General features: G+C 55.7%; 104 protein-coding genes, 1 tRNA gene, 1 other RNA gene and 2 pseudogenes (1 of these 108 running past the window's edge). 79 read left to right on the forward strand and 29 right to left on the reverse strand.

What is annotated here, in order from left to right; translation table 11 throughout:
• The 25 genes and pseudogenes from ABEH87_RS16735 to tssE form a co-directional block, all read left to right on the forward strand.
• On the forward strand, window positions 1-1,031 hold a 1,031-nt coding region (locus tag ABEH87_RS16735), incomplete at its 5' end, for an AAA family ATPase (RefSeq protein WP_346577914.1).
• Window positions 1,028-3,388 carry a type VI secretion system tip protein VgrG gene (gene vgrG, locus ABEH87_RS16740; protein ID WP_346577916.1) on the forward strand — a complete coding sequence of 787 codons (2,361 nt, stop codon included), beginning with the start codon at window positions 1,028-1,030 and terminating at the stop codon, window positions 3,386-3,388. The genes ABEH87_RS16735 and vgrG (ABEH87_RS16740), both read left to right, overlap by 4 nt.
• 14 nt (window positions 3,389-3,402) lie before the next feature.
• The gene (locus tag ABEH87_RS16745; RefSeq protein WP_346577918.1) at window positions 3,403-6,090 is read left to right on the forward strand and encodes a hypothetical protein; all 2,688 of its coding nucleotides are present in this window, start codon (window positions 3,403-3,405) and stop codon (window positions 6,088-6,090) included.
• Complete coding sequence (locus ABEH87_RS16750) at window positions 6,087-6,545, forward strand: hypothetical protein (protein ID WP_346577919.1); 459 nt, start codon at window positions 6,087-6,089, stop codon at window positions 6,543-6,545. Before ABEH87_RS16745 ends, ABEH87_RS16750 begins: the two co-directional genes overlap by 4 nt.
• An 8-nt stretch (window positions 6,546-6,553) precedes the next feature.
• Window positions 6,554-7,688: pseudogene (locus ABEH87_RS16755) on the forward strand (DUF2345 domain-containing protein); the annotation flags it as partial.
• A gap of 180 nt (window positions 7,689-7,868) precedes the next feature.
• On the forward strand, window positions 7,869-8,342 hold the full coding sequence (locus ABEH87_RS16760) for a DUF3828 domain-containing protein (RefSeq protein WP_346577921.1): 474 nt from the start codon (window positions 7,869-7,871) through the stop codon (window positions 8,340-8,342).
• An 11-nt stretch (window positions 8,343-8,353) separates the two neighbouring features.
• On the forward strand, window positions 8,354-11,284 hold the full coding sequence (locus ABEH87_RS16765; protein WP_346577922.1) for an N-acetylglucosaminidase: 2,931 nt from the start codon (window positions 8,354-8,356) through the stop codon (window positions 11,282-11,284).
• Window positions 11,285-11,291: 7 nt separating this feature from the next.
• Window positions 11,292-12,134 (forward strand): hypothetical protein, encoded by an 843-nt coding sequence (locus tag ABEH87_RS16770; protein WP_346577924.1) that lies wholly within the window; start codon window positions 11,292-11,294, stop codon window positions 12,132-12,134.
• A gap of 121 nt (window positions 12,135-12,255) precedes the next feature.
• A complete protein-coding gene (locus ABEH87_RS16775; protein WP_346577926.1) occupies window positions 12,256-12,402 on the forward strand; it encodes a hypothetical protein in 147 nt (48 codons plus the stop codon).
• A 102-nt stretch (window positions 12,403-12,504) separates the two neighbouring features.
• Window positions 12,505-13,725, forward strand: a complete 1,221-nt coding sequence (locus ABEH87_RS16780) for a hypothetical protein (protein WP_346577928.1) — start codon at window positions 12,505-12,507, stop codon at window positions 13,723-13,725.
• Window positions 13,722-13,943 carry a hypothetical protein gene (locus ABEH87_RS16785; protein WP_346577930.1) on the forward strand — a complete coding sequence of 74 codons (222 nt, stop codon included), beginning with the start codon at window positions 13,722-13,724 and terminating at the stop codon, window positions 13,941-13,943. The genes ABEH87_RS16780 and ABEH87_RS16785 overlap by 4 nt, the downstream gene beginning before the upstream one ends.
• Window positions 13,940-14,191, forward strand: coding sequence for a hypothetical protein (locus ABEH87_RS16790; protein WP_346577932.1), 252 nt, complete (start codon window positions 13,940-13,942; stop codon window positions 14,189-14,191). The genes ABEH87_RS16785 and ABEH87_RS16790 overlap by 4 nt, the downstream gene beginning before the upstream one ends.
• Before the next feature lie 173 nt (window positions 14,192-14,364).
• The gene (locus ABEH87_RS16795; RefSeq protein WP_346577934.1) at window positions 14,365-14,577 is read left to right on the forward strand and encodes a hypothetical protein; all 213 of its coding nucleotides are present in this window, start codon (window positions 14,365-14,367) and stop codon (window positions 14,575-14,577) included.
• 426 nt (window positions 14,578-15,003) lie between these two features.
• The gene (locus ABEH87_RS16800; RefSeq protein ID WP_346577936.1) at window positions 15,004-15,267 is read left to right on the forward strand and encodes a PAAR domain-containing protein; all 264 of its coding nucleotides are present in this window, start codon (window positions 15,004-15,006) and stop codon (window positions 15,265-15,267) included.
• 2 nt (window positions 15,268-15,269) lie between these two features.
• A complete protein-coding gene (locus ABEH87_RS16805; RefSeq protein ID WP_346577938.1) occupies window positions 15,270-16,475 on the forward strand; it encodes a hypothetical protein in 1,206 nt (401 codons plus the stop codon).
• Window positions 16,472-19,831 carry an ImcF-related family protein gene (locus ABEH87_RS16810; protein WP_346577940.1) on the forward strand — a complete coding sequence of 1,120 codons (3,360 nt, stop codon included), beginning with the start codon at window positions 16,472-16,474 and terminating at the stop codon, window positions 19,829-19,831. Before ABEH87_RS16805 ends, ABEH87_RS16810 begins: the two co-directional genes overlap by 4 nt.
• Before the next feature lie 298 nt (window positions 19,832-20,129).
• The gene (gene tssF, locus ABEH87_RS16815) at window positions 20,130-21,899 is read left to right on the forward strand and encodes a type VI secretion system baseplate subunit TssF (RefSeq protein WP_346577942.1); all 1,770 of its coding nucleotides are present in this window, start codon (window positions 20,130-20,132) and stop codon (window positions 21,897-21,899) included.
• The gene (tssG, locus tag ABEH87_RS16820) at window positions 21,863-22,945 is read left to right on the forward strand and encodes a type VI secretion system baseplate subunit TssG (protein WP_346577944.1); all 1,083 of its coding nucleotides are present in this window, start codon (window positions 21,863-21,865) and stop codon (window positions 22,943-22,945) included. Before tssF ends, tssG begins: the two co-directional genes overlap by 37 nt.
• 152 nt (window positions 22,946-23,097) lie before the next feature.
• On the forward strand, window positions 23,098-23,616 hold the full coding sequence (gene tssJ, locus ABEH87_RS16825; RefSeq protein ID WP_346577946.1) for a type VI secretion system lipoprotein TssJ: 519 nt from the start codon (window positions 23,098-23,100) through the stop codon (window positions 23,614-23,616).
• 3 nt (window positions 23,617-23,619) lie between these two features.
• Window positions 23,620-25,962 carry a type VI secretion system tip protein VgrG gene (vgrG, locus tag ABEH87_RS16830; RefSeq protein ID WP_346577948.1) on the forward strand — a complete coding sequence of 781 codons (2,343 nt, stop codon included), beginning with the start codon at window positions 23,620-23,622 and terminating at the stop codon, window positions 25,960-25,962.
• Entirely contained in the window at window positions 25,962-26,777 is an 816-nt protein-coding gene (locus ABEH87_RS16835; protein WP_346577950.1) for a DUF4123 domain-containing protein, read from the forward strand. Before vgrG (ABEH87_RS16830) ends, ABEH87_RS16835 begins: the two co-directional genes overlap by 1 nt.
• Before the next feature lie 569 nt (window positions 26,778-27,346).
• Complete coding sequence (locus tag ABEH87_RS16840) at window positions 27,347-27,841, forward strand: DUF2569 family protein (protein WP_346577951.1); 495 nt, start codon at window positions 27,347-27,349, stop codon at window positions 27,839-27,841.
• A gap of 58 nt (window positions 27,842-27,899) precedes the next feature.
• Window positions 27,900-28,442 (forward strand): hypothetical protein, encoded by a 543-nt coding sequence (locus tag ABEH87_RS16845; protein ID WP_346577953.1) that lies wholly within the window; start codon window positions 27,900-27,902, stop codon window positions 28,440-28,442.
• 5 nt (window positions 28,443-28,447) lie between these two features.
• Window positions 28,448-30,232 (forward strand): hypothetical protein, encoded by a 1,785-nt coding sequence (locus ABEH87_RS16850; protein WP_346577955.1) that lies wholly within the window; start codon window positions 28,448-28,450, stop codon window positions 30,230-30,232.
• A 52-nt stretch (window positions 30,233-30,284) separates the two neighbouring features.
• Window positions 30,285-30,740, forward strand: coding sequence for a type VI secretion system baseplate subunit TssE (tssE, locus tag ABEH87_RS16855; RefSeq protein WP_346577957.1), 456 nt, complete (start codon window positions 30,285-30,287; stop codon window positions 30,738-30,740).
• A 73-nt stretch (window positions 30,741-30,813) separates the two neighbouring features.
• Here the strand turns inward: tssE and ABEH87_RS16860 are convergent, their stop codons facing one another.
• A complete protein-coding gene (locus ABEH87_RS16860; protein WP_346577959.1) occupies window positions 30,814-31,992 on the reverse strand; it encodes an aminotransferase class I/II-fold pyridoxal phosphate-dependent enzyme in 1,179 nt (392 codons plus the stop codon).
• Window positions 31,993-32,209: 217 nt separating this feature from the next.
• Between ABEH87_RS16860 and ABEH87_RS16865 the strand changes: the two genes are divergently transcribed.
• The 5 genes from ABEH87_RS16865 to ABEH87_RS16885 are packed head-to-tail and all read left to right on the forward strand — an operon-like array spanning window position 32,210 to window position 38,150.
• Window positions 32,210-33,016, forward strand: coding sequence for a MetQ/NlpA family ABC transporter substrate-binding protein (locus ABEH87_RS16865; protein ID WP_346577960.1), 807 nt, complete (start codon window positions 32,210-32,212; stop codon window positions 33,014-33,016).
• An 8-nt stretch (window positions 33,017-33,024) separates the two neighbouring features.
• Window positions 33,025-34,038 (forward strand): ATP-binding cassette domain-containing protein, encoded by a 1,014-nt coding sequence (locus tag ABEH87_RS16870; protein ID WP_346577962.1) that lies wholly within the window; start codon window positions 33,025-33,027, stop codon window positions 34,036-34,038.
• Window positions 34,031-34,699: a methionine ABC transporter permease gene (locus ABEH87_RS16875; protein ID WP_346577964.1), complete on the forward strand. Its 669-nt coding sequence runs from the start codon at window positions 34,031-34,033 to the stop codon at window positions 34,697-34,699. Before ABEH87_RS16870 ends, ABEH87_RS16875 begins: the two co-directional genes overlap by 8 nt.
• A gap of 22 nt (window positions 34,700-34,721) precedes the next feature.
• The gene (locus ABEH87_RS16880) at window positions 34,722-37,055 is read left to right on the forward strand and encodes a molybdopterin-dependent oxidoreductase (protein WP_346577966.1); all 2,334 of its coding nucleotides are present in this window, start codon (window positions 34,722-34,724) and stop codon (window positions 37,053-37,055) included.
• 24 nt (window positions 37,056-37,079) lie between these two features.
• Window positions 37,080-38,150, forward strand: coding sequence for an iron-containing alcohol dehydrogenase family protein (locus tag ABEH87_RS16885; protein WP_346577967.1), 1,071 nt, complete (start codon window positions 37,080-37,082; stop codon window positions 38,148-38,150).
• 120 nt (window positions 38,151-38,270) lie between these two features.
• Here ABEH87_RS16885 and ABEH87_RS16890 read toward each other — a convergent pair.
• Window positions 38,271-38,346: transfer RNA gene (locus ABEH87_RS16890), tRNA-Phe, on the reverse strand.
• Window positions 38,347-38,621: 275 nt separating this feature from the next.
• Here ABEH87_RS16890 and ABEH87_RS16895 point away from each other — a divergent pair.
• The 5 genes from ABEH87_RS16895 to ABEH87_RS16915 all read left to right on the forward strand — a co-directional run bounded on the left by ABEH87_RS16895 (window position 38,622) and on the right by ABEH87_RS16915 (window position 44,069).
• Window positions 38,622-39,854 (forward strand): SpoIIE family protein phosphatase, encoded by a 1,233-nt coding sequence (locus ABEH87_RS16895; protein WP_346577969.1) that lies wholly within the window; start codon window positions 38,622-38,624, stop codon window positions 39,852-39,854.
• Between the two features lie 28 nt (window positions 39,855-39,882).
• Entirely contained in the window at window positions 39,883-40,437 is a 555-nt protein-coding gene (locus tag ABEH87_RS16900; protein ID WP_346577971.1) for a SiaB family protein kinase, read from the forward strand.
• Window positions 40,438-40,453: 16 nt separating this feature from the next.
• Window positions 40,454-40,852, forward strand: coding sequence for a DUF1987 domain-containing protein (locus tag ABEH87_RS16905; protein ID WP_346577973.1), 399 nt, complete (start codon window positions 40,454-40,456; stop codon window positions 40,850-40,852).
• Entirely contained in the window at window positions 40,849-41,574 is a 726-nt protein-coding gene (locus ABEH87_RS16910) for a GGDEF domain-containing protein (RefSeq protein ID WP_346577975.1), read from the forward strand. The genes ABEH87_RS16905 and ABEH87_RS16910 overlap by 4 nt, the downstream gene beginning before the upstream one ends.
• A gap of 353 nt (window positions 41,575-41,927) precedes the next feature.
• Complete coding sequence (locus ABEH87_RS16915; RefSeq protein ID WP_346577977.1) at window positions 41,928-44,069, forward strand: ornithine decarboxylase; 2,142 nt, start codon at window positions 41,928-41,930, stop codon at window positions 44,067-44,069.
• Window positions 44,070-44,169: 100 nt separating this feature from the next.
• Here the strand turns inward: ABEH87_RS16915 and ABEH87_RS16920 are convergent, their stop codons facing one another.
• Complete coding sequence (locus tag ABEH87_RS16920) at window positions 44,170-44,784, reverse strand: TetR/AcrR family transcriptional regulator (protein ID WP_346577978.1); 615 nt, start codon at window positions 44,782-44,784, stop codon at window positions 44,170-44,172.
• Window positions 44,785-45,096: 312 nt separating this feature from the next.
• On the opposite strand from ABEH87_RS16920, the gene ABEH87_RS16925 reads away from it, so the two are divergent.
• The 4 genes and pseudogenes from ABEH87_RS16925 to ABEH87_RS16940 all read left to right on the forward strand — a co-directional run bounded on the left by ABEH87_RS16925 (window position 45,097) and on the right by ABEH87_RS16940 (window position 47,931).
• On the forward strand, window positions 45,097-46,317 hold the full coding sequence (locus ABEH87_RS16925) for a Tm-1-like ATP-binding domain-containing protein (protein ID WP_346577980.1): 1,221 nt from the start codon (window positions 45,097-45,099) through the stop codon (window positions 46,315-46,317).
• Window positions 46,318-46,319: 2 nt separating this feature from the next.
• Window positions 46,320-47,150: a phosphoenolpyruvate hydrolase family protein gene (locus tag ABEH87_RS16930; RefSeq protein ID WP_346577982.1), complete on the forward strand. Its 831-nt coding sequence runs from the start codon at window positions 46,320-46,322 to the stop codon at window positions 47,148-47,150.
• A 145-nt stretch (window positions 47,151-47,295) separates the two neighbouring features.
• A pseudogene (locus tag ABEH87_RS16935) lies at window positions 47,296-47,572 on the forward strand (type II toxin-antitoxin system HicA family toxin).
• A complete protein-coding gene (locus ABEH87_RS16940) occupies window positions 47,569-47,931 on the forward strand; it encodes a type II toxin-antitoxin system HicB family antitoxin (RefSeq protein WP_346577984.1) in 363 nt (120 codons plus the stop codon). The pseudogene ABEH87_RS16935 and the gene ABEH87_RS16940 overlap by 4 nt, the downstream one beginning before the upstream one ends.
• Window positions 47,932-47,979: 48 nt before the next feature.
• On the opposite strand, the gene mltC is transcribed toward ABEH87_RS16940, so the two are convergent.
• Genes mltC through mutY form a run of 3 tightly spaced genes read right to left on the reverse strand, consistent with a single transcriptional unit; the run spans window position 47,980 to window position 50,469 of the window.
• Window positions 47,980-49,059, reverse strand: a complete 1,080-nt coding sequence (gene mltC / locus ABEH87_RS16945; protein ID WP_346578233.1) for a membrane-bound lytic murein transglycosylase MltC — start codon at window positions 49,057-49,059, stop codon at window positions 47,980-47,982.
• A 52-nt stretch (window positions 49,060-49,111) separates the two neighbouring features.
• Complete coding sequence (locus ABEH87_RS16950; protein ID WP_346577986.1) at window positions 49,112-49,384, reverse strand: oxidative damage protection protein; 273 nt, start codon at window positions 49,382-49,384, stop codon at window positions 49,112-49,114.
• Entirely contained in the window at window positions 49,384-50,469 is a 1,086-nt protein-coding gene (gene mutY / locus ABEH87_RS16955) for an A/G-specific adenine glycosylase (protein WP_346577987.1), read from the reverse strand. Before mutY ends, ABEH87_RS16950 begins: the two co-directional genes overlap by 1 nt.
• Window positions 50,470-50,716: 247 nt before the next feature.
• On the opposite strand from mutY, the gene trmB reads away from it, so the two are divergent.
• The 3 genes from trmB (at window position 50,717) to ABEH87_RS16970 (ending at window position 52,626) form a co-directional block, all read left to right on the forward strand.
• Window positions 50,717-51,436 (forward strand): tRNA (guanosine(46)-N7)-methyltransferase TrmB, encoded by a 720-nt coding sequence (trmB, locus tag ABEH87_RS16960; protein ID WP_346577989.1) that lies wholly within the window; start codon window positions 50,717-50,719, stop codon window positions 51,434-51,436.
• A complete protein-coding gene (locus ABEH87_RS16965) occupies window positions 51,436-51,762 on the forward strand; it encodes a YggL family protein (protein ID WP_346577991.1) in 327 nt (108 codons plus the stop codon). The genes trmB and ABEH87_RS16965 overlap by 1 nt, the downstream gene beginning before the upstream one ends.
• A gap of 147 nt (window positions 51,763-51,909) precedes the next feature.
• Window positions 51,910-52,626: a DUF2884 domain-containing protein gene (locus ABEH87_RS16970; RefSeq protein WP_346577992.1), complete on the forward strand. Its 717-nt coding sequence runs from the start codon at window positions 51,910-51,912 to the stop codon at window positions 52,624-52,626.
• A 264-nt stretch (window positions 52,627-52,890) separates the two neighbouring features.
• Here the strand turns inward: ABEH87_RS16970 and hemW are convergent, their stop codons facing one another.
• From hemW to ABEH87_RS16990, 4 genes are all read right to left on the reverse strand, one after another.
• A complete protein-coding gene (gene hemW, locus ABEH87_RS16975) occupies window positions 52,891-54,027 on the reverse strand; it encodes a radical SAM family heme chaperone HemW (protein ID WP_346577994.1) in 1,137 nt (378 codons plus the stop codon).
• Window positions 54,020-54,613: an RdgB/HAM1 family non-canonical purine NTP pyrophosphatase gene (gene rdgB / locus ABEH87_RS16980; RefSeq protein WP_346577996.1), complete on the reverse strand. Its 594-nt coding sequence runs from the start codon at window positions 54,611-54,613 to the stop codon at window positions 54,020-54,022. The genes hemW and rdgB overlap by 8 nt, the downstream gene beginning before the upstream one ends.
• A gap of 171 nt (window positions 54,614-54,784) precedes the next feature.
• Window positions 54,785-55,324 (reverse strand): YggT family protein, encoded by a 540-nt coding sequence (locus ABEH87_RS16985; protein WP_346577998.1) that lies wholly within the window; start codon window positions 55,322-55,324, stop codon window positions 54,785-54,787.
• 8 nt (window positions 55,325-55,332) lie between these two features.
• Window positions 55,333-56,046 (reverse strand): YggS family pyridoxal phosphate-dependent enzyme, encoded by a 714-nt coding sequence (locus tag ABEH87_RS16990; protein WP_346578000.1) that lies wholly within the window; start codon window positions 56,044-56,046, stop codon window positions 55,333-55,335.
• A 15-nt stretch (window positions 56,047-56,061) separates the two neighbouring features.
• Here ABEH87_RS16990 and ABEH87_RS16995 point away from each other — a divergent pair, with 15 nt between their 5' ends.
• Complete coding sequence (locus ABEH87_RS16995) at window positions 56,062-57,072, forward strand: type IV pilus twitching motility protein PilT (RefSeq protein WP_346578002.1); 1,011 nt, start codon at window positions 56,062-56,064, stop codon at window positions 57,070-57,072.
• 66 nt (window positions 57,073-57,138) lie between these two features.
• Here the strand turns inward: ABEH87_RS16995 and ruvX are convergent, their stop codons facing one another.
• From ruvX to ABEH87_RS17025, 6 genes are all read right to left on the reverse strand, one after another.
• Entirely contained in the window at window positions 57,139-57,561 is a 423-nt protein-coding gene (gene ruvX, locus ABEH87_RS17000) for a Holliday junction resolvase RuvX (protein ID WP_346578004.1), read from the reverse strand.
• Entirely contained in the window at window positions 57,562-58,125 is a 564-nt protein-coding gene (locus tag ABEH87_RS17005; RefSeq protein WP_346578006.1) for a YqgE/AlgH family protein, read from the reverse strand. It abuts the gene before it with no gap.
• A 91-nt stretch (window positions 58,126-58,216) separates the two neighbouring features.
• The gene (gene gshB / locus ABEH87_RS17010; RefSeq protein WP_346578008.1) at window positions 58,217-59,161 is read right to left on the reverse strand and encodes a glutathione synthase; all 945 of its coding nucleotides are present in this window, start codon (window positions 59,159-59,161) and stop codon (window positions 58,217-58,219) included.
• Between the two features lie 66 nt (window positions 59,162-59,227).
• Window positions 59,228-59,959, reverse strand: a complete 732-nt coding sequence (gene rsmE / locus ABEH87_RS17015; RefSeq protein ID WP_346578010.1) for a 16S rRNA (uracil(1498)-N(3))-methyltransferase — start codon at window positions 59,957-59,959, stop codon at window positions 59,228-59,230.
• 52 nt (window positions 59,960-60,011) lie between these two features.
• The gene (endA, locus tag ABEH87_RS17020; RefSeq protein ID WP_346578012.1) at window positions 60,012-60,725 is read right to left on the reverse strand and encodes a deoxyribonuclease I; all 714 of its coding nucleotides are present in this window, start codon (window positions 60,723-60,725) and stop codon (window positions 60,012-60,014) included.
• A gap of 122 nt (window positions 60,726-60,847) precedes the next feature.
• Entirely contained in the window at window positions 60,848-61,360 is a 513-nt protein-coding gene (locus ABEH87_RS17025; RefSeq protein ID WP_346578014.1) for a SprT family zinc-dependent metalloprotease, read from the reverse strand.
• A 123-nt stretch (window positions 61,361-61,483) separates the two neighbouring features.
• Here ABEH87_RS17025 and ABEH87_RS17030 point away from each other — a divergent pair, with 123 nt between their 5' ends.
• The 3 genes from ABEH87_RS17030 (at window position 61,484) to ABEH87_RS17040 (ending at window position 64,024) form a co-directional block, all read left to right on the forward strand.
• Window positions 61,484-62,827 (forward strand): ATP-binding protein, encoded by a 1,344-nt coding sequence (locus ABEH87_RS17030; protein ID WP_346578016.1) that lies wholly within the window; start codon window positions 61,484-61,486, stop codon window positions 62,825-62,827.
• Window positions 62,824-63,477: a response regulator gene (locus ABEH87_RS17035; protein ID WP_346578018.1), complete on the forward strand. Its 654-nt coding sequence runs from the start codon at window positions 62,824-62,826 to the stop codon at window positions 63,475-63,477. Before ABEH87_RS17030 ends, ABEH87_RS17035 begins: the two co-directional genes overlap by 4 nt.
• A gap of 70 nt (window positions 63,478-63,547) precedes the next feature.
• On the forward strand, window positions 63,548-64,024 hold the full coding sequence (locus ABEH87_RS17040; RefSeq protein ID WP_346578020.1) for a heme-binding protein: 477 nt from the start codon (window positions 63,548-63,550) through the stop codon (window positions 64,022-64,024).
• 62 nt (window positions 64,025-64,086) lie between these two features.
• Here ABEH87_RS17040 and ABEH87_RS17045 read toward each other — a convergent pair whose 3' ends face one another.
• Window positions 64,087-65,484 (reverse strand): sugar porter family MFS transporter, encoded by a 1,398-nt coding sequence (locus tag ABEH87_RS17045; RefSeq protein ID WP_346578022.1) that lies wholly within the window; start codon window positions 65,482-65,484, stop codon window positions 64,087-64,089.
• Window positions 65,485-65,862: 378 nt separating this feature from the next.
• The gene (metK, locus tag ABEH87_RS17050; protein WP_346578023.1) at window positions 65,863-67,017 is read right to left on the reverse strand and encodes a methionine adenosyltransferase; all 1,155 of its coding nucleotides are present in this window, start codon (window positions 67,015-67,017) and stop codon (window positions 65,863-65,865) included.
• Between the two features lie 788 nt (window positions 67,018-67,805).
• Between metK and speA the strand changes: the two genes are divergently transcribed.
• Together speA and speB are read left to right on the forward strand one after the other, a co-directional pair.
• Complete coding sequence (speA, locus tag ABEH87_RS17055; RefSeq protein WP_346578025.1) at window positions 67,806-69,782, forward strand: biosynthetic arginine decarboxylase; 1,977 nt, start codon at window positions 67,806-67,808, stop codon at window positions 69,780-69,782.
• 107 nt (window positions 69,783-69,889) lie between these two features.
• Window positions 69,890-70,810 carry an agmatinase gene (gene speB / locus ABEH87_RS17060; RefSeq protein ID WP_346578027.1) on the forward strand — a complete coding sequence of 307 codons (921 nt, stop codon included), beginning with the start codon at window positions 69,890-69,892 and terminating at the stop codon, window positions 70,808-70,810.
• Between the two features lie 56 nt (window positions 70,811-70,866).
• Here the strand turns inward: speB and ABEH87_RS17065 are convergent, their stop codons facing one another.
• Window positions 70,867-71,619: a M48 family metallopeptidase gene (locus ABEH87_RS17065; RefSeq protein WP_346578029.1), complete on the reverse strand. Its 753-nt coding sequence runs from the start codon at window positions 71,617-71,619 to the stop codon at window positions 70,867-70,869.
• A gap of 288 nt (window positions 71,620-71,907) precedes the next feature.
• Here ABEH87_RS17065 and tkt point away from each other — a divergent pair, with 288 nt between their 5' ends.
• The 7 genes from tkt (at window position 71,908) to ABEH87_RS17100 (ending at window position 80,370) form a co-directional block, all read left to right on the forward strand.
• Window positions 71,908-73,899 carry a transketolase gene (gene tkt, locus ABEH87_RS17070; protein ID WP_346578030.1) on the forward strand — a complete coding sequence of 664 codons (1,992 nt, stop codon included), beginning with the start codon at window positions 71,908-71,910 and terminating at the stop codon, window positions 73,897-73,899.
• Between the two features lie 313 nt (window positions 73,900-74,212).
• The gene (gene epd / locus ABEH87_RS17075; protein ID WP_346578032.1) at window positions 74,213-75,232 is read left to right on the forward strand and encodes an erythrose-4-phosphate dehydrogenase; all 1,020 of its coding nucleotides are present in this window, start codon (window positions 74,213-74,215) and stop codon (window positions 75,230-75,232) included.
• A 49-nt stretch (window positions 75,233-75,281) separates the two neighbouring features.
• Complete coding sequence (gene pgk / locus ABEH87_RS17080; protein ID WP_346578034.1) at window positions 75,282-76,448, forward strand: phosphoglycerate kinase; 1,167 nt, start codon at window positions 75,282-75,284, stop codon at window positions 76,446-76,448.
• A gap of 80 nt (window positions 76,449-76,528) precedes the next feature.
• Window positions 76,529-77,608, forward strand: coding sequence for a class II fructose-bisphosphate aldolase (fbaA, locus tag ABEH87_RS17085; protein WP_346578036.1), 1,080 nt, complete (start codon window positions 76,529-76,531; stop codon window positions 77,606-77,608).
• Between the two features lie 180 nt (window positions 77,609-77,788).
• Window positions 77,789-78,670, forward strand: a complete 882-nt coding sequence (gene mscS, locus ABEH87_RS17090) for a small-conductance mechanosensitive channel MscS (RefSeq protein WP_346578038.1) — start codon at window positions 77,789-77,791, stop codon at window positions 78,668-78,670.
• Window positions 78,671-78,860: 190 nt separating this feature from the next.
• Window positions 78,861-79,475, forward strand: a complete 615-nt coding sequence (gene argO, locus ABEH87_RS17095; protein ID WP_346578039.1) for an arginine exporter ArgO — start codon at window positions 78,861-78,863, stop codon at window positions 79,473-79,475.
• Between the two features lie 154 nt (window positions 79,476-79,629).
• Window positions 79,630-80,370, forward strand: coding sequence for an oxidative stress defense protein (locus ABEH87_RS17100; RefSeq protein ID WP_346578040.1), 741 nt, complete (start codon window positions 79,630-79,632; stop codon window positions 80,368-80,370).
• A gap of 62 nt (window positions 80,371-80,432) precedes the next feature.
• On the opposite strand, the gene ABEH87_RS17105 is transcribed toward ABEH87_RS17100, so the two are convergent.
• The gene (locus tag ABEH87_RS17105) at window positions 80,433-81,332 is read right to left on the reverse strand and encodes a LysR family transcriptional regulator ArgP (protein WP_133846178.1); all 900 of its coding nucleotides are present in this window, start codon (window positions 81,330-81,332) and stop codon (window positions 80,433-80,435) included.
• 205 nt (window positions 81,333-81,537) lie between these two features.
• Here ABEH87_RS17105 and rpiA point away from each other — a divergent pair, with 205 nt between their 5' ends.
• Window positions 81,538-82,197 carry a ribose-5-phosphate isomerase RpiA gene (gene rpiA, locus ABEH87_RS17110; RefSeq protein ID WP_346578042.1) on the forward strand — a complete coding sequence of 220 codons (660 nt, stop codon included), beginning with the start codon at window positions 81,538-81,540 and terminating at the stop codon, window positions 82,195-82,197.
• Between the two features lie 347 nt (window positions 82,198-82,544).
• A complete protein-coding gene (gene serA, locus ABEH87_RS17115; RefSeq protein ID WP_346578043.1) occupies window positions 82,545-83,783 on the forward strand; it encodes a phosphoglycerate dehydrogenase in 1,239 nt (412 codons plus the stop codon).
• Window positions 83,784-83,886: 103 nt separating this feature from the next.
• On the opposite strand, the gene ABEH87_RS17120 is transcribed toward serA, so the two are convergent.
• The 3 genes from ABEH87_RS17120 to zapA all read right to left on the reverse strand — a co-directional run bounded on the left by ABEH87_RS17120 (window position 83,887) and on the right by zapA (window position 85,121).
• A complete protein-coding gene (locus ABEH87_RS17120) occupies window positions 83,887-84,474 on the reverse strand; it encodes a 5-formyltetrahydrofolate cyclo-ligase (protein ID WP_346578045.1) in 588 nt (195 codons plus the stop codon).
• Between the two features lie 91 nt (window positions 84,475-84,565).
• Window positions 84,566-84,750, reverse strand: a non-coding RNA gene (gene ssrS, locus ABEH87_RS17125) — 6S RNA.
• Window positions 84,751-84,791: 41 nt separating this feature from the next.
• Complete coding sequence (gene zapA / locus ABEH87_RS17130) at window positions 84,792-85,121, reverse strand: cell division protein ZapA (protein WP_062744299.1); 330 nt, start codon at window positions 85,119-85,121, stop codon at window positions 84,792-84,794.
• Between the two features lie 169 nt (window positions 85,122-85,290).
• Between zapA and ABEH87_RS17135 the strand changes: the two genes are divergently transcribed.
• The 9 genes from ABEH87_RS17135 (at window position 85,291) to ABEH87_RS17175 (ending at window position 96,522) form a co-directional block, all read left to right on the forward strand.
• On the forward strand, window positions 85,291-85,869 hold the full coding sequence (locus ABEH87_RS17135; protein WP_346578047.1) for a YecA family protein: 579 nt from the start codon (window positions 85,291-85,293) through the stop codon (window positions 85,867-85,869).
• Window positions 85,870-85,926: 57 nt separating this feature from the next.
• Complete coding sequence (gene pepP / locus ABEH87_RS17140) at window positions 85,927-87,243, forward strand: Xaa-Pro aminopeptidase (RefSeq protein WP_346578049.1); 1,317 nt, start codon at window positions 85,927-85,929, stop codon at window positions 87,241-87,243.
• Window positions 87,240-88,418, forward strand: coding sequence for a 2-octaprenyl-6-methoxyphenyl hydroxylase (gene ubiH / locus ABEH87_RS17145; protein ID WP_346578051.1), 1,179 nt, complete (start codon window positions 87,240-87,242; stop codon window positions 88,416-88,418). Before pepP ends, ubiH begins: the two co-directional genes overlap by 4 nt.
• A gap of 13 nt (window positions 88,419-88,431) precedes the next feature.
• Window positions 88,432-89,634 carry an FAD-dependent 2-octaprenylphenol hydroxylase gene (gene ubiI / locus ABEH87_RS17150; protein ID WP_346578053.1) on the forward strand — a complete coding sequence of 401 codons (1,203 nt, stop codon included), beginning with the start codon at window positions 88,432-88,434 and terminating at the stop codon, window positions 89,632-89,634.
• Between the two features lie 446 nt (window positions 89,635-90,080).
• Window positions 90,081-91,193, forward strand: coding sequence for a glycine cleavage system aminomethyltransferase GcvT (gcvT, locus tag ABEH87_RS17155; protein ID WP_346578055.1), 1,113 nt, complete (start codon window positions 90,081-90,083; stop codon window positions 91,191-91,193).
• Between the two features lie 24 nt (window positions 91,194-91,217).
• Window positions 91,218-91,601 (forward strand): glycine cleavage system protein GcvH, encoded by a 384-nt coding sequence (gene gcvH / locus ABEH87_RS17160; protein WP_346578057.1) that lies wholly within the window; start codon window positions 91,218-91,220, stop codon window positions 91,599-91,601.
• A 75-nt stretch (window positions 91,602-91,676) separates the two neighbouring features.
• The gene (gcvP, locus tag ABEH87_RS17165) at window positions 91,677-94,538 is read left to right on the forward strand and encodes an aminomethyl-transferring glycine dehydrogenase (protein ID WP_346578058.1); all 2,862 of its coding nucleotides are present in this window, start codon (window positions 91,677-91,679) and stop codon (window positions 94,536-94,538) included.
• Between the two features lie 409 nt (window positions 94,539-94,947).
• Window positions 94,948-95,691: an SDR family oxidoreductase gene (locus ABEH87_RS17170; protein WP_346578060.1), complete on the forward strand. Its 744-nt coding sequence runs from the start codon at window positions 94,948-94,950 to the stop codon at window positions 95,689-95,691.
• Window positions 95,692-95,868: 177 nt separating this feature from the next.
• The gene (locus ABEH87_RS17175) at window positions 95,869-96,522 is read left to right on the forward strand and encodes a hemolysin III family protein (RefSeq protein ID WP_346578062.1); all 654 of its coding nucleotides are present in this window, start codon (window positions 95,869-95,871) and stop codon (window positions 96,520-96,522) included.
• A gap of 19 nt (window positions 96,523-96,541) precedes the next feature.
• Here the strand turns inward: ABEH87_RS17175 and ygfZ are convergent, their stop codons facing one another.
• A complete protein-coding gene (ygfZ, locus tag ABEH87_RS17180; RefSeq protein ID WP_346578064.1) occupies window positions 96,542-97,528 on the reverse strand; it encodes a tRNA-modifying protein YgfZ in 987 nt (328 codons plus the stop codon).
• Window positions 97,529-97,754: 226 nt separating this feature from the next.
• Here ygfZ and sdhE point away from each other — a divergent pair, with 226 nt between their 5' ends.
• From sdhE to creD, 5 genes are all read left to right on the forward strand, one after another.
• On the forward strand, window positions 97,755-98,021 hold the full coding sequence (sdhE, locus tag ABEH87_RS17185) for an FAD assembly factor SdhE (protein WP_346578065.1): 267 nt from the start codon (window positions 97,755-97,757) through the stop codon (window positions 98,019-98,021).
• Window positions 98,022-98,055: 34 nt separating this feature from the next.
• The gene (locus tag ABEH87_RS17190; protein WP_346578066.1) at window positions 98,056-98,415 is read left to right on the forward strand and encodes a protein YgfX; all 360 of its coding nucleotides are present in this window, start codon (window positions 98,056-98,058) and stop codon (window positions 98,413-98,415) included.
• On the forward strand, window positions 98,408-99,103 hold the full coding sequence (gene creB, locus ABEH87_RS17195) for a two-component system response regulator CreB (protein WP_346578067.1): 696 nt from the start codon (window positions 98,408-98,410) through the stop codon (window positions 99,101-99,103). The genes ABEH87_RS17190 and creB overlap by 8 nt, the downstream gene beginning before the upstream one ends.
• Complete coding sequence (gene creC, locus ABEH87_RS17200; RefSeq protein WP_346578069.1) at window positions 99,103-100,521, forward strand: two-component system sensor histidine kinase CreC; 1,419 nt, start codon at window positions 99,103-99,105, stop codon at window positions 100,519-100,521. Before creB ends, creC begins: the two co-directional genes overlap by 1 nt.
• Window positions 100,522-100,610: 89 nt before the next feature.
• Complete coding sequence (creD, locus tag ABEH87_RS17205; protein ID WP_346578070.1) at window positions 100,611-101,972, forward strand: cell envelope integrity protein CreD; 1,362 nt, start codon at window positions 100,611-100,613, stop codon at window positions 101,970-101,972.
• A gap of 56 nt (window positions 101,973-102,028) precedes the next feature.
• Here the strand turns inward: creD and fldB are convergent, their stop codons facing one another.
• Entirely contained in the window at window positions 102,029-102,547 is a 519-nt protein-coding gene (gene fldB, locus ABEH87_RS17210) for a flavodoxin FldB (RefSeq protein WP_346578235.1), read from the reverse strand.
• 179 nt (window positions 102,548-102,726) lie between these two features.
• Between fldB and xerD the strand changes: the two genes are divergently transcribed.
• From xerD to recJ, 3 genes are read left to right on the forward strand one after another with little or no spacing between them, the layout of a single operon-like run.
• Window positions 102,727-103,620 (forward strand): site-specific tyrosine recombinase XerD, encoded by an 894-nt coding sequence (xerD, locus tag ABEH87_RS17215; RefSeq protein WP_346578071.1) that lies wholly within the window; start codon window positions 102,727-102,729, stop codon window positions 103,618-103,620.
• Window positions 103,621-103,662: 42 nt separating this feature from the next.
• Complete coding sequence (dsbC, locus tag ABEH87_RS17220) at window positions 103,663-104,367, forward strand: bifunctional protein-disulfide isomerase/oxidoreductase DsbC (protein WP_346578072.1); 705 nt, start codon at window positions 103,663-103,665, stop codon at window positions 104,365-104,367.
• Window positions 104,368-104,371: 4 nt separating this feature from the next.
• Window positions 104,372-106,090 carry a single-stranded-DNA-specific exonuclease RecJ gene (gene recJ, locus ABEH87_RS17225; RefSeq protein ID WP_346578074.1) on the forward strand — a complete coding sequence of 573 codons (1,719 nt, stop codon included), beginning with the start codon at window positions 104,372-104,374 and terminating at the stop codon, window positions 106,088-106,090.
• Window positions 106,091-106,198: 108 nt separating this feature from the next.
• Here the strand turns inward: recJ and ABEH87_RS17230 are convergent, their stop codons facing one another.
• On the reverse strand, window positions 106,199-106,822 hold the full coding sequence (locus ABEH87_RS17230; RefSeq protein ID WP_346578076.1) for a LysE family translocator: 624 nt from the start codon (window positions 106,820-106,822) through the stop codon (window positions 106,199-106,201).
• A 171-nt stretch (window positions 106,823-106,993) separates the two neighbouring features.
• Between ABEH87_RS17230 and prfB the strand changes: the two genes are divergently transcribed.
• A protein-coding gene (prfB, locus tag ABEH87_RS17235; protein WP_346578078.1) for a peptide chain release factor 2 occupies window positions 106,994-108,092 on the forward strand; the annotation gives its coding sequence in 2 pieces (ribosomal slippage) (window positions 106,994-107,068 and window positions 107,070-108,092; 1,098 coding nt in all).
• 9 nt (window positions 108,093-108,101) lie between these two features.
• A complete protein-coding gene (gene lysS / locus ABEH87_RS17240) occupies window positions 108,102-109,622 on the forward strand; it encodes a lysine--tRNA ligase (RefSeq protein WP_346578080.1) in 1,521 nt (506 codons plus the stop codon).
• A 57-nt stretch (window positions 109,623-109,679) separates the two neighbouring features.
• On the opposite strand, the gene ABEH87_RS17245 is transcribed toward lysS, so the two are convergent.
• Window positions 109,680-110,303, reverse strand: a complete 624-nt coding sequence (locus ABEH87_RS17245; RefSeq protein WP_346578081.1) for a serine protease — start codon at window positions 110,301-110,303, stop codon at window positions 109,680-109,682.
• Between the two features lie 472 nt (window positions 110,304-110,775).
• On the opposite strand from ABEH87_RS17245, the gene ABEH87_RS17250 reads away from it, so the two are divergent.
• Window positions 110,776-111,939, forward strand: coding sequence for an MFS transporter (locus ABEH87_RS17250; RefSeq protein ID WP_346578082.1), 1,164 nt, complete (start codon window positions 110,776-110,778; stop codon window positions 111,937-111,939).
• Here the strand turns inward: ABEH87_RS17250 and ABEH87_RS17255 are convergent.
• The gene (locus tag ABEH87_RS17255) at window positions 111,936-112,856 is read right to left on the reverse strand and encodes a LysR family transcriptional regulator (protein ID WP_346578083.1); all 921 of its coding nucleotides are present in this window, start codon (window positions 112,854-112,856) and stop codon (window positions 111,936-111,938) included. The two genes, ABEH87_RS17250 and ABEH87_RS17255, sit on opposite strands and share 4 nt — an antisense overlap.
• Before the next feature lie 118 nt (window positions 112,857-112,974).
• Here ABEH87_RS17255 and lysA point away from each other — a divergent pair, with 118 nt between their 5' ends.
• Window positions 112,975-114,228 carry a diaminopimelate decarboxylase gene (lysA, locus tag ABEH87_RS17260; protein WP_346578084.1) on the forward strand — a complete coding sequence of 418 codons (1,254 nt, stop codon included), beginning with the start codon at window positions 112,975-112,977 and terminating at the stop codon, window positions 114,226-114,228.
• Window positions 114,229-114,297: 69 nt separating this feature from the next.
• Here lysA and ABEH87_RS17265 read toward each other — a convergent pair whose 3' ends face one another.
• Window positions 114,298-114,609: a PTS lactose/cellobiose transporter subunit IIA gene (locus tag ABEH87_RS17265; RefSeq protein ID WP_346578086.1), complete on the reverse strand. Its 312-nt coding sequence runs from the start codon at window positions 114,607-114,609 to the stop codon at window positions 114,298-114,300.
• 182 nt (window positions 114,610-114,791) lie between these two features.
• Between ABEH87_RS17265 and ABEH87_RS17270 the strand changes: the two genes are divergently transcribed.
• Window positions 114,792-115,343, forward strand: partial view of a PTS transporter subunit EIIC gene (locus ABEH87_RS17270; protein ID WP_346578087.1) — the beginning only. The gene runs 783 nt beyond the window's last position; 552 of the gene's 1,335 nt are visible here — the first part of the coding sequence; its start codon is at window positions 114,792-114,794; its stop codon lies off the right edge, out of view.

Consider the following 115,343-nt stretch of genomic DNA (forward strand, 5'->3'; position numbering starts at 1 on the left):
ACGTGGACACCCGCACCGTCGCCAACGTGATTGCCGACTGGACCGGGGTGCCGCTGTCTTCCCTGATGAAAGACGAGCAGACCGAACTGCTGACCCTGGAAAGTGAAATCGGCCGGCGCGTGGTCGGCCAGGACGCGGCGCTTAACGCCATCGCGCAGCGCCTGCGCGCCGCCAAAACCGGGCTGACGTCAGAGAACGGCCCGCAGGGCGTGTTCCTGCTGGTCGGGCCGAGCGGGGTGGGCAAAACGGAAACTGCGCTCACGCTGGCGAATGAGCTGTACGGCGGCGAGAAGTCACTCATTACCATCAACCTGTCCGAGTACCAGGAGGCGCACACCGTCTCGCAGCTGAAAGGCTCGCCGCCGGGCTACGTCGGCTACGGGCAGGGCGGCATTCTCACCGAAGCGGTGCGCAAGCGCCCGTACAGCGTGGTGCTGCTCGACGAGGTGGAGAAGGCGCACCGCGACGTGCTGAACCTGTTCTACCAGGTGTTTGACCGCGGCTTTATGCGCGACGGCGAGGGGCGCGAAATTGATTTTCGCAACACCGTGATCCTGATGACCTCCAACCTCGGCAGCGACGCCATCATGCAGCTGCTGGAAGAACAGCCGGAAGCCACGGAAGGGGATTTACAGGAAATGCTGCGCCCGACGCTGCGCGACCACTTCCAGCCCGCGCTGCTGGCGCGCTTCCAGACCGTGATTTACCGCCCGCTGGCGGAGGCGGCCATGCGCACCATCGTCGGCATGAAGCTCAACCAGGTGAGCCAGCGCCTGGCGCGCCACTACGGCCTGAAAACCACGATTGGCGACGGCCTGTCAGCGGCGCTGACCGCTGCCTGCCTGCTGCCGGACACCGGGGCTCGCAATATCGACAGCCTGCTGAATCAGCAGATCCTGCCGGTGCTCAGTCAGCAGCTGCTGCAGCACATGGCGGCAAAGCAGAAGCCGCAGCGGCTGACGCTGGACTGGGATGATGAAGAAGGGATCGTGCTTGCGTTTGATCAACATGCAGAGGGAGTATTGCAATGAGTGATTTAATACAAAAAACAGCTAGCCTGATAAAACTGCTGCCGGGCCAGTCGCGCTACCGGGTTGATGTGCACGACTGCCCGCACTTTCTTGACGTCCTCAAGTTCCGCACGGAGGAAACCCTGAGCCAGCCGTGGTTTTACCACGTCTCCGTGACCTGCGCCTCGCCGGACATCGACTGCGCCACGCTGCTGCTTAAACCGGCTTCATTTACCTATCAGGTACCGGAATTTACCGGCTTACCGGCCACCCCGCTGCGCACGGTGTATGGCGTGGTGCAGTCATTCCGCCGCGTCTCGACGTCAGGCAATGACACCCGCTACGCCCTGCGCCTGGTGCCGCGCATCGCGCTGCTGGCGCACACGAAAAACAGCGACATCTTCCTTAACCAGTCGGTGACCGAAGTGGTGGAGCAGGTACTGCGCAGGCATGGTCTTGAGGGGCCGGACTTTGAGTTTCGCCTGTCGCGTGAGTACCCGGCACGCGAGCTGATCACCCAGTGGCGTGAAACGGACCTGGCGTTTGTCCAGCGCCTGCTGGCGGAAGTGGGCATCTTCTGGCGCTTTGAGATGGACGGGCGCATCGAGCAGGACGTGGTGATTTTCCAGGATACCCAGGAACAGTACGAGTTCGGCGTCACGCTGCCGCTGCGCAATCCGTCAGGCTCGGGGATGAGCGACACCGGGCAGGAGAGCGTCTGGGACATTCATACCGCATCCAGCGTGGTCAGCGCTGGCGTGGCGACCCGCGACTATAACTACCGTGAAGCGCTGACCCCGCAGGACAGCGCTGAGAGCATCAGCAGCGCGGAAGGTATCACCACCGGTGAGGTTTACCACTACGCGGAGCCGTTCCTCTCCGAAGGGGATCCCGACAGCCCGGAGAGCGGGGCCTTCTACGCCCGCCTGCGCCATGAGCGCATCCTTAACGGGCAGCATACCGTCAATGGGCGCTCCACCAGCCCGCAGCTGGCCCCGGGCCACGTACTGGAAACCGACCGCAGCCTGCCCGCAATGGTGCAGGACGGCATCGTTATTACCTCGGTACGCAGCAGAGGCTCGCGCGACAGCAGCTTTGTCGCCGTATTTGAAGGCATCCCCTACAGTGAAACCGTCTGCTACCGCCCGGCGCGGCTTAACCGCCCGCTGATTGCCGGTGCGCTGCCTGCAAGGGTGGAGAGCAGTGAAAAGGGTGATACCTATGCCTGGCTGGACGACCAGGGGCGTTATCGCGTCAGGCTGGACTTTGACCGCAACGGCAGCGAACAGGGCTACGCCTATTTATGGCTGCGCATGGCGAAACCTTACGCCGGAGATACTTACGGCTGGCACGCGCCGCTGCTGGACGGCACCGAAGTGGCCGTGGCATTCGACGCAGGCGACCCGGACCGCCCTTACATTGCCCACGCCCGGCACGACTCGGCGCACCCGGACCACGTCACCAGCGAAAACCACACGCGTAATATCTGGCGCACCCCGGCGAATAACGAGCTGCGCATGGAAGATTTGCGCCAGAAAGAGCATATCCATCTCACCACCGAGTACGGCAAAACCCAGCTCGGCATGGGCCATATGGTCGACGGGCAGAATACGCAGCGCGGGGCCGGGTTTGAGCTGCGCACCGACGAATACGGCGCGGTGAGAGCGGCAAAGGGGCTGTTCCTGACGGCAGAGCAGCAGCCGAAGGCGCAGGGTGAGGTGCTGGAAATGACGCCCGCCGTCAGCCAGATAAAGCAGGCCCACGGCCAGATGCAGGCGCTGAACGACGCGGCGAAGGCGGCAGGGGCGCTGCTTACGGACATCGGCACCCAGACTGGCCTGGTGAATGACCGCATTGAGGCGCTGCGCTCGGCGGTGCTGCTGGCGAGCGCGCCGCAGGGCGTGGCCCTGACCTCGGGCGAACACCTGCAGCTGACCAGCACGCGCAACACCATGATCAACGCCGGGCAGCATCTGGATATCGGCGCGATGAAAAATCTCTCCGTCGTGGTGGAGAAAGCACTGGGGCTGTTCGTCCATAAAGCCGGGGCGAAGCTGGTGGCCAACCAGGGCGATATCGAGATTCAGGCGCAGCACAACACTATGGATCTGTTTGCCAAACAGCAGGTCACGATTACCAGTAATGAAGATGAAATCATCATCAGCACGCCGAAAACCCTGACGCTGAACGGCGGCGGATCGTACCTGAAGCTGAGTGAGAACGGCATTGAGCACGGTTCGGAGGGGGACTACATCGTGAAAACGTCGAACTACCTGGTGCCGGGATCGGGGGCGGATCTACCCTTTGAAAACAGGCATTTCAACAAGGCCGAAGTCGAGGACACCAGCAAAACACCTATCAAGCTGGCCAGCAACTAACAGGGACGTGAATCATGTCGGCAAAACTTATTAAAATCAGCTATCCCGTGCCGTCGAATAAAAACGGCCACGAGTTCACTTCGGCAGAGCAGCTGCTGTCGGTGCTGGGCGGCGAAAGCTCCGGGCAGTACCTGGTCGGCAGCCAGGGAATGTGGCACGGCGGCATTCACATCACCGACGCCACCGTGCCCTGGTGCGCGCTGAGCGGTAACACCGCCGCAGAGCGGGATTACCTGGCAAACCGCACGCCTTATAAAGGCGAGCAGTTTATCCGCTGCATGGCGGACGGGAAGATAGTGGCGTGGCGGGTGTGCAAAGACTATGACAGCACGGCCATCGTATGGCGCAACGACAACGTTTTTATGTCGACGTCGTTCGTGCTGGTGGAGCACGACGTCCAGCCCGGCGAGCACGAGAGCAGCGGTCTGACGTTCCACACCCTGTATATGAACATGGCGCCCTTTGCCGCCTACGCCACTGAGGGCGGGAAAAATGAGCGCAGGGTGGCTAAAAGCCAGCGCTATTACGCCAGCGCGGAGGACGTTCAGGCAACCCCGGCGAGGCCCGCAGGCACGCTGCCGGCCAGTACCGCCGTGACGCTGAGCGACGCCATCATCAGCCGCGACGCCGACCGCCGCCAGTTCACCCGGGTGACCCTGACTGCCGATGCGAAAAACGCGGCGGGGGAAACGCTGGCGGCGGGGACTGAGGTGTGGACGGTGTCCGACCAGGGCTCCCTGCAGGCGGCATCGTCGGCGGTGCCCGTGCCGCCCTGGTGGGCGAAGTGTTCCCCGGCCCCGGGCGCGCAGGGCGACGCCGGCGTGCCGTGTACGGCACGGACCAGCTGGCAGTTCTATCTCAGCGGTGAAGACGTGCAGCAGCGGAAAAAAGCGGGTGAGCTGACGGCGGGCTTTCCGCTGACGTACGAGCCGGATAACGTCGCGCAGCAGGTGACCCGCCCGGGCAAAAGCGAGGGGGAAGCCGCCCGCACCTTCAGCCTGGTGACGCTGGGGCGGGACGCGGGCAAAATGAAAAAAGGCGACCGCGTCTGGGTGGTGTCCGACGGCGACAGCCTGACGAGGACGGCCCCGGCGGCGGGCGGCGAAGCGACGTTTGGCGAGGTGGTTATTCCGGCCGAACCGATAGCTATCGGCGCGGGTGACGGCATCGGCCACATGGGCTTCTACGAGCTGCCCGAAGAGGGCGGCAAGCGGTCCCGCTATCAGGTGCACATTGAGTGCCTGAGCATGGACGACGGGCTGCCGGCGTTCCTGACCAACCCGGATAAGGTCGGTGAGGGTTCGCCGGCGTACCTGAAGTACCCCGAGGGGGCAACGCTGTACGCGAAGGATGCGGAAGGGGCGATGAAGGATACGGGCCGCGTGACGCGCGCGCCGGGGATACTGACGCTGTCGGGGGTGCCGGTCATCAAAGCGGACGGGGCGGTGACGCACTATCAGGTCCACCCGGAAGGGGGCTGGCTGGCGGCGGCATCGGTCACGAAGCTGCCGCAGTGGTCGCTGGGGGAGCTGGGCTTTGTGACGCTGGACAGGAGGCCGGAGAGCTTCGACCTGACGGGCGGGAACAGGCCGCCGGACAACGTGGTGAAGGGGATACTGGGGGAGATGTACAGGGCGGCAAAGGCCGACCCCCGCACCGGCTCGGCGCTGAACAAGTATAACTACGAAAGGCTGCTGAAGCAGATGGATAAAAACGGTGACGGGCAGTTCTCCGAAGATGAGTACCTGCAGGCCATCCAGCTGCCGGCTTACCGCGACCACCTGTACCGGATTATCGCTAAACACCCGAGCGAGTGGTGGTACGGCAAGGATGACCCGCTGTGGAAAACGTATCTGGACACGCTGACGGAGGATGCGGCGACGTGGAAAACGTATCTTGAAACCTTTATCGACCGTCTGACGTGGATGAAGCAGGTGGCGGGGATGGGGCCCGACCCGTGGCATATGCACCCGGTGGTGTTTTTGGATACAATCACTGTGTCCGTTGATCTTATTACTCTTGATATGTTGAAAGTGGCAAGTCCTGTTGCCAACGAAACATACTTAGCAAACATTCTTCCTTTGATGAATAAATTCGCTAAAAAATATAATATTAACTCTAAGTTTAGAATCTTTCATTTTCTGGCTCAATGCGCTCATGAAAGTGAGTTTAAAATTAAAGAAGAAAACCTAAACTACCGAGCAAAAAGAATGAGGGAAGTTTACGGATGTGTCAAAGGCATGAGGAACTATATCTCTGCAACAGATGAATGCAGGCTCGGAAGGCTGCGAGATAAACTCTGGACCGAAGAAAACAAATACGCAATGAATGCTTATAACTTAGGTAGCTATGTCTACGCAGATCGGATGGGTAATGATAATGAGAATAGCGGAGAAGGCTATAAATACAGAGGGAGAGGAATTATACAATTAACAGGGAAGAGTCAGTATATAAAAATAAATAATTTATATAAGAATAAAAACCCTGATACAGCTGTAAATATTGTTAGCAATCCAGACTTGATAACAAGTGAGCTTAATGTCGGGATAGAAGTTGCCTTTTTATTTTGGGATTTAAATAGCATCAATAGCATAGCAGACAAAGATAACATCCGGGATGTTACTGAGGCTGTCAACGGTGGAAGTAATGGGTTGGACGATAGAGCTAAAAGATTACATAATTTGAAAGAGAGGTTTTTATGATTTTTCGTGTGATGATAATTTTGTTGGGGGCATTCTCTTCAATTGTTTGGGCAGAGGGTTGCAATAGCAATGATGCAACTATTTTTAGTTGCCGGATGAATAATAGTTCATTTTATGTTTGTTCTGGTGGAGACAAAGCTTACTATAAACATTTCAAAAAAGGAGTGAATGATTTTATTTATCCAAACAACCATTCGCCGGGTGTTTTTTCTCTTTCATCAACTGGATATAGTGGTGGGGGAGAAACAAGGATAGAGTTTCATCAAAATGAATATTTATATTCAATTTATGACAAAATAGTCAAAACTGAAGATAATGGAGAAACTTATCCAGACTTTGAGTCTGGAATAGAAGTTATAAAAAATAACGTTGTGATAAGTAAAAAAGAATGTCTCTCGAGCTCAGGTGTAAATCAAGCCTTAGCAGAAAAATCATTCAACCCTATCTCTCGTTGAAGCGAAGCCTTGAGGGGCCGGACTTTGAGTTTCGCCTGTCGCGTGAGTACCCGGCACGCGAGCTGATCACCCAGTGGCGCGAAACGGATCTGGCGTTTGTGCAGCGCCTGCTGGCGGAAGTGGGCATCTTCTGGCGCTTTGAGATGGACGGGCGCATCGAGCAGGACGTGGTGATTTTCCAGGACACCCAGGAACAGTACCAGTTCGGCGTCACGCTGCCGCTGCGCAATCCGTCGGGCTCGGGGATGAGCGACACTGGGCAGGAGAGCGTCTGGGACATTCATACCGCATCCAGCGTGGTCAGCGCTTATCCATCTCACTACCGAGTACGGCAAAACCCAGCTCGGCATGGGTCATATGGTCGACGACCAGAATACGCAGCGGGGGGCCGGATTTGAGCTACGCACCGACGAATACGGCGCGGTGAGAGCGGCAAAGGGGCTGTTCCTGACGGCAGAGCAGCAGCCGAAGGCGCAGGGTGAGGTGCTGGAAATGACGCCCGCCGTCAGCCAGATAAAGCAGGCCAACGGCCAGATGCAGGCGCTGAACGACGCGGCGAAGGCGGCAGGGGCGCTGCTTACGGACATCGGCACCCAGACTGGCCTGGTGAATGACCGCATTGAGGCGCTGCGCTCGGCGGTGCTGCTGGCGAGCGCGCCGCAGGGCGTGGCCCTGACCTCGGGCGAACACCTGCAGCTGACCAGCACGCGCAACACCATGATCAACGCCGGGCAGCATCTGGATATCGGCGCGATGAAAAATCTCTCCGTCGTGGTGGAGAAAGCACTGGGGCTGTTCGTCCATAAAGCCGGGGCGAAGCTGGTGGCCAACCAGGGCGATATCGAGATTCAGGCGCAGCACAACACTATGGATCTGTTTGCCAAACAGCAGGTCACGATTACCAGTAATGAAGATGAAATCATCATCAGCACGCCGAAAACCCTGACGCTGAACGGCGGCGGATCGTACCTGAAGCTGAGTGAGAACGGCATTGAGCACGGTTCGGAGGGGGACTACATCGTGAAAACGTCGAACTACCTGGTGCCGGGATCGGGGGCGGATCTACCCTTTGAAACTTCTGATTTTGACCTGACAGATGTCAGTGAAGTCAACTTGGTTACAAGTAGATCATTCAATGACTGAGAAAATGGGGAAAGGACATCAAAGCTGTAGTCATCTCACAAAGCGACAGTGAATTCGTAATTGAAGTGACTTTAGGTAGTGGTACCGATCCTGTGATGAATCTTGAAGTGAAGCTGAAACTGGAGAAGGGTTTATGGAAAATAATCAGCGTAACGGAATGATAACTTAAAGGAAGATTTTATGAATATTAAAACAGTAGTGAGAAGCGCAATTTTTTTTACTGCACTGATGTTTTTTTCGGTGTCTGGCCAGTCATCTGAACGTCAAGTAATTAATGCACCACAAAATGTGGTCGTTGCATTTTACACGGAGTATTTATCTGCGTTGAACAACCCGGATACTGAGTCAGCTTTAACAAAATCACAAAATGCCATTGATAAATACACAAATAAAAACCTGAGAAAACTACAGGATGAGAATGATTCAGGAGCGGACTACTTTTTCTCAGCTCAGGAAGCCTGCCCGGACTGGTTAAACCATATTACAGTTCATCAAGAAAAGATAAAAAATAATATTGCAGAGCTAGAGTTAAACCTTGGGGTTGGAAATAGCCTGTCCGTTTATGATGTTCATATGGTGATGGAAAATAGTCACTGGTTAATGGACTCAGTTGAATTTAAATCAAGAAAAACAGAAAGCTGTTATCAGGATTGATGGTGGGTATTATGTTAGATATAGATAAAGCCATTTTAAAGTTAAATTCAAATGCTGCCATTATTGCCAGTGATAATGCACTGAGATTTAAAAGAAAAGAGACGACAACGCTTAAGTATGGACGGTCTCAATGTGCGCATTACGTTAAACTCGCACTTATCAATGGAGGTTTGTCCTCAAAAAACTCCGGGATAGAGTCAGCGAAAAATTATGGTCCATGGTTGACTGAAAACGGATTCAAAGCAGTAAGTGATAGCACTACTGTCCGAAGTGGTGGCGCGTACAATATTTCAGGCCAGCAGAAGGGTGATGTGGTCATCATTCAGGCCGCACCGGGCCACCAACATGGACATATAGCCATGTTTAATGGTTCTGTATGGGTATCGGATTTTTCACAGGTGAATGGCTTCTATCCTGCGAAAATATACAGAGATAACAATATACCCTACATCCTTTATCGCTACTCTGATGGTTCGGCGGCAGCGGATGAACCGACGAGTGCTAAAGGTAATAATAAAATATGTTACCCAGTAGCTAAAATGAGAGGCCAGGAGTTTACCCGGCAGGAAGAGATCCTTGCGCATCTGGAAGGGGAATCAACCGGAACCTATATGATTGGCCGCAACGGCATGTGGCACGGTGGTATTCATATCACCAATGCGACAACGCCATGGTGTGCGTTAAGCGGCAATGCCGCGTCAGAGAAAATTGATTTCCCGGTTACGTATGAAGGTGAGCAGGCCGTCCGCTGCATGGTGGATGGGGAGGTCGTTGCCTACCGTATCTGTAAAGATTATATGCAGATCCCCTGGGAAACCGGTCCGCTGCACTGTTCCGGTTCGTTCGTGCTGGTAAAGCATTACATCCAGCCGGGCAAAAAGGAAAAAAGCGGGCTGCATTTCTACACGCTGTACATGCACTTAGCGCCGTATTCCGCCTATGAAATGCAGCAGGAGGATAATCTGTGGACGGCGCAGGATAAGCTGGCGGCCTATGACCCGGAATGGGTGATGGTGGCAGGTTCGGATAATGCAGCCGCCAGGAACAGATATCGCCAGGGCACGATGCCAGAGGGAGCGATAGTTGAATGGGACCCGGCCGACAATAACCTGCACGCGACGGCGTATAACCGGCGTGGTTACGGGCTTGTTACCTTCAGGAGCCTCAGTGAGGATGCGCAGAAGAAAGGTGAAAAAACCACGCTGATACCCGGCCAGCGGTACTGGATGCTGGTGGATAAAAAGAATATCGCCCCGGCAACGGCGGGCGCTGCACGGCCATCGTGGTGGAAGAAGCTGCTACCGCCCGCTAAAGAGGTGATGCAGCTTGACCGGGTTGTCTGCCCGGCGCCGTATGCCATCAGCGCCGGAGATTCAGTCGGGCATCTGGGGTATTTCCAGGTGGCGAAAGATGGCGGCTATGAGCCGCGCTACCAGGTGCACATTGAGTGCGTTAGCATGGACGATAACCTGCCGGAGTTCCTCAATAACCCTGAAAAAGTGGGCGGGAAAAGTCCCCTGTGGCTGAAGTATTCTCCCGGGCTTGAGCTGTATAAGAAGGATGCAAAAACCGGGAGCTTCAGTAAGGACGGCAGAACCACGGTCCGGTCGGGCATTCTGGCGCTGAGCGGAGTGTCTTCAGAGGCAGACGGGTCATCAAAGCAGGAGTACTGGCAGCTTGCCCCGGAAAATGGCTATGTGCCGAAAGGTCCGGGCGGGGCAGATTTACTGTCGCAGTATGACCTGGCAAAACTGGGGTTCAAAACTGAGGTCTCAGAGCCTGCGAGCTTCGATTATCTGAATGGTAAAACGCAGCCGGCAGGGCTGCTCCGCAGCGTGTTTCAGTCACTGTATGATGCCGCAAAGGATGATACCCGCGTCAGCCATGCGCTGGCGCCGTCTAATTATCAGCGGCTGCTGAACAGGATAGACAGCGGTGCCGGAGAATATTCACCGATGGATTATCTGCGCGCCCTGCATAATCCTGCATACCGGGAGGTGGTACAGAAAACCATCGTGAAGCACCCGAGCGACTGGTATCACAGCAAAAGCGATTCTATCTGGCAGAGGTTCCTGGACCCGCTAAAGAAAGAGGCGCCGGAGTGGAAGAAGTACAGTGAAGCATTCCTGGATAAGATGACCTGGATGCAGGACGTGACGAAGGAGAAGCTGGGGCCGTCGCTGTGGCATATGCATCCGGTGATGTTTTTGGGAATGTTTAAAATTAATGGGCGTTTTTCATACAATTATTCCTTATACAATATTACTATTGAAGATGCTTTAGATATACAAATCAAACTTGGAAATAATGGTGGTCCTACTATGCAAAAAGGTGGAGGATTCCCGAGGATAACCAAGGATGAAACGAGGCCTTATTTTGACCCAACAAAAAATATGACTGAACCAGATATATTCCAGTATCTAGATATTTCTATGCAAGTCAATGTATCTGAAGAGCAAATGAAGAAATATTTGGCAAGTAAAGGAATATTGGCTGATCAGGAGAAAGTATTTCTTAAAGCAGCTCAAATGTACGGTGTCAATTCTATCTACCTTGCTGTGCATGCTTCCCTTGAAACTGGTAATGGAACTAGCCCTTTAGGAACTGGAATTATAGTTGACGGTGTTAAAGTATATAATATGTATGGAATAGGCGCGTTAGATGGTAAAGCTGTGACGACAGGATCAAAAATGGCAAAAAAAATGGGGTGGACAACTCCTGAAAAAGCTATTGATGGAGGGGCCTCGTGGATCGCAAGTCATTATATTCGGGCTAAGCAGAACACACTCTATAAGATGAGATGGAATCCTGAAAAGCCAGGTGCGCACCAGTATGCGACAGCAGCAAACTGGGCGCTTGCACAGTCTAAAACACTCAAGCGTGAATGTGATCACTTTCCAGATGTGACGTTACCATTGGATATACCAGTATATAAAAAGTGAGAGAAAAATGAAATCAAGAAATATCGCATTAATGATTTTATTAAGTTTTTTTGCGTTGATGTCCAATATTGTTTTGGCTGAAAATAATGAGTGTTTGTTAATTGGTTCGGCCGCAAAAAATTCGACTATAAATGGGCAGAGTAACATTCCATTAAATTCGTATGTGGTAGCTAATATGAATAAGGTTCTTTTTTATTCAGCCCCTAATGAACTTTGCAAAAAAGATGGAGTGTTCGTTATTTTAGGTGATTATTTGTATGCTTATAAAATATACAAAGATTTTACCTATGTAAACTATATTACGGTGAAGGGGGATAGTATATCAGGTTGGGTTAAAAGTGCCGAAATTAAAAATTACTCACCTTTAGGAAATAAATCAAAAAAAGAAAATTTGAATATTTCCGATTTTATTGCTATTGGTAAGGATGGCTGGGTTGGATTAGGTGGTTCGTTCTCAAATAATATCACCCTCTCAAAGGAGAAAGAAATTTCCTCTGAGTATATTGGCGATTTTCCAAACAATTCCGAAGGGCTTAATAAGTTCTACTCTCACTCTTATACTGGGATCGCTGTAATTTCGTCTAATGTAGGTTACTTGAAAAGATTATGGAACATGGATGATGATTATGTTATTTCCACAATTTCACTTTCATCATTAAAATATATGACAAGTCGAGGTGTTAAAGTTGGGGATTCTGTTAAGGATGTTTTAAAAGAATATGGTGGAATAAAAAACACCACCACTAATGGTAATATTAGATACAATCTTGGCGAGATGTCTTTAAGTTTTGATATAGACCAGGGAAAGGTGAGTACTATAGAAATGTCATTAACTACCACGCAGGAATGATTTAGTTAAAGGCGTCTTAGGTAGGGCGGTGCAGAGCTATGAGTGGAGTTGCGTCCTATATTCACGTGAAGGTATAAGTGAAAAATATTAGCCCAGGGGCTCGCGCGACAGCAGCTTTGCCATGCTGTTTGAGGGCATTCCCTACAGTGAGGCCGTCTGTTACCGTCCGGCACGGATTAACCGCCCGCTGATTGCCGGCGCGCTGCCTGCAAGGGTGGAGAGCATTGAAAAGGGCGATACCTATGCCTGGCTGGACGACCAGGCATAGGTATCGCGTCAGGCTGGACTTTGACCGCAGCGGCACCGAACAGGGGTACGCCTCGGGTCATCAAAGCAGGAGTACTGGCAGCTTGCCCCGGAAAATGGCTATGTGCCGAAAGGTCCGGGCGGGGCAGATTTACTGTCGCAGTATGACCTGGCAAAACTGGGGTTCAAAACTGAGGTCTCAGAGCCTGCGAGCTTCGATTATCTGAATGGTAAAACGCAGCCGGCAGGGCTGCTCCGCAGCGTGTTTCAGTCACTGTATGATGCCGCAAAGGATGATACCCGCGTCAGCCATGCGCTGGCGCCGTCTAATTATCAGCGGCTGCTGAACAGGATAGACAGCGGTGCCGGAGAATATTCACCGATGGATTATCTGCGCGCCCTGCATAATCCTGCATACCGGGAGGTGGTACAGAAAACCATCGTGAAGCACCCGAGCGACTGGTATCACAGCAAAAGCGATTCTATCTGGCAGAGGTTCCTGGACCCGCTAAAGAAAGAGGCGCCGGAGTGGAAGAAGTACAGTGAAGCATTCCTGGATAAGATGACCTGGATGCAGGACGTGACGAAGGAGAAGCTGGGGCGGTCGCTGTGGCATATGCATCCGGTGATGTTTTTGGGTGCGCTTAAGCCTATTGGATATGGAGTAACCTATGATCAACTGAAAAGGATTTTCCCACAAGCTTCTGATGAAGACTTAAATACAGTGGTCAATGATTTACGAGGTAAGCTTGAGACGTACAAACTGAATACTCCCACCAGACTAAGGCATTTCTTCTCCCAAATTAAAGGAGAAGTTGGACCGCAAATGAAAGGTAAAACAGAAGGTTTTCAGTTCTCTCCAGATGCATTGAGGTCTTTCAGTCGATATTACAGGCAGCATTCTTCAGAGGCAGATCAGGATGGATATGCCAAAAATGCCAGAGGCGTAATAATTCGCAGAGCTGATGAACAGGCAATTGGCCGTAAACATTATCTAAGGTTGAATGGGAATCGGCAAACTAACCCTGACGATGGCTATAACTTTAGAGGTCGAGGGTTGATTCAAATTACAGGCTATGAAAAATATAATGGATTCCCGACTGATTATCATAAATATTGGAGCGATAATGCTCCTGACTCAGTAAGTAATCCAGATATCATTAACGAAATGCCATATGCGATACGCAGTGCTATATGGTATTGGTTGAAATATAAGCCTTACTCTGAGGATAAAGGAAGAGGGTATGAGGATGTAGGAGATGTTACTCGAATAGTAAATGGAGGAGATATGGGGCTTGCGGAAAGAAAAATTGCTTACAGATTATGCGAACAGGTGTTCTTATGAAAAAGATAGTATTAATTTGTGCTGTTATGTTAGTTCCTCATTCTTTTGCTGATGAATGTAATGCTGATGAAATAATGGTGGCATCATGTAATCTTCCAGGGAAAGTACAACGGCTTGCAGTGTTTTGTGCAAAAAAAATAATGATACTGTTAGGTATTCCTTTAAGAAAAATAACGTTACTGAGCTTTCTATTGATTTTTCTTCAAAGAATAAAATGAAAAGATGGGTAGATCTTGGAACCTATAGCACTTATTTGGGTTTTAATAAGGGGGCATATTCATATGTTCTTATTGTACCAGAAGAAAGGCTTGATGCAGTTGCCCTCCTTCAGATTAGCAAAAATGGGGAAAAAATAAGCACAAGAAGGTGTGAATCAAATTCGTTTGGTGAGAAGCACATTAAAAGAAGAAGTATCGAAGATGTCCCAGATGAAAATGTAAGGGATCATGGATTTAAGTTTCCTTGATATAAAAATATGTATAGAGTTTTTAATAAATTTATCGGTCTGAATTTAGGTTGATTTACTCCGATTTTAGGGGCAAAGACGGCGATTAATAATCCCGACTTCCAAAAAACCGAAGTCAGGGACACCAGCAAGACCCCGGTCAAGCTGGCCAGCAACTGACCGGGAGGTGAACCATGCCGGCAAAACTGATTAAAACCCGCTATCCCGTGCCGTCGAACAAAAACGGCCACGAGTTCACTTCGGCAGAGCAGCTGCTGTCCGTGCTGGGCAAAAGCGAGGGGGAAGCCGCCCGCACCTTCAGCCTGGTGACGCTGGGGCGGGACGTGGGCAAAATAAAAAAAGGGGACCGCGTCTTAGGTTCAATACAATTTCTAACGTGCCCGTAAGCCAGAACTTGTCGTGAAATTCAATCCGAAAAACAAACTAAAAAGGTGGATTGATCTTGGGGCTACAGCATTTACTTAGGTTTCAGTAAAAGTGCATGTTCATGTGTGATTATTATTCCAGAGGCGCGGCCAAATGCCTTCTCTCTCCTTAAAGTTAGCAGGGGTAGTCGAAAAGTAAGCAGTTTTCGATGTGATGATAATTATTTTTTCGAGATAAGTGTTAAAGGGCTTAGTATCGATGATGCACTTGGTTAAATATTAAAAATAATGGTTTTCAATTCCCATAATTCAATTCGACCATGACTTGTTACTTTCAAAATTTACAACCTTTTGAAAGGGGTGTGTGCTATTCGTCATTTATTTAAAATGGGCTGTTAAATAATCGATTGTTATATTTTTTCTGACATCAAATCCATGGAGGTATACATGTTGCAGATTATTCGTAAAGGCGACAAAACCACGCACGGCGGAACGGTTTTGACAGCATCTGAAGAAATGAAATTCGGCGGTATTGGTGTGGCTCGCAAGGGGGATACTGTCTCCTGCCCGATGCCATTTCATGGGGTAACCACTATTATCGAAGGTAATCCGAATTATCTCGATAACGGTATTCCCGTAGCATTCCACGGCCATAAGTGTGGCTGCGGCTGCACGCTGATCAGCTCATTTTCAGCGGCGAAGGTTGCGTAATTATGCCTGTTTTTCTGGATGCAATTCCTGATGTTGCCCCGAGGATCCCGCGACCTGTTACCCGGCGCTGGTTATATCTTCTCGCGGCGATCATGGTGTTGGGAAACGTCCTGACCTTCTGGCTATGGACAAGTGAACGCTCGGGGCTTGCATTCTGGTTTATGGCATCAGGATTGCCATTTTGCCTCTGGGGGCTGCTTTTCACCCTGCGCCGGTTCAGCTACAAGTGCGATCAGGTCTGGGCCGCATCGTGGAACCGGGAACGGCAACAGCTGCTGGCGCAGGAAACTACACGGGGGCAAAGGGCCGCCAGAGTCCTGCTGACCGGAGTGAAAATACAGTCAGGCAGTGGCGCGGAAAAATTGCTCAGTGCTGTGAAATCCTCCTCGTCTCAGCTTGATATGCAGATCCCAAGGACAGGCAATTCACCCGTGCGTCACTCCCGCCTGGCGGGATTTTCTGACGAACGGCAGCCTCAGGATCTCAACGTCGTGATAACCAGCATTGTCGGTCAGATCAAGCCGGTACTGGCTAAAATCCCCGCTAATGTGGCGTGCTGGATTATGACCGACTGTGATATTCCCAAGGTTCCACTGGCGGATGAACAAATAAGACAGGCCATCGTCGCGCAGACAGAGAGGCCGTTTCGCCTGCTCAATACTAAAGGTTTTGTCGCTCTGGATTTCTGGCTGGATGAATTATGGCAACAGCCAGCTGTCCTGCTCGCCGTTAGCGCCCAAATTCGTTCTTCTCCACAGGATAACGAAGGTGAAGCCATCACCTGGACGCTGTTAATCAACAGGGATCACAATGACTTCCCGGATGCGGTGAAATTACATCGCCCGGAAAAAGGTAGTGCCGCCACGCTCACCCGTTCGCTGAGCAGGGCGCTGCTTTGGAGCAATCTTGCGGTAGAGGACGTTAAGGGAGCCAGCATCACAGGCAGCGAGGTGGATCGCGCCGGGGACTGGAGCCGTGCCTGCGAATTAAATGGTACGGCGTTCAGCATGACGGAAGACAACCATGATGTAGATCAGACCACAGGCTATACCGGCAGGGCAGCTCCGTGGTTAGCGGTAATTCTTGCTGTCAGCATGGCCAAACAGGGTAGTGCACAGGTTGTGGTGGCAGAAACCCATCCAGGGGAAATCTGGGTGGCTGGCATCACACCGGCCAGAACAACAGGGATTAATCAGGACCTTTCATGAAAATAAAAACGCTTATCGGCGCAATCGTCGCTGTTCTGGTCTTTCTGACAGCAGGTATCAGCTTCTTATTCCTCACGCTGCCGGAAAAAATGGCGCAGTGGACGGGGATCGGCCCGCTGGATCATGGCCGTCTGTTGACCCTCTGCCTGTCGGTTGCGACCGTGCTTATTCTGCTGGGATGGCTCATCGAGAAAGCTTTTGAGCGGGCAGGAAAATCGGGCGTGCAGGTGCTGTACCGCAAAAATCAGCGTGCAGCTGGTGCGGATGAATCACCGCTTTCTCTCCAGCCTGATGCGCTTTCAGATACGTTCAGCGCAGCATCAGTTACTGAACACCTCAGCCTGCGCTATGACCGCAGTTGGAAACGTAAAGTCCGCATCCTGCTGGTGCAGGGCGATGAAGCTGATATCGAAAAAGCCGTTCCCGGGCTGGGTCGCGACCTGTGGCAGGAGAGCGACGGCGTCGTTCTGATCCACGGCGGCGATGCAGAAACTGCACCGGATGAGGCGCTCCTACAGGCGGTGCGCCAGCTGCGCCCGCGTCGTCCGCTGGACGGTATCGTACAGGTGGTCAATAGCCTAAGTCTGCCAGCAGAAGCGCAGCGCGATGCCTGCGTCCGTCACCGCCAGAAGGCCGACAAAATGTTGGGCTGGCAGGCCCCGGTCTGGCTGTGGCTGATTGATAAAGCTAACGGGGAGGAGGATGGCTGTGAACTGGCTCCGGTGGGTTCCCTGTTTGGCCCGGGGGCAACCGCAGAGCAGGCCGTGGCATCGCTGGATGAGATGGTGCCGCGTCTGCGTACGGCCGGTATGGTGCAACTGCTGAATGATGTCCGCCATGACTGGCTGTTGCGCCTGTCAGCACGCTTACACGGCGATCTGAAAGCCCGGCTGGCGCTGCTGTTTACCGGCTTGATGCAGGGCCCGGCACCGTACCGCCTGCGCGGCATCATAATGAGTCCGGAACTTGTCGGGGCAAATACGTCACCCCACGTCCGCCTGAGCAGCCCCGGCTGGCAGGCGCTGGAGCAAGACAGCGGTCAGGTGGCAGCAATAAAGCTGACCTTTGACTGGTGGAAAGCGCTGCGCCTGCTGTTGCTCTCCCTGATTGGACTGTGGTGTGCCGGGGCAATGCTGTCGCTGGCTGTTAACCGTACGCAGATTTATCAGGCACAGGAAACCGCCCGGCTTGCGGCGGATACCACGCTGCCGCTGCCGGAACGCCTGCGCAACCAGCTGACGCTGCAACAGGCTATCGCCCGCCTGCAGTATCGTGAGTCCACCGGGGCACCCTGGTATACCCGCTTTGGACTGAATCAGGACGGAGACACGCTGGCCGCGCTCTGGCCGCTGTACGCCCACAATAATAACCTGCTGATGCGCGATGCGACCGCAGCATACCTCAGTCAACAGCTGGATGCCTTTGTGCAACTGCCGCCAGCCAGCCAGGCCAGAACGCAGGGCACGCAGCGTGCCTACCAGTTGCTGAAGGGCTACCTGATGCTTGCCCGCCCGGATAACGCGGATGCGGACTGGCTGGCGAAAAACATGCTGCTGTCCTGGCCGAAACGTCAGGGCGTGCCGGACGGAACCTGGCAGGCGCTGGCACCCAAACTGCTTGGTTTTTATGCACAAAACCTGCCGGCTCACCCGGAATGGCGGACCAAACCGGATGCGCAACTGGTCAGTAACGTGCGCCAGATCCTGCTTAAACAGATTGGGCAGCGCAATGCCGAGTCCGGGTTGTATCAGGAGATGTTAAAGCGCATTGCCAGCAACTGGCCGGACTTAACCCTGAGGGATATGACTGGCGACACCGATGCATCCACGGTCTTCAGCACGGAAGAGGTGGTGCCGGGTATGTTCACCCGCCAGGCCTGGCAGGAGCAGGTGCAGGAGGCGATTAACGACGTAGTGAAAACCCGCCGCGATGAAATTGACTGGGTACTGTCGGACAAAAAGCACCAGCCGGACAGCGAAATGTCGCCAGAAGCCCTGAAGGCGCGCCTGACCGAGCGCTATTTTACCGACTTCGGCAATGCCTGGCTGAACATGGTGAACAGCATACAGTGGCATGAAGCGACCTCCCTTTCTGAAGCGATTGCCCAGCTCAGCCTGGTGGCCGATGTGCGCCAGTCGCCGCTGGTGGCGCTGATGAATACGCTGGCGTGGCAGGGGAAAACCGGGGAGAAAAGTGAGGCGCTGGCCGACTCGATAGTTGACTCAGCGAAGAAACTGATCGGCAAAAAGAAGAACGAAAAGCAGTTTATCGCCCAGGCGCAGGGGCCACATGGCCCACTGGACGGTGTGTTTGGCCCGCTGATCGGCGTGATGACCGGGAAAGATGGTACCGGCAACAACGGCAACCTGAGCTTCCAGTCCTGGCTGGCCCGCGTGACCCAGGTGCGCCTCAAGCTTCAGCAGGTCACCAGCGCACCCGATCCGCAGGCGATGTCTCAGATGCTGGCGCAGACGGTGTTCCAGGGGAAAGCGATTGACCTGACCGACACCCGCGATTACGGCAGCCTGATGGCCGCCAGCCTCGGGCAGGAGTGGAGCGGATTTGGTCAGTCTTTATTTGTACAACCGCTGGATCTCGCCTGGCGCCAGGTGCTGGCTCCGGCGGCGGGCAGCCTGAACGCCCGCTGGCAGAGCTCAATTGTCGAACAGTGGAACAAAGCTTTTGCCGGGCGCTATCCGTTTAAGGCTACGGGCAGTGATGCCTCACTGCCGCTGCTGGCGCAGTTCCTGCGCGGTGACTCAGGGCGTATCTCCGCTTTCCTCAAAGCTAACCTCAGCGGCATTTTGCATCAGGAAGGCAATCGCTGGGTGGTGGACGCCGCGGCCAGTCAGGGTATGACGGTCAGCCCGCAGTTCCTGAAGATGATTAATCAGCTGGCAGAGATCTCCGACATCGTGTTTGCCCAAGGCGACGCGGGTGTGCACTTCGAACTGATGGCGCGCCCGTCGCGCAATATCGCTCGTCTGCAGATGACCATTGATGAGCAGAATCTGGATTACTTCAACCAGATGGAAAGCTGGCAGAGCTTCAGCTGGCCGGGCAATAGCTACTATCCGGGCGCTCAGCTCAGCTGGCGCAGCGTCAATACCGGGATGCAGCTGTATGCCAATAACCAGGGCAACTGGGGCCTTATCCGCCTGCTGGACAAGGCGCAGGTCACTCCGCTAGACGCCAGCCGCAGCCAGCTGGTGTGGTTAACGCCGGAAGGCGATCCGCTGAAGGTGATCCTGCGTAGCGAACTGGGGGAAGGCCCGCTGGCGCTGCTGAAACTGCGAAATTTCAGGCTGCCCGGGCAGATTTTTCTTGATGAGCCCACTGCAAACGTAGCTGAATAAAAACATGGAGCCGGCAGGCTATTGATGAGTAACGCCCGGCGCGCTGGTGCCGGGCGCAACAGGGAACCAGAGAAAATTTTATGGCTTCACTACAGAAACTGATAACCGCCTGTGCGGCCGACAAGGCCGTGCAGCAGGCGCGACTGGCACTGTTGGGCCAGGCTGCAGCGAGTCCGATACATCCCGCCTTGCGGCGGAAATGGACGCGCTGCTCGCCGGGCTCATCGCCATCGATCCGGCTCGTGCCATGGTGCTCTGTGGCTGATTTCTTCTTTGATAACACACTGGATTTGCAACCATGGATGATTTAACCCTGCGCTATTACGAAGCCGAAATGCGCTACTTGCGCGAGGCCGGTAAAGAGTTCTCCCGCGCACATCCCGACCGGGCCGCGATGCTGAACCTGGACAAACCGGGCGCGCGTGACCCCTACGTTGAGCGCCTGTTTGAAGGTTTTGCCTTCCTGATGGGACGGATGCGCGAGAAGCTTGACGACGATCTGCCTGAGCTGACGGAAGGGCTGGTCAGCCTGCTGTGGCCGCACTACATGCGCACCATTCCGTCGCTGGCCATCGTGGAGTTTTCTCCCGACTGGCGCAATCTGCGCCAGGCCGAGACTCTGGAACAAGGGTTCCCGGTGCTCTCACGTCCGGTAGGGCCACATAAAACCGCCTGCCAGTACCGTACGACCGGTGAGATCCCACTGCAGCCGCTGCATCTGGCGCATGTCTGCCTGCAGACCGAAACGGACGGGCGCTCTGCCATCCGCCTGCGCTTTGAATGCCCGGAAAAAGTGGACTGGGCCAAAGCCGGGCTCGACAAGGTAGCAATTTACCTTAACGCTGATAGCCCGGTTGCTTCAGCACTGCATCTGGCGATGACCCGCCAGGTGCATGCCACCTGGGCACGCCATGCCGGAACGAACACCGAACGCTGCAAATTTGACGGCTGGTGTAAGCCGATGGGTTTTGAGGAGCAGGGCCGCTTGTGGCCGAAGGGCGAATCTGCCTTCAGTGGCTATCAGCTGCTGCTGGAGTACTTCAGCTTCCGGCAGAAGTTTATGTTTCTCGAACTGCGCGGGCTGGAAGCCATCGGCCTGAATGCCGCCAGTAGCTGGTTTGAAATCGATATCGTGCTGAACCAAACGTGGTCATCTGACCTGCCGTTTGAAACCGAAAACTTCCGCCTGCACTGTGCCCCGGTAATTAATCTTTTCACACTTGAGGCCGATCCGCTGACGCTTAACCCGCTGGACAATGAGTACCTGCTGCGGCCGCTGCGCGTACAGGACGGGCACACGGAGATTTACAGCGTTGATAATGTTCACGGTGCAGTAAAGCACGGTAAGCATGCTTACGTACCATTTACCAGCTTCCGCCATCGGGGCGGCATGATGCGCCACGATGCACCGGAACGCTATTACCACACCCGCGTCAGGCGTGGGGCATCCGGGCTGTATGACACCTGGCTGATCCTCGGCGGCGGTGCGTTTGAAGTCGAGAAATTGGCTGAAAAGCCCGAATCTCTCTCGATGCGTATCACCGGAACCAATGGCCAACTGCCGCGCAAGGCGCTGGAAAGTACTCTGCTGGACCGGGTGGTGAAAGCCGGTAAAGTGCCGGTTAGGGTGCTGAACCTCACCGCGCCAACGATGCCGCTTTACCCTCCGGCCAGTGACCGCTTTCACTGGCGGGTGATGAGCCATCTGGGATCGAACTTCCTCAGCATGATGGATAACCCCGAAGTGCTGCGCGGTACGCTGGCGCTGTATGACTGGACCGATGATGAGATGAACCGCCGCCGTCTGGAAGCGATTGTCGCGGTACAGCACCGGCTTATTCGCCGCTTTGAACGCGGCTTTATGCTGCGCGGCGTGGACATTGAAGTGACTCTCAACGCCGACAATTTTGCTGGTGAAGGTGATGTGAATCTGTTTGGAGAAATGCTGCACCGTTTCTTCGCGCTGTATGCGGATATCCATCTTTTCAACCAGCTGACGCTGGTACTGCAACCCACAGGGAAACGACTGCGATGGAACGAGAATCACAGCCAGCACGTACCGGGCTGACGCTGGCACTAAGCCAGAAAATCTGGCGGGTTAACTTTTACCGCTTCTGCCAGTTGCTGGAGCAGGCAGAGCCTGGCTCGCCGCTGCTGGGAGCAACCAGCCATCCGGGCACCGATCCGGTGCGCTTTCGCCCGTGGCCGGGTATGGGCTTCCCGGTCAGTGAGCTGAAGCAGGTGGAGACCGATGACGATAACCCGGATTTGCCACCCACCGTGCGCACCACCTTTCTGGGGATGTACGGCGTGGATTCGCCGCTGCCCGGCATGTATCTGGACGATATCGCCCAGCGCCGCGAAGGCCATGAGGCGACGACCGCATTTCTGGATATCTTCAGCCACCGCATCACCACGCAGTACTACCGCATCTGGCGCAAATACGCTTATCCGGCCACTTTTGAAGCGGGTGGGCGCGATGCCACCTCGCAGTGCCTGCTGGGGCTGGTGGGATTGGGGATCCCCGGCACGGCAGCTCACGTTGCCACGCCCGTTTCGCGCTTTCTCGCGCTGCTGGGAACCATGCGCTTACCAACCCGCAACGCTGAGGGGATCCGTGCTCTGGTCAGCCTTCTGGCTCCTGACACTCAGGCTTTCGTGACGCCGCACGACCCGGTGAAGATCCCGATAGCTCACCGTGCCGGTCTGGCAAAAGGCAGCCGCGTAAAGCTCTCGCAGCGTGCCACGCTGGGTAAAACGGCGAAAGAGGCAAGCAGTCGTGTGTTACTCACTCTGGTGACGCGTAACCCGCAGGAGGCAGAAGGCTGGCTGCCGGGTGGGCATCACCATACCGACCTGCTGGTCCTGCTGCGTGTTTACCTCGGCTATCGCAGCGACGCCCGCTTACGGCTGACCGTGCCGGTCAGCCTGTTGCCTGAACCGCGGCTTGGCAAAAAACGACGCATCCAGCTTGGCCGCACCGGCCTGCTGGGGCTGAAAAATGGCAAGCTCAGCGATAACCGGGAAACCCTGACCGTCAGTCTTGGCTGCTACGAGGGGGTGCAGTGTACCTCCTTACCCCCGGCAAAAGATGGCCACTACCGCTTTGAATAATCACTCATCACTATCCCCAAAATAATTCGGATTGCAGGAAGGCGGCAAATGAACACGTCCCCGGGAGCATAGATAACTATGTAACCGGGGCGCGTGAATGCAGCCAACGCATCTGCAATCTGAAGTATGCCGGGGATTAAAGGAATATCTGAATGGCTACAGTAACCCGGGCGCTGACGCTCATCGCCTGCAGCCTGCTGGCAGGCTGCGGTCTCACCCAGACCGTCACAGACGGCACGGTCAGCCTGACCAAATCCATCTTCTACAAACAGATCCAGATTCTGCATCTGGATTTTGTCCCGCGTGCAGCCGCTAACGCCGACGGCGAGCAAACGCCTCTGGCAACCATGGTGCGCGTCTGGCAGTTAAAAGACCGTAAGGCAGTGGACGCGGCGAATTATCCGACCTTGCTTAATAAAGCAGATGCTGCGCTGAAGGACGACGTGCTGGCCTCGCGTTCGCTGCTGGTGATGCCGGATGGCAGCGTCACGCTGGATATGCCGATGGATGAAAATGCCCAGTTTGTGGCGGTGGTCGGTTTGTTCAACCGTCCGGACATGAAGGATAACCGCTGGCGTCTGGTGCTGTCCCGCAACGATCTCGACCCGGACAAAGCGCGCATTATTGAACTGGGTGACGGCTGGCTCAGCCTCGTCCCCGTAAAGGAGTGAGTTATGGATAACTGGAATGCTCTGTTCGACCTAAGCCCACGTTACGTGCTGGAGATTACCGGCAGCCCGCTGCGGCCGAACGTGCTGAACTTTACGGGGCGGGAGGCGTTAAGCGAGCCGTTCCGCTGGACGATAGAGTTCACCGCGCCGCCGGACGATATAGCCCCGGAGCAGGTGCTGATGAAATATGCCAGCTTGCGTATGCGCGCCGGGCGCGAGGTGCACGGCGTGTTGACCGGGCTGGAGTGGCTCTCTACCAATGCCGATCAGTCTCACTGGCGCGTGACGCTGGAGTCAAGGCTGGCGCTGCTGTCACGCACCCGCCAGTGTGCCGTATTCCAGAATCAGTCGGTGCCGGAGGTGGTGGAGGAGGTGCTGCGCAGGCACGACTTTACCGGGCCGGATTTTGAGTTTCGCCTGGCGCGTGAGTACCCGTCACGCGAGCTGATCACCCAGTGGCGGGAAAGCGACCTCGAATTTATCCAGCGTCTGCTGTCCGAGGTTGGCATCTGGTTCCGCAGCGAAACGCAGGCGACGACCGAAAGCGAAATGCTGATATTTGCCGACAGCCAGTCAGGCTACCAGTTTGATATGCGCCTGCCGTACAGCGAGCCAGCCGGGCTGTATGACGGCGCGGCGGAGTCGGTATGGGACGTGCGCACCCGGCACGAGGTGGTCACGGGTGGCAGCAGCACTCGCGACTACAACTACCGCGCGGCGTCGACCCCACAGGGCTCCACGGTCAACGTACGCAGCGACGCCGTCACAACCGGGGAGCACTACCGCTACGCCGCGCCCTTCCGTGAAGCGGGCGATGACGGCGACCCGGAGCCTGCCACCGAGTCCGGTGCGTTTTACGCCCGTATTCATCACGAACGTGAGCTGAACAAATCGGCGTGGATACACCTGTTCAGCAACGCCTCCGGCCTCGCGCCCGGTCAGGTGCTGGAGCCGCAGGGTAAAGTGATCAACGCGCTGCAAGAGGGCGTCATCATCACGCTGGTGAACTTCAGCGCCGCGCGCGACTCGCGGCTGCACGTGTCGGTGACTGGCATGCCTTACAGCGAGCGCTACTGCTTCCGGCCCGCCTGCCCGGCGCGCCCGGAAATTCACGGCGCGCTGCCCGCCCGGATTGAAAGCCGCGAGAAGGGGGATATCTACGCGCACCTGGACGGGCACGGGCGCTACCGGGTGCGGCTGGACTTCGACCGGGCAGACAGCGGGCAGGGCTACGCGTACCTGTGGCTGCGCATGGCGAAGCCGTATGCCGGAAGTGACTACGGCTGGCACACCCCGCTTATCGACGGCACCGAGGTCGCCATTGCTTACGGCAACGGCGACATCGACCTGCCGTATATTTCCCACGCCCTGCACGACTCTGAGCACCCGGACCCCGTGGCGCGGGACAACCACACGCGCAACGTGCTGCGCACCCCGGCGAACAACAAGCTGCGCATGGAGGACAGGCGCGGTGAGGAACACGTTAAGCTGGCGACGGAGTACGGCAAAACCCAGCTGAACGCCGGGCATATCGTCGACGCACGGGAGAAGCCGCGCGGCAGCGGGGTGGAGCTGCGCACCGACGAGCGCGGTACGCTGCGCGCGGGCGGTGGGCTGTTCATCAGCGCCGACGCGCAGCCGGAGGGCAAGGGTCAGGTGCTGGATATGGAGGCGGCGCTGAAGGAGATTGAGCAGCTTGAGCGCCAGCTGGAACAGCTCCAGGCGGCGGCAGAGGTGGCCGAAGCGCTGAAGGCGGACACCGAATCGCAGATAGCGATGTTTGAGCAGCGGCTGAAGCCGCTGAACGAGGTGCTGCACTTCTCGGCCCCGGAAGGCATGGCGTTTACCAGCGGCGAGGATATGCAGCTGGCCGCCGCGGACAACGTGGTTATCAACGCCGGGGGCGACATCAGCGCCGGGGTGATGGGCAATGTGACGGCGCTGGCGGGGGAGAAAATCGGGCTGTTTGCCAGAACGGGGCAGCTGAGCCTGAAGTCGGGGGAAGGCCCGGTGGAGATGCAGGCGCAGAACGGCGAGCTGCGCTTCTTTGCGCAGAAGAAGTTCACGCTCACCTCAACCGAAGACATCCTGTTCGCCGGGAAGAAGCGCATCACGCTGATGGGCGGCGGCAGCTACCTGAGGATAGACGGGTGCAGGATAGAATATGGCACGACGGGGGTGTACCAGCGCAGGGTGAAAAGAACGTCGAAGCGGCCCGCGCAGAATATGCCGCTGACGATGCCGCTGTTCCCCGGGCAGTTCCCGCCGCTTGAGCGGAAAATCTGTATTCCGTGCCTGCTAAATGCAATTAAAGCCAATGATGCCATCGTACAGGGGGCTGAATAATGGACTCATCGACCTTACTCCAGTCCGTTGCCGCAGCGGGTGAATATCGCCTCTCTCTTTTATTTGAGGGTGGCGCGCAGACGCCTGAAGCGTTCGCTGTTTTTAAGGAGCTGCACTCATCAGAAATGTATTCACTGTATCGCCATCCACAACTGACTGAAGCCCAAAATTATGGTCCGTGGCTGCTGAACGTTAAGCATAAAGATCAGTTGGGCGAATATATTGTAAAAACGCCGGGGACCCTTGGAGTGATCGTTTCAACTCGCTCACCTGATGCACTGGCAATACAGTTGGCGAGCGGTTGTAGCATCATTACTCCTGATGGCACAACTGCACTGGTTCGTTTTTATGCGCATCATGTTATCAGTGTCCTGGCTCAGCAGAATGAGCAGGACTGGCATACGTTATTGTTTCATGGCATTACGCAATGGTGGGTGCCTGAAGAGGATGGCTGGCAGTCTATCGATATTGCGCAATCAACTGCAGAAAACCCCAGAGATCACGCGGTGAGACTCAACGATGAAATCTGGCAGAAAATAGCGGACAAACTCGAAGTAAGAAGCGTGTTAACGCAGTGGCAGAAGATGCCTGTGAGTCAACATTTCTCTCCCTGCGTACAGCGCGACATGGTGATTAAGGCGCTGGGAAAAGCCAAAGCTGCAGGCATTGCCACCCCGTTGGATCAAAAAATTTATGCGTTGTATTACCTTAACGGTGGCAAAAAGGTTCTTGAATCTGAAGAGATGCAGGGAAAATTGCTGGAGGTAAGCCAGGGGAAAACATCGCTAGCAGAGGTATTGTTACGTGAAGAATGACGATGGGCTGATTCATGTCCATGCGGTTAAAAGCTATTGGAGGGATACAATGATCGAGGGAAAGGATATTAATTGCAATGCGATTAAATCTTGCAGTTATTGCAAAAAATTGCAGGGTGACGATTTTTCATGGTTCGGTGGAGGGTTGGTAATAGTTGTCCTTAATTTAATAATGACCGCTATTTATAACTTCATAATTTTACTTGACTTAATTCGCTATGAAAACAACCTGTTTATTTCTAAGGGAGTGAAGTGGACTGTGCTATCAGCTTTGTCTAATTTAATCTCATTCTCAGTGTTTACACTGGCAGTTGTATCATTGGTATGTTTTTTTAGACACAAAGAAAGACTCCTTTTGGTTTATAGAGTGTTTGTTTTCTCTTTGTTTTCTGAGCCACTGGTCCGTTTTTTATTTTATACATGGAGTAATTTTTTTAATTACGGGGAGATGTTTTTTTGGAGTAATTTTGATGTGTCGTGGTATCCCATAGTGGTTCTTTGTGTTTCATTTTTATATTTTAAATTTTCTAAAAGAGCTAATGAGTATTTTTGCGGGAAAGGGGTGTGTAATGGATAGTATGCCAGTTTCGACAGAGTGTATCTGCTTATTAGATGAAGAGGAAAGGCGTAGGCTAACAGGTGTTGGTGGGTGGCTGTTTATAATTTTAATTCATCTCGGTGTTTCTTTTTTATATGGTTTTTTTTGTTTTTTAGAGGTTGCGCTTTCTTCTGAAAGTCCAGAGACATTGAAGGAGGGATGGGCGATAGCTTTCTATTATGGTAATGGCGCTATTAATCTATTCAGTGCAATGATAGCGCTATTAACTCTCATTTTTTTATTAAATAGAAGTTTTTTATTTAAAAATTTCTATCGAGTTTTTATTTTTTCATCTTTCCTTTATCCTGTGCTATTTGTCTCATTACGTTACTGGTTGATTGGTTCGTCGGCTAATCCATGGCCATTGTTTGCCATATACCAGTTCGTTTATCCACTAGCTATGGTATATATCTGCCTTCCTTATCTTGATCGTTCTAAGAGAGTCCGGTTTACGTTTTTTAGATAAATTTTTCTATGTGGGGAATCTTTTTTTGACAAAATTGATAATTATGAGGTGGTAAAGCATGGACTTCTTTAAGCGCATAGATAAATTAGATAAGGCAGTTAACAACGGCTATGCTCGTTGGGGAAAGTGGATATGGGGCAGTATGCTGGCGTTAATATTAGCATATGGGGGTTGGATAGTTTGGGCATCTATCTGGGGGCCTCCGACTGGACCGGTGACACTAATTATCCACAGCGAAATAGATCGACCTATATTAGGTTTTAGTGTTAATGGAGTGGCAGGGGCAAACTCCTCGGCACATGAAAAAAATAATCCATATGCCTCGGGGCCTGGTGGTTCAACTTGTTGTGGAAATATTGGCGGGAAGACGGCTGAAGTAATCTGGACATTAAGTACAACACGTGCTCAGTACAATGCTGGTCTTCGAAAAGAAATACGAAAGGTTGTTCTTACTTTACCCGATCGGAAATGGGATGAAAATTATTTGCATGTTTATTTTCTTCCCGGAGATAGGGTGTGGTTATGGTGGGGGAAAGGGTTTATTAGCCCTAAAGTTAATGACATTCCAGAAGGCATTGAAAATTCCAGCGTAAAGGGATGATGAAAATGGATATTGAAAGTATTGTTTCTTCTGCAAATCGAGCACAACATGCTGATGAGGCAGGAATGCATAACTGCTCGAGAATTTGGCATGTGGGTTTGTTTTTTGATGGTGTGCATAGAAACATTGAGCAGGATGCAAACGAAAGTCGACTTAGTAATATAGCTCGACTGTATCGAGCTTTTCCAGATGTGAAAGAAGATACTTATAATAAAAACCACTCAAAATTTTATATTTCAGGTCTAGGTACACCATTTCAAGAAAGTATCGTTTCTAAAATCCAAACCATAATGGATGGTGCACAGAGTTCAATTCTTGATGATTTAAAAAACCAACCAACTGAAATGGCGAAAGAGGCGGGTATTGAAACTCTAAAAAACAACAATTGGTGGGAGGTTTTAAAAGATTCAGGAAAGAAATTAGTTAACCCCATTGAGTGGAAGAAATTAGTGTGGGATACAACCAAAAATGCAGTTAAAAAAGTAAGCATTGAGGCTACCCCTTGGTTACGTGATAACCCTATCATTGTGGATATGTTAGTTACTGGTGTTGATACCCGTATTAACGCAACGAAGTTGACTTTTGAAGAGGCTTTTAAAGAAGTAACAAGAAAGAGCCCGGTTCCAATAAAACTGATCTCCATATCCTTATTCGGCTACGACCTCGGTGCTACCTTGGGACGAAAGTTTATCGATACTTTTCTCAATGATATGTGTAAGAAACAAGGCGATAAGTACACTTATCAGGGGATCCCGATTGATATTATCTTTACAGGGCTTTTTGACTGCTCTCGGCAAACTCCAGCCAGTAGTAAAAATGGGTTAGACTGGTTTGTTTCTCTTTTAGGACCACTTAAGGGGGTCAGCGTTGTTCTGGGTGATAAATCGATAGATCAGACGTCGGCATTACCTGCTGTGGTTAAAAGTGCTCTGCATCTGGTGGCGGCGCATGAAAATCGTATCTGGCGCAGCCTCTACAGGCTGGGTGGTAAAAGTAAAAGCCATCTGGAAGAGTTGCTACCGGGTTGTTCCGAAGATATCGGCGGCGGCCTGAAACCCAATGAGCAAAAGCCGAGTGCAGAACTTTGTCGGGTTGCATTGCATCGTATGTATCGCGCTGCGACTATGGCGGGCGTGCCTTTTCCAGACTTCCAGACGCTGGATAAAACTGATACCGATATTGCAGCTTATTTCGTCATGCAGGATCGCGTCAATAATAAATCTGTTGCTCAGTGGGCGACTATTTATCAACGTGCCATCCCTTACAAAACCCTGACGGTGGGTGCACAAAATGCCCATCTGGACAGCTATATAGAGTGGTTAGGACGGCAATATTATCAATATCGCAGTGAATGCATAAGATATTCAAAGCAGCGCGGTGATGTGCTGGCTTCAACTGGTGCATCTGCAGGTTTGCTCGGTACGACCCCACAGGCGAAAGAAACGGCAAGTCAGTTTCAAAATGAGCTCGAGATTTTGCATAAACACTGGGGCTGGCTGGAAGATGTTCATGATGTGGCTGTAAAAATGAGAAACAGCATGAGTAATAATGAGAGGGATAAACGTCTTCAACTTATTCCTGATGTATATGGCCCTGCCCTGGCCAGAGCATTAAGATTTCTCGAATATTCACATGCGGCATTCCTCGGGCAACCTCAGCCATTGCCTTATGACAGCGCTCCGCCAGAAATGTATGCGTGGTTTGTTCACGATCTGCAAACGGTCGATAAAGGTGCCAGCATTTCGCAGGACTTTTTAGTTGTTCGTTCAATGGAAAATCCATCAGACTGAATGGATTGCAGAAAATAGTACTTTAAAATCTGCAATCGCTTAAGGATAAGAAATGCCTCATTCACACAACACACCTTCACTATATGAAATGCTGACCGGCAACTTCACCGGCGGCCTCGATCTTCACCAGGTCAGCGAGCAGAACCAGGTGATCCTCTCGGTGCTTGACAATATGAAACGCATCCTCAACTGCCGTGCCGGTTCGCTGGCGCACCTGCCTGATTATGGCCTGCCGGATATGACCAAAATCCTGCAGGGGATGCCCGGCACCGCGCACCAGTTGATGATCACGCTGTCCGGCGTGCTGCTGCGCTATGAGCCGCGCCTTAACAGCATCAGGGTGGAGCTGCTGCCGCAGACCATTCCCGGCGAGTTGTGCTATGCCATTGATGCCGAGCTGAAAGGCATCGGCCTGGTGCGCTATGGCACGGAATTTATGCCGGAAGGCAAAGTGCTGATCCGCCATATGAAACAGCAGCAGTTTCTCGACGCGCACGCCGCTCTGTAGCGCGCGGCACTATACTGACAACACAAAGCTTCTTATAAACACGCCTCTGAACGTTACCTGAAAACCGGCCCCGTCAATCAAACAGCTTCAGCGCCGCAAGGCGTTCCAGCGCGCTCTTCAGCGCGGCGTCATCCGCCGTCAGGCTGATGCGGATATAGCCTTCGCCGTGCGGGCCAAACCCGCTGCCGGGGGCAACGATAATGTGCGCGACCTTGAGCAGATGTTCAGCAAAGGACTGCGCGCGCCAGGCGGCGGGCACCGGCAGCCAGAGGAAGAACGTCCCCTGACGGGGCGGGACCGGCCAGTTCATCGCTGCCAGGGCCTGCTGTACCCACTGGCGGCGCTGGTGATAAACGGCGGCAATCTGCTGTGTGCGCGCTGCGGGCAGCTGCAGCGCCGTTACAGCGGCGTCCTGGATGGCACCCGCCACCGTACTGTAGCTGTGAGTGTGCAGTTTTTTAAACGCACGGATAATTGAGGCGTTACCCACCGCGAAGCCGAAACGCCACCCGGCCATGCAGAAGGTTTTCGACATCGTGTAGGTTTCCACTCCCCACGCTTTCGCTCCCGGCTGTGCCAGCAGGCTGATCGGGATCTCTCCGGCGTGGCTGCCAATCGCCGCATAGGCAAAATCATGTAAAACCGGCGTGCCGTGCTGGCGGGCAAAGGTTAACGCCGCGTCGAACAGTGCGGGAGTAGCCATCGCCCCGGTAGGATTATGCGGATAGTTAAGGATCAGCAGCCCGCTCTGACGCGCCACGTCGTCAGGGACGCGCGAGAAATCGGGCAAAAAACCGTTCTGCGCTTCAAGGGGAATACCGTAAAACTGCGCCCCGGCCTGCACTGCCGCAGAACGATAAATCGGGTAACACGGGTCGGTGGAAACGATGTACTGCCCTGGACGGACCAGGGCGCGGGGGATACCGTTAACGCCAATATGCGAGCCCTGGAATACCGCGATTTCATTTTCCGGGTCCAGCTCCACGCCGTAGTGGCGCAGATAAAAGTCGGCAATCGCCTGGCGCACCTGCGGCTTGCCCCAGAACGACGGATATTCATGGTTGCCGGGCAGGGCGGCGCGGGTTTGCAGCGTGTCGATGATCTCCGGCGGCGTTGGCTGTCGCGGGCTGCCGCTGGAGAGGTCGATAAGCGGCAGTACGGCGGTATCCACCTGCTGCGCCAGTTTCTCCAGCACGCTGAATAAATTTTCTTCCAGCGCATTAACCAGCGGGGAGGCGGCGAAATCGGGCATAGTCTTCTCAGGTTTTTTAGAGTGATGTCCCAATATGGCACTAATATTTGCCCCGGTTGAAAAGATAAAAGTGACTATCGATTGCCATAAAAACGATATCGGTTAACTGATTATTCTTATCACAAAAAAGCAAAATCAAACGCCGCTGTTTTACTTACAACCGGAAGAGGGCTGTGATTTAATCGATTTTATTCGCACTCTTTTCAGGGAAATATCAATGAAGAACGCTTTTATTAACCCGCTTGTCTTGATCCTGTTATCCTCATCGGCCTTTTATGCGGCGGCACAGGATAAATTAATACGCGTCGGCTTTAATCCCGGTCCATATAAAGAGCAGTTTGAAAAAGGCGTTGCGCCCTATTTGATTAACAAGGGGTATAAAGTTGAGTATAAAGATTTCAGCGACGGAATTCAGGTTAATGACGCGGTCGCACGCGGAAATATTGAAGCCAATATTATGCAGCATCCGGTTTATCTGGCATCGGTGAACGAGCGTCTGGGTATTGATAATACCGGTATTGTTCAGGTCCCGACGCCGCCGATGGGCCTTTATTCTGGCAAGATAAAACAGCTGGTAACGCCGACGCCGGGCACGACGATTTCCGTTCCTAATCAGGCCTCTAACGAATACCGTGCCGCGCTGGTGCTGCAACAGCTGGGGTGGATAAAAATCGCCGCTGACAGCGATCCGGCCACCTTCTCTCAGCGTAATATTACGGAAAATCCGTATAAAATCGTGTTTAAAGAGATGGATAACGCCCAGCAGGTACGCGCATTGCCGGACGTAGACTACGGGCTGATTCAGGGTAACTTTGCGGTGTCCAACGGGATGAAGCTTGCCTCTGCGCTGAAGCTGGAAGATGCCACCAGTAAATTTATTAATGTGGTGACTGTTGCCGGTAAAAATAAAGATGCACAGTTCGCTAAGGATATTATTGCCGGTTATCATTCGGCAGAGTTTAAACAGTATATCCTTGGCCATCAGCAGTATAGTGGCTACCTGTTCCCTGATTATCTGCAGTGAGCCGGGCGATGATTGAATTTCGCCAGGTCACAAAAACGTTTTCCCGCAATGGTAACGATATCGTTGCTCTTGATGATGTCAGCCTGAATATTGATAAAGGCGATGTATTCGGGATTATTGGTTACAGCGGTGCCGGGAAAAGTACCCTGCTGCGTTTAATCAATCGTCTTGAAACCCCCGGCAGCGGTGAGGTGGTGATTAACGGCGAGTCGTTACAGCACGTCAGCGGCAGACGGCTGAATGCCGTGAAGAAAGATATCGGCATGATCTTTCAGAATTTCAATCTGCTGAATTCGAAAACGGTATTCCACAATATCGCTATCCCGCTGATTTTGCAGGGACGCGACCGGGCATTTATTCAGGCGCGAGTGGCGGAACTGCTGGCCTTCGTCAGCCTCAGCGACAAAGTTCACAGCTATCCGAACGAGCTGTCCGGCGGGCAAAAACAGCGGGTCGGCATTGCCCGCGCGCTGGCGACCAATCCGTCAATCCTGCTGTGTGATGAGGCTACCTCTGCGCTGGATCCGCACACCACGGTGCAGATCCTGCTGCTGTTACAGGAGATCAACCGCCGCTACGGCATCACCATTGTGCTGATCACCCACGAGATGTCGGTGATCCAGAAAATCTGCAACAAGGTGGCGGTGATGGAGAGCGGGCGGGTGGTCGAGCAGGGGGAGGTGCTCAGCCTGTTTGCCGAACCCCGTCACGCGGTAACCGCCAGTTTTGTGCAGTCGGTGATCCACGACCGGCTGCCGGACAGCGTGGCCGATCTGCTGCGGCACGGCCGCAACGGTCAGACGCTGCGGCTGGAGTTCGTCGGCATCACCGCGCAGCAGCCGATCGTCAACTACATCATTAAAGCGTTTGCCATCGAGGTGAATATTCTGTTTGCCAGTATGTCCGAGCTGCGCAACACCATCCTCGGTTTTATGATCGTGCAGATCTCAGGCGAAGCAGAGCAGACTGACAGCGCAGTGCGTTATCTGCGTGAAGCGGGAGTGAAAATCAGCCATGTTTGAATTTATCGATACTGCCGTCACCGGCGATCAGTTCCTGCTGGCATTACACGACACGCTGGTGATGGTGGCCGTATCGCTGGGCTTCGGGTCGCTGCTCGGTGTACCGCTGGGGATTGTGCTGGTGGTGTGTCGCCCCGGCGGCATTCTGCCTAATCGTTTTGTCCATCAGGTACTCAACCCGGCGATCAACGTCCTGCGTTCACTGCCGTTTATTATCCTGCTGATCACGATTCTGCCTTTTACCCGGCTGCTGGTGGGCACCACCATCGGTACGGCAGGCGCTATCGTGCCGCTGATCGTGTTTATTGCCCCTTATATTTCCAGGCTGGTGGAAAGTTCTCTGCTGGAGGTGGATGACGGCATTCTGGAGGCGGCAGACGCGATGGGCGCGACGGTGGGCCAGACCATCTGGCACTTTATGCTGCCGGAAGCGGCGTCTTCGCTGATCCTCGCGCTGACCACCGCCACCATCGGGCTGCTGGGGGCCACCGCGATGGCCGGCACCGTCGGCGGCGGCGGAATTGGCGACCTGGCGATCACCTACGGCTACCAGCGTTTCGACGCTTTCGCCACCCTGGTCACCGCGCTGGTGCTGATTATTATCGTGCAGCTGATCCAGACTGTCGGCACCCGTCTGTCGCGCCGCATCCGCCGCGAATAGCAGCAGCGCTAAGGAGTTAAAAATGACGACTCAACCGGAGCTACCGGCAAACCACGACCTGACGGTTACGCACTGGGGAACCTATCGCGTCTCCGTGACCGACGGTCAGCTGACCGGCGTCAGCCCGGTAGAGTGGGACCGCAACCCGTCGAAAATCGGTGAGTCGCTGCCGGGGGCGGTACAGGGATCGTCACGCGTGCGCCGCCCGGCGGTGAGGCTGGGGTTCCTGCAAAACGGCAGCGCGTCACGCGACGGGCGCGGGCGTGAACCCTTCGTCGAGGTCAGTTGGGAAGAGGCGCTGGCGCTGGTGGCGCGCGAACTGACGCGGGTAAAGCGTGAAGCGGGCAATGAGGCAATCTATGCCGGTTCTTACGGCTGGTCCAGCGCCGGGCGTTTTCATCATGCGCAGAGCCAGCTGCACCGTTTTCTCAACGGCTTTGGCGGCTACACCGGCAGCACCAATACCTACAGCATTGCCGCCGGAGAGCGGGTGTTACCCCATATCCTCGGCGATCTTGACGATCTTCAGCGTCAGCATACCCACTGGCCGGTGCTGGCCGGACACTGCGAGCTGTTTGTCGCCATCGGCGGCCTGCCGCTGCGCAATGCGCAGGTCAACGGCGGCGGAGCCAACGACCACGCCCTGCAATACTGGCTGGACACGCTGCGCCGCAACGGCACGCGCTTTATTAATATCAGCCCGGTTAAAAACGATCTGGCGGCGGTGGAGAATGCCCGCTGGCTGGCCGTGAAGCCGGGCAGCGACACGGCGCTGCTGCTGGCGCTGAGCCAGGTGCTGACCGAAGAAGCGCTGTATGACCGTGACTTTGTCGCCAGCCATACGGTGGGGTTTACGCAGTACAGAGCCTATCTGCTGGGGGAACAGGATGGTGTGGTTAAAAGCCCTGAGTGGGCGGCCCCGATCGTCGGGCTGCCTGCCGACACTATCCGCGAGTTGGCCAGGGAGATGGCGCGCCATAAAACGATGATCAATATCGCCTGGTCAGTACAGCGTGCCCGCCAGGGCGAACAGGCGTTCTGGGCAGTGGTCGCCACCAGTGCGCTGCTGGGGCAGATCGGCACTCCCGGCGGCGGGCTGGGGTTTGGCTATGCCTCCACCAACCTTGCCGGGGCCGATCGCCATCGCTTTTCCGGGCCGCGCCTGCCCGCCGGGGTTAACCCGGTGGCGGCGCGCATCCCGGTCGCGCGCATTGCCGATATGCTGCTGCACCCCGGCGAACCCTATGAGTTCGATGGTAAAACGCACCGCTATCCTGACATCCGCCTGGTGTACTGGGCGGGGGGCAATGTGTTTCATCATCACCAGGATATCAATAAGCTGACCCGCGCCTGGCGACGCCCGGACACCATCATCGTGCATGAGCAGTACTGGACCGCGCAGGCTAAATTTGCCGATATCGTCTTACCCGCGACCACTTCGCTGGAGCGTGAAGATATCGGCAGCGCCAGCAATGACGGCTTTATGATCGCCATGCGTCAGCATCTGGCTCCGCTGGCTGAAGCGCGTGATGACTACGCGATTTTCAGCGATCTGGCTGCACGTCTCGGCTTTGGTGACGAATTTACCCGCCAGCGCGATGTTCGTGGCTGGCTGGAAGCGCTGTATGAAGATTCCCGGCCACGGGCGCAGGAAGAGGGCATTGAACTGCCGCCGTTTGCCGCTTTCTGGCAGAGCGGCAGGCTGGAATACCCGCGCCCGCAGACGCCGCAGATCCTGTTACAGGATTTTCGCGCCGACCCGCAGCGTGCGCCGCTAACCACTCCTTCCGGAAAAATCGAGCTGTTTTCGGCGACCGTGGCCGGGTTTGGCTATGCGGAGAGTCCGGGATATGCCTGCTGGCTGGCGCCGCAGGCGGAGGACCCGCGCTGGCCGCTGCACCTGCTATCCAGTCAGCCGCGCACCCGGCTGCACAGCCAGTACGACCACGGCAAAATCAGCCAGCAGACCAAAATTTCCGGACGTGAACCGCTGTGGCTGCACCCGCAGGATGCCGCACAGCGCGGCGTGTCTGAGGGCGATATCGTTAAAGTGTTTAACGCACGCGGCGCGCTGCTGGCGGGGGTGCATCTCAGCGAGGGGATCCGGCCGGGGGTGGTGCAGATGTCAACCGGGGCCTGGTACGATCCGCTTGATACCCACCAGGCACAGCCGCTGGATAAACACGGCAATCCAAATGTGCTGACCGAAGATCATGGCAGCTCAAGGCTGGGGCAGGGCTGTACGGCGCAGAGTTGCCGCGTAGAAATCGTACGTTTCGATGAGCCACTGCCGCCGGTAACCGCGTGGGATCCGCCGCCGTTTGTCACCCGACCCGATGCGTGTAACCCGGACTAACCTTTTACCGATCAGGAACTGATTATGTTATCGATCACCGCCCCCCTGGCGTATCTGCAACAGCCCGGCCTGCGTCAGCGCGCAGGTGAGCATATTAAGCCCCACGCCCGCATTATCCGTATTCTCACGTCGCCGCGCGCCTGGCAGGCGGTGAACCCCGATCTGTCTCACAGCCTGGAGAGTGCCGGTATCCGCTGGCAGCTGGAGTATCTGCACGGGGAATGTACGGACGAGGCAATCGATCGCCTGCGCGCTGCTGCCACCGCTCAGGGGGCGGAGGGCATTCTGGCGCTGGGCGGCGGGCGGGTGCTGGACTGCGCCAAGGCAGCGGCAGAGACGCTGGACGGCGTGGCGCTGATTAACTTCGCCACGCTTGCCGCCACCTGTGCGGCCTGGTCACCGTTCGCGATTGTTTACAACGCGCAGGGTGGCCATCATCACGGCCTGCTGCTAAGCAAAAAGCCGGCGCTGGTGCTGGTAGACAGTGAAGTCATCGCCCGCAGCGACGTGCGCTACCTGAAAGCGGGCATCGTAGACGCGCTGGCGAAATGGTTTGAACTGGATCCCTATCAGCGCCACAACCCCGGACGACTGGGGCTGAATCTGAAAGTGGCGGCGGCGCGTCAGGCGCTGGAAGTCTATGAGCAGTGGGGTGCAGAGGCGATAGCGGCCAACCAACAGCAGCGGGTGACACCGGCGCTGGAAAAAGTGATCGACGCCAGTATCGTGCTGGCCGGGCTTTCAAACAGCGTGCAGGACGACCTGCCGACGCCCGGCGTGGCGCATGAAATTCACAATCGTCTGACCCACGAAGCGGAGCTGCATAACCTGCTGCACGGTGAGAAAGTCGGCTACAGCCTGCTGATCCAGTCGCTGCTGGAGCATGAACAGGCGGATGAGACGCTGCTGCGGCTGCTGCGACAGTATGGCAGCCCGCTGACGCTGGCCGCACTGAACGGGGACCCGCAGCGCTTTCGTCAGATTGCCCGTGACCTGCATTTTCCCGCCGCCAGCGCTGCGCACCTGCCGTTTACCCTGACGCCAGAAAAACTGGAACGGGCGTTTCTGGCGACGGTTGGTGACAGAGAGGCGTGATATCTCCGCCAGGCGGGTTCTTCTGAACAGGGGGTCCGGATTCTCCATCGAACGCAGTTCGATGGAGAATCCGGACCTCAGAAAGCAAAAACCCCCGCCGAAGCGAGGGTTATAAATAAGTGGTGCCCGGACTCGGAATCGAACCAAGGACACGGGGATTTTCAATCCCCTGCTCTACCGACTGAGCTATCCGGGCAACGGGGCGCATTAAACCTTATGCCACCGCCAGCGTCAACGGCTTTATCGTGAAAAACCGACTGATTGCACTCTTTTCCACCACTTAACCGCGCAAACCCCATTTTCTGCCGGTTTATCCCACTGAAAACGTCCTGGCTGCCTCCCCGGATTATGCTGAGCGTTGCGCTTAATACGCGACAAAAACGGGTTATTAAGATTTTTCCTGGTCCTGGCATAAAACTGTCACAATTGCCTGTCAGTCTACGGCCAACTGAGGATTACTGGTCGCGTATCATGGACTTAGCCTTATCTACTTTGGCCCCGCAGGGACTGCCATCGCCGCATCTTACCGCGCGCGATCTGTGCATTGAGGTGCCGTTCGTTACACCGGAAACTGATAACCTGGCGGTGATGGCGCTGTTTACCCAACATCCGTCGTTAACCAGCCTGCCGGTGGTGGAACTGCAACATCCGCTGGGCCTGATTAATCGCCATCTGTTTCTGTCGCAGATGTCGCGGCCGTTCTTCCGCGAGCTTTATGACCGTAAAAGCTGCATCGCCTTTATGGATAAAATGCCGCTGGTGATCGCGGCGGAAAGCTCACTGGAAAATGTGGCACAGCAGATGGTGGCATCCGGTGATAAGTCGCTGACAGATGGTTTTATTCTCACCCGTCAGGGGAAGTATATCGGCATCGGGCTGGGCATTGATCTGATTAAGATGGTCTCTGACCAGCAGGCGCGTCAGCATCAGCAAATTATGCAAAGCATTGAATATGCGCGAGTGATTCAGGAGGCGATGCTCGATCAGTCGCAGCGCTCGCTGGCGCAACAGCTGCGCGACTGCTGTCTGTGCTGGCAGCCGCGTGACTGCGTGGGCGGTGACTTTTACGCATTTCACCCGTTTGAGCACGGCTGGCTGCTGTTAATGGCAGATTGTACCGGACACGGGGTGCCGGGAGCGTTTATGACGGTGATCCTCTCTTCGGCGCTGGAAAAGGCGTTGACGCAGTGTGAGCCCGATCGGCCGGAACGGTTACTCCAGCACATCAATCGCTATATCAAACAGACGCTGGGGCAACTGGATCCATCGCAGCAGACGTCGCTGTCTAACGATGGCTGTGATGCGCTGGCGCTGTTTGTTGATACCCGTGAAGACCGCCTGATCTGGGCCGGAGCGCGCATCTCTGGTTTTCTGCTCTCCACGGTGAGCGAACAGGCGATCCTGCTGAGCTGCGATCGCATGGGCGTCGGCTATACCGATACGCCGGTGGACTATCAGTGGGCGCGGCATGAGCTGCCGCTGAAACCCGGAGATCTGTTTTTAACCTTTACCGACGGGCTGACCGATCAGATCGGCGGCGAGCGTCACATCATGTTTGGCCGCAAACGTATTCAGGCGGAGCTGGAACGCTACCGCACGCGACCAATGAGCGAACTGGCTGAAGGGCTACAGCAGGCGTACCTCACCTGGCAGGGCCAGCAGCTGCGGCGCGATGATATGACGTTCTTAGGGTTTCGGTACTGATGATGCGGGACAACGGGTAAAAACCACGATGAATAACGATCCATTACTCAGTAGCCTGCTGGCGGACACGCCGCACGACGTGGTGGCGCTGCGCTACACCGGTTTTTTCTCCCGGCACAATATTACGGCGATGGGGGAAGTTATCCGCCTCTATCTGGAGCAGAACGAAGCGTCTTTTGCCATGCGGCGTAAACTGTTCTCCACCTTTGTGGAGATGGTACAGAATATTCTGCGCTACTCCTCCGACAGTCGGGCGTTATGCAAAGACAATGACGAAATGCGCTTCGGCGCGATCTGTTTTGGCCAGCACGAGGGGAAATATGTGCTGGAGAGCGCCAATCTGGTGCGCCCGGACGAATCTGCGCGCCTGAACGAGTATCTGCTGGCGCTGCGTGATATGAGTGCTGAAGAAATAAAAGTGACCTATAAGCAGTCACTGCGTACGGACAGTCCTGCCTGGAGCAAAGGGGCGAACATCGGCCTGCTGACTCTGGCGCGGGATGCCAGCGAACCGCTGGAATTTACTTTTCACCAGGTCGCATCGACAGATCTGTCGGCGTTCTACCTGAAAGCGACTATCTGAAGGGCACAGCATTACTATGAACACTATCGTCTTGTCTGCCACCAGCAGCACTCCCGCCGTGGAATTTGATTTTACCTGCGGCAGACTGTCGCTTCGCGGGGAGTCCTGGCCGGAAAATGCAGCGGCTTTTTACCGTCCCCTGATTGTCGCCGTGGAAGAGTGGCAGGGCAGTACCTTAATGCGCAGTATCGATCGGGTCAGTATTCATGTGGCTCTGAGCTATTTCAACAGCTCCAGCACCAAGATGCTGTTTGGTCTGTTTGGCAGGCTGAATGAAGCTGCCAGCGGTGGCATTAACACCGAGCTGCACTGGTATTACGACGGTGAAGACGATATCTCCGAAGAGTTTGGTCACGAACTGAGCATCGACTTTCCGGCGATCGCCTTCCATATGCATCCGGGTGAAGTGCAATGATGGGCCTGGAGGAGTTGTTCACCAGTGAAAACGCCATTCTTGAGCAGTCACGCGAAATCGCCGCGCGCGAGGGACTTGATGCCGAAACCTGTCGCGCCGCGCTGCTGACGCTCAGCGCCCACTATCAGCGTCTGATGCGTGAATCTTACCGCCTGATCTCCCGCAGTGACCGTGCAGAGCGGGAGCTGACGCTGCTTAACGAGCAGCTGCGGCAGCTGGCTCTGCGGCTGGAGTATGAAGCCACGCATGACCCGCTAACCGGGGTCTATAACCGCAGCGCGATTATTAATCAGATTGGCAGCGCGCTTCACCGCGATGAGGCTGCCCTGATCCTGCTGGATATCGATCATTTTAAAGCGATTAACGATCAGTACGGCCATCCCACCGGCGATGCGGTGATCAGCGAGCTGATTAAGCGGATTGAAAATTCGGTGCCGCACACCGGCAGCGTCGGGCGCGTCGGCGGTGAAGAGTTTACCATTGTGCTGCCTGGGGCCAGCGTGGGGCAGGCCGCCGTGGTGGCGGGCTATATCCATGCTTCACTCAATGCCTCAGTGCTGAACGCGCTACCGGACCGTCTGGTGACGGTCAGCCTGGGCGTCAGCTGGGGAGCCAGGAGCAGCAGTTTCGATATCCTTTATGCGCAGGCGGATGCTGCACTGTATGAAGCCAAGCGTGCCGGGCGTAACCGGGTACATTATGCCTGCCAGCTCGCCAGCTGACCCATCGTGCCCCGGGGCTTTGTGGGTTGAACCTGTATTTAAAAAATGCCATTATTGCGCAAATTTTGACATCCCCGTCATCCCTGCACATTGAGGTCACCGCCATGAGAGGTTCAGCGCTGCATTGCCGCTTCTGTAACCCGCATCCGCAGATGCCGTGCCGCCGATCTTCATGCTGTAACACCTTGTCGATAAACTCTCTCACCGTGCGGTGAGGTCTTTCCACGCTTAACTGTTGGCCATGCGTAAAAGCAGATGCGATCTGATTTTACTGATGTCTATCGGTCTGAGCCGCGCTTAATCGCTGACAGCCCCTGACACCCACTTATCCTTGACCGCCGGGCATTTGTGCTATGACTCCACTGAAAATTGCAGCCAGTACCACCGTGGCAATCCATCTCCAGACCGGGCGCGAAGTCGTCACGCTGGATAATACTGATTTTACCGATGTGGCAGCGGTGGTGCTGTCCGTTTCTGACTCCAGGAGCGGCGTGCTGGCCCTGCTGCGCCATACCGGCTTTAACCTGCCGGTGTTTATCGCGCTGGATGACGCGTCGCAGGCGCAGGATCTGCCGCAGGTTGACGGGGTGCTGACGGGCGAGGATGGCGATGCTTCACTGCTGGAAGCCGCCGCTGCCGGGTATCAGGCTCATTTACTGCCGCCGTTTTTCCAGACGCTGACCAAATATGTGGCAATGGATAACACCACCTTTGCCTGTCCCGGCCATCAGGGCGGGGCGTTTTTCAAAAAGCATCCGGCCGGGCGCCAGTTCTATGACTTCTTTGGCGAGAACGTGTTTCGTGCCGATATGTGCAACGCCGACGTCAAACTTGGTGATTTGCTGATCCACGAAGGGTCCGCCAAGCATGCGCAGAAGTTCGCTGCGAAGGTGTTTAACGCGGATAAAACGTACTTCGTGCTGAACGGCACCTCCAGCGCCAATAAAGTGGTCACCAATGCGCTGCTGACCCGTGGCGATCTGGTGCTGTTCGATCGCAACAACCATAAATCTAACCACCACGGTGCGCTGATCCAGGCCGGAGCCACGCCGGTATATCTGGAAACGGCCCGCAATCCGTTCGGGTTTATCGGCGGCATTGATGCACACTGTTTTGATGATGCCTACGTGCGTGAGTTGATCAAACAGGTGGCCCCGGAGCGCGCCGGAGATGAACGTCCGTTCCGCCTGGCGGTGATCCAGCTCGGCACCTACGACGGCACGGTGTATAACGCGCGTAAGGTGCTCGACAGTATTGGCCACCTGTGCGACTACATCCTGTTTGACTCGGCATGGGTGGGCTACGAGCAGTTTATCCCGGTGATGGAAGCCTGTTCCCCGCTGTTGCTGGAGCTGAAACCCTCCGATCCGGGGATTTTTGTCACCCAGTCGGTACACAAGCAGCAGGCCGGATTCTCGCAGACCTCGCAGATCCACAAGAAGGATAACCACATTCGCGGTCAGCAGCGTTTTTGCAGCCATAAGCGGCTGAATAATGCCTTCATGCTGCACGCCTCTACCAGCCCGTTCTATCCGCTGTTTGCCGCGCTGGATATCAACGCCAAAATGCACCAGGGCAAAGCAGGCCGCCGTCTGTGGCACGAGTGCGTGGTGCTCGGCATTGATGCGCGTAAGGCGATTCTGGCGCGCTGCGAGATGATTAAACCGTTTATTCCCGATGAGGTGGACGGCAAGCCCTGGCAGGACGCGCCCACGGCAACCATCGCCTCGGATGTGCGCTATTTCAGCTTTGCGCCGGGCGCCGCATGGCACGGTTTCGCGGGCTACGAGAAAGATCAGTATCTGGTTGACCCGTGCAAGCTGCTGCTGACCACGCCGGGCATTGATGCCGCCAGCGGCAAATATGCCTCGTTCGGTATTCCGGCGACCATCCTCGCTAACTACCTGCGTGAAAACGGCGTGGTGCCGGAGAAGTGCGATCTGAACTCGATTCTGTTCCTGCTGACCCCGGCCGAGAGCATGGAAAAAATGGCGAAGCTGGTGGCGAAACTGGCCCAGTTCGAACAGCACATCAAAGAAGATGCCCTGCTGCGCGACGTGCTGCCCACCATCTACCGTAAAAACGCCGCGCGTTACGAAGGGTACACCCTCAGGCGCCTGTGCCAGGAGATGCACGACCTGTATGTCAGCCATGACGTTAAGGACCTGCAGAAGGCGATGTTCCGCCAGCAGAGCCTGCCGAAAATGGTGATGAACCCGCAGGATGCCAACATCGAGTTTATCCGTGGCAACGTGGAGCTGGTGCCGATTGCCGAAGCCGAAGGGCGCATTGCCGCCGAGGGGGCGTTACCGTATCCACCGGGGGTGCTGTGCGTGGTGCCCGGCGAAGTGTGGGGGGGCGCGGTTCAGCAGTACTTCCTGGCGCTGGAGGAGGGCCTTAATCTGCTGCCGGGCTTCTCGCCGGAGTTGCAGGGCGTGTATGCCGAAGCGGGTGCCGACGGGGTGAAACGTCTGCAGGGGTATGTCCTGGTATAAAAATACCGGGGCAGACGTGTGCACCAATCGGGTCGACCGGAAAAAAGGGTCGCCCCCTACAAATATAACGGGGCGGCCGGAAAATGGCCGGCCCGTGATGTCAGGCCGGTGAGTTCAGTGCCTCTTCCCGCGCCTGGCGCACAATCGCTTTTGCGATCCATTTGCCAATATCCTGCAGTTCATCATCATCGCAGCCCCAGATATCTTTCATCACCAGAAAAATCTCTGAACCGTATACCAGCGACAGCGAACGAACCACGCGATCCATCAGCTCCGGCGGCAGCTCTTTGTTCAGCGGTTCCACCACCTGAGTGAGCATCTCTTTACGATTGCCACGCACCAGCTTCTCTTTCAACGGCACGGAATCGGCTGACTGCGACTGCGCCCACTGGGTCAGCGACAGATGCAGCGCTGCCCGCAGCGTACCTTCGTGCTTCAGCATGCGCGGAAAAGCGAAGCTCAGCAGCTCATCAATGCGCTCGCTGGCATCCAGTTTTGTCGGCTGCCAGCTTTTGATTGGGCTGAGTGTCTCAGAGACAATCGCCGAAACCAGCGCACTTTGTGTCGGAAAATAACGATAAGCCGTCGCGCGCGACAGCTGTGCTTCCTGAGCCACCTCGGTGATGGACGGAAATGCACCGTTATCGAATAACTTCATCGCTGTATCAATCAGTAAGCGGCGTGTTCTTGCGCGTGTTGACGTTAATCCTAACATCCCAGCGGAATCCCTTTGCTCCACGGTAACCTCATTTTTTTGGTTAAAAACGGTCTAATCTTAGAGCCGGCATACAGCATAAAATCACTGCCGGCGTTAACGGCCCGGACAGCATAACGCTCGCTTTCCGGCCCAATAAGCGTAGTCAAAAACACCACAAGACTCATATTTCATTCAATTGATTTACCAATCTTGATGGTGCTACTGTGAGCCCCAATAAGCGAGGTTTCTTAGCGCCTTAACGTTATTTACGTTTTTATTTTAGTAATATCAACTCTTTATTGATCTAAATAACAGGTTACTCTAACGCCAATGAAAAATCAGACTGGCTCCATCTATGTTGTTGCAACCGCAGATACTAAAGGAAGAGAACTGTTTTACGTTCGCGATCTGATTGCTGAGACCGGCGTAAAAGTACTGACAGTTGATCTGTCTACTCAACAACTTAGCTCAAATTTTCCCGGTGATATTCCGGCCGAAATGGTGGCCGATTTTCACCCGGAGGGGCGCGATCGTGTGTTCTGCGGTGACCGTGGTAAAGCGATCGATGCCATGTCGCTGGCTTTTGAGATTTTCCTTAGCCGCCGGGAGGACGTCGCCGGGATTATCGGGCTGGGAGGCTCCGGCGGCACCGCACTGATTACGCCAGCGATGCAGGCGTTACCGATCGGCATTCCGAAGCTGATGGTATCGACGATGGCATCGGGCGACGTGTCGGGCTATGTCGGTGCCAGCGATATCGCTATGCTGTACTCGGTGACCGACGTGGCGGGGCTGAACCGCATTTCCCGCCGCGTGCTCGGTAACGCGGCCCACCAGATCGCCGGTGCTGTCCGTTTTGCCCTGCCGCACTCTCATGACGATAAACCCGCCATTGGCCTGACGATGTTTGGCGTCACCACACCCTGCATTGAGGCGGTCAGCGCCGGGCTGGAAGAGGATTTTGACTGTCTGGTGTTCCACGCCACCGGCAGCGGCGGCAGGGCGATGGAGAAGCTGGCAGACAGCCATATGCTGACCGGTATGCTCGACCTGACCACCACCGAAGTGTGCGATTTCCTGTTTGATGGCGTGCTGGCCTGTGGCGAAGACCGCTTTGATGCGCTGTCGCGCAGTCAGATCCCCTGCGTGCTGTCGTGCGGGGCGCTGGATATGGTGAACTTTGGCCATCCTGCCGGTATACCGGAAAAATATGCGGCACGTCAGTTCTGTCACCACAATGCCCAGGTGACGCTGATGCGCACCACGGTAGAGGAAAACGTCAGGATGGCGCAGTGGATAGCGGAAAAGCTGAACCGCTGCGCAGGTGAAGTGCGCTTCCTGATCCCGGAAGGGGGTTTTTCAGCCCTGGATGCGCCGGGCCAGCCGTTCTGGTCTCCAGAGGCCGACCAGGCGTTTATCACCACGCTGGAAAAGCACTGTATCCAGACCGCACGGCGTCAGATCGTTCGCCTGCCGTGGAATATTAATGACAGGAAGTTTGCCGCTGAGGCGGTGACACAATTTCGCCAACTGGCGTTAAGAGGAAGATAATCATGCCCGCTTTTCCCCGTCAGCAGATGCTGACCCGATTCAGACAGATGATTGCCCGCCGTGAGCCGATTATTGGCGGTGGGGCTGGTACCGGGCTGTCGGCAAAATGTGAAGAGGCCGGTGGCATCGACCTGATCGTCATTTATAACTCTGGTCGTTACCGCATGGCCGGGCGCGGTTCGCTTGCCGGGCTGCTGGCCTACGGTAATGCCAATGAAATTGTCGTCGATATGGCCAGAGAAGTGTTGCCGGTAGTGAAACATACCCCGGTACTGGCCGGCGTCAACGGTACCGATCCGTTCTGCAATTTCGATAAATTCCTTGATGACTTGAAAGCGCTTGGCTTTTCCGGGGTGCAGAATTTCCCGACGGTCGGGCTGATTGACGGTAACTTCCGCGCCAACCTTGAAGAGACCGGCATGGGTTACGGGCTGGAAGTGGAGATGATTGCCCTGGCACATCAGAAAGAGATGCTGACCACGCCTTATGTCTTCAGCGCCGAAGATGCGGTGGCGATGACCGCTGCCGGGGCGGATATTATTGTGCCGCATATGGGGCTGACCACCGGCGGGAACATCGGTGCGGCGACGGCATTACAGCTGAAGGACTGTGTACCAAGAGTTAACGAGTGGGCGGCCGCCGCGAAAGCGGTACGCGAGGATGTTATCGTGCTGTGCCACGGCGGGCCGATCTCCAGCCCTGAAGATGCGCAGTACATTCTGGACAACTGCCCGCAGTGCGATGGCTTCTACGGTGCCAGCTCGATGGAGCGTCTGCCGACCGAGGTGGCACTGACCGAAACCACCCGCAGGTTCAAAAGCATCAACCGCTAAACTCTAACCCTCTCTTTCCCGCATCAGCGGCGGAGTGATACTCCGCCGTTTTTTGCGCGGCACTGCGCAGTACTGACACCCCGCTGTGACCTTTACCCATCGCAGGTTTACTTTGACTTCAAAAAATGACTTCAAGGATGGCGCGATGAGGAATAGAATATCCGCATTAAGAAACCGGCACCGGGATACATTACGACAAATTTTCACCCGCCCGGTGCCCACGGATCTGAAGTGGCAGCGGATAGAGGCACTGATAGTGGCCCTCGGGGGAGAAGTGCGGGAAGCACAGGGGGTCCCGCGTCAGGTTTCTGCTTAATGGTTCACTGGCGCGTTTTCATCGCCCACATCCGTCACCGGATGCTGATAAAGGGGTGATAGTCGCCGTGAAAGAGTGGCTGGAAGATACAGGAGTTGAACCATGAATAAAGTCACGGCTATGCCCAACACAATGGTGATTAACGGTCAGCCTGCGGCGGTCAATTTTGTCGCAGAACTGGGGGCATTTCGCGGTAAGTTTATCGGATTATCGGGTTACTGCGATTTTGTCGCGGACAGCATTGAAGGGTTGAAACGCGAAGGTGAAATTTCCCTGCGTGATTATCTGGCGGACTGTTGCGAAAGCGGCATTGATCCTTATGAGCAGGATGAAAAAGTGAAAACCTTCACGCTGCGCTATCCTGAGTCCTTTGGTGAGCAACTGGCGCTGGCAGCCGCTGAACACCAGCTTTCTCTGAACAGCTATATTGTGGCTGCGCTCAGTGAGAAAATGAAAAAAGCCTAGCGGCCATCAAACAAGGCCGGGCGTGCCCGGCCTCTGCGTTTCTGGCGGTCAGTAGCGGTGATAGCTTTTCTGCGCGTTGTTGACCTTATACAGGTAACGGCGCGATTCTGCCGAAGGGTGGCTGGTGGTCAGCTTCTGGTAAACCTCGGCAGGTGACAGCCCGTTGATCGCGCTGAATGCGCGGTCTTTGTCGCTGGAGAACACCCGCAGTACGCTGCCAGCCCCGCCGTTATAGGCGGTGATCACCGCATAGCGACGAGAGGTCGGGTTGCTGATGCCGGACAGGTAGTTCCCCTGCAACAGCGACAGATAGGCCGTACCGGCGTCAATGTTGTTTTCCGGGTCCAGCAGATAGCTGCGGCTTGGCTTGCCCCATTTCCCTTTCATACGGAACACATCCACTCCGGCGGTATGCTGAACCACCTGCATCAGCCCCAGGGCATCAGCATGGCTGACCGCATACGGGTTAAAGCTGGACTCAATCTGCATGATCGCCAGGATCAGAGACTGATCGACGCCATAGCGTTCGGCGGCTTTGCGCACCATCGGCAGATATTTATGCGCGCGTTTGTCCAGGTGGTTTGGCACCATGGGAATGGTCACCGACCAGATGACGTGCAGGCCGGAATTGCGGCGCTGGAGCTTGTTCTGGATCAGATAGTCGGCGAAGCTGGCGGCGCGTCCCTGCCAGCGGATCGGCTGGCCGGTATTATCCAGCACCTGGCCGTACAGCAACGGCTCTTTACTGATCTGAATATCCTTGGCGTCGGAATAGAGATCGACGTTACCCGGATCTTCCCCGATCAACAGGGTGGTGATAATGGCCTGGCGCAGGCTGGCCGTCGGATCGGTGCCGGCAATGGTTTCAATCGTGATGCTACCGGCATCAAAGTTAATGTGGCTGCGGGTGTAGTATTGATCGCTGTACTTCACATAGTCTTTCGGACCGGCGATCAGGACTTCATTGATACCCCAGATATTTTCGATGTTGTGGGCAAACTGTCCCATCAAAATATCAAAACCGTTGGTGTCTTTGATCCACTCCTCGTGAGAAGCGTTTTGTTTCTTGCCAGAGCAGGAAACCAGCAACGGTGCAATAATCAGCAAACTTATCAGCTTTTTCTTCATTTTATCGGACATGCCCACAATTGAGAGGGCCTCATCAGTGAGGCCCAACGACTTATGCTTCCGGCGGGGTGTAACCTTCGATATGAACGTCGTGGCCTTCGAACAGGAACTTAATCATCTCCTGTTCCAGCAGCTTACGATCATCGGGGTTCATCATGCTGAGTTTCTTTTCATTGATCAGCATGGTCTGTTTTGCCATCCATTTTGACCAGGCTTCTTTGGAAATTTCGTTAAAAATACGTTTGCCCACATCGCCAGGGTACAGCTGAAAATCCTGTCCTTCGGCGTCACGTTGCAGGAACGTACAAAAAATGGTTCGGCTCATTACTCTTCCTCTTCTGTCGCGCGAGCGCTCAACGCCATCTGTTGTGGCTGGCGCAACTGCTGTAGCAGGCGCTCGACCGGTGCGGCCAGCCCCACGGCGGGCGGCTGCGCTAAGTTATACCAGAGACCCGCGCCATCATCCATTGCCGCACGGACAGAAGGCAGATCCAGCCACATAGGCACAATATCCAGGTGGAAATGACTAAAGGTGTGGCGAAAGGCGATCATCTGCCGCAGTTTGCCGTCATCCACCCCGCGCAGCCGCAGGGCCTGGCGCAATTCTTCCTCGGAGCTGTACTGCGGGAAGCAGAATAATCCGCCCCACAGACCGACCGGCGGGCGCTGTTCCAGCCAGACATCCTGCCCCTGCTGCATCAGCAGCAAAAAGCCGGTGCGCTCCGGGATCGTCTGTTTTGGCTTTTTACCGGGATACTGTGCCCAGCTGCTGTGGGCGTAAGCGATGCAGCCCGCGTTCAGCGGGCAGATTTCACATTTTGGCTTCGAGCGGGTGCAGACCATCGCACCGAGGTCCATCATCGCCTGATTAAACTGGCTGACGCCCTCGGCAGGGGTGACCTCTTCACTGATGTTCCACAGGCGCTTTTCCACCTCTTTTTTACCGGGCCAGCCGTCTACGGCATAGCAGCGTGCCAGCACGCGCTTTACGTTGCCATCAAGGATGGGGAAGTGTTTCCCAAGTGCCAGAGAGAGAATCGCCCCGGCGGTGGAGCGGCCAACGCCGGGCAACGCTTCGACCTCTTCTATAGTCTGCGGGAAAATGCCATCGTGCTTTTCGACCACGGTTTTCGCTGCTTTATGCAGATTACGCGCGCGCGCGTAATACCCGAGGCCGGTCCACAGATGCAGCACTTCATCCAGCGGGGCGGCAGCCAGGTCGCTGACGGTCGGGAAGCGCGCCATAAAACGTTCGAAATAGGGGATAACGGTGGCGACCTGCGTCTGCTGCAACATCACTTCAGACAACCAGACTTTATAGGGCGTTTTCTCCAGCTGCCACGGCAGGGTTTTCCGCCCGTAGCGCTGATACCACTCGAGTACCTGTTGTGAAAACTGCGCTGCCTGCATGATGTGAATCCCCGTTGTGCCATTCTGAAAAACCAGGCAGGGATTCCAGCACAGACACTCAGGGCTGTAAACCGGATATTCGCTGCATTTTATTAACTTCAGTGAGGCCCGATGCGTCGCCGGATTGTTAGCAGCCGCTATACTGCTAGCCAGTGACTCAGACAACCCTTAACAGGGCGGTCTTTATGTTTTCACTTCCTGAAGGCATAATGCCCGCTTTCTACAGTGCACAGCCGCAGGCAGAATCATGAAAAACGATGTTATCTCACCGGAATTTGACGAAAATGGCCGCGCACTGCGCCGGATCCGCAGCTTTGTACGTCGCCAGGGCCGCCTGACCAAAGGTCAGCAGCAGGCGCTGGATACGCTGTGGCCGGTGATGGGCGTTGAGTATCAGCCGGAACCGGTCGATTTAACCGCTCTGTTTGGCCGTGATGCACCGCTGGTGCTGGAAATCGGCTTTGGTATGGGCGCTTCGCTGGTGGCGATGGCTGCCAGTAATCCACACCAGAACTTCCTGGGGATTGAAGTGCATTCACCGGGCGTGGGTGCCTGCCTGGCGACGGCGGAAGAGGCCGGCGTCAGTAACCTGCGCGTGATGTGCCACGATGCAGTGGAAGTGCTGAACAGGATGATCCCGGATAATTCGCTGCGTATGGTGCAGCTGTTCTTCCCGGATCCGTGGCATAAAGCGCGCCATAATAAACGCCGTATCGTGCAGGTGCCGTTTGCCGAGCTGGTGCAGCGCAAACTGAAGCTGGGCGGTGTATTCCATATGGCGACCGACTGGGAAGCCTACGCGGAGCACATGCTGGAAGTTATGAGCAGTATCGACGGGTATAAAAACCAGTCGGAAGCCGGAAACTGGGTGCCGCGCCCGGAGTCACGGCCGTTAACGAAATTTGAGCAGCGTGGTCAGCGTCTTGGCCACGGTGTATGGGATCTGATGTTTGAGAGGGTTAAATAATGGCTACACAACGCAGTCGTCGTCTTCGTAAGAAAATGCATATCGATGAGTTCCAGGAGTTAGGCTTCTCCGTGGGCTTTACCTTCCCGGAAGGCACTGACGAAGAAACTATCGACAGCACCGTTGATGCGCTGATCAATGAAGTCATTGATCCGAACGGTCTGGCCTTTGATGGCAGCGGCTATCTGCAGTGGGAAGGTCTGATCTGCCTGCAGAAAATCGGTAAATGTACCGATGAGCATCGCGAGCTGGTTAAAAACTGGCTGGAAGCGCGTAAGCTTAACGACGTAAAAGTGACCGAACTTTTTGACGTCTGGTGGGACTGACGGTCTGACCGGAACAGAAGGTCAGACCCTACGAAAGTGACGCGATCGCTGTAGGGGCCGATCTTTTTTCGGTCGGCCCTCCGGCGTGACCATATAAGGGGGCGACCATTTTCTGGTTGCCCCTTTTTCATATCAAGGAGACGATTTATGCGTAAAGCACTTTTCAGCGGGGCCTTACTGCTGCTGGCCGCAGGTCAGGCACAGGCAGATTATCAGTGCAGCGTTAATCCTCAGGACGATATCGTCATCAGCCCGAACCAGGTCGAAGTGGTGGGGGCCAGTGGCCATCTGACCATCTCTCCGGTGGGCGATGTACAGCGTAATGGCAAGGTGGCGAATATTGATGATGCCACCCGCCAGAAAGCCATCGACTATCAGACGGCACTGCGTCGCGATTTGCCGTGGATTGATGACGGTGCTAAACAGCGCCTGGAAAAAGGGCGCGTGGCGCTGGACCGGGTGATCGTTGAGAAACTGGGGCAGAACAGCAACGTGCGTCAGCGTCTAACCTCGCTTGACGGGCAGCTGAAGCAGCAGATGAACCGGATAATCGAAAAGCGTAGCGACGGGTTAACCTTCCATCACAAAGCCGTTGAGCAGGTACGTCAGGACGGGGAACGTCTGGTACAGAATGCGATGGGCGGAGTGGTGCAGGACAGCCTGAACGAGATGGGCAGCAAATCGTCGGGCAGTAGCGATAATCCGCTGCAGGCGATTATGGGCAATCTGGGGGGCTTACAGCAGGCAATTCAGGCCGAGTGGAGCAATCAGGAGCAGGATTTCCAGAACTTCGGGCATGAAGTCTGTAATCGTGTGACCACCCTGGAAGGGCAGCGTAAAGCGTTGATCGCCGGATTGAAATAATGTTTCGGTTGGGATTGCGGGCTGACCGAAAAAGAAGGTCAGCCCCTACGTGAAATCCATTAAAATCCATTCCGTAGGGGGCGACCATTTTTTCCGGTCGCCCCGTGCCGATGATTTCCCGAGGCGTGATGAAGACCATTTTTTCCGGTCGCCCCGTGCCGATGATTTCCCGAGGCGTGATGAAGACCATTTTTTCCGGTCGCCCCGTGCCGATGATTTCCCGAGGCGTGATGCAGACCATTTTTTCCGGTCGCCCGAGCAGCATTATTCTGCCAGGAACAGCTCCAGCAGCGAATTCAGGAACAGCTTCCCCTTCTCCGTAATCTGCCATTCTGCGGCGCTTTCCGTCAGATAACCTTTAGCGATGGCCTCATCCAGCTGTGCGCGGATGGTGCTTTCCGGCAGGCCGGTGTAGCGCGTATATTCCTCACGCGGTGCGGCTTCCAGCAGGCGAAAACGGTTCATAAAGAACTCAAACGGCTTCTCCGCGTCGGCCACTTCATGGCGTTTATCCAGATATTTTCCGGCCATAAATCCACGTGGATGCTTCGTTTTCGCCGTGCGGATAATGCTGCCGTCCGGCTGGGTCAGTTTACCGTGCGCGCCGCAGCCAATGCCCAGATAATCGCCAAAGCGCCAGTAGTTGAGGTTGTGCTCGCAGCGATAGCCGGGTTTGGCATAGGCGGACGTCTCATACTGCTGGTAGCCTGCTGCAGTCAGCAGCGCGTCACCCTGCTCGAAAATATCCCACAGGTCATCTTCATCAGGCAGACGCGGCGGCCGCGAGGCGAACAGCGTGTTCGGCTCGATAGTCAGCTGATACCACGACAGATGCGGCGGATTGAGTGCAATCGCCTGGCGCAGATCGTCAAGTGCCTCTTCCAGCGACTGGTCAGGCAGGCCGTGCATCAGGTCGAGGTTAAAACTGCGCAGCCCGAGGCTTTCCGCCAGCCGTGCCGCCCGCTTTGCCTCTTCCGGGCCGTGAATGCGCCCCAGACGCTCCAGTTTGGCTGCACTGAAACTTTGCACACCAATAGAGATACGGTTAATCCCGGCGCGCTGGTAGCCGCTGAAGCGCTCTGCTTCGACGGCGCCCGGATTGGCTTCCATGGTGATTTCAGCCTCCGCAGACAGCGGCAGGCGGGCGCGAACGCCGTCGAGCAGCATCTGCATCGCTTCACTGCTTAACAGGCTCGGCGTACCGCCACCGATAAAGATGGTGCTGACTTCACGCCCGGAGGTCAGCGGCAGGTCGATCTCCAGGTCGTTCAGCAGGTGCTGCACGTACTCTTGGTGCGGCACCTCGCCTTTCAACGCGTGGGAGTTGAAATCGCAGTACGGACACTTCTGCACGCACCACGGAATATGGATGTACAGGCTGAGCGGAGGAAGATTAACCATGCTTCATGGCACTCAACAGCAGGCTGAGCGCCTGGCCACGGTGCGAAACCGCCTGTTTCTCTGCTTTGCTCAGCTCTGCGGCGGTTTTGCCCAGGGCCGGAACGTAGAAGATCGGATCGTAGCCGAAGCCACCCACCCCTGCGGCCGAGCGGGTGATTTCGCCCGCCCAGCTGCCGTGGAACACCAGCGGCGTCGGATCTTCCGCGTGGCGCAGGTAAACCAGCACGCAGTGGAACTGTGCCTGACGTTCGTCATCGGCTACCGGTTCCAGCGCTGCCAGCAGCTTGTCCAGATTCTGCTGGTCGCTGGCATCCTCGCCCGCATAGCGCGCCGAGTAGATCCCCGGCGCACCGCCGAGGGCATCCACCGCCAGACCGGAGTCATCGGCAATCGCCGGTAAACCGGTAATCGCCGCCGCATGGCGCGCCTTGAGAATGGCATTTTCGATAAACGTCAGGCCGGTTTCGTCGGCAGACTCCACGCCCAGTTCCGTTTGCGCCACAATATCCAGGCCAAACGCGGCCAGCAGGTCGGCCAGTTCGCGAACCTTGCCGGGGTTGCCGGTGGCGAGTACAACTTTTTGCATATTTAATCCAGAGCGAAAATTATTGATATAGAGAGACATGCGCGGATATCACCGGGGATCCTGCGTGGCAGGAAGGCGGTCAGTGAGTGAACCCCAGGCGCTTACTGTAGTCAGTGACCGGGGTTCACGAGTGCAATCAACGCCTCTGCGGTGTAAAAGGCGAGGGTCAGATCAAAACTGTGCCCAGCCTGGAATGTACTCTAATCCTAAGAAATTCAGCATATACAGCACCAGAATCACCGCCATCGCCGAGAAGTCGATGCCACCCATCGCCGGAATAATACGGCGCACCGGGGCCATCAGCGGCTCAGTCAGCTGGATCAGCACGTAATCCACCGGGTTGCGCCCCTGGCTTACCCAGCTCATCAGTGAACGGACGATAATGACCCAGAACACCAGCATGCCCGCTGCTTTTACCAGAATCACCAGCCCCAGATAGAGGAAAATCGGGTCCGGCACAAACAGGCGTAGCGTTACCGGCCCCAGCAGCACGCTGACGATATAGGCCAGCAGCAGGGAGGCGGTGTCCACCGGCCCGATAGACGGGATGATGCGGCGCACGGGTTTAACGATCGGTTGGGTGATTTTCACCACAAACTGTGAAAACGGGTTGTAGAAGTCACATCGTGCCCACTGCATCCAGACGCGCAGTAACAACACTTTGATGTAGATCGCAATCACCGTTGTGACCAGAAAGATCAACGCTAGCATGGAGTTCCTCAGTTGTTGTGATGAGCGGCGGCGTGACCGTAGTCGCGCGCGCCGAAAATAGCGGTGCCGATGCGCACCAGGGTACTGCCTGCCGCAATGGCGGCGTCCATATCATCGCTCATTCCCAGCGAAAGCGTATCCACGCCGGGGTAATCGCCCTGTAACTGCTTAAAGGCTTTCGCCATCTGCTGACACACCGCCAGCTGACGGGCGTAGTCGGCTTCTGGCGCGGGGATCGCCATTAATCCACGCAGCCTGAGACGCGGCAGCGCGGCTATTTGCTGCGCCAGCGCAGGCAGATCGGCGAGGGCAATGCCGGACTTGCTCTGTTCATCGCTGATGTTTATCTGGATCAGAACGTTGAGCGGCGGCAGAGCCTCAGGGCGCTGTTCGTTAAGACGGCTGGCAATGCGCAGACGGTCAACGGTATGACACCAGTCAAAATTCTCCGCCACCAGGCGGCTTTTGTTAGATTGCAGCGGACCGATAAAGTGCCAGGTCAGTGCCGGATTTGCCAGCAGCTGGATTTTATCCACGCCTTCCTGCACGTAGTTTTCACCAAAGCTGCGCTGCCCGGCAGCGACCGCTTCCTCGACCGCGCTCGCAGGTTTGGTTTTGCTCACTGCAAGCAGCTCAATCTCTTGTGGATCGCGCCCGCACTGTGCCGCCGCCGCTGAGATCCGCTGGTGGACTTGCTGTAAGTTGTGCTCAATCGAAGTCATAGTCAGGGAAAAAATATGGATATTGAAGACATTGTGGCCTCTAGTGTAAAGCATAATGCCAGCGATCTGCACCTTTGCAGTGGTCATTCTCCATTCTGGCGCTGTGATGGCCGCCTGGCACCGATTGAAGGACAGCCGGAAATGCAAAACGAGTGGCTGGAAAGCTTTGCCATTCGCTGGCTGACGCCCGCCCAGCATCAGACGCTGGCACTGGAGGGGCAGGTGGATTTTGCCCTGACGATGGCGGACGGGGTGCGCCTGCGCGCCAGTCTTTTTCGTCAGCGACTCGGCCTGTCGCTGGCGCTGCGCCTGATTGCCCGCCACTGCCCGGCGCTGGCGTCGCTGCACCTGCCTGCGGTGGCTGACTCGCTGTTGCAGCGCCGCGAGGGGCTGATGCTGATAACCGGGGCCACCGGCAGCGGGAAATCCACCACGCTGGCGGCGATGATCGACGAGATGAACCAGCGGCAGCAGCGGCATATTCTGACCCTGGAAGACCCGGTGGAGTATCTGCACCACAGCGTTCATTCGCTGATCCAGCAGCGTGAAAAAGGGCAGCATTTTACTCACTTTGGCGACGGGCTGCGCGCGGCGCTGCGGGAAGACCCCGATGTTATCCTGCTGGGAGAACTGCGCGATGCCGCGACGATTCAGCTGGCGCTGACCGCTGCCGAAACGGGGCACCTGGTGCTGGCAACGCTGCATACAAGGGGGGCCGCACAGGCGATAGAGCGGCTGGTGGATGTGTTTCCGGGCAATGAAAAGAATCTGGTACGCAGCCAGCTGGCGGGCAGTTTGCAGGCGGTGATTGCCCAGCGTCTGGTCGCCGCGACGTCCGGCCGGGTGGCGCTGTTTGAGGTGCTGGTCAACTGCCCGGCGGTGGCTAACCTGATCCGCGAGGGGAAAACCCATCAGCTGCCTGCGCTGTTACAGACCGGCAGCTCGCTTGGAATGCAGACCTTTGAGCAGAGCCTGGCGGAACGGCAGAGAGTGGGGCTGCTGGCTGACCGGAAAAGAACTGGCTGACCGGAAAAGAAGGTCAGCCACTACGGTAGGGGCCGATCATTTTTTCGATCGGCCCGTGTCGGTCTTTTACGAATAATGGTTCTCGAACCAGCTTTCCAGAATAATCACCGCAGAGAGTGAGTCGACGCTGCCTTTGCTCAGGGCGCGAAAACCGCCGCGTTCGAATAGCTCAGCCCGCGCTTCGACGGTGCTCAGGCGCTCATCGTGCAGCTCAATCTGCACGCCAAAACGGCCGTGCAGGCGATTGGCGAATTTACGTGCCCGCACCGTCAGCGGCTGTTCGCTGCCGTCCATATTCAGCGGCAGCCCGACAACAACGCGGTCCGGCTGCCACTCTTTCAGCAGCGCTTCTATCTTGTTCCAGTCAGGGACGCCGTCATTCGCCTTCAGCGCCGTCAGCGGACGGGCGGTACCCGTCAGCTGCTGGCCAATCGCCACGCCGATACTTTTCGTCCCGAAGTCGAAGGACAACATGGTCATACTGCTCATCTAAGCGTGTCCTGCTTCACTGGCGATATTGTGGATGTCCACACCGATACTTTTTGCCGCTTCGCGCCAGCGGTCGGCAATCGGGGTACGGAACAGGATATTGCTGTTGGCGCTGGTGGTCAGCCAGGCATTTTCCAGCAGCTCGTTTTCCAGCTGATCTTTTTCCCACGCGCAGTAGCCGAGCGCAACCAGCACCTGCTCCGGCTGTTCCGGGGTACCCAGCGTTTCAAGCACATCACGGGAGGTGGTGATCACCGTGTTGTCAGACACGCGAATACTGGAAGTAAAGGTGCGCTGTGCGGAGTGCAGTATAAAACCGCGATCTTCCGCCAGCGGGCCACCGGAGAATACCGGCTTATCCAGTCTGGCGTCGGGTTCACGCGGAGTCGGTGAAATCTTCAGTTTGGTGAGAATGCCGTCGACCGTCAGGTTATCCATCGGTTTATTGACAATCAGCCCCATCGCACCATCAGCATTATGCTCGCAGATATAGACCACTGAACGTTTGAACAGCGGATCCTGCAATCCAGGCATGGCAATCAAAAAATGATGCTGTAAATTCATACTTAGAGTTCTGTCATCTGATTAACGCCCGCACAGAGAGCCGCGAGCGTTAAGGGGTGAGCGGTGGAGCTTTCCTGCTCCACCACAACAATCAGGCCAGGCGTTTTTCGATCGCATCCATCAACATACCGGTGATAGAAATCGGGAATGCGGCTTCGATCTCACGAACGCAGGTTGGGCTGGTCACATTAATTTCCGTCAGCTTGTCGCCAATAATATCCAGACCGACAAAGATCAGCCCCTTCTCTTTCAGGATTGGGCCTACGCGGCGGGCAATTTCCCAGTCGCTTTCAGTCAGGGCGCGGGCTTCTCCACGCCCACCGGCGGCCAGGTTACCGCGGGTTTCACCCGATTTTGGAATACGCGCCAGGCAGTAAGGCACCGGCTCACCGTCCACCACCAGCACGCGCTTATCACCGTCTTTGATGCCGGGAATAAAGTTCTGCGCCATGCAGTAGAACTCGCCGTGGCTGGTCAGTGTTTCGATGATGACTGACAGATTCGGGTCTTCTTTCTTGACGCGGAAGATCGATGCACCGCCCATGCCGTCGAGCGGTTTCAGAATAATATCGCCGTGCTGCTGCCAGAACTCGCGGATCTGGCTGGCGTTGCGCGTGACCAGCGTGTCCGGGGTCAGTTCCGCAAACCAGGCGGTAAACAGCTTTTCGTTACAGTCGCGCAGGCTCTGCGGTTTGTTGACGATCAGCGTGCCTTTCTCTTCTGCGCGTTCAAGGATGTAGGTCGCGTAGATAAATTCGGTATCGAACGGCGGATCCTTACGCATCAGTACCACGTTCAGATCGGACAGGGCAATATCCTGTTCGCTGCCGAAGTCGAACCACTTGTCTGGGTTCTGCTCAACGCTTAACAGACGGGTGCGGGCACGCCCTTCACCGCCGCGCAGATAGAGATCGTTCATCTCCATGTAGTGAAGTTCGTAGCCGCGGCGCTGTGCTTCCAGCAACATCGCGAAGCTGCTGTCTTTCTTAATATTGATAGAAGTGATGGGATCCATCACGATGCCAAGCTTAATCATTGTGTCTCCAAATTGAGCTGTCTTGTTGTTGATCAAGCTCAAGCTATGCGGAATAGTGTCAAAAAGTTAGCCCAGGTCGCCAAAACGCACCTGCAGGGCAGTCATTGCCGTCAGGGCAGTGGTTTCGGTACGCAGCACGCGCGGACCGAGCAAAATGTCGGTGAACCCATGCTGTGCGGTCATAGCGATCTCATCGGACGTCAGTCCCCCTTCCGGGCCAATCAGCAGCCGGACGCGCTCAACTGGCAGCGGCAGCGTATTAATACTGTGTTCAGCCCGTGGATGGAGGTTTAATCTTAACCCGCTATCCTGCTCAGCACACCAGGCGTCAAGTGCCATTGCTGCCCGCACTTCCGGCACAACGTTACGTCCGCACTGCTCACAGGCGGCAATGGCGATTTTCTGCCACTGCTGGATTTTTTTCGCCAGGCGTTCTGCATCCAGCTTTACGCCGCAGCGCTCAGAAAACAAGGGGGTAATGATATTTACTCCCAGTTCGACGGCTTTCTGGATGGTAAATTCCATCTTTTCCCCTCGCGACATCACCTGGCCCAGGTGAAGGTGAAGCGGGGACTCGCGGCTGTCGGCGCGGCTTGACGTGATTCTGACGCGCACATTTTTTTTATCGGCCTGAATAATCTCGGCGCTAAAAGTCAGATTTGTGCCATCGAACAATTCCAGGGTCTGGCCCGGCACCATTCGCAGTACGCGGCCAACATGGTTAGCCGCTTCATCGCTCAGGGACGTCTCGCTGCCGTTTTCTAACGGTTCCGGGTGGTAAATGCGGGGTATACGCATGGAAATCCTGTTAAATAAATAGACGTTTGCCGTGCAGTGTAGGTCAGTGATTTTACTGCTGGCAAGCCTGCTGTACATACGGGTTGTGATTTCCCTGTGCGCGGGCAATGCGCTGGTCACGTTCACATTCCCATGCGGTCACCGGGTACTGTCTGTTCCACGCCGTCATCAGCTGGGTCTGCTGTTTTGACAGGGTCAGCTGATACTGGTCACGCATATAGAACCAGGTGCGGGCGATAGCACCGCGCGCACGCGCCGGTGGCTCAGCGAGTTTATTTTTGAAATCGACTTTCATCGCACACTGGCCGTACTGCGATTCACCGCCGTTCCACTGGCTGTACATAAAGTTACCGCGATCGCCGTTCACTTCGCCGATGGACGGTTGCAGGTTATGCAGGTCGGTTTCCATGCGGCGGTAGCCTTCATCTTTGGCACAGTTCTTTCGGCCGCCGTTTTGCCAGCACTGGCGCTGATGGCCGAAGCTCCATGCCGGAACCACATGCTCCCACTCAATACGGCTGGCGCGGTTGGCATTTTTACGCACCTGGTAGCCGCAGGACGTGAGGTCGGGTATGCCCTTTTTCCCCTGCCAGTGAATTTTACAGCCGCAGTAAAACGTGCCGGGTGCGCCATCGTTGATGCGCACCGAGTAGGCTTTTGCCTGGCTGAAACTGTTCTGGTGATAATTATCCCGGCTGAGAGCATGGGCGAAAACGGCGGGTAACAACAGAGCAAGGCCGGTAGCGGCCAGAATTTTGCGAGACATATTCCAGAAAATCTGTAATCCATGAAAGAGGCGACGGAGAGTAACAGATATAGGGGATATAACGAATAAGCGACAAAAAACGGGGCTGGAATTGGCTGGTTTTCAGTCACATCCGCCGTTTTTTAGGATTTCTGGAAGTCACCGGCGCGCAGGATATCGCCACAGTGCAGGCAGCGATACTCGCTTTCGCCGCGCACGATGCGGTTGTGGCGTCTGACGGTCAGCTGATGCTGCTGGCAGCGGCAGAAATAGGGAAAGGCCCGGCTGCGCACGGATTCCACTTCAAACTGGTGGGTGCGATGGGCCGGCACGCCGAGCACGCTTTCCATCATCCACTTCCACTCTTTGCCGTGCGGGGCAACGTGGCCAAAGTGTTTCCACACCAGCAGATGTGCCAGCTCGTGCGGGACCACCTCGTCAATAAAGGCCTGCTGATTCTCCATCAGCAGCACCGGATTCAGACGGATTTCCCAGCGTTGCAGCCAGGCGGTGCCCGCCGCAGTGCCGCGCTGCTGATACACCAGCGCGGGTTCCGGATAGTTACGCTCCAGCTTCAGGTTAGCCTGCTGTAATTTCTCCCGCAGCTGGCGCATGACAGCCTGTTGCAGGGCGATGGGGAGTCTTTGGGGTTTCATGCAGGCAAGAATACGGGCCGTCTCCCGGCAATTCAAGTTATCGGCTTAGCGTCGTGCGGTTTTACAACGTTATAGACTAAGGTTTAAACGATGATAGATTACGCACCCTGAACTGACACCACTATGGACACGATTGCCTTGCGTGAGAAATTCCATCTTCTGCTGATCTGGTTATTGCTTTCTGCACTGTCGGCGGGGGTGTTGATCCGCGCTCAGCTAAACGAACAGTTCAGCCTGAAAACCGCAGAGTTCGAGCAAATCGCGGCCAGCCTGATGAAGTCTCTGGCGCAGCATGATGCGCTGATGCCGCTACTGAATAACGGTGACGGATTCGTGCTAATGCAGAAAAAATTCCCGCAGATCGTCCGTCTGGCCCCGCTGCCTGTGACAACTCCTCCGGCAGGGCAGGTGACGCTGGCCGGTCACGGGCAGTACTGGCTGAATAATTCTTTCCGTCATGTGCGTTTATTAATTGATGCCCGCCTGCTGATAAATTCTCTGCCGCAGCTGGCCGGGTTTCAGCAGGTGCAGCTGATGTGGGAAGGGCAGACGCTATACCAGTCAGGCACGCCTGCAGAAAACGCACGCTGGCACTGGTCGCGCGAGCTGAACAGTCCTTCCCAGCCGTTTATCCTGACGGCCAGCAGCACCCGGCCGTGGCATCTGCTCTCCTGGGATCTGGTGGCCGCACTGACGCTGATGTGGGCGGTAGCGATCCTCACTGTGAGGAAGGTGATACAGCAGAATCACCGGCGTAAGGTCGCGGATCTGCGGGTGCATTTTTTTGAGCTGACGCGTATGGATACTATGAATGAAGTCACGGCAGGGATGGCCCATGAGTTGAATCAGCCGCTGAGCGCAGTGATGAGCTACAACCAGAGCGCGCTGCGCCTGCTGGAGATGCAGCAGTACGAGCGTATTCCCGCCGTGCTGGAGGCTTCCGTGTTGCAGGTGCGGCGAATTTCATCGCTGTTGCAGGCCTGGCGTGACAACCTGCAAAATCACCCTGCTGAACGTAAGCCGGTAGATATTCGTCAGATCTGGCGGCGGGTGGAGATGCTGCTGGACCGCGAACTGCGGGAGTCAGAGGTAAAAGTGGTCTGTCATTTCCCCAGCCCGCTGCCTGCGCTGGTGGCCGTGCCGCTCTGGCTGGAGCAGATATTTCATAACCTGCTGAGTAACGCCATCCAGGCGCAGCAGGGGCGGGCAAAGCCCTGGGTCAGCGTGGCAGTCAGCCGCGCTGGCGATGAGCTGAAAATTGAAGTCAGCGACGGTGGGCCAGGGCTGTCTGAACAGGCGCTCAGCCACGTATTTATTCCATTTTTTACCACGCGTGCGGAAGGGGTTGGTCTGGGAATGACGCTGGCAGAAACCCTGACGCTGAAGATGAATGGCCGGATTGAGGCCGCCAATCACCCAGAGGGGGGCGCCTGCTTTACGCTCTGGCTACCGATGGAGGCAGTATGACGACCTTAACGGTCTGGCTGATTGACGACGACAGCGCCATTCGCGAGTCGTTTACCGTACTGTTGCAAACCATGGGCTGGCCGGTGGCTGCCTTTGCCAGCGCCGGCGAGTTTATTGCGTTGCAGCAGAGCAGGGGGGAGCTGCACGGCTGCATTCTGCTGGATATCCGTATGCCGGGGAAAACCGGGCTGACGCTGCTGGATGAGTTACAGCAGCAGTCGGTGCTGTTACCGGTGATCCTGATGACCGGGCACGGCAATATTGAAACCTGCCGCCGGGCGTTCAAGAGCGGCGCGTTTGAGTTTCTCACCAAACCGGTGGATGCCGGCTTGCTGATTGAAACCGTCAGTGCGGCCTTCAGTCAGTTTGAAAAGCGCTATCACCTCAGCCAGCAGCAGCGTGAGCTGGCAGGTAAGTTCAGCCTGCTGTCAGAACGCGAAGCGGAAGTGATGCAGCAGATCGTGGCCGGTCTGGCCAATAAGGAAATTGCTCAGGCGCTGGGGCTGTCGCCGCGCACCGTTGAGGCACATCGGGCCAATATTTTCAGCAAACTGGATATTTCTTCGCTGGCGCAGCTGGTGAAAGAGGTTGAAATGCTTAACTTTCTGCGTCAGAACCAGGTAGTTTTACCTGGTGCACATCGTAATTAACCGAATATCGGCGCAGTCAGCCTCTGGTTAAAGTACTTCCTGTCTTCTACGTACTTTCCGAGGTTTTGCCATGAAAAATATTCTGCTTACCGCGTCCCTGACGCTGGCTTCTTTCTCTGCACTGGCGGCACCGGCTGACGTGCAGAATCTGACACTGACCCAGGCCAATCAGCTGGCCCAGGCGACCATTCAGTCCTGTTCTGCCAGCGGCTATAACGTCAGTGTGACGGTTGTGGATCGCGCTGGAATCACCCTGGCCGTGCAGCGTATGGATAATGCGGGTCCCCACACCGTTGAAGCCAGCCAGATGAAGGCGTATACCGCGCTGTCGACGAAAAATCCGACCAGTAAGGTGATGGAAGCGGCACAGGCGAATAAAGGCGCGGAGAATATGCGTGATATTCCCGGTTTCCTGCTGCTGGCAGGCGGTGTTCCGGTGAAAGCAGGCGAACAGGTGATCGGTGCGATTGGCGTGGGTGGGGCACCCGGCGGTCAGCTGGATCAGCAGTGTGCCGAAGCGGCGTTAAAAGGGATGACGTCGAAGTAACGGCTGGGGATGATTCTGAAGAACGTCGGTACGGGGGCCCCGTACCGACGAGAGGTCATTGCTTAGTTACGCTGACCGATATTACGCAGTTTTTTACCGCCTAACAGATTACGCTCGATGTGTTCCAGAGAAACGTTTTTGGTTTCCGGGATCAGCCACAGCGTCAGTACGATGAAGAACAGGTTCAGCGCGGCGTACACCCAGAAGGTGTTAGCGTTGCCAAGGGTGTTCAGCATGGTCAGGAAGGTCGCCCCGACTATCATGTTGGCAATCCAGTTGGTTGCAGTCGAGACGGTAATCCCGAAATCACGCCCTTTCAGCGGCTGGATCTCTGAGCACAGCACCCAGATCAGCGGACCGGCACTCATCGCAAAACCAATGATAAACATCAGCAGCATGGCGACCGCGAAGTACTGCGCGCTTTGCGAGTGAATTCCCATATGTAGCATGGTACCCAGCACGCCCATCCCGGCAGCCATTACGATAAAGCCGAGGATTAGCGTTGGCTTACGACCCCAGCGATCCACCAGACCGATAGCGATAAAGGTCGCCAGTACGTTAACCAGGCCCACAATCACCGTCCCCCACATCTGCTGGGTGGTATTAGTGAACCCGGCAATCTCAAAGATTTTCGGTGCGTAATACATGATGACGTTCATACCGGTGAACTGCTGCATTACCTGCAACAGTACGCCGAGGTAAACGGCACGACGGAAGTTGCTGTTGTCTTTAAACAGCGACCAGCCGGACTGTTTGATTTTCAGGCTTTCACGAATTTCATCCAGCTCACGTTTCGCCTGTTCACTGGTGTCACGCAGGCGGTCGAGTACCCGCTGCGCGCTGCGGAAGTCGCCCTTCGCCGCCAGCCAGCGTGGGCTGTTCGGCAGGAAGAACACGCCGACCAGCAGCAGCAGGGCAGGGATGGTGATCACACCCAGCATCCAGCGCCATTCGCCGGTGTAGCTGAACGCGGTATCCGACAGATAAGCACCCAGAATACCGATGGTGATCATCAGCTGATACAGCGAGATCATGCTGCCGCGGATTTTCTCCGGGGCAATCTCAGACAGATAAAGTGGGGCCGTGTAAGAGGCCACACCCACCGCCAGGCCGAGCAGGACGCGGGCAACGATCAGCATTTCCGGGTTAGGCGAGAAGGCCGACCACAGGGAACCGATAACGAACAGCACGGCACCGATCATCAGGCTCTTTTTACGTCCGAGGTAAGAGGACATCCAGCCGCTGCCGACGGCACCGATGGCGGCACCAAACATCATTGAGCTGACAATCCACTCCTGCTGGTGCGGGGTAACGCTGAAGTCTTTCGCGATGAAAGGCAGCGCGCCGGCGATCACGCCGATATCCAGGCCGAATAGCAGGCCCGCCAGTGCTGCAAGGAAACAGACGAACAGGGTCATGGCCTTGTTCGATGTCCGGCTCCGTTTTTTATTATCAGGCATGGTTGCCTCCATTAAGTAGTACCGCTTGTTGTTGTTATAGATGTCAGGAAACCCTGTCGCAGCAGACTGTGCTTCAGATCACGCTGGTGTAATCGATTACACATCAGAAATTTGTGATAAACACTTTTTATCCCGCTGTTACGCTTTGTAACCAGTAACTCATAGCAGTTTATAGCTTTAACTATTTTAACCCTGAACCACTATCAGACAACGCTGAAAATAGCGCATTTTAGGATTAGGTGGAAAACAGGTTTAATTTCAATGTGATGAAAAACAACGTTTTATTTTGTGTAATCGCTATCATTTTTATTGTTGCTTCAGGTTTCTGCAGGCATGAAAAAGGGCACCCTGAGGTGCCCTGGTGCGGCAGGCTAAAAATTATTTCAGGCCGGCAGCATCACGCAGCAGTTCGGCTTTGTCGGTTTTTTCCCATGGGAAATGTTCGCGACCAAAGTGACCGTATGCTGCCGTTTCACGGTAGATTGGGTGCAGCAGGTCCAGCATCTGGATCAGACCGTAAGGGCGCAGGTCGAAGAACTCGCGCACCAGCAGCGTCAGCTGTTCAGTAGAGATTTTCTCTGTACCGAAGGTTTCCACCATAATGGACGTTGGCTCTGCCACGCCAATCGCGTATGAAACCTGGATTTCGCAACGGTCGGCGAGGCCAGCCGCCACGATGTTTTTCGCCACGTAACGCGCAGCGTAGGCCGCAGAACGGTCAACTTTTGACGGATCCTTACCGGAGAAGGCACCGCCGCCGTGACGCGCCATGCCGCCGTAGGTATCAACGATGATTTTACGCCCGGTCAGACCACAGTCACCCATTGGACCACCGATAACAAAACGGCCGGTCGGGTTGATGTGGTATTTGGTGTTAGCGTTGATCCACTCCGTCGGCAGTACCGGCTTGAGGATCTCTTCCATTACCGCTTCCTGCAGATCTTTCTGCGAGATGTCCTCAGAGTGCTGAGTTGACAGCACCACCGCATCAATACCGACGATTTTACCGTTGTCGTACTGGAAGGTGATCTGGCTTTTTGCATCCGGGCGCAGCCACGGCAGGCTACCGCTTTTACGTACTTCGGCCTGGCGCTGTACCAGACGGTGTGCGTAAGTGATCGGGGCTGGCATCAGCACGTCAGTTTCGTTGGTCGCATAGCCAAACATCAGGCCCTGGTCGCCCGCGCCCTGTTCCAGCGGGTCAATACGGTCAACGCCCTGGTTGATGTCAGGAGACTGCTTGCCAATGGCACTCAGTACGGCACAGGAATTGGCATCAAAGCCCATATCGGAATGAACATAGCCGATGTCACGCACGGTCTGGCGCGTGATCTCTTCGATATCAACCCATGCGCTGGTGGTGATTTCACCGCCGACCAGCACCATACCGGTCTTCACATAGGTTTCACAGGCCACACGCGCTTTCGGATCCTGCTCGAGGATGGCATCAAGCACCGCATCGGAAATCTGGTCGGCGATTTTATCAGGATGTCCTTCTGATACGGACTCGGATGTAAAAAGGTGTTTAGCCATTTTATTCTTTACCTTGACTCTAACGGGTTAAAAATCGACTGCATAGCGCGAAGACTGGAAACCAGCCCGGAGGCAAAGCCATGAGCAGTAATACAGGACGCTTAGAAGTTAACCAGTATAGACGGATTAACATCTGGACGTCTATTTTAGGTTACTCATTAAGCGGATTGCCAGCGTTTTTTGCTGACTAATGTTTTAAGTATTGTAAAAAGTGGCAAGATATCCTGACAGAGCACACATTTAGCACATTTAGATTTTGCATTTACCCCTTCAGAGCTGTATAAAACGCCGTTGCCCCTATGGCTATCATCAGCCGGTGCGGCAAATGCCCGTCAGCGACGACACTCTCGTGCTGGCCTTCACCCTCAGTTTCTGGTTTTTCCATGCGCCTTATTGGTGTGTGTGGAGGTGATAGCTGTAATGAACCATGATGTTGTTTCATCCGGTCAATTACGCCATTCGGGCGTGTTCAGTACCCCCTCATTCAGTACCACTCCTTGCCATCTGAGCCGAAGTTTTCGGTGCGTCGGTAATAATCCCGACACCCGCGCCGGTTAAACTTTCTATACTCACAGCGGTTCTCTCAGAATTTACTGAGAGTTGTACTCACTGGTTCTCTGACCCGTTATACGGAGTCCGCGACGTGTCTTACAATGTTATACTTCAGAAGCCGATTTTCGCGCCGCTTCAGCCTGCCGGGCTGAGCAAACTCGCGGTCGATGGGTTATTGCTGCAGGAAACGCCTGTGGTGGAATGCTGTTTTGCGTCATTACAATTTGAGGTTCGCGATGTCTGACGACATGAAGACAATTAAGGGTTCGTCAGCAGGCGAACAGGGTGTACTACGCTCCATGCAGGAGGTCGCAATGAGCGATCTGGATGCCAGCAAAATGCTGCGCACCTACAACATTGCCTGGTGGGGTAACAACTACTACGACGTCAACGAGCTGGGCCATATCAGCGTCTGCCCCGATCCGGATGTTCCGGAAGCCCGTGTTGACCTCGCCAAACTGGTTAAAGAGCGCGAGGCCGAAGGCCAGCGTCTGCCAGCCCTGTTCTGCTTCCCACAGATTTTGCAGCACCGTCTGCGTTCGATTAACGCCGCGTTTAAACGTGCGCGAGAATCTTACGGCTATCGCGGTGACTACTTCCTGGTGTACCCGATTAAGGTCAACCAGCATAAGCGCGTGATTGAGTCGCTGATCAACTCCGGTGAACCGCTGGGGCTGGAAGCCGGTTCTAAAGCGGAGCTGATGGCCGTTCTGGCCCATGCGGGGATGACCCGTTCGGTGATCGTCTGTAACGGCTATAAAGACCGTGAATATATCCGCCTCGCGCTAATCGGCGAGAAGATGGGCCATAAGGTCTATCTGGTGCTGGAAAAGATGACTGAAGTGAAGCTGGTGCTGGAAGAGGCTGAGCGCCTTAACGTGGTGCCGCGTCTGGGTATCCGCGCGCGTCTGGCGTCTCAGGGGTCGGGTAAATGGCAGTCGAGCGGCGGCGAAAAGTCTAAATTCGGTCTGTCTGCGACTCAGGTCCTGAAGCTGGTAGAGATCATGCGTGAAGCGGGCCGGATGGAAAGCCTGCAACTGCTGCACTTCCACCTGGGCTCCCAGATGGCGAACATCCGTGATATCGCCACCGGGGTGCGTGAGTCGGCGCGCTTTTACGTCGAACTGGCGAAGCTGGGCGTGAATATCCAGTGCTTCGACGTCGGCGGCGGTCTGGGCGTGGACTATGAAGGGACGCGTTCACAGAGCGACTGCTCCGTAAACTATGGCCTGAACGAATATGCCAACAACGTGATCTGGGCGATCGGGGATGCGTGCGACGAGCACGACCTGCCGCATCCGACGGTGATCACTGAATCGGGCCGTGCCGTGACCGCGCACCATACCGTGCTGGTGTCCAATATCATTGGCGTAGAGCGCAACGAATTCAGTGAGCCTCAGCCGCCGCTGGAAGATTCGCCGCGCCCGATTGTCAGCATGTGGGACACCTGGCAGGAGATGCACGAACCGAGTAATCGCCGTTCGCTGCGTGAATGGCTGCATGACAGCCAGATGGATCTGTTCGATATCCACACCGGCTACTCACAGGGTACCTATGACCTGACGCAGCGCGCCTGGGCCGAGCAGCTTTATCTCAGCATCTGCCACTATATTCAGCAGCATCTTGATCCGAGCAACCGTGCGCACCGTCCGATTATCGACGAACTGCAGGAACGTATGGCGGATAAGATTTACGTCAACTTCTCGCTGTTCCAGTCAATGCCGGATGCCTGGGGTATCGATCAGCTGTTCCCGGTGATGCCGCTGGAAGGTCTGAATCAGGTCCCTGAGCGCCGCGCCGTGCTGCTGGATATTACCTGTGATTCCGACGGCACCATCGATCACTACATTGACGGTGACGGTATTGCCACCACCATGCCGATGCCGGAATACGATATCGATAACCCGCCGATGCTGGGCTTCTTTATGGTGGGTGCATACCAGGAAATTCTTGGCAACATGCACAACCTGTTCGGTGATACCGAAGCAGTTGACGTATTTGCCTTCCCTGACGGCAGCGTGGAAGTACAGCTGTCTGACGAAGGGGATACCGTGGCCGATATGCTGGAGTATGTGCAGCTGAACCCGGCAGAGCTACTGACCCACTTCCGTAACCAGATCAAACAGAGCGATCTGGATGAAGAACTGCGCGCGCAGTTCCTGGAAGAGTTTGAAGCGGGCCTGTATGGCTACACGTATTTAGAAGACGAATAAATCTGGCCGCAGTGACCAGACTTTCTAATCAATCCCTTCCTCGTCGGGCTTAACGACGCGGTGGGGATTTTTTTTCATCTTTTTTTGTCAGTCAGAAAGGAGTTGCTATGAATAACACCCTGGGTAACCAGTACGATAACTCGCTGGTGTCTAACGCCTTTGGTTTTATGCGTTTTCCGGTCAATTTCCAGCCTTACGACAGCGATGCAGAATGGGTGATCACCGGAATCCCTTTTGATGCCGCCACCTCCGGCCGTCCTGGCAGCCGCCTGGGCCCTGGCGCTATCCGTCAGATTTCCACTAACCTGGCGTGGGAAGGCTGCCGCTGGCCGTGGGAGTTCAATCTGCGTGAGCGTCTGAACGTGATTGACTGCGGCGACCTGGTTTACGCGTTTGGTGATTCACAGGATCTGAGCGACAAGTTGCAGGCGCACGCTGAAAAGCTGCTGGCCAGCGGCAAGCGTATGCTGACCTTCGGCGGTGACCACTACATCACACTGCCGCTGCTGCGCGCTCATGCTAAAACCTTTGGCAAGATGGCGCTGGTGCATTTTGATGCGCACACCGATACCTATTCGAACGGACCGACCTTTGACCACGGCACCATGTTCTACACGGCACCGAAAGAGGGGCTGATCTCGCCGGAGCACTCGGTGCAGATTGGTATTCGCACCGAATTTGATAAGTCGCTTGGCTTTAACGTGCTGGACGCGGCGCAGGTCAATGACCGCAGCGTGGATGACATCCTCGCTCAGGTGAAGCAGATTGTCGGTGACCTGCCGGTCTATCTGACCTTTGATATTGACTGTCTGGATCCGGCTCATGCGCCAGGTACCGGCACACCGGTCATCGGCGGCCTGACCAGCGACAAAGCCAGCAAGCTGGTGCGTGGCCTGCAGGGGATGAATATCGTCGGTATGGATCTGGTGGAAGTGGCTCCCGGCTACGATCAGTCCGATATTACCGCGCTGGCTGCTGCCAGCCTGGCGCTGGACATGCTGCACGTTCAGGCGGCCAATAAAGGATAATTGCCTGTTGTAGGGGCCGATCATTTGTTTCGATCGGCCCGTGTCACGCCCGGAAATTATTTACCTGCGGCAATACGCTGTTTGATATGGTCAGCACGCGCCTGAGAGGCCGGGTGTGAATCAAACATGCTGCTTTCGTGAGTGCCTTCCAGCTTCGCTAACTTTTCGAAACTGGTGACCAGTCCCTGTGGGTTGACGTTGCGTTTCTTCAGCAGATCGAAGGAATAGTCATCCGCCTGGGACTCCTGGCTCTGGGAGAACTGGGCGTTGACCAGTTTTTCGCCCAGGTCACCCAGCTGGGACTGTGACAGAGAGGCAGCGACACCACCCGCAGAGGCGGCGGCGGTGCGGGCAGCAGTGGTGGCGTAAGCCAGCTGCATGGCTTTACGCGAGTGCCCCAGCGCTACGTGGCCCATTTCATGGCCCAGCACGCCTTCCACTTCGTTATCGGTCATCATATCCATCAGACCGCTGTAAACGCGGATACAGCCGTTGGCCATCGCCCAGGCGTTGACGTCTTTGGTCAGGTAAACCTTATAGTTTGCCGGGGTGCCGTTAATGTTGTCACCCAGAGCCGCAGAGATCTTGCTCAGACGTTGAGCATAGGTGCTGCTGGCCGGTGCGATCTGCGCTTCGCTGTCCATCTGCTGACAGGATTTTTCACTCAATTCCTTCACCTGAGCATCGCTGAGCGTGGCGGCCTGATAGGCCTGCGCGCCTGACTGCATCAGGGTGTTGGCGTCAAAATTCTGACAGCCGGAAACCACAGTCGCCAGCGCCAGCGCAGCGAAAGAAATACGTTTCTTCATTCCAGTTCATCCATTTAGGTAATAAGATAATTAAATCATAATGTTATAAAAATAGTCTGGGGTGAAAAACACCTTCAGAAGATGAGTTATAGCGCGTGTTGGCGCAGTTGCCTAGTCATCATCCTCCCAAACTGCCACTTCTGTGACTCTTTTTACATCCTGCGCCATGTACATGTTACCCGTATTTCATGTACATTGATGGTCGACTTTCCTTCGGCTTTGCCTGATAACTCATTCATTACAATAGGTTAAGGACGGCGAAGCGTTAAATCCGACCTGGAGTAGAAAATGTCTTCTCGTAAAGAGCTTGCCAACGCCATTCGCGCATTAAGTATGGATGCGGTGCAAAAAGCCAAATCCGGCCATCCGGGTGCCCCGATGGGCATGGCCGATATCGCCGAAGTTCTGTGGCGTGACTTCCTGAATCACAACCCTGAGAACCCACTGTGGGCCGATCGTGACCGCTTCGTGCTGTCTAACGGTCACGGCTCAATGCTGATCTACAGCCTGCTGCACCTCAGCGGTTACGATCTGCCAATCGGTGAACTGGCTAACTTCCGTCAGCTGCATTCCAAAACCCCAGGTCACCCGGAATACGGTTACACCGCTGGCGTGGAAACCACCACCGGGCCACTGGGCCAGGGTATCGCTAACGCCGTGGGCTTTGCGATTGCTGAGCGCACGCTGGCTGCACAGTTCAACCGTCCAGGCCACGACGTGGTTGACCATAACACTTACGTGTTTATGGGCGATGGCTGCATGATGGAAGGCATCTCTCACGAAGTCTGCTCGCTGGCGGGAACGCTGAAGCTGGGCAAACTGGTGGCGTTCTATGATGACAACGGCATCTCTATCGACGGCCACATTGACGGCTGGTTCACCGATGACACCGCGCAACGTTTCGAGTCTTACGGCTGGCACGTAGTGCGTGGCGTGGACGGTCACGATGCTGACGCAATCAAAAAAGCGGTTGAAGAAGCCAGAGCCGTGAGCGACAAGCCTTCCCTGCTGATGTGTAAAACCGTGATCGGTTTCGGTTCACCGAACAAAGCCGGTACCCACGATTCCCACGGCGCGCCGCTGGGCGATGACGAAATCGCACTGACCCGCAAACAGCTGGGCTGGAACCATGCGCCGTTCGAGATTCCTTCAGACATCTATGCTCAGTGGGATGCGAAAGAGGCCGGTCGCGCGAAAGAAGCCGCGTGGAACGAGAAATTTGCCGCTTACGCGAAAGCCTTCCCTGAACTGGCAGAAGAGTTCTCACGCCGCGTGAAGAATGAGCTGCCAGCCAACTGGGAAGCGGAGTCGCAGAAGTTCATCGAACAGCTGCAGGCTAACCCGTCTAAAATCGCCAGTCGTAAAGCGTCACAGAATGCCATCGAAGCCTTTGGGAAACTGCTGCCGGAATACCTGGGCGGTTCTGCTGACCTGGCGCCAAGCAACCTGACGATGTGGTCGGGTTCTAAGCCTATCAACGAAGATGCAGCGGGTAACTACATTCACTACGGCGTGCGCGAATTCGGGATGACCGCCATCGCAAACGGTATCACCCTGCACGGTGGTTTCCTGCCGTACACGGCGACCTTCCTGATGTTCGTTGAATACGCCCGTAATGCGGTGCGTATGGCGGCGCTGATGAAGATCCGCCAGGTGATGGTCTATACCCACGACTCTATCGGTCTGGGTGAGGACGGCCCGACTCACCAGCCGGTTGAGCAGATGGCCAGCCTGCGTGTGACACCAAACATGAGCCTGTGGCGTCCGTGTGACCAGGTGGAGTCAGCCATTGCGTGGAAATACGCGGTGGAACGTCAGGACGGCCCGACTGCCCTGATCCTCTCCCGTCAGAACCTGGCGCAGCAGGAGCGTACTGCAGAACAGCTGGCGAACGTCGCTCGCGGTGCTTACGTACTGAAAGATTGCGCAGGTACGCCTGACGTGATCCTGATCGCTACCGGTTCAGAAGTCGAGCTGGCAGTGGGTGCGTATGACCAGCTTACCGCTGAAGGCCGCAAGGTGCGCGTCGTTTCTATGCCGTCTACCGATGCATTCGACAAACAGGATGCGGCTTACCGCGAGTCTGTGCTGCCGAAAGCTGTCAGCGCACGCGTAGCGATTGAAGCCGGTATCGCAGATTACTGGTTCAAATACGTTGGCCTGAACGGCGCTATCGTCGGCATGACCAGCTTCGGTGAGTCTGCACCTGCTGAGAAACTGTTCGACCTGTTTGGCTTCACCGTGGAAAACGTGGTCGCCAAAGCGAAAGGTCTGCTGTAATGATCTGACGGACGAGGCCTGCCTCGTCCGTGTGCATAACGGGGCGACTTATTTTCAGTCGCCCCTGATTACCTCTCCCCTGTTTTTTTCTAAAATTGTGACGTGGATCCAAACTTAAGCGCCATAATTGATCCCAGTCATTCCTATTATTCCTCACTTCTATTATCCTAGCTGAAGCGTTTCAGTTGTGAGCCTGATGACAATCATCATGCAGACAGAAGCGGGTGACGATGCAAGAATATCCTGTACAAATTGCGGCGACTGGCTCAGGCTAATTGTCCGATTTCATAGTGAATTCTGATGCAGGGGTAATATGACGGTTCGCATTGCCATTAATGGATTTGGTCGTATCGGGCGTAACGTACTGCGCGCACTGTATGAGACCGGCCGCCGTGCCGAGATCACAGTGGTTGCCATCAATGAGCTGGCCGATGCAGCCGGAATGGCCCATCTGTTAAAGTACGACACCAGCCACGGGCGTTTCGCCTGGGATGTACGCCAGGAGCGCGACCTGCTGTCTGTCGGCGATGACACCATCCGTCTTCTGCACCATACTGATATCGCGTCGCTGCCGTGGCGTGAGCTGAATGTGGATATCGTGCTGGACTGCACCGGCGTGTATGGCAGCCGTGCGGATGGCGAAGCCCATCTGCAGGCCGGGGCCAAAAAGGTCCTGTTTTCACACCCCGGCGGAAGCGATCTTGACGCTACCGTGGTGTTTGGCGTTAACGAAAAAGATCTGCAGCCAGAACATTTACTGGTGTCTAACGCCTCCTGTACGACGAACTGCATAATTCCGATTATCAAACTGTTAGATGATGCATGGGGCATTGAGTCAGGGACGGTCACCACCATCCACTCGGCCATGCACGATCAGCAGGTGATTGATGCGTACCACCCTGATTTGCGCCGGACGCGCGCGGCCAGTCAGTCGATTATTCCCGTTGATACACGGCTTGCCGCCGGGATTACCCGCTTCTTTCCAAAATTTAACGATCGTTTTGAAGCGATCGCCGTCCGTGTGCCGACCATCAACGTTACGGCGATTGATCTGAGCGTCAGCGTGCGGGATCCCGTCAGCGCCTGCGAGGTTAACGCCTTGTTGCAAAACGCGTCAGAAGGGGCATTTAGTGGTATAGTTGACTACACGGAATTGCCGTTAGTCTCCATTGATTTTAACCATGATCCGCACAGTGCCATTGTTGATGGCACCCAAACGCGGGTCAGCGGTCAGCACCTGATTAAGACTTTGGTCTGGTGTGATAACGAATGGGGCTTTGCTAACCGTATGATCGATACAACGTTAGCTATGGCCACCAGCGGTTTCAGGTAAGACGCGTACAGCGTCTGTAAAACTTTGAGAATCAACGAGAGGGTTCACCATGTCTGTAATTAAGATGACCGATCTGGATCTGGCTGGTAAACGTGTTCTGATCCGTGCGGATCTGAACGTGCCAGTTAAAGAAGGGAAAGTGACGTCAGATGCACGTATTCGCGCTTCTCTGCCGACGATTGAAGCGGCGTTGAAGCAGGGCGCAAAAGTGATGGTTACCTCGCACCTGGGTCGTCCGACCGAAGGTGAATACAGCGAAGAGTTTTCTCTGCTGCCGGTAGTGAACTACCTGAAAGACAAGTTAGGTGCAGAAAACGTTTCTCTGGCAAAAGATTACCTGGACGGCGTAGAGCTGACCGCGGGTAAGCTGGTGGTGCTGGAAAACGTGCGCTTTAACAAAGGCGAGAAAAAAGACGACGAAACCCTCTCCAAAAAATATGCTGCCCTGTGCGACATCTTTGTGATGGACGCTTTCGGTACGGCTCACCGCGCGCAGGCTTCTACGCACGGCGTGGGTAAATTCGCACCGATTGCCTGTGCCGGTCCGCTGCTGGCCAATGAGCTGGAAGCTCTGGGCAAAGCGCTGAAAACGCCAGCGCGCCCAATGGTGGCTGTGGTGGGGGGTTCTAAGGTTTCCACCAAGTTTGACGTGCTGAACTCGCTGGTGAACATTGCTGACACCGTGATTGTGGGTGGAGGTATCGCTAACACCTTCGTCGCTATCGACAACAATGTCGGTAAGTCACTGTACGAACCAGATTTCGTTGAAGCGGCTAAGAAACTGCGTGATGAATACAAAATTCCGGTCCCGACTGACTCGCGCGTAGGCACGGAATTCTCTGAAACTGCACCGTCTACGGTGAAGAAAGTGTCCGAAGTTCAGGACAACGAAGAGATCATGGACTTCGGTGACGAGACTGCGGAAGCAATGGCTAAGTTGTTGAAAGAAGCCAAAACTATTCTGTGGAACGGCCCGGTAGGCGTGTTCGAATTCCCGAACTTCCGTAAAGGCACTGAAATCATCGCTAAAGCGATTGCAGACAGTGACGCATTCTCCATTGCAGGCGGCGGTGATACGCTGGCGGCGATCGACCTGTTCGGTATCGAAGATAAAATCTCCTATATCTCTACCGGTGGCGGTGCGTTCCTTGAGTTCGTGGAAGGCAAAACCTTACCTGCGGTTGCCATGCTGGAAGAGCGTGCTAAGCAGAAGTAATTAAACCTCACGCGGGGTGCCTGACACTGCGCGTGAGAACTGAATCCTTTAATACGACCGAAGAAACAGGACAAGCTAACATGTCTAAAATTTTTGATTTCGTAAAACCTGGCGTTGTCACCGGTGATGACGTGCAGAAGATCTTCAAAGTGGCGAAAGAGAACAAATTCGCCCTGCCAGCCGTTAACTGCGTCGGCACCGACTCTATCAACGCCGTACTGGAAACCGCAGCGAAAGTAAAAGCGCCGGTTATCATTCAGTTCTCTAACGGTGGCGCGGGCTTCATCGCCGGTAAAGGCCTGAAATCAGACAAACCACAGGCTGCTGCCATCTTCGGCGCCATCTCTGGCGCACACCACGTACATCAGATGGCTGAGCACTACGGCGTGCCGGTTATCCTGCACACTGACCACTGCGCGAAGAAACTGCTGCCGTGGATCGACGGTCTGCTGGACGCGGGCGAAGAGCATTTCGCCAAAACCGGTAAGCCGCTGTTCTCTTCTCACATGATTGACCTGTCTGAAGAGTCTCTGGAAGAGAACATCGAGATCTCCAGCAAATACCTGGCGCGCATGGCGAAAATCGACATGACCCTGGAAATTGAACTGGGTTGCACCGGCGGTGAAGAAGACGGCGTGGACAACAGCCACATGGACGCTTCTGCACTGTACACTCAGCCAGAAGATGTTGACTACGCTTACACCAAGCTGAACGCTATCAGCCCGCGTTTCACTATCGCTGCCTCTTTCGGTAACGTGCACGGCGTGTATAAGCCAGGCAACGTGAAACTGACCCCGACCATCCTGCGTGATTCTCAGAAATACGTCAGCGAAAAACACGGTCTGCCAGAGAACTCTCTGGACTTCGTGTTCCACGGTGGTTCCGGTTCATCTGCGGCTGAAATCGAAGAGTCTATCGGTTACGGCGTGATCAAAATGAACATCGATACCGATACCCAGTGGGCCACGTGGGACGGTATCCTGCAATACTACAAAAAGAACGAAGGTTATCTGCAGGCGCAGCTGGGCAACCCGGAAGGCGCTGATAAGCCGAACAAGAAGTACTACGATCCACGCGTATGGCTGCGTGCTTCACAGTCTTCAATGATTGTTCGCCTGGAGCAGGCATTTAAAGAACTGAACGCAGTCGACGTACTGTAATTCAGCTTCTGCTTAAAAAAGGCCCTGATGGGCCTTTTTTTATGCGTTAAAATTGGAATACTCAGCGAATTTCGTGACTTATTTGGCATAACGCCAGATTGTTGTTTACCCTTAACTGCATCGGCTGCCGTTCAAGGCACTGTTTACCTGCCCGCTCCGGGCCAACAACAGGATGATTTAATGGAAGATTTAAACGTGGTAGATGGCATTAATAATGCCGGGGGCTGGCTGGTGCGTAACCAGGCGCTGTTGCTGAGCTATGCGGTGAATATCGTCGCGGCCCTGGCGATTATCATTATCGGTATGATTGTCGCCCGCATCATTTCCAACGCCCTTAACAGAGTGATGCGCGCGCGCAACATCGATGCGACAGTGGCTGACTTCCTGTCTGCGCTGGTGCGTTACGGTGTGATTGCTTTCACCCTGATTGCCGCACTGGGTCGGGTGGGCGTACAGACCGCCTCGGTCATTGCCGTGCTGGGTGCCGCTGGTCTGGCGATTGGTCTGGCGCTGCAAGGCTCGCTGTCCAACCTTGCCGCAGGTGTGCTGCTGGTCACCTTCCGTCCGTTCCGTACCGGCGAATTTATCGATATTGGCGTGCTGGGTACGGTGCAGAACGTGCAGATCTTCTCCACGACCCTGAAAACGGCCGACGGCAAAATTGTTGTGGTGCCTAACGGTAAAATCATCGCCGGGAATATCGTCAACTTCTCGCGGGAGCCGGAGCGTCGTAACGAGTTTATTATTGGCGTGGCCTACGATGCCGACATCGATGAAGTGCTGGCGCTGCTGCGCCAGGTGGTTGATGCTGAACCTCGGGTGTTGCAGGAGCGTGGCGTACAGATTGGCCTGAACGAACTGGCAGCCTCATCGGTAAACGTTGTGGTGCGCTGCTGGAGTAAAGCGGGGGACCTGCAGGACGTTTACTGGGACCTGATGAAAAACTTCAAGCGTGCGCTGGATGCTAAAGGTATTGGCATCCCTTATCCGCAGATGGATGTTCATCTGCATCAGGTGAAAGCGCCGGAAGCTAACGCTGACGCATCACCATCCGCGCGTTGATAATTATTGTGTGAAATCAGCCCTCTGACCGTCCAGGCAGGGGGCTTTTTTTGGCCCGGATGATGTTGTACATCGTGCCACGGGATCCTGCATCATTAGTAATATTTATATACCATTAATTCTTTCAATTTCTCCTAATGATGCAGGCTCGGTACACTTGCCAGTTATTAATTCTGGTGAGGAATATGCCGTGTTATCTGTTTTCTTTCAGGGTGTTGCCATGGGCGCTGCACTGATCCTGCCGCTCGGTCCGCAAAACGCATTTGTTATGAATCAGGGCGTGCGCCGTCAGTACCATTTGATGACTGCCGCACTCTGTACGCTGAGCGATATTGTTCTGATCTGCGGCGGCATTTTTGGCGGCAGTGCGCTGCTTAACCAGTCCGATCTGCTGCTCAGTCTGGTGACGTGGGGTGGGGTGGCCTTCCTGGTGTGGTACGGTTGGGGAGCGTTGCGCATCGCGTTGAGTGGCGACATCCAGCTTGCCTCCGCGACAGCGCTAAAGCAGGGGCGCTGGCGCATCGTGATGACAATGATGGCGGTCACCTGGCTCAATCCGCACGTCTATCTGGATACGTTTGTGGTGCTGGGGAGTCTGGGAGGGCAGCTGCCGGAAGAGGCGCGCCGCTGGTTTGCGCTGGGATCGGCCAGTGCGTCCGTGCTGTGGTTTTTCGGGCTGGCCCTGCTGGCCGCCTGGCTGGCACCGCTGCTGAATACCCATCGCGCCCAGCGCATTATTAATCTGTTTGTCGGTCTGGTGATGTGGGCGATAGCCGCGAAGCTGGCAGTGCAGGCCCTTGGATAAGGCCAGCCGGAACTCACAATAAGAATTGATGTCCTAGTGTGACGTGCCGTTGCGCACTAAAATAGTCTGTACCGCCACATTTTGACGGAACAATTCGCTGCCGGTGCCGCGTGGTTTTCCGGTAGCCATCTTGAAAGAAATGATGACAGTCCGCATGGAGGATGCTTTGAAGCTCACTAAACTGGCCTTTGCCGCAATGATTGGATTAGGTACTTTGCCACTGGCTGTACAGGCAGACGAATTACCGAATGGCCCACATGTGGTCACTTCCGGACAGTCCAGCGTTGATGCTGCGCCGGATATTGCCACACTCGCAATTGAAGTGAATGTCTCTGCTAAAGATGCAGGCGAAGCGAAGAAGCAGGCCGATACCCGCGTACAGCAGTATTTTGATTTCCTGGATAAAAGCGGTATTGAGAAAAAAGATATCAATGCGGCTAACCTGCGCACTCAGCCAGAATATGACTACCTGAAGGACGGTAAATCGGTGCTGAAAGGCTACCGCGCCGTGCGTCAGGTGCAGGTGACACTGCGTCAGCTGGATAAGCTGAATGAACTGCTCGACGGTGCCCTGAAGTCAGGTCTGAATGAGATCCGTTCAGTCGAACTGGGCGTCGCAAACCCTGAAGAGTACAAAGCGAAGGCGCGTAAAGCCGCCATTGACGATGCGACAAAGCAGGCGGCTGAGCTGGCGCAGGGCTTCAATACCAAGCTGGGGCCGGTGTACAGCATTCGCTATCACGTCGCCAACTATCAGCCGATGCCAATGGCACGCATGTACAAAACGGCGGATGCCGCACCGATGACCTCCGCCGCTCAGACCTACGAGCAGCAGAGCATTCATTTCGATGATCAGGTTGATGTGGTATTCGAATTACAGCGTAATAATCCGTAATTTTCTCACGGATTTTTCTGTAGGGGTCGACCTTATTTTCCGGTCGACCCCCGCTATACCGGTTATTCTGTATCCTGACGCAGCACGCGATGGCCGTGCGCTAACAGCGCATCGGTCACTTTACGCATCAGACGGCTTTCCGGTGCAAAGCGGTGCCAGTACAGCATCCGGCGCTGCAACAGCCCCGGCGTTAAATCAATCAGCTCCCCTTCCGCCAGCTCACGCTCAATCTGCAGATGTGGGATCATACAGCAGGTGGTGCCCTGACGCGCCAGCTGTACAAAGGCTTCCGACGAGTTAACGATATGGCAGGGTACGCTGCCCGGTGACAGGTCAAAGTTCTGCTGTAAAAAGGCCTGATGCATATCATCCAGATGGTCAAAGGCCACCGCAGGCGCTTTCAGCAGGGCAGAGCGTGTGACCCCGTTCGGGAAGTAGCGTGCAGCAAATTCTTTTGACCCGACAAACAGATAGTCGAGCGCCCCTAACTGATCGACCAGACAGCTGGGCAGCGGCTGGGGTTGAATACTGACGGCGCCGACCACTTCGCCGCGGCGCAGACGCTCCTGAGTGCGGGTTTCATCTTCCACCTGAAGATTGAGGCGTACCGGCGAATCGGTCAGCACGGTTTTCAGCGCGGGCAGCAGCCAGGTCGCCAGACTGTCGGCGTTCACCGCCAGCGACAGCAGCAGCGGCGTCGTGCCGCTGTTATCGTCACCCAGCCACTCTTCTTCCAGCAGCTCCACCTGGTGCAGCAATGCCAGCAGTTTCTGGCCCTGTTCCGTCGGGCGTGGCGGCACGGTTCGCACCAGCAGAGGCTGGCCGAACATATTCTCAAGCTGTTTAATACGCTGTGAGACTGCTGACTGGGTAATACAGAGCTTTTGCGCGGCACGTTCAAAGCCGCGCTCGCGAATCACTGCATCCAGCGCCTGAAGCGTTCGATAATCCGGGCGTTTCATGAGTCTTAATACTCTCTTTCAGGTGTGGTAGATGCACTATGCCATATTTTATGCATTTTGCGCCGTGCTAACCTCACTTTATGAATCAACCACTTTGTGGGCTGTGTTCCAATCCTGCCAATCAAATGCCGCGCAGTGCAGCTTTTTTTCACAGCCTTGCTTTATACTACGCGCACACAGTGGCAGCACAGGTTTTAAACATATCATGACGCAGGATGAACTGAAAAAAGCCGTTGGCTGGGCAGCACTTGATTACGTCACGCCGGGTACCATCGTTGGCGTGGGTACCGGTTCGACCGCCGCCCACTTTATTGATGCTCTCGCCTCCATCAAACATCAGATCGAAGGTGCGGTGTCCAGTTCGGAAGCCTCCACGGCTAAACTGAAGGGCTACGGCATTCACGTATTCGACCTTAACGAAATCGACGAGCTGTCGGTCTATGTTGACGGGGCTGACGAGATCAACGGCCAGATGCAGATGATCAAAGGCGGCGGTGCCGCACTGACGCGTGAAAAGATTATTGCTGCCGTCGCCGACCGCTTTATCTGTATTGCCGATGCATCCAAGCAGGTGGATGTGCTGGGGCGCTTCCCTCTGCCGGTCGAAGTGATCCCGATGGCGCGCTCCTATGTTGCCCGTGAGCTGGTGAAGCTGGGTGGACAGCCGGAGTACCGTCAGAATGTCGTCACCGACAACGGCAACATTATTCTCGACGTTCATAATCTTAAAATCATTGACCCGACACGACTGGAAGCGGCGATTAACGCTCTGCCTGGCGTGGTAACCGTGGGGCTGTTTGCTGCCCGCTGCGCGGATGTTGCATTGATTGGTACGGCCGACGGTGTGCAAACCATTCAAAAATGATCTACCCGGCGTGAGTGCGGTGCAGGTTATTTTTATCTAAAAAACATCTTTTCTTTTGCAGGCAGAATTTAGTGACTTATGTCACACAGAGGCTGCCTTTAGCGCGTTCCTCCTGGTGGTTCGCGCTGCGCCACGATTTTCTATCGTAATGTTCTGACTGACGGGCTTGCCGTGCTGACGGCCAGGCAATCGTTTGTATTGCTGCTTGCGTAAATTTTGTTATTTTGACAGAAGGCTATCTTATATCCCTGCGGGTTTCTCTTCTCAGCAGGCTGACATTGCGCCTGTAAACGGGAAACAATGCGGGGATCAAGCCACATCTGAAGTCTGCTAAATAGGGTCGGGAAATGGCAAAAGTATCACTGGAGAAAGACAAGATTAAATTCCTGCTGGTGGAAGGCGTTCACCAGAGTGCAGTAGATAATCTGCGCTCTGCGGGCTACACCAACATCGAATTTCACAAGGGCGCACTGGATAGCGAAGCACTGAAAGAATCCATTCGCGATGCGCACTTCATTGGTTTGCGTTCGCGCACTCACCTTACCGAAGAGATCTTCGCTGCGGCAGAAAAACTGGTTGCCGTAGGTTGCTTCTGCATCGGGACCAATCAGGTTGATCTGAATGCGGCCGCGAAACGTGGTATTCCGGTGTTTAACGCACCCTTCTCCAATACCCGATCCGTTGCTGAGCTGGTTATCGGTGAGCTGCTGCTGATGCTGCGTGGTGTTCCGGCGGCTAACGCTAAAGCGCATCGCGGTCAGTGGCATAAACTGGCGGTGGGTTCCTATGAAGCGCGCGGTAAAAAGCTGGGTATCATCGGTTACGGTCATATCGGTATGCAGCTGGGCGTGCTGGCTGAAAGCCTGGGCATGCATGTGTTCTTCTACGATATTGAAAGCAAACTGCCGCTGGGTAACGCTACTCAGGTTCAGCATCTGTCCGACCTGCTGAATATGAGCGATGTGGTGAGCCTGCACGTGCCGGAAACACAGTCGACCCAGAATATGATGGGGCCGGAAGAGCTGGCGTTGATGAAGCCGGGCGCGCTGCTGATTAACGCCTCGCGCGGCACCGTGGTTGATATTCCGGCGCTGTGCCACGTGCTGGCGACCAAACACCTGGCGGGTGCGGCGATTGACGTATTCCCGGAAGAACCGGCGACCAACAGCGATCCGTTTAATTCACCGCTGTGTGAGTTCGACAACGTGATCCTGACGCCACACATTGGTGGCTCCACGCAGGAAGCGCAGGAGAACATCGGGATTGAAGTGGCGGGCAAGCTGGCGAAGTACTCGGACAACGGTTCCACGCTGTCTGCGGTTAACTTCCCTGAAGCCTCGCTGCCGATGCACGGTGCGAACGCCAGCCGTCTGATGCACATCCATGAAAACCGTCCCGGCGTGCTGACGGCCATCAACCTGATTTTTGCCGACCAGGGCATCAATATCTCCGCACAGTATCTGCAAACCACACCGCAGATGGGCTATGTGGTGATCGACGTTGACGCACCGCAGGATGTGGCGGATAAAGCGCTGCAGCTGATGAAAGCCATTCCGGGCACCATCCGCGCGCGTTTATTGTATTGAAACACGGGCTGACCGAAAAAGAAGGTCAGCCCCTACAATATCCGGTCGGTCCCTGCACATCATGGCCGACCGGAACAGAAGGTCGGCCCTTTTTGCATTTAAATCACCACTGCCAAATCTTTGACGGTGTAATCAGTGCGGGTAACGGGACATCCCACTCTGCCACTGGCAGACGTTCCACCTGCTGACAGTCATGCGCCAGCCCCACCGGCAGGAATCCATGCTGCTGCCAGTTCTGCAACGTGCGGTCGTAAAACCCGCCCCCCATTCCCAGGCGCTGTCCATCGGCATCAAACGCCACCAGCGGCACCATCAGCACGTCAAGCTCGCTTAACGGCACAAGATGACGAATATCCAGCGGTGGCTCCGGGATACGCAGGCGGTTGGTCCGCAGCTCGGTCTGTTCATCGTAACGCAGGAACAGCAGTTGGCCGGGCGAGAAAGGGTGCAGCACCGGGAGGTACACTCGCTGCTTACGCTGCCACAGTTTGGCAATTAACGGACGGGTATTGATCTCACCATCCACCGACAGAAACAGGGCAATGTTCTTCGCCTGCTTGAGAGGGGCAAAATTCAGGGCATGGTCGGCGACCTGCACGGCAGCACGCTGCTGTTGATCGTCGCTGAGTTCACGCCGCAGATGGCGCACATGGGTACGGATATCCTGGCGATCGCGAAGATTAAGGTTCATAGCGGGCAACTCTTATCAGAACGGTTTTGTCAGATTGTCGGTTGGTGCAGGGAATGTAAATGCCAGAAAAGGGGGAACTGCAAAAAAGGTGGGAATCTCCGAGATGCCGCCGCAGGCTGTAACCCTTGAACCCATGGTTCAAGGTGAGTATGCCGTCGTAACCATCAGGCTTCTCGGACGAACCGAGCTTGCGCACAGGTTACAGAGCGTCACACTCTGTTTGGTATTAATTATCGGCTCAGGGGACGGGCCCGCTTGCAAACATCTCAGAGAATTTTTTACTTCACCGTCACTCTATCACAGGTAACGCTAAAGTGTTATTCGAACTTCGCACCGGTACGTTCAGTTATGCGACCTTGTTCAAGCAATGCCTGTTCAATGGTCTGTTGCAGCATCCGAATTCGTTGTTCCATGTTCGACGCATAGTCACGGGTTTTGACTTTTTCCTGCGCCAGTTCATGGCAAATGTTCAGTGCAGCAATAAATACCAGTTGCTCGGTATTAGTGACTCTAGTGCGAACTTTTAAGTCTTGCAACCGTTGATTGAGGTCCTCGGCAGCCAGATTCAGCGCATCTTGCTGTTCCGGCGGACAATTTACTCTTAATGAACGGCCAAAAATTTGAATATCTACCGGTTGTGCAGACATGCCACCTTCCTGACTGATTACTGCGCCCGCAATCACCCTTACCGCTCAATGGCTTGGGAGGGGCGCCACTATAACTACGCCTTTTATAAGAAACAACCCCTTTCTGGAATCGTTGAGGCACCTGGTGGTAGCATATCACGAACTAAACCTGCCAACGATGACCAAAACAATGTCACTAACTAACGAAATGCCGGGCTACAACACGCTGGCCTCAGTACTGACGCAGCAGGGTGTGGGAATGACACCTGCCGAAATGCATGGCCTGATCAGCGGACTGATCTGTGGCGGCAACCATGACAGTAGCTGGCAAACGCTGGTGCATGACCTGACGAACGAAGGCATGGCTTTTTCACAAACGCTGTCTCAGCCTTTGCAGCAGCTGCACGAAGCGATTGGTAACTCGCTGGAGGATGAAGGTTTCCTGTTCCAGCTTTACCTGCCGGAAGACGACGATATCACCGTGTTTGATCGCGCCGATGCGCTGGCCGGCTGGGTCAATCATTTCCTGCTGGGGTTAGGCGTCACCCAACCGAAAATTGGTCAGGTGAAAGGGGAAACCGGCGAAGCCATTGATGACCTGCGTACCATCGCGCAGCTCGGCTATGATGAAGATGAAGATCAGGAAGAACTGGAACAGTCGCTGGAAGAGGTGATTGAGTATGTGCGCGTTGCTGCACTGCTGTGTCATGACACCTTTACCCGCGCTGTACCGACGCATGTCGTAATGAAAAAACCGACGCTGCACTGAGGCAAGGCCTGCATGGCCGCCAGACGTGATTTAACGGAACAGCATTCAGGAGGTCCCATGACCCAGCAAGAGTTTTTGCGCCGCCGTCAGGCGCTGTTAGCGAAAATGGCGCCCGCCAGCGCAGCCGTAATTTTTTCCGCGCCGGAAGTGACGCGCAGTAATGACAGCGAGTATCCGTACCGTCAGAACAGTGATTTCTGGTACTTCACCGGTTTTAACGAACCGGAAGCCGCGCTGCTGTTGATAAAAAGTGCGGATAATCACAGCCACAGCGTCCTGTTCAATCGCGTCAGGGACCTGACGGCTGAAATCTGGTTCGGACGCCGTCTGGGACAGGACGCCGCGCCGGAGAAGCTGGACGTTGACCGTGCTCTGCCGTGGAATGACATCGGTGACCAGCTTCACCTGCTGCTGAACGGGCTGGACGTGGTTTACCACGCTCAGGGTCAGTACGCCTTTGCTGATTCCATCGTGTTTAATGCGCTGGAAACCCTGCGTCGCGGATCAAAGCAGAATCTCTCTGCCCCCGCCACGCTGACCGACTGGCGTCCCTGGGTCCATGAGCTGCGCCTGATTAAATCGCCTGAGGAGCAGGCTGTGCTGCGTGAGGCCGGGCGTATCAGTGCGCTGGCACACACCCGTGCGATGCAGAAGGCGCGTCCCGGCATGTATGAATACCAGCTGGAGGGGGAAATCCTGCACGAATTTACCCGTCACGGCGCGCGCTTCCCTTCCTATAACACCATCGTGGGTGCGGGGGATAACGGCTGTATTTTGCATTACACCGAAAATGAGAGTCAGATGCGCGACGGTCAGCTGGTGCTGATTGATGCGGGCTGTGAGTTCAAAGGTTATGCCGGAGATATCACCCGTACTTTCCCGGTAGGTGGAAAATTTACCCCCGCACAGCGTGAGATTTACGACATTGTGCTGGCAGCACTTTATCGCTCGCTTGAGCTGTATCGTCCCGGCACCAGCATCCGCGAAGTGACGGCGGCCGCAGTGGAAGTGATGGTTACCGGGCTGGTTAAGCTCGGCATCCTGCACGGCGATGTGCATACTCTGATGGCTGAAAATGCTCACCGACCGTTCTTTATGCACGGTCTGAGCCACTGGCTGGGGCTGGATGTTCACGATGTGGGCCATTACGGGGTCGATCGTGACCGCCTGCTGGAACCCGGTATGGTCCTGACCATTGAACCGGGGCTGTATATCGCACCGGATGCTGATGTGCCCGCCCGCTATCGTGGTATTGGTATTCGCATTGAAGATGACATCATTATCACCGCCGACGGCCATGAAAACCTGACGGATACGGTGGTCAAAGATGCCGATGACATTGAAGCACTAATGGCGGCAGCGAAACGTTCATGAGCATAATTATCGCAGGGGGAGGGATGGCCGGGGCCACGCTGGCACTGGCGATCTCTCACCTGACTCAGGGAAAACTGGCGGTGACGCTGGTTGAGGGAACGGAGCCTGCCAGCCGGGTACATCCCGGTTATGATGGACGCGCAATCGCGCTGGCGGAGGGCACGCGTCAGCAACTGGTGTCTATCGGGCTGTGGCCGGCACTGGCGACGGCGGCCACGGCGATCACCGATGTTCATGTCAGCGATCGCGGCCATGCCAGCTTTGTATCGCTGACGACTGCCGACTACGGCGTGTCGGCCCTCGGGCAGGTCGTTGAGCTGCATGAGGTCGGGCAGCGGCTGTTTACCTGCCTGAAAAAGGCGCCGGGTGTCGCCCTGCGCTGTCCGGATACCGTCGCCGGGGTCGAACGAACCCAGGATAGCGTCAGCGTAGTGCTGGAAAGCGGGGAGCGACTGAACGGTGAGCTACTGGTTGCCGCCGATGGTTCGCGCTCAAAAGTCGCTGCAGCGTGCGGCGTACAGTGGCAGAGTGCCGATTATCAGCAGGTGGCGGTGATCGCCAACGTTTCGAACCAGGTGCCGCATCAGGGACGGGCGTTTGAACGCTTTACCGAACACGGTCCGCTGGCGCTGTTGCCAATGTCCGGCGGTCGCAGCTCCCTGGTCTGGTGTCATCCGCTGGCGCAGAAAGAGGCTGTTGACGGCTGGAGCGATGCGCAGTTTATCGCTGAGCTACAGCGCGCCTTTGGCTGGCGTCTGGGGCGCATCACTCAGGTCGGGCAGCGCAACAGCTATCCGCTGAAACTGCAAACGGCCTCACAGCATATTTCCCATCGGCTTGCGCTGGTCGGTAATGCGGTGCAGACCCTGCATCCGATCGCCGGTCAGGGGTTCAATCTGGGGATTCGTGATGTGATGTCGCTGGCCGAAACGCTGGCGGCGGCCTTCCGTGCCGGGCGCGGAGTAGGGGATTACGCCACGCTGCAACATTATCAGCGGCGCCGTCTGCCGGATGCACAGGCAACCATTGGTATCACTGACGGCCTGGTTCGACTGTTTGCCAATCGCTATACGCCGCTGGTCGCAGGGCGCAATCTGGGACTGCTGGCGATGGATCATCTGCCGCCATTACGTAATTTGCTGGCCGAGCGCACGTTAGGCTGGGTTAAGCGTTGAGGAGAAAGCAGACATGCAAACCTATGATGTGATCATTGCCGGTGGTGGAATGGTCGGCCTGGCCGTGGCCTGTGGCTTACAGGGCAGTGGGCTGCGCGTCGCCGTGCTGGAGCGCGAAGTCCCACAGGCCGTGGATAACAGCGCGCCTCCGGCATTACGCGTCTCCGCGATAAACGCCGCCAGTGAGCGTCTGTTGCAGCACCTTGGCGTCTGGGATGCCATCCTCAGCGCGCGCGCCAGTGCCTATCACGGTATGGAAGTGTGGGATCGCGACAGCTTTGGCCATATTGCCTTTGATGATGAGCAGCAGGGGCTGGCGCATCTCGGTCATATTATCGAAAACCGGGTGATCCACCAGGCGCTGTGGCAGCGTGCGCAAAGCCTGAGCGATATCACACTGATTGCCCCGGCGGAATTACAGCAGGTGGCCTTTGGCGATAACGAAGCCTTTGTCACCCTGCAGGATGGCAGCATGATGACGGCCCGCCTGCTGGTGGCGGCGGATGGCGCCAACTCCTGGCTGCGCAATAAAGCGGATATCCCGCTGACCTTCTGGGACTATCAGCATCATGCGCTGGTGGCGAATATCCGCACGGAGCAGCCGCACGGGTCGGTGGCGCGCCAGGTATTCCACGGGGATGGCATTCTGGCCTTTCTGCCGCTGAGCGACCCGCACCTCTGCTCGATTGTCTGGTCGCTGCCGCCTCAGGAGGCCGCGCGGCTGCAGGATATGCCCGAAGCGATTTTCAATCAGCAGCTGTCGGTAACTTTCGATCTCAAGCTGGGCCTGTGCACGCTGGAAAGCGAGCGTAAAGCCTTCCCGCTGGTGGGGCGCTATGCGCGAAACTTTGCCGCCCACCGTCTGGCGCTGGTGGGGGATGCCGCTCATACCATTCATCCGCTGGCCGGGCAGGGCGTCAATTTAGGCTTTATGGATGCCGCCGGACTGATAGGTGAAGTGAAGCGGCTGCATCAGCAGGGTAAAGATATTGGTCAGCATCTCTATCTGCGCCGCTATGAGCGCAGCCGCAAGCACAGTGCAGCGGTGATGCTCGCCAGTATGCAGGGCTTCCGCGAACTGTTTAACGGCAATAACCCGGCGAAAAAGCTGCTGCGTGATGTGGGGCTGGCGCTGGCGGATAACCTGCCCGGCGTTAAGCCACGGCTGTTAAAGCAGGCGATGGGCCTGCACGATCTTCCCGACTGGCTGCGCTGACACCGCGCTAAAATCAGGGGGCGTAGCCCCCTTTTTTCATCCTGCCATCTCCGTTTTTCCCGGTTGCCCCTTCAGAGTGCAATACCTGCCCTTTTTTTACGCATCGTTTGAGAAATTCTAATTCCACTCAATTCTTCGCATTACTTTTAGTAATGCTTACTGGGGGCGGTGGGCGTTTAAATTTAGGGAATAAATGCCCTGACTTGATCTTTGAACTGGGTTTTTGCCGATGAATTGCCATTTATGCGCGCAATACCGCATTTTTTCAGTGATAAAAACCAGAGAATCAGCGCTGGCCGTAAGGAACGAAGGCTGAATTCGACCCCGTTTAACTTATGGATAATTGACCACTTCGGTGGTAAGTTCATAGCGAAGGTAACGTTTGCGTCAGCCTTGACAGGCGGTGTAAAGACGCGCGTCAGCAACCGATCAGGCACAGGAAGATTATGGTTCAGCAAACCCAGACTCAGCAAACCCCGTTATTCGAACAGCACCTGGCAAGCGGTGCGCGTATGGTCGATTTTCACGGCTGGATGATGCCACTGCACTACGGTTCGCAAATGGATGAACATCACGCGGTGCGAACGGATGCCGGCATGTTCGACGTTTCTCATATGACCATTGTTGACCTGCGCGGCGTGCGTACCCGTGAGTTCCTGCGCTATTTGCTGGCTAACGATGTCGCCCGGCTGACCCAGCCCGGCAAAGCACTCTACACCGCCATGCTTAACGCCTCGGCTGGCGTGATTGACGATCTGATTGTTTACTTTATGAGCGAAGATAACTTCCGCCTGGTGGTTAACTCCGCGACCCGCGAAAAAGATCTGGCGTGGATCGGTGAGCATGCCACGGAGTACGGCGTGGAGCTGATCGAACGCGACGATCTGGCCCTGATTGCGGTGCAGGGACCGAATGCACAGCAAAAAGCGCAGACGCTGTTTAACGACGCGCAGCGTAATGCCGTCAGCGGAATGAAGCCTTTCTTTGGAGTGCAGGCTGGCGATCTGTTTATTGCCACTACCGGGTACACCGGGGAGTCTGGCTATGAAATCGCCTTGCCCAATGAACAGGTCGCTGACTTCTGGCAGCGGCTGCTGGCGGCAGGCGTCAGGCCTGCGGGTCTGGGCGCGCGCGATACCCTGCGCCTGGAAGCCGGTTTGAATCTTTACGGTCAGGAGATGGACGAAAGCGTTTCGCCTCTGGCCGCCAATATGGGCTGGACTATCGTCTGGGAACCGTCAGACCGCCAGTTTATTGGCCGTGAAGCGCTGGAGTTTCAGCGCGAGAAAGGGACGGAGCAGCTGGTTGGCCTGATCATGACCGAGAAGGGCGTATTGCGTAACGAACTGCCCGTACACTTTAACGACGCGGCGGGCAATCAGCTGGAAGGAAAAATCACCAGCGGATCCTTCTCCCCGACGCTGGGCTGCAGTATAGCGCTGGCGCGCGTTCCCGCTGGCATTGGTGAACATGCCGTGGTGCAGATTCGCAACCGTGAAATGCCGGTGCGTGTCACCAAACCCGTTTTTGTTCGCGCCGGTAAGCCGGTGACGAAGTAACTTTTGCCTTTTTTGGAGAACATGATGAGCAATGTACCAGCTGAACTGAAATACCGTGACAGCCACGAGTGGGTGCGTAAAGAAGCCGATGGCACCTATACGGTAGGGATTACTGAGCATGCCCAGGAGCTGCTGGGTGACATGGTCTTTGTTGATCTGCCTGAGGTGGGGAATACCTACAGCCAGGGCGAGGAGTGTGCCGTTGCCGAGTCGGTGAAAGCCGCTTCTGACATCTACGCGCCGTTAAGCGGTGAGATTGTGGAAGTAAACGGCGGGCTGGACGGCGAGCCTGAGCTGGTCAACAGCTCTCCGTACACCGATGGCTGGCTGTTCCGCATTAAAGCCACGGATGAAACGGAATTCGAAACCCTGCTTGATGCCGCCGCTTATCAGAGCACCATCGAGTAATCACGCCGACATGTTATCCGGGATGGTGCAGCGCCCCGTCCCGTCTCTTTACGCCCGATGCAGGATTGACCGCTCATGACCCAGAAACTCAGCCAGCTTGAACATCACGGTGCATTTATCGAGCGCCATATTGGACCTTCGCAGGAACAGCAGGCCGCCATGCTCAGCGCCATTGGCGCGACGTCGCTGACCGACCTGATTACCTCGATTGTGCCCGCTGATATCCAGCTTCCCAGCCCACCTGCCGTTGGCGATGCTCTGACCGAGCACCTGGCGCTGGCCGAGCTGAAGGCGATTGCCGCGCAAAATCAGTGCTATAAATCCTTTATTGGCATGGGGTATACCCCGGTGCTCACCCCGCCGGTGATCCTGCGTAATATGCTGGAAAATCCGGGCTGGTACACCGCCTATACGCCTTATCAGCCGGAAGTGTCGCAGGGGCGTCTTGAGGCGCTGCTGAACTTCCAGCAGCTGACGCTGGACCTCACCGGGCTGGATATCGCCTCGGCCTCGCTGCTGGACGAAGCCACCGCCGCGGCCGAAGCGATGGCGATGGCTAAACGCGTCAGCAAGTTGAAAACGGCCAACCGCTTCTTTGTCGCCGATGATATTCACCCGCAGACGCTGGACGTGGTGCGCACCCGTGCAGAAACCTTCGGCTTTGACGTGCTGGTGGACAAAGCAGAGAAGGTGCTGGAGCTGGATGACGTGTTCGGTGTGCTGTTGCAGCAGGTCGGTAGCGGCGGTGAAGTCCATGATTACGGTGACCTGATCGCAGAGCTGAAACGCCGCAAAGTGGTGGTCAGCGTAGCGGCCGACGTGATGTCGCTGGTGATGTTGCAGGCACCGGGTAAACAGGGCGCCGATATTGTCTTCGGTTCCGCCCAGCGCTTTGGCGTGCCGATGGGCTACGGTGGCCCTCATGCCGCCTTCTTTGCCGCCCGCGACGAGCACAAGCGCTCAATGCCGGGGCGCATTATCGGCGTTTCCCGCGACGCGGCGGGTAACACTGCGCTGCGCATGGCGATGCAGACGCGCGAGCAGCATATCCGCCGTGAGAAAGCCAACTCCAATATCTGTACCTCGCAGGTACTGCTGGCCAACATTGCCAGCCTGTATGCCGTGTTCCACGGCCCTGTAGGGCTGAAGCGTATTGCCAGCCGCATCCATCGCCTGACGGATATTCTGGCGCAGGGTCTGCAACAGCGCGGTGTGAAGCTTCGTTACGCGACCTGGTTCGACACATTGACCGTAGAAGTCAGTGACAAAGCCGCAGTCCTGGACCGCGCGCTGAGTTTTGGCATCAACCTGCGTAGCGATATCCTCAATGCCGTAGGCATCACCCTTGATGAAACGACCACTCGTGAAGACGTCGCGGCGCTGTTCTCTATCCTGCTGGGTGAAGAGCATGGCCTGAATATTGACGAGCTGGACAGCGATGCCAGCGCGATCCCGGCGGCGATGATCCGCGAAGATGCCATCCTGACCCATCCGGTGTTTAACCGTCATCACAGTGAAACGGAGATGATGCGTTACATGCACAGCCTGGAGCGTAAAGATCTGGCGCTGAATCAGGCGATGATCCCGCTGGGTTCCTGCACCATGAAGCTCAACGCGGCCGCCGAGATGATCCCGATCACCTGGCCGGAATTTGCCGAACTGCATCCGTTTTGTCCGGCCGGGCAGGCCAGTGGCTACCTGCAGATGATCGGTCAGCTTTCACGCTGGCTGGTACAGCTGACCGGCTACGATGCGCTTTGTATGCAGCCAAACTCTGGCGCGCAGGGTGAATACGCAGGGTTGCTGGCCATCCGCCGTTACCATGAAAGCCGTAATGAAGCGGGCCGTCATCTTTGCCTGATCCCCAGCTCTGCACACGGCACCAACCCGGCATCGGCTCAGATGGCGGGGATGGAAGTGGTGGTAGTGGCGTGCGACAAACAGGGTAATATCGATCTGCACGATCTGCGTGTGAAGGCTGAACAGGCGGGGGAAGCGCTCTCCTGCATTATGGTGACGTACCCGTCCACCCACGGCGTTTACGAAGAGACGATCCGCGAAGTTTGCCAGATCGTGCATCAGTTCGGCGGTCAGGTCTATCTTGACGGTGCCAATATGAATGCTCAGGTGGGGATCACCACGCCGGGCTATATCGGGGCCGATGTCTCCCACCTTAACCTGCACAAAACCTTCTGCATCCCGCACGGTGGCGGTGGTCCGGGCATGGGGCCAATCGGCGTGAAGGCCCATCTGGCACCGTTTGTTCCCGGTCACAGCGTGGTGCAGATTGAAGGTATGCTGACCGGGCAGGGCGCGGTGTCTGCGGCCCCGTTTGGCAGTGCGTCAATACTGCCGATTAGCTGGATGTACATCCGCATGATGGGGGCAGAGGGCCTTAAACAGGCCAGTTCAGTGGCGATCCTCAACGCTAACTATATTGCCCACCGTTTGCAGTCGTCTTACCCGATCCTTTACGCCGGGCGTGATGGTCGCGTCGCGCACGAATGTATTCTGGATATTCGTCCGCTGAAAGAGCAAACCGGCATCAGTGAACTGGATATCGCCAAGCGTCTGATCGACTACGGTTTCCATGCACCGACTATGTCGTTCCCGGTAGCGGGTACGCTGATGGTGGAGCCGACCGAGTCGGAAAGTAAGGTTGAGCTGGACCGCTTCATTGATGCGATGCTGGCGATCCGCAGTGAGATTGACCGCGTGGCAAATGGAGAATGGCCGCTGGAAGATAACCCCCTGGTCAATGCCCCCCATACGCAGATGGAAATTGTCGGTGAATGGAGCCATCCTTACACGCGTGAGCTGGCGGTGTTCCCGGCCGGGAGTGCGAATAAATACTGGCCAACCGTGAAGCGCCTGGATGATGTTTACGGTGACCGTAATCTGTTCTGTTCCTGTGTGCCGATGAGCGAATACGAATAACAATATCGTTACCGCCAGCAACGAACCATTTCTGCCCGGGACGACCGGAAAAAAAGGTCGTCCCCTACGATGGATGCGGGTGATGTCGGTGCAGGCCTTCTTTTTCGGCCCAGGACGACCGGAAAAAAAGGTCGTCCCCTACGATGGATGCGGGTGATGTCGGGACAGGCCTTCTTTTCTCTTCTGCCCGGGACGACCGGAAAAAAAGGTCGTCCCCTACGATGGATGCGGGTGATGTCGGGACAGGCCTTCTTTTTCGGCCCGGGACGACCGGAAAAAAAGGTCGTCCCCTACGGCGGATGCGGGTGATGTCGGGACAGGCCTTCTTTTTCGGCCCAGGGGTTGACCTTCTTTTTCGGCGTAGGGGCTGACCTTCTTTTTCGGTCAGCCCTTTTCAATAGGAAAAAAAATGAATATCGCATTAGTGACCGGCGCCAGCCGGGGAATTGGTCGCGCCACGGCCATTCTGCTGGCCCGACAGGGCTGGCGTGTGGCGATTAATTTTGCACGACGTGCTGACGATGCGCTGTCGGTTGTGGCAGAGATCGAACGGCAGGGCGGCAGTGCCTTTGCCATTCAGGCAGATATCTCTGATGAAGCTCAGGTCATGGCGATGTTTGCAGAAATTGACCGGCAGCCGGGAGCGTTGACCGCGCTGGTGAATAACGCCGGGATCCTGTTTCAACAGACGACGCTGGAACAGCTGACGGCAGAGCGCATCAGCCGGGTATTTGCCACCAACGTCACCGGCAGCTTTATCTGCTGTCGCGAAGCGGTCAAACGCATGGGGTACCATCACGGCGGCAGTGGCGGTGCGATAGTCAACGTTTCCTCGGCCGCCGCCAGAACGGGAGCGCCGGGCGAATATGTTGATTATGCCGCCTCGAAAGGGGCGATGGATACGCTGACCAAAGGGCTGTCGCTGGAAGTGGCCGCGCAGGGCATCCGGGTTAACGGCGTACGTCCGGGCTTTATCTATACCGAAATGCACGCCGACGGCGGGGAAGCACAGCGCGTGGATCGGCTCGCGGCCAATATTCCCATGCAGCGCGGCGGCCAGCCGGAAGAGATCGCCCGGGCAATTGCCTGGCTGCTCAGCGATGAGTCCTCTTATATCACCGGTTCAATTATTGATGCTGCCGGAGGACGCTAAATTCAGTGCGGCCCTATTCCGGTCAGCCCGCCGGGAGCGGGTGGTGCAAGAGGACATACAATATTTTGGCTTACATGTGTACTCTGAAAAAAATCTCAGTTAGGCTGATGCTGATGAAATTTCCGCCAGCGCATCTTGCACTGACGATCGCACTGAAAACCGGGGATAAGCGTTTATATGGTGAAGCAAAAAATAGAGACGGCCGGATATTCCGTCGCTGAAGAAGTGGCCAACAGTATCAGCCACGGCATCGGCTGCCTGTTAGGTATTATTGGTCTGGTGCTGATGCTGGACCACGCTATCGACAGCCGGGCGGGCGCGCTGGCTATTACCAGCTACAGCCTGTATGGCGGCAGTATGATCCTGCTGTTTCTTGCCTCAACGCTCTATCACTCAATACCGGGAGAACGGGCGAAGTTCTGGCTGAAAAAGCTCGACCACTGCGCGATTTACCTGCTGATCGCCGGGACATATACGCCTTTTCTGCTGGTGGGATTAAGGTCACCGCTGGCGCACTGGCTGATGGCGGTGATCTGGGGGCTGGCGCTGGCTGGCGTGATTTTCAAGCTGGTGTTTGCCCACCGTTTCGAAGCGCTGTCGCTGGTCACCTATATGCTGATGGGCTGGCTGTCGGTGATTGTGCTGTATCAGATGGTGATGCGCCTGCCGGCAGGCAGCGTCTGGCTGCTGGCCGCCGGAGGGATCATCTATTCGCTGGGCGTGATCTTCTACGTGTCGAAGCGCATTCCCTACAACCATGCCATCTGGCATGGTTTTGTCCTCGGCGGCTGTTTGTGCCACTTTCTCGCTATCTATCTTTACGTGATGTAAGGGGCCTCAGCCCCTTCTGTTAACCCGCCGTAATTTCGTAAGGCAGCGGCTGTATAGCGAGCAGCCCGCCTTCATCCCCCTGCACACGCAGAACAGTATCCGGTTCAAGATCGTTGTTCATCACGGCCTGCACCCACACATCACCATTATCAAGCTGGCAGGCTGCCAGAATGGTGCCGGTGCGGCGCCAGTTTTCACCCATCTTCATTTCCAGCGACCCGTTCGCCGCAGGCACGATACCTGCTTTACCCGCCAGCCAGTAGAGCGCACGTTTATTGGCACCGCGGAATTTCGCGCGGGCGACCATCTCCTGCCCGGTGTAACAGCCTTTCTTAAAGCTGATGGCATCCAGCGCCTGCAGATTGGTGGCCTGCGGGATCAGCTGTGCTGTGGTTTCGCTGTCAATAATCGGGAAACCGGCTTCAATCTCCAGCGTCAGCCACTGTGAACTATTGTTGAGCTGGGCGGAATCGGCGAGCTTCTCACGCAGTTCCTGCGCTTTCGCAGCGCTGGTAACCAGCAGGAAACGTTCAGCGGGCAGATCGAACCACAGCAGCGTGCTGTCCCCGTCCTGCACGACCGGTGTCGCGGCGTCCGGCAGTGCGCTGAAGTGGTCCGCCAGCGCTGCCCTTGCCTGAAAACCGGCAACGCCGAGCAGCACGGCGTCATCGTCAGCGACGAAGGTGACTTTGGCGAACACCGCATACTTTTTCAGTTCGGTCAGCTGGTTATCGCGCAGGCTGCGGCGCTCAATATAGGCATAGCCGTCGGCGCGGTGAAACAGACGCAGATTACTCCACATCTTTCCTTTGGCATCACAGTGTGCCGCAGGGCGATGCTGGTCAGCGGCCAGGGCGGCGACGTCCAGCGTCACCTGACCTTGTAAATAACTGGTGCGGTCTGCGCCAGTGGCGGTGACCAGCGCCCACTCTTCCAGTGACATCAGGGTCAACGGCAGACGTGCCGATGCGGCGGGCTGGCGCGGCGGGAAAGAGATAATCGGCATAATTCAGTCCTAATTAAGGAAATGATGAAAATCTGCGACTCATGTTAAAAGAGCCGCACGGCTTTGCAACCTGTTTCCGGAAAATGCGGCACAAAACGCGTGATAACCCTGCAACTGATGCCACTGTTTTTGCGCAGCATCCCGCAGGGGTAAAATTGCATCATCAACAGTAACGCAAAAAAGCGTTACACTGAGCGCCATGTTTGATTAACCGATGCAGAGTGACATGGACATTTCAAATAAATCACGGATTCACTGGGCCTGCCGTCGCGGTATGCGCGAACTGGATATCTCCATCATGCCGTTCTTTCAGTATGAATTTGACTCGCTGAACGATGACGATAAACGTCTTTTCGTTCGCCTGCTGGAAAACGATGACCCGGACCTGTTCAACTGGCTGATGAACCACGGTGAACCGGCCGACGATGAGTTAAAGCGTATGGTCGCGCTGATTCAGCACAGAAACAAAGAACGTGGTCCGGTGCCAATGTAACCTGCGGATATCGCGGCGAGGCCAGGCGGTGGTGGTGTTACTGCATGGTGCCGTGATACTGGCACTTTGGCTGGTTCCCTGGCCGGGCAGCGCATCTCTGGCAAGAGTCGCCCTGCTGGCGCTGACGCTGCGCGAGTGCCTGTGCAGTCTGCGGCGTACGCAGAGCTGGCAGGGGGCGCTGATGCTGCACGAAGGCCATGAGTTTTACTGGCGTCAGCGGCAGTGGTGCATGGCTTCTCCCCCGTGGCTGACACGGCAGGCAATACGCCTGTCATTACGCGATAGCAAAGGCAGGCGGGCGCGGCTGTGGCTGTTTGCCGATGGTATGGATAACAGTGAGTGGCGGCTTTTGCGCCAGCAGCTGCTGAATAAAAAGGAACTGCGGGATGAGTAGCGCCACCATCTGGCTGGTAGAAGATGAAGCGGCTATTGCAGATACACTGACGTATATGCTGCAACTGGAGGGCTTTACCACCCGCTGGTTTCCTCGCGGCATGCCGCTGCTGGAGGCGCTGCAACAGGAGGCACCTGACCTGGTGATCCTGGATGTGGGTTTGCCGGATATCAATGGTTTTGAGCTGTGCCGCCGTCTGCTGGCGAGCGACCCTGACCTGCCGGTGCTGTTTCTCACGGCACGTAGCGAAGAGGTGGATCGTCTGCTGGGGCTGGAGATCGGTGCGGATGACTACGTTGCCAAGCCGTTCTCCCCTCGTGAGGTCTGCGCCAGAGTACGCACGCTGCTGCGCCGCCTGCAAAAACAGCAGCGCATTGCTCAGTCGCCACGCTATAGCGTGGGCAGTTTCACACTGGATGAAGCGGCTGCGCGCGTGGAGTGGTGCCAGCAATCGCTGGCGCTGACGCGCTACGAATATCTGCTGCTGAAAACGCTGCTGCTCTCGCCCGGCCGGGTCTTTTCGCGCCAGCAGCTGATGAATCTGGTGTGGAAAGAGGCAGAAGAGAGCTTCGATCGCACCGTCGATACTCATATCAAAACCCTGCGCGCCAAGCTGCGTGACATCAATCCTCACGAGCAGGTGTTGCTGACGCATCGCGGCCTTGGCTACAGCCTGGTGGCAGGCTGATGCGTATTGGCATGCGTCTGCTGCTGGGCTACTTTCTGATTGTTGCCGTGGCCGCCTGGTTTGTGCTGAGCATCTTCCTGAAAGAGGTCAAACCCGGCGTGCGGCGCGCTACCGAAGGGACGCTGGTCGATACCGCAACGCTGCTGGCCCAGTTCGCCCGCGCCGATATTCTCAGCGGTACGCCGCAGAACGGGCAGCTGGCGCAGGCGTTCGCGCAGCTGCGCGGTTACCGGGTGAGTGCCAATATCAGCGGTATCGCCAAGCGTCGTAACGAATATCGGGTTTATCTCACTGATGCAAAAGGCATTGTCCTGTTCGACTCCGCCGGAGTAGCCACCGGGCAGGATTACTCGCGCTGGAATGATGTCCTGCTGACGCTGCGCGGGCAGTACGGTGCGCGCAGTTCGCGCAGCAATCCGAATGATGATGCCAGCACGGTTATGTATGTCGCGGCCCCGGTGCGCGACGGTGCAACCATGCTGGGAGTGCTCAGCGTGGGGAAAGCCAACAGCACGATGGTGCCGGTCATCCGCCGCAGTGAGCGCCGCATCCTGTGGGCAGGTGCCGCGCTACTGGGAATTGCATTGCTGATAGGGCTGGGTTTTGTGCTGTGGATCAACCGCTCCGTTGGCCGCCTGGTGCGCTATGCCGACTCTGTCACCGCAGGCGAGTCTTTACCCCTGCCTGCCATGAACAGCAGCGAGCTGCGCAAGCTGGCGCAGGCGCTGGAGAGCATGCGGCTGAAGCTGGAGGGGAAACGCTATATTGAGCATTACGCCCATGCGCTGACGCACGAGCTGAAAAGCCCGCTGGCCGCCATCCGCGGTGCAGCGGAAATTCTCCAGGAGTGCCCGCCCGACGCTATCGTCAAACGTTTCTCAGCCAATATTCTTCAGCAGAATGCGCGCATGCAGCGGCTGATTGACAGCCTGCTGCGTCAGGCCACGTTGGAAAACCGCCCGGTGATCGAGCGCCAGGCGGTGAGCCTGCTACCGCTGGCGGCATCGTTATGCGACAGCCTGACGATCCAGGCGCAGGGCAAGCGACTCTCGTTTGACCGTGCCGCCTTTGACGGGCTGGTGGTACAGGCCGATGCGCTGCTGCTGGAGCAGGCGCTGGCGAATCTTATCGACAACGCGCTCGATTTCACTCCGCCTGAGGGGGAAGTGATATTAACGGTGAACAGCCGTGCGGGAGAGGTGGTTTTCAGCGTGCTGGACAGCGGCAGCGGCATCCCTGACTATGCACTCCCACACATTTTTGACCGCTTCTATTCGCTGCCGCGCAGTCACGGTGAGAAGAGCAGCGGGCTGGGGCTGGCCTTCGTTCAGGAAGTGGCGCGCCTCCACCAGGGCAGCATTGTTTTGAGCAATCGTCCCGAAGGTGGCGTCTGCGCGCAGCTGAGTGTGAAAAAATAAGCGCGCACTTCACCGTCCCTTCACATAACTTCATTTTCTCCCCATCCTGACGGGCTATCTTCTGCGTGATACACACAGGAGAATCCAACATGACTAAATCGCCCGTACTCTGGAAAATGCTGACGCTCATCGGCTGCCTTTTGCTGCTGCTGGTGCCGCTCAGCATGCTGAGCTCACTGATTACCGAACGTAGCGCATGGCGTGACAGCGTGGCCGACAAACTCAGCCAGAGCACCAGCGGCCCGCAGCGTCTGTTCGGGCCGCTGATTGCTGTACCCTGGAGCGAGATCGCGACGGAAACGCGTGATGGTAAAGACGTGACCGTGCAGGTCAATCATCTGCGCTACTATCTGCCTGACAGCCTTAAAGTCACGGGCGATCAGCAGGTGGAACAGCGTAAAGTCGGTATTTATCAGGGCCAGGTCTGGCGCACGGGGATCACCGTTAATGCCACCTTTAACAAAGAACAGCTGGACGATATGGCCAAACCGGGCATCATTCTGGGCGCCCCGCAGCTGGTGATGGGGGTTGGCGACTCGCGCGGCATCAGCAGCGTGACGCCGCTGAATGTGGGCGATAAGCAGTTTGATTTCCAGCCGGGAAGCGGTCTTCCGGGGAACAGCGAAGGATTACATGTTGCCCTGCCTGCTGAGATGTTACAGCAGAAAACACTGGCACTGAATTTTGCTATCAAATTACAGGGTACACGGCAGCTGGAAGTGGTGCCGCTGGGAAAAAACACCACCTTTGATTTGAAGAGTAACTGGCCGCATCCGGGATTTACCGGCAGCTTCCTGCCGGAGAAGCATCAGATTACGCCTGAAGGGTTCACGGCACGCTGGCAGAGCAGCTGGTTTGCTAACAATCTGAACTCGCTGGTGCGCAATGATTTTACCGTCAGCACCGAGAAACTCCCGGCCTTCAGCGCGATGGTGGTTAACCCGGTCGATCAGTACCAGCAGACCGAGCGTGCGGTCAAGTATGCCATTCTGCTGATTGGCCTGACCTACATGGCGTTCTTCCTGTTTGAAACTCTGACCGCGCTGCGCGTGCATCCGATGCAGTATCTGCTGGTCGGGCTGTCGCTGGTAATGTTCTTCCTGGTGCTGCTGGCGCTGTCCGAGCATATCGGCTTTAATCTCGCCTGGCTGACCGCCAGCCTGACCTGCGCAGCCATTAACGGCTTCTACCTGCAGGCGGTATTGCAGGGATGGCGTCGTAGTCTGCTGTTTGTCGGGGGTGTGCTGGTGCTGGATGCAGTGCTGTGGCAGCTGTTGCAGTCGGAGGATAGCGCGCTGCTGCTGGGCACCGGTGTACTGATGGCCGCCCTGGCAGCGGTGATGGCACTGACGCGCAATATCGACTGGTATCGCCTGTCGGCAACGGTGACGTCAGACGCTGCCACTGAAGAGGGGCAGAACGGCGAGGGGCGCTTCGGTCTGTGGAAATAATACCGGGCGCATCCTGAACCAGGGGCCGATCGTCATCTGCGATCGGCCTTTGCCATTTACAGCAGTTCAGCCATCTCGGTCAGGATCTGTTCACACCACTGAGCAATACGTTCATCGGTCTGCTCAAACTGGGTGATATCATCCAGCGCCAGGCCGACAAACTGTTTACCATCAGCAGTCAGCGGTTTTTTGCTGGTGAACTCGTAGCCTTCCAGCGGCCAGTAACCGATAAACTGTACGCCAGAAGGGGCCAGCACTTCATGCAGCATCCCTAACGCGTCAAGAAACCATTCGCTGTACTCCCCCTGATCTCCCATGCCGTACAGTGCCACGATTTTGCCCTGGAGATTGAGCTGCGGCAGATCGGTCCAGACGGCTTCCCAGTCTTCCTGAATTTCGCCAAAATCCCAGGTCGGAATACCGAGGATCAGCAGGTCATACTGTTCCATCAGGGTGGGAGAGTCATCTTTCAGGTTATGCAGCGTGACCAGATCCTCACCGATAAAGTCGCGGATCTTCTCGGCGGCCATCTCGGTGTAACAGGTGCTGGAGCCATAAAACAGACCAATATTCATGGTAGTCGAACTCATTTTTCGTAAAGTCTGGCGGTGATTATATCAGAAGCAGGCAGGAATAAGGCATAATGGACGCGCTTTGAACGTTCGGATAACGTGCCAGCATGCTGATTTATCAGCATAAAGTTGTTTTTCATGGCGCACGTCGTGTCATTAAACTGCAGAATAGAGAGGGTGGAGTGCAGGATAACGATCTGATTGAGCAGTTTCTTGACGCGCTGTGGATCGAGCGCAATCTGGCGCAAAATACCGTCTCATCTTATCGTCTTGACCTGCGATCGCTGTGCGGCTGGCTGGATCACCAGCAGCTGTCGCTGTTGACGGTGGATGCCGTTAATCTGCAGGGCTTTCTTGCCGAACGTCTTGAGGGGGGATACAAAGCGACCAGCTCCGCCCGCCTGCTCAGCGCTATGCGTCGCCTGTTTCAGTATCTTTACCGTGAAAAACTGCGTGCAGACGATCCCAGCGCGCTACTCTCTTCGCCTAAGCTGCCGCAGCGCCTGCCCAAAGATCTCTCCGAAGCTCAGGTGGAAAGGCTGTTGCAGGCCCCGTGCCTTGACCAGCCGATTGAGCTACGCGACAAGGCGATGCTGGAACTGCTGTATGCCACAGGGCTGCGCGTAAGCGAACTGGTGGGGCTGACGCTCAGCGACATCAGCCTGCGCCAGGGCGTGGTGCGCGTGATTGGTAAAGGTAATAAAGAGAGACTGGTCCCCATGGGGGAAGAGGCGGTGCACTGGATAGAGCAGTTTATCGAGTACGGCCGCCCGTGGCTGCTCAACGGTCAGTCGCTCGATGTGCTGTTCCCCAGTAACCGCGCGCAACAAATGACCCGGCAAACTTTCTGGCATCGGATTAAACATTACGCCACACTGGCGGGCATCGACAGTGCAAAACTGTCCCCGCACGTGCTGCGCCATGCGTTTGCAACTCACCTGCTGAACCACGGTGCGGATTTACGTGTCGTGCAGATGCTGTTGGGTCACAGTGATTTATCGACCACCCAGATTTACACGCACGTGGCGACAGAACGCCTGCGCCAGCTGCATCAGCAGCATCATCCACGTGCCTGATTTACGTAAAACAGCCTTTTAATCAGGCTATAAGGACATGAAATGAAGAAGCATTACCTGTTACTTTCGGGACTCATCGCCCTGGTCAGCGGACTGGCACACGCCGATGATGCCGCTATTAAACAGTCGCTGAACAAGCTGGGCTTACAGCAGACGGAAATCCAGCCCTCTCCGCTGCCCGGTTTTAAAACGGTCCTGAGTGAGAGCGGTGTGCTTTACGTCACCGACGATGGCAAACACTTCGTGCAGGGACCGCTGTATGACGTCAGCGGCAGTCAGCCGGTCAACGTCACCAATCAGCTGCTGGAAAAGAAAGTCGAAGCGCTGAGCAAAGAGATGATCGTCTATAAAGCGCCGAAGCAGCAGTATACGGTGACGGTATTTACCGATATCACCTGTGGCTACTGCCGCAAACTGCACGAGCAGATGGCCGACTATAACGCGCTGGGCATCACCGTCCGTTATCTGGCTTTCCCGCGTGAAGGGATGAACGGCAACGTGGCGAAAGAGATGAAGTCTATCTGGTCTGCCGCTGACCCTCGCAAAGCCTTTGATGCGGCGATGAAGGGCGAAGCCGTCTCCCCGATTGACGGCAAAATTGATATTGGTCAGCAGTATAAACTGGGCGTGCTTTATGGCATCCAGGGCACCCCGGCGATGCTGCTGGAAAATGGCACGATGATCCCAGGCTACCAGAGCCCACAGGACCTGAAAAAATTCCTCGACAGCCAGAAAAACGGCGGCTGATTTGGTGAACCGTAAAACTGAACTCCGTCGCCGCGAGGCGACGGACGCTGCCGCATTGCCTGCCGATCTCCATCCGCTGTTGCGCCGTCTGTATGCCCGCCGCGGCATCCACCAGGCCAGTGAGCTGGAGCGCGGTGCAAAATACCTGCATCCTTTCCAGTCGCTGAGCGGCATCCAGACCGCAGTAGCGATCCTGCAACAGGCACTGGCCGATAATCTGTGCATTATGATTGTGGGTGATTTTGATGCCGACGGCGCGACCAGCACTGCGCTGACGGTGCTGGCGCTGCGCAGCATGGGCGGCCAGAACGTGAAATATCTGGTCCCTAACCGCTTTGATGACGGCTATGGCCTCAGCCCGGAAGTGGTGGAGCAGGCCGCAGCGCGTGGTGCACAGCTGATCCTCACCGTGGATAACGGCATTTCTTCCCACGCTGGCGTGGCGCTGGCGAACGCAAAAGGCATTGCCGTGGTGGTGACCGATCACCACCTGCCGGGTGATACGCTGCCGGATGCCGCTGCCATTGTTAACCCAAACCTCAACGACTGCGCATTCCCGTCCAAGTCGCTGGCGGGCGTGGGGGTGGCGTTCTATCTGATGCTGGCCCTGCGCGCTCAACTGCGTGACAGCGGGGTCACCACGCTACCCAATCTGGCGGAACTGCTGGATCTGGTGGCGCTGGGCACCGTGGCTGATGTCGTGCCGCTGGATGCCAACAACCGCATCCTGGTCTGGCAGGGCCTGAGCCGTATTCGTGCCGGTAAATGTCGCCCCGGCATCCGTGCGCTGCTGGAGATCGCCAATCGCGATGCGCGTCAGCTGGCCGCCAGTGATTTAGGTTTTGCCCTTGGACCGCGCCTGAATGCGGCAGGGCGGCTGGATGATATGTCGGTCGGCGTGGCGCTGTTGCTGAGTGAAGATCTCGGCCAGGCACGTATGCTGGCCAGCGAGCTGGATGCGCTGAACCAGACGCGCAAAGAGATAGAGCAGGGGATGCAGTCTGAAGCGCTGGCCTTGTGCGACCGGCTGGAAAGCAGTAGCGAAGCGCTGCCGCTCGGCATCGCCATGTACCACCCGGAGTGGCATCAGGGCGTGGTCGGCATTCTGGCTTCCCGCCTGAAAGAGCGTTTTCATCGTCCGGTAATCGCCTTTGCTCCTGCCGGTGACGGAACGCTGAAGGGGTCCGGCCGCTCGATTGCCGGGCTGCATATGCGTGATGCGCTGGAGCGGCTGGATACCCTGAATCCGGGACTGATCATTAAATTTGGCGGTCACGCCATGGCGGCTGGGTTGTCACTGGAAGAGGCTAATTTTGAGCGTTTCCGTCAGTGCTTTGCCGAACTGGTTGGCGACTGGCTGGATGCGGAGTCTTTGCAGGGTGTGGTGTGGTCTGACGGCGAACTGATGGCGCAGGAGCTGACGCTGGCGACCGCTGAGCTGCTGCGTGAAGCGGGTCCGTGGGGCCAGGCATTCCCGGAGCCGACGTTTGACGGTAAGTTTAAGCTGCTACAGCAGAAGCTGGTCGGCGAGCGCCACCTGAAAGTGATGATTGAACCCCTCGGCGGCGGGCCGCTGCTGGACGGTATCGCATTTAATATTGATACCGCCCTGTGGCCTGACCCGAGCGTGAAGCAGATCGAGCTGGCCTATAAGCTTGACGTTAACGAGTTTCGCGGCAATCGCACGGTGCAGCTGATTATCGATCATCTCTGGGCGCTGTAAGTGAGGGATGACCGAAAAAGAAGGTCAGCCCCTACATTTCTCGCGTCGATCGTAGGGGGCGACCTTTTTTTCCGGTCGCCCCGGATATCACCCCGGTCGCCCCGGCTATCACCCCGGCCGGCGGCTTAACGCCAGCTTTGCCGCAAACAGCAGAAATACGCTGCCCGTGGCGCGGTCCAGCCACTTCACTACCGGCTCACGCTTCAGCACGCCCGACAGTCGGCGCGTGCTGCCAATCAGTAGCGACGACCACAGCGTACCCAGCAGCACATGAATCATCACCAGCCCGAAGGTCCACAGCACTGGCGAATGCCCGGTGGGAATAAACTGTGGCAGGAAAGAAACGTAGAAAATACCCACCTTGGGATTCAGCAGGTTGCCGAAGAAGCCGCGCAGGAACCAGTTCTGCGTTCCTGTCGCCAGACTGGCCTCACCCATCTGACGGCGTGGCTTGAGCAGCATCTGTATGCCCAGCCAGGCCAGGTAAGCAGCACCACACCATTTCAGCAGGTTATAGGCCAGTTCAGAGACGGCAATCAGCGCCCCCAGACCGAAAGCGACGGCCGCCGCCCATGCCAGACACCCGGCGTTAATTCCCATCTGTGCCTGAATCGCTTTCTTCGTTCCCTCCACGGCTGAGGTGCGTAAAATCAGCGCGGTATCCAGCCCCGGCGTCAGTGTTAACAGGGTGGCGGCAAAGGTAAACGCCAGTAATGCATCGGTGATGGACATGTTCAGACCTCCATTGTTCCAGGGGATGCCGGAAAGACCGCAAAAGAAGCACGGCGGCTACGGGCACTGAACACGCAAAGCGAGTTCAGTGCTACAAACTGTGTGCTATTTCGGTTAAACTGCTGCGTTAAACTCACGTCCATTTCGATCACCTAAAAAGATCTCAAAACCATGTTTGAAATTAATCCGGTAAAGAACCGTATTCAGGATCTCACTGAGCGCAGTAGCGTTCTTCGGGGGTATCTTTGACTATGATGCCAAGAAAGAACGTCTTCAGGAAGTAAACGCTGAACTGGAGCAGCCTGATGTCTGGAACGAACCCGATCGCGCCCAGGCGCTGGGTAAAGAACGCTCCGCATTAGAAGCCGTCGTTGAAACGCTGGACCTGATGGAGCAGGGGCTGGAAGATGTCGCTGGCCTGCTGGAACTGGCCGTTGAAGCCGAAGATGAAGACACCTTCAATGAAGCCGTGGTTGAACTCGACGGGCTGGAAAAGAAGCTCGGTGAGTTAGAGTTCCGCCGCATGTTTTCCGGCGAATACGACAGCGCCGACTGCTACATGGATATCCAGGCGGGTTCCGGTGGCACCGAAGCACAGGACTGGGCCAGCATGCTGCTGCGTATGTACCTGCGCTGGGCGGAAGCCAAAGGCTATAAAACCGAAATTATCGAAGAGTCTGACGGTGAAGTGGCCGGCACCAAATCGGCCACCATTAAAATCATCGGTGACTACGCGTTTGGCTGGTTACGTACTGAAACCGGCGTGCATCGCCTGGTACGTAAAAGCCCGTTCGACTCCGGCGGACGTCGCCACACCTCGTTCAGTTCGGTGTTTATTTACCCGGAAGTGGACGACAACATCGATATCGAAATCAACCCGGCCGACCTGCGTATTGACGTTTATCGCGCCTCCGGTGCCGGTGGTCAGCACGTCAACAAAACCGAGTCGGCGGTGCGTATTACCCACTTACCGACCAACATTGTTGTGCAGTGCCAGAACGACCGTTCGCAGCACAAAAACAAAGATCAGGCCTTCAAGCAGCTGCGCGCCAAGCTGTATGAATACGAGATGCAGAAGAAAAACGCAGACAAACAGGCGGCGGAAGACAACAAGTCTGACATCGGCTGGGGCAGTCAGATCCGTTCTTACGTGCTGGATGATTCCCGCATCAAGGATCTGCGCACCGGTGTAGAAACGCGCAATACTCAGGCGGTTCTGGACGGCGATCTGGATCGTTTTATCGAAGCAAGTTTGAAAGCAGGTTTATAAGGAACTCACATGTCTGAACAACAACCGCAGGCCGCTGATGCTGCACTTGAGCTGAATAATGAACTGAAATCGCGCCGTGAAAAGCTGGTTGCGCTGCGCGAAGCCGGTCTGCCTTTCCCGAACGACTTCCGCCGCGATCGAACTTCCGATACGCTGCACGCCGAGTTTGATGGCAAAGAGAACGAAGAGCTGGAAGCGCTGAATATCGAAGTCAGCGTGGCCGGTCGTATGATGACCCGCCGTATTATGGGCAAAGCCTCTTTCGTCACTCTGCAGGACGTGGGCGGGCGCATTCAGCTGTATGTTTCCCGTGACGATCTGGCGGAAGGCATCTACAACGAACAGTTCAAGAAGTGGGATCTCGGCGATATCGTCGGCGCACGCGGTAAGTTGTTTAAGACCAAAACCGGTGAGCTGTCGATTCACTGTAGCGAACTGCGCCTGCTGACTAAAGCCCTGCGCCCGCTGCCGGACAAGTTCCACGGCCTGGCCGATCAGGAAACCCGCTACCGCCAGCGCTATCTGGATCTGATCTCTAACGACGACTCTCGTAAGACGTTCAAAATCCGTTCGCAGATCATGGCCGGTATCCGTAACTTCATGGTTGGCCGTGAGTTTATGGAAGTGGAAACCCCGATGATGCAGGTGATCCCGGGCGGTGCCTCTGCGCGTCCGTTTATCACCCATCACAACGCGCTGGACATCGATATGTACCTGCGTATTGCGCCAGAACTCTACCTGAAGCGTCTGGTGGTCGGTGGCTTCGATCGCGTGTTCGAAATTAACCGCAACTTCCGTAACGAAGGTATCTCGCCGCGCCATAACCCTGAGTTCACCATGATGGAACTCTATATGGCGTATGCAGATTATAAAGATCTGATCGAGCTGACCGAAAGCCTGTTCCGCACTCTGGCGCAGGACGTGCTGGGCACCACCGTGGTGCCTTACGGCGACCAGGAGTTCGACTTCGGCAAGCCGTTCGATAAGCTGACGATGAAAGAAGCGATTCTGAAATATCGCCCGGAAACCAACCTGGCCGGTCTCGACGATTTCGATAAGTCCGTGGCTATTGCCCAGTCTATCGGCATTAAAGTTGAGAAGAGCTGGGGTCTGGGCCGCGTGGTCACTGAGATCTTCGAAGAGACCGCAGAAGCGCACCTGATCCAGCCAACCTTCATCACTGAATACCCGGCAGAAGTCTCGCCGCTGGCGCGTCGTAACGATCAGAACCCGGAAATCACTGACCGCTTTGAGTTCTTCATTGGCGGCCGTGAAATCGGTAACGGCTTCTCGGAGCTGAACGATGCGGAAGACCAGGCCGAGCGTTTCCTGCAGCAGGTTAATGCGAAGGACGCCGGTGATGATGAAGCGATGTTCTACGATGAAGACTACGTTACCGCGCTGGAGCACGGTCTGCCCCCAACCGCCGGTCTCGGCATTGGTATTGACCGTATGGTGATGCTGTTCACTAACAGCCACACCATCCGCGATGTGATCCTGTTCCCGGCACTGCGCCCGACCAACAAGTAAGCGCACTGCGTGACAGCAACGGTCAGCCTTATCGCTGGCCGTTTTTTTTCAATACAATCAGGATTTTACCGCGTCATTCAGCCAGTCTTTAAAGCGGGCATAGGGCACATACAGTGAAACGTCTTTATACAGCGTCTTGCCGGTTTTCGTGTCGTTGATACGCTTGCTGTAGCCGACAATCACCCCGCCAATCGAATCGTCAGAAGCGTTATACACCGCGCCGCCGGACATTCCCTGTACCACGCCCGCATCTGATGCCACCACCACACAGCTGACTTTATTCCAGGTATTTTTTAATCCGGTATTGATCAGGTTAGTCCCGGTGGAGGCCACCGGCATGGCCGATATAAAGCTGTAGCCATACATATTAACCTTGTCGCCAATCAGGCCGTTACGGAAATGCGGTAGCTGAACGTTATCATTTTTATGATACACCACGGCGAGATCGCATTCAGGATGCCAGGATTTGACGCGATACAGTGAGAATTTTGCCACGTGAGCCGCGGTCAGGCTGTAATTTGCCGTCAGGGGGATGGTGGTGCCCAGCGTGCCGAGACCCAGCACCGTCGGGATACCGGTGACCGTCATATCAACCCGATCGTGCGCTTCACTGCTGTACTGGTACTTCCCTACGGAACACCCGCCCAGAAAAAGGGCTAGCAGGCAAATGGCGTGTCGCATCGGGTCTCCTCAGTGATTCGGATACGGCAGGAATTGTCATAACCTCATTGACTGGCATATCGGCCGTTGGTCGCAGAACTTTAATGTATCTCGTCTACATCAAATTTGCCGTCAGACGGAGAGCTGGCGTTGAAGCACCGTCATCATTTTAAAACTTAAGAAAAATCGCAGGAGTTAATGATTAGGGAAAATGATGTAGGGGTGAATTAAGGCAAAGTATAGCGAAGAAAAATGACAAAATGCGTATGCGATCGCATTTTTTGCTTCAATTTTCTCTCTTTGTGCTGATTCTTGCCTGGCAGACAACAGTCTGTTGCCGGGGCGGGGCTGTAAGCCTTTCAACAGCTATGCTTTAATGGTTTGCTGTGACGCAGATCACTCATTTTGCGCGTACTGCGTTAATAATTTTTCTGACCACGCATGTTCTCTGAGTGCAGAGGGCAGGTTTTCAAATATTCTGGGAGTGTAAGAGATGCCTGTTTCATTACTGGCGCTGGCGTTGAGTGCCTTTGCTATCGGCACCACCGAATTCGTCATTATGGGGCTGCTGCCGGAGGTGGCGAATGACCTGCGTGTATCCATCCCCTCAGCGGGCTGGTTGATCAGCGGCTACGCGCTGGGCGTCGCAATTGGCGCGCCAATTATGGCGCTGCTGACCGCGAAGCTGCCGCGTAAGCGCACGCTGACGCTGCTGATGGCGATTTTTATTGTCGGTAACATCCTCTGTGCGCTGGCCTATACCTATAACCTGCTGATGCTGGCGCGTATTGTCACCGCACTGTGTCACGGCGCGTTCTTCGGCATTGGTGCGGTAGTGGCGGCCAGCCTGGTGGCACCGGGAAAACAGGCCTCCGCAGTGGCGCTGATGTTTACCGGACTGACGCTGGCCAACGTGCTGGGCGTGCCGCTGGGCACCTGGTTTGGCCAGATGTTTGGCTGGCGTGCCACATTCTGGGGCGTAGCGGTCATTGGCGTGCTGGCCTTTATCGGCCTGATCGTCAGCCTGCCGACCAATCGTGATGAAAAACCCGTGCACCTGGCGTCGGAAGTCAGCGCGCTGAATAACGGCAAGCTGTGGCTGTCACTGCTGATGACGGTGTTTTTTGCCGCTGCGATGTTTGCGCTGTTCAGCTACATTGCCCCGCTGCTGTTGCAGGTGACGGGCATCACCGACCGCGGCGTCAGCTGGACGCTGTTCCTGATCGGCGCCGGTCTGACGGTGGGCAATATCCTTGGTGGTAAACTGGCCGACTGGAAAGTCTCGTTCAGCCTGATCCTCAGCTTCTCGCTGATTGCGGTGTTCTCACTGCTGTTCAGCTGGACCAGCCATTCACTGTGGCTGGCGGAAATTACCCTGTTCCTGTGGGCGATGGCGACCTTTGCGATGGTCCCGGCGCTGCAGATTAACGTGGTGCGCCACGGTAAAGATGCCCCGAACCTGGTATCGACGCTGAATATCTCTGCTTTTAACGTCGGCAACGCGCTGGGGGCCTGGGTTGGCGGTGCGGTCATCGGCGGCGGATATGGTCTGACGGCGGTTCCGGTTTCAGCGGCGCTGCTGGCACTTACCGGCCTGCTGGTCTGTCTGTATACCTTCCGGGGTTCACGCGGCCGTCCTCAGGTGGCTCGCGCTTAACTCAGCCGCTGCGCCAGCCGCTCGCTGAACAGGCCAATGTGCTGTTGCAGGTGCAGACTGAAGGCATCGACCAGCGCAGAGGCCGGGCGGTGGCGCGGCCGGATAAGACTGACGGTGAACGGCACTGCGATGCTGAAACGCCGTATCACCATACCGCTGTCGGCATAATCCAGTGCCGTCAGCGGATTCACTATCGACACCCCAATCCCCGCTCTGACCATCGCGCACACCGATGCCGCGCTGTGTGTCTCCATCACCATGCGTCGCTGCACGCCGTGTTCGGCAAAAATACCGTCCAGAATCTGCCGGTAGCTGTCAGTTCGCGACAGGCTGATATAGTTCTGCGCGCTAAAATCCGCCGGCGTCAGCGTGGCCCGCTGCGCCAGCGCGTGATCGGCTGGCAGCACGCAGACCTCATCTCCGGTAAACAGGGCGCTGCGTACGGTACCCGCCGGCGTCTGCATGGTTTCGGTCAGGCCCAGATCGTAACGCTGTGCCGACAGCCACTCTTCCAGTAGCGGAGACTCCTGCGGAATAATATTCAGACTGAGGTCCGGATAGCGCTGCATAAATGGCTGACACAGCAGCGGCAGCAGCGACTGCGAAAAGACCGGCAGGCAGGCCACCGACAGCTCCCCCTGACGAAATTGCTTCAACCCTTCGGCAGCACTGATAATACGGTCCAGTCCGTACCAGGAGCGCTGCACCTCTTCAAACAGCTGTAACCCCTGCACGGTAGGCTGCAGGCGGCCGCGCACCCGCTCAAACAGCTGCAGGCCAAGTAGTTTTTCTAAACGTGCCAGCTCGCGGCTGACGGTGGGCTGCGAGGTATGTAACAGCGTGGCCGCTTCGGTCAGGTTACCCGTGGTGACCACCGCGTGAAAAATTTCAATGTGACGTAACGAAACTCCGGCCATCCTTTACCCCCTGTTAATTCATCCCATATCATGGATGAATAGAATCCGATAAAACAGATATTTTTCTCCCGGTTCGCGCTGTGGCGTAATGAATGACATAAACCTAAGGAGAATTTTTATGCCACGCCTGCTAACTGACACCACCACCGCCCTGACTCAGGACAACCTGCTGCCGCTGGCGCTGCAATATGGCGGCCCGCTCTGGGCTTACGATGCGGCGATTATCAACGACCGTATCAGCCAGTTACAGCAGTTCGACGTGGTGCGCTTTGCGCAAAAAGCCTGCTCTAACATTCATATCCTGCGCCTGATGCGGGCGGCCGGAGTAAAAGTGGACTCCGTATCGCTGGGCGAGATTGAACGCGCACTGGCGGCGGGCTATCTGGCGGGAGGCGACGAAATCGTCTTTACCGCCGACCTGCTGGATGAGCCAACGCTGGCGCGGGTTGCAGAGCTGAAGGTGCCGGTCAACGCCGGTTCGGTAGATATGCTGCACCAGCTGGGCCAGGTGTCTGCCGGGCATCCGGTCTGGCTGCGCGTCAATCCGGGCTTTGGTCACGGCCACAGCCAGAAAACCAATACCGGCGGTGAAAACAGCAAGCACGGCATCTGGCATGGTGATATGGCGCTGGCGCTGGAAGCGATTCAGCAATATCAGCTGAAGCTGGTAGGGATCCACATGCATATCGGTTCCGGCGTGGACTACGCTCACCTGGAACAGGTGTGCGATGCGATGGTCGATCAGGTGGTCAGTTTTGGCCAGGATCTGGAGGCGATCTCCGCGGGTGGCGGGCTGTCGATTCCCTATCGCCTGGGTGAAGAGACGATTGATACCAGCCACTATTACGGCCTGTGGGACGCGGCGCGGCAGCGTGTGGCGCAGCATCTCGGCCATCCGGTGAAACTGGAAATTGAACCGGGGCGCTTCCTGGTGGCGGAATCTGGCGTGCTGGTAAGCCAGGTACGTGCCGTTAAGTCGATGGGCAGCCGTCACTTTGTGCTGGTGGATGCCGGGTTTAACGACCTGATGCGTCCGTCGCTGTACGGCAGCTATCACCATATTTCCGCCATTGCCGGAGATGGCCGCCTGCTGGATGAGCACAACACCGTTGACACCGTGGTGGCCGGTCCGCTGTGTGAATCAGGGGACGTCTTTACCCAGCTGGAGGGCGGCAAGGTGGAAACCCGCGCGCTGCCTGCGGTGAAGGTTGGCGATTATCTGGTGTTCCATGATACCGGTGCCTACGGTGCCTCGATGTCGTCGAACTACAACAGTCGCCCGCTGATCCCGGAGGTGCTGTTCGAAAACGGCCAGCCGCGCCAGATCCGCCGTGCGCAGACCGTCGCTGAACTGCTGGCGCTGGAGCTGTAATCCGGCCTGTGGGCTGACCGAAAAGAAGGTCAGCCCCTACGTTACAGCAGCCTCCCCCCGTACCCGTTTTCACCCCGCAAACATCTCTTTCCTCAGCAGGACAATCTCTTCAGCCAGATCGCGGCACAGCATGGCATTCATCAGGTGATCCTGCGCATGCACCAGGATCAGCGTCACCGGGACCTTACCACACCCCTCGTCGGCCCCAATCAGCTGCGTCTGGATCTTATGTGCGCCTTTCGACGCTTCTACAGAGGCTGCCAGTGCATCATCTGCCAGCTGCCACTCCCGCTTGCGGGCGTGCTGGATAGCGCTCATGGCATGGGATCGTGCTTCACCCGCATTGATCAGTAACTCCATCATCGTTTGCTCGAAATCCATCACTGCCTCCATTGGTATACCAAAATTGGTCTGAATATCTTATTGGAATACCAGTGATCACTTCTGAGAGTCTTATCACAGTAAATAATCAACAATTGTATATTTTTGGTATGCCACAACAGCGGAAGTTCAACAAAATATCAATGCCGGGATGCCTGACCCTTTACCTCGAGGATTTATACATGTCTCTACAGGATCGGTTAATCGACTCGCTGGGGAGTTTTGCCACAAAATTCAACAGCTACCGCTATATCATGGCGATCAAAGCGTCGTTTATTACTCTGATGCCGGTGATTATTGTCGGTGCATTTTCGGTGCTGATTTCCAATATGGTGCTGGACGGTAAGAACGGGCTGGCAAGCTTTCAGGCGCTGTCATTCCTGGCAGAGCTGAAGCCCATTACCTCCAGCATTAACTACGCCACCCTGAGCTTCCTGAATATCGGCGCCGTGTTTTTGATCGGTATTGAACTGGGGAAAATCAACGGCATTAAAACGCTGTTCCCCGGCCTGCTGGCGATCATCTGTTTTATCGCCGTGACGCCGACCACATTAAGCATGATGGTCAACGGGGAGATGCAGGTGGTGACCGACGTGCTGGCGAAACAGTTCTCTGATACCAAGAGCCTGTTCCTTGGCATGTTCATCGCCATCCTGTCGGTCGAAATCTACTGCCGCCTGGAACATGTTGATCGCCTGAAAATCAAAATGCCGGATACCGTGCCGCCCAATGTG

It is taken from the genome of Erwinia sp. Eh17-17 (genome assembly GCF_039675725.1).
GTDB lineage: Bacteria > Pseudomonadota > Gammaproteobacteria > Enterobacterales > Enterobacteriaceae > Erwinia.

Coding starts and splice junctions, on each gene's coding strand:
- gcvT (WP_346578055.1), top strand. CDS start 90,081: ATGGTTCAGCAAACCCAGACTCAGCAAACCCCGTTATTCGAACAGCAC.
- mscS (WP_346578038.1), top strand. CDS start 77,789: ATGGAAGATTTAAACGTGGTAGATGGCATTAATAATGCCGGGGGCTGG.
- ABEH87_RS16765 (WP_346577922.1), top strand. CDS start 8,354: ATGTTAGATATAGATAAAGCCATTTTAAAGTTAAATTCAAATGCTGCC.
- pepP (WP_346578049.1), top strand. CDS start 85,927: ATGACCCAGCAAGAGTTTTTGCGCCGCCGTCAGGCGCTGTTAGCGAAA.
- trmB (WP_346577989.1), top strand. CDS start 50,717: ATGAAAAACGATGTTATCTCACCGGAATTTGACGAAAATGGCCGCGCA.
- ABEH87_RS16865 (WP_346577960.1), top strand. CDS start 32,210: ATGAAGAACGCTTTTATTAACCCGCTTGTCTTGATCCTGTTATCCTCA.
- ABEH87_RS17105 (WP_133846178.1), bottom strand. CDS start 81,332: ATGAAACGCCCGGATTATCGAACGCTTCAGGCGCTGGATGCAGTGATT.
- gshB (WP_346578008.1), bottom strand. CDS start 59,161: ATGATTAAGCTTGGCATCGTGATGGATCCCATCACTTCTATCAATATT.
- ABEH87_RS17035 (WP_346578018.1), top strand. CDS start 62,824: ATGACGACCTTAACGGTCTGGCTGATTGACGACGACAGCGCCATTCGC.
- ABEH87_RS16805 (WP_346577938.1), top strand. CDS start 15,270: ATGCCTGTTTTTCTGGATGCAATTCCTGATGTTGCCCCGAGGATCCCG.
- vgrG (WP_346577916.1), top strand. CDS start 1,028: ATGAGTGATTTAATACAAAAAACAGCTAGCCTGATAAAACTGCTGCCG.
- ABEH87_RS16795 (WP_346577934.1), top strand. CDS start 14,365: ATGCCGGCAAAACTGATTAAAACCCGCTATCCCGTGCCGTCGAACAAA.
- ABEH87_RS16995 (WP_346578002.1), top strand. CDS start 56,062: ATGGATATTGAAGACATTGTGGCCTCTAGTGTAAAGCATAATGCCAGC.
- mltC (WP_346578233.1), bottom strand. CDS start 49,059: ATGAAGAAAAAGCTGATAAGTTTGCTGATTATTGCACCGTTGCTGGTT.
- fldB (WP_346578235.1), bottom strand. CDS start 102,547: ATGAATATTGGTCTGTTTTATGGCTCCAGCACCTGTTACACCGAGATG.
- ABEH87_RS17250 (WP_346578082.1), top strand. CDS start 110,776: ATGCCTGTTTCATTACTGGCGCTGGCGTTGAGTGCCTTTGCTATCGGC.
- metK (WP_346578023.1), bottom strand. CDS start 67,017: ATGGCTAAACACCTTTTTACATCCGAGTCCGTATCAGAAGGACATCCT.
- lysS (WP_346578080.1), top strand. CDS start 108,102: ATGTCTGAACAACAACCGCAGGCCGCTGATGCTGCACTTGAGCTGAAT.
- ABEH87_RS16745 (WP_346577918.1), top strand. CDS start 3,403: ATGTCGGCAAAACTTATTAAAATCAGCTATCCCGTGCCGTCGAATAAA.
- ABEH87_RS16860 (WP_346577959.1), bottom strand. CDS start 31,992: ATGCCCGATTTCGCCGCCTCCCCGCTGGTTAATGCGCTGGAAGAAAAT.
- ABEH87_RS17170 (WP_346578060.1), top strand. CDS start 94,948: ATGAATATCGCATTAGTGACCGGCGCCAGCCGGGGAATTGGTCGCGCC.
- lysA (WP_346578084.1), top strand. CDS start 112,975: ATGCCACGCCTGCTAACTGACACCACCACCGCCCTGACTCAGGACAAC.
- ubiI (WP_346578053.1), top strand. CDS start 88,432: ATGCAAACCTATGATGTGATCATTGCCGGTGGTGGAATGGTCGGCCTG.
- ABEH87_RS16785 (WP_346577930.1), top strand. CDS start 13,722: ATGAAAAAGATAGTATTAATTTGTGCTGTTATGTTAGTTCCTCATTCT.
- speA (WP_346578025.1), top strand. CDS start 67,806: ATGTCTGACGACATGAAGACAATTAAGGGTTCGTCAGCAGGCGAACAG.
- zapA (WP_062744299.1), bottom strand. CDS start 85,121: ATGTCTGCACAACCGGTAGATATTCAAATTTTTGGCCGTTCATTAAGA.
- serA (WP_346578043.1), top strand. CDS start 82,545: ATGGCAAAAGTATCACTGGAGAAAGACAAGATTAAATTCCTGCTGGTG.
- ubiH (WP_346578051.1), top strand. CDS start 87,240: ATGAGCATAATTATCGCAGGGGGAGGGATGGCCGGGGCCACGCTGGCA.
- hemW (WP_346577994.1), bottom strand. CDS start 54,027: ATGGTTAATCTTCCTCCGCTCAGCCTGTACATCCATATTCCGTGGTGC.
- pgk (WP_346578034.1), top strand. CDS start 75,282: ATGTCTGTAATTAAGATGACCGATCTGGATCTGGCTGGTAAACGTGTT.
- ABEH87_RS16965 (WP_346577991.1), top strand. CDS start 51,436: ATGGCTACACAACGCAGTCGTCGTCTTCGTAAGAAAATGCATATCGAT.
- ABEH87_RS16810 (WP_346577940.1), top strand. CDS start 16,472: ATGAAAATAAAAACGCTTATCGGCGCAATCGTCGCTGTTCTGGTCTTT.
- ABEH87_RS16790 (WP_346577932.1), top strand. CDS start 13,940: ATGAAAAGATGGGTAGATCTTGGAACCTATAGCACTTATTTGGGTTTT.
- tssE (WP_346577957.1), top strand. CDS start 30,285: ATGCCTCATTCACACAACACACCTTCACTATATGAAATGCTGACCGGC.
- rsmE (WP_346578010.1), bottom strand. CDS start 59,959: ATGCGTATACCCCGCATTTACCACCCGGAACCGTTAGAAAACGGCAGC.
- ABEH87_RS16850 (WP_346577955.1), top strand. CDS start 28,448: ATGGATATTGAAAGTATTGTTTCTTCTGCAAATCGAGCACAACATGCT.
- ABEH87_RS16950 (WP_346577986.1), bottom strand. CDS start 49,384: ATGAGCCGAACCATTTTTTGTACGTTCCTGCAACGTGACGCCGAAGGA.
- ABEH87_RS17265 (WP_346578086.1), bottom strand. CDS start 114,609: ATGGATTTCGAGCAAACGATGATGGAGTTACTGATCAATGCGGGTGAA.
- speB (WP_346578027.1), top strand. CDS start 69,890: ATGAATAACACCCTGGGTAACCAGTACGATAACTCGCTGGTGTCTAAC.
- creB (WP_346578067.1), top strand. CDS start 98,408: ATGAGTAGCGCCACCATCTGGCTGGTAGAAGATGAAGCGGCTATTGCA.
- ABEH87_RS17175 (WP_346578062.1), top strand. CDS start 95,869: ATGGTGAAGCAAAAAATAGAGACGGCCGGATATTCCGTCGCTGAAGAA.
- ABEH87_RS16880 (WP_346577966.1), top strand. CDS start 34,722: ATGACGACTCAACCGGAGCTACCGGCAAACCACGACCTGACGGTTACG.
- ABEH87_RS17230 (WP_346578076.1), bottom strand. CDS start 106,822: ATGTCCATCACCGATGCATTACTGGCGTTTACCTTTGCCGCCACCCTG.
- ABEH87_RS16895 (WP_346577969.1), top strand. CDS start 38,622: ATGGACTTAGCCTTATCTACTTTGGCCCCGCAGGGACTGCCATCGCCG.
- ABEH87_RS16940 (WP_346577984.1), top strand. CDS start 47,569: ATGAATAAAGTCACGGCTATGCCCAACACAATGGTGATTAACGGTCAG.
- ABEH87_RS17120 (WP_346578045.1), bottom strand. CDS start 84,474: ATGAACCTTAATCTTCGCGATCGCCAGGATATCCGTACCCATGTGCGC.
- ABEH87_RS17135 (WP_346578047.1), top strand. CDS start 85,291: ATGTCACTAACTAACGAAATGCCGGGCTACAACACGCTGGCCTCAGTA.
- ABEH87_RS16905 (WP_346577973.1), top strand. CDS start 40,454: ATGAACACTATCGTCTTGTCTGCCACCAGCAGCACTCCCGCCGTGGAA.
- gcvP (WP_346578058.1), top strand. CDS start 91,677: ATGACCCAGAAACTCAGCCAGCTTGAACATCACGGTGCATTTATCGAG.
- ABEH87_RS17045 (WP_346578022.1), bottom strand. CDS start 65,484: ATGCCTGATAATAAAAAACGGAGCCGGACATCGAACAAGGCCATGACC.
- gcvH (WP_346578057.1), top strand. CDS start 91,218: ATGAGCAATGTACCAGCTGAACTGAAATACCGTGACAGCCACGAGTGG.
- ABEH87_RS17030 (WP_346578016.1), top strand. CDS start 61,484: ATGGACACGATTGCCTTGCGTGAGAAATTCCATCTTCTGCTGATCTGG.
- ABEH87_RS16760 (WP_346577921.1), top strand. CDS start 7,869: ATGAATATTAAAACAGTAGTGAGAAGCGCAATTTTTTTTACTGCACTG.
- tssJ (WP_346577946.1), top strand. CDS start 23,098: ATGGCTACAGTAACCCGGGCGCTGACGCTCATCGCCTGCAGCCTGCTG.
- ABEH87_RS16920 (WP_346577978.1), bottom strand. CDS start 44,784: ATGTTAGGATTAACGTCAACACGCGCAAGAACACGCCGCTTACTGATT.
- ruvX (WP_346578004.1), bottom strand. CDS start 57,561: ATGAGCAGTATGACCATGTTGTCCTTCGACTTCGGGACGAAAAGTATC.
- epd (WP_346578032.1), top strand. CDS start 74,213: ATGACGGTTCGCATTGCCATTAATGGATTTGGTCGTATCGGGCGTAAC.
- ABEH87_RS17065 (WP_346578029.1), bottom strand. CDS start 71,619: ATGAAGAAACGTATTTCTTTCGCTGCGCTGGCGCTGGCGACTGTGGTT.
- ABEH87_RS16875 (WP_346577964.1), top strand. CDS start 34,031: ATGTTTGAATTTATCGATACTGCCGTCACCGGCGATCAGTTCCTGCTG.
- rpiA (WP_346578042.1), top strand. CDS start 81,538: ATGACGCAGGATGAACTGAAAAAAGCCGTTGGCTGGGCAGCACTTGAT.
- ABEH87_RS17005 (WP_346578006.1), bottom strand. CDS start 58,125: ATGAATTTACAGCATCATTTTTTGATTGCCATGCCTGGATTGCAGGAT.
- ABEH87_RS16970 (WP_346577992.1), top strand. CDS start 51,910: ATGCGTAAAGCACTTTTCAGCGGGGCCTTACTGCTGCTGGCCGCAGGT.
- ABEH87_RS17025 (WP_346578014.1), bottom strand. CDS start 61,360: ATGAAACCCCAAAGACTCCCCATCGCCCTGCAACAGGCTGTCATGCGC.
- ABEH87_RS16990 (WP_346578000.1), bottom strand. CDS start 56,046: ATGACTTCGATTGAGCACAACTTACAGCAAGTCCACCAGCGGATCTCA.
- ABEH87_RS16800 (WP_346577936.1), top strand. CDS start 15,004: ATGTTGCAGATTATTCGTAAAGGCGACAAAACCACGCACGGCGGAACG.
- ABEH87_RS16770 (WP_346577924.1), top strand. CDS start 11,292: ATGAAATCAAGAAATATCGCATTAATGATTTTATTAAGTTTTTTTGCG.
- ABEH87_RS16775 (WP_346577926.1), top strand. CDS start 12,256: ATGCTGTTTGAGGGCATTCCCTACAGTGAGGCCGTCTGTTACCGTCCG.
- tssG (WP_346577944.1), top strand. CDS start 21,863: ATGGAACGAGAATCACAGCCAGCACGTACCGGGCTGACGCTGGCACTA.
- vgrG (WP_346577948.1), top strand. CDS start 23,620: ATGGATAACTGGAATGCTCTGTTCGACCTAAGCCCACGTTACGTGCTG.
- ABEH87_RS16750 (WP_346577919.1), top strand. CDS start 6,087: ATGATTTTTCGTGTGATGATAATTTTGTTGGGGGCATTCTCTTCAATT.
- tssF (WP_346577942.1), top strand. CDS start 20,130: ATGGATGATTTAACCCTGCGCTATTACGAAGCCGAAATGCGCTACTTG.
- fbaA (WP_346578036.1), top strand. CDS start 76,529: ATGTCTAAAATTTTTGATTTCGTAAAACCTGGCGTTGTCACCGGTGAT.
- ABEH87_RS16835 (WP_346577950.1), top strand. CDS start 25,962: ATGGACTCATCGACCTTACTCCAGTCCGTTGCCGCAGCGGGTGAATAT.
- tkt (WP_346578030.1), top strand. CDS start 71,908: ATGTCTTCTCGTAAAGAGCTTGCCAACGCCATTCGCGCATTAAGTATG.
- ABEH87_RS17255 (WP_346578083.1), bottom strand. CDS start 112,856: ATGGCCGGAGTTTCGTTACGTCACATTGAAATTTTTCACGCGGTGGTC.
- endA (WP_346578012.1), bottom strand. CDS start 60,725: ATGTCTCGCAAAATTCTGGCCGCTACCGGCCTTGCTCTGTTGTTACCC.
- ABEH87_RS16925 (WP_346577980.1), top strand. CDS start 45,097: ATGAAAAATCAGACTGGCTCCATCTATGTTGTTGCAACCGCAGATACT.
- ABEH87_RS17245 (WP_346578081.1), bottom strand. CDS start 110,303: ATGCGACACGCCATTTGCCTGCTAGCCCTTTTTCTGGGCGGGTGTTCC.
- ABEH87_RS16900 (WP_346577971.1), top strand. CDS start 39,883: ATGAATAACGATCCATTACTCAGTAGCCTGCTGGCGGACACGCCGCAC.
- ABEH87_RS16915 (WP_346577977.1), top strand. CDS start 41,928: ATGACTCCACTGAAAATTGCAGCCAGTACCACCGTGGCAATCCATCTC.
- mutY (WP_346577987.1), bottom strand. CDS start 50,469: ATGCAGGCAGCGCAGTTTTCACAACAGGTACTCGAGTGGTATCAGCGC.
- rdgB (WP_346577996.1), bottom strand. CDS start 54,613: ATGCAAAAAGTTGTACTCGCCACCGGCAACCCCGGCAAGGTTCGCGAA.
- ABEH87_RS16930 (WP_346577982.1), top strand. CDS start 46,320: ATGCCCGCTTTTCCCCGTCAGCAGATGCTGACCCGATTCAGACAGATG.
- ABEH87_RS17100 (WP_346578040.1), top strand. CDS start 79,630: ATGGAGGATGCTTTGAAGCTCACTAAACTGGCCTTTGCCGCAATGATT.
- ABEH87_RS17040 (WP_346578020.1), top strand. CDS start 63,548: ATGAAAAATATTCTGCTTACCGCGTCCCTGACGCTGGCTTCTTTCTCT.
- ABEH87_RS16885 (WP_346577967.1), top strand. CDS start 37,080: ATGTTATCGATCACCGCCCCCCTGGCGTATCTGCAACAGCCCGGCCTG.
- creC (WP_346578069.1), top strand. CDS start 99,103: ATGCGTATTGGCATGCGTCTGCTGCTGGGCTACTTTCTGATTGTTGCC.
- creD (WP_346578070.1), top strand. CDS start 100,611: ATGACTAAATCGCCCGTACTCTGGAAAATGCTGACGCTCATCGGCTGC.
- ABEH87_RS16870 (WP_346577962.1), top strand. CDS start 33,025: ATGATTGAATTTCGCCAGGTCACAAAAACGTTTTCCCGCAATGGTAAC.
- ABEH87_RS16985 (WP_346577998.1), bottom strand. CDS start 55,324: ATGCTAGCGTTGATCTTTCTGGTCACAACGGTGATTGCGATCTACATC.
- sdhE (WP_346578065.1), top strand. CDS start 97,755: ATGGACATTTCAAATAAATCACGGATTCACTGGGCCTGCCGTCGCGGT.
- ABEH87_RS16840 (WP_346577951.1), top strand. CDS start 27,347: ATGGATAGTATGCCAGTTTCGACAGAGTGTATCTGCTTATTAGATGAA.
- dsbC (WP_346578072.1), top strand. CDS start 103,663: ATGAAGAAGCATTACCTGTTACTTTCGGGACTCATCGCCCTGGTCAGC.
- ABEH87_RS16910 (WP_346577975.1), top strand. CDS start 40,849: ATGATGGGCCTGGAGGAGTTGTTCACCAGTGAAAACGCCATTCTTGAG.
- ABEH87_RS16845 (WP_346577953.1), top strand. CDS start 27,900: ATGGACTTCTTTAAGCGCATAGATAAATTAGATAAGGCAGTTAACAAC.
- ygfZ (WP_346578064.1), bottom strand. CDS start 97,528: ATGCCGATTATCTCTTTCCCGCCGCGCCAGCCCGCCGCATCGGCACGT.